At 60.2% G+C, this 86,783-nt stretch carries 79 protein-coding genes, 2 tRNA genes, 1 pseudogene and 1 riboswitch (1 of these 83 cut by a window edge); of the genes and pseudogenes, 44 read left to right on the forward strand and 38 right to left on the reverse strand.

Annotated features, from left to right (window positions below):
- A protein-coding gene (locus tag M0H32_RS05030) for a LysR family transcriptional regulator (RefSeq protein ID WP_248151521.1) crosses the window boundary here: on the forward strand, positions 1–215 show its final stretch. It extends 703 nt beyond the left edge of the window; the window shows 215 of its 918 coding nt (coding positions 704–918); its start codon lies beyond the left edge, outside the window; its stop codon occupies positions 213–215.
- A gap of 52 nt (positions 216–267) precedes the next feature.
- On the opposite strand, the gene M0H32_RS29605 is transcribed toward M0H32_RS05030, so the two are convergent.
- The 3 genes from M0H32_RS29605 to M0H32_RS05045 all read right to left on the reverse strand — a co-directional run bounded on the left by M0H32_RS29605 (position 268) and on the right by M0H32_RS05045 (position 5,931).
- Entirely contained in the window at positions 268–2,637 is a 2,370-nt protein-coding gene (locus M0H32_RS29605) for an SPOR domain-containing protein (RefSeq protein WP_248151523.1), read from the reverse strand.
- Between the two features lie 209 nt (positions 2,638–2,846).
- Entirely contained in the window at positions 2,847–4,616 is a 1,770-nt protein-coding gene (argS, locus tag M0H32_RS05040) for an arginine--tRNA ligase (RefSeq protein WP_248151525.1), read from the reverse strand.
- A 97-nt stretch (positions 4,617–4,713) separates the two neighbouring features.
- The gene (locus M0H32_RS05045; protein ID WP_248151529.1) at positions 4,714–5,931 is read right to left on the reverse strand and encodes a deoxyguanosinetriphosphate triphosphohydrolase; all 1,218 of its coding nucleotides are present in this window, start codon (positions 5,929–5,931) and stop codon (positions 4,714–4,716) included.
- 150 nt (positions 5,932–6,081) lie between these two features.
- Between M0H32_RS05045 and erpA the strand changes: the two genes are divergently transcribed.
- The 3 genes from erpA to M0H32_RS05060 all read left to right on the forward strand — a co-directional run bounded on the left by erpA (position 6,082) and on the right by M0H32_RS05060 (position 7,757).
- Positions 6,082–6,423, forward strand: coding sequence for an iron-sulfur cluster insertion protein ErpA (erpA, locus tag M0H32_RS05050; protein WP_248151533.1), 342 nt, complete (start codon positions 6,082–6,084; stop codon positions 6,421–6,423).
- Positions 6,424–6,484: 61 nt separating this feature from the next.
- The gene (gene xth, locus M0H32_RS05055; RefSeq protein WP_248151537.1) at positions 6,485–7,267 is read left to right on the forward strand and encodes an exodeoxyribonuclease III; all 783 of its coding nucleotides are present in this window, start codon (positions 6,485–6,487) and stop codon (positions 7,265–7,267) included.
- Between the two features lie 226 nt (positions 7,268–7,493).
- The gene (locus M0H32_RS05060) at positions 7,494–7,757 is read left to right on the forward strand and encodes a hypothetical protein (RefSeq protein WP_248151540.1); all 264 of its coding nucleotides are present in this window, start codon (positions 7,494–7,496) and stop codon (positions 7,755–7,757) included.
- Between the two features lie 31 nt (positions 7,758–7,788).
- Here M0H32_RS05060 and M0H32_RS05065 read toward each other — a convergent pair whose 3' ends face one another.
- Complete coding sequence (locus M0H32_RS05065; protein ID WP_248151543.1) at positions 7,789–8,628, reverse strand: tetratricopeptide repeat protein; 840 nt, start codon at positions 8,626–8,628, stop codon at positions 7,789–7,791.
- A gap of 600 nt (positions 8,629–9,228) precedes the next feature.
- Between M0H32_RS05065 and parE the strand changes: the two genes are divergently transcribed.
- The 4 genes from parE to M0H32_RS05085 all read left to right on the forward strand — a co-directional run bounded on the left by parE (position 9,229) and on the right by M0H32_RS05085 (position 15,022).
- A complete protein-coding gene (gene parE, locus M0H32_RS05070; RefSeq protein WP_248151546.1) occupies positions 9,229–11,274 on the forward strand; it encodes a DNA topoisomerase IV subunit B in 2,046 nt (681 codons plus the stop codon).
- A gap of 88 nt (positions 11,275–11,362) precedes the next feature.
- Positions 11,363–12,094 (forward strand): sulfotransferase family 2 domain-containing protein, encoded by a 732-nt coding sequence (locus M0H32_RS05075; protein WP_282449177.1) that lies wholly within the window; start codon positions 11,363–11,365, stop codon positions 12,092–12,094.
- Between the two features lie 303 nt (positions 12,095–12,397).
- On the forward strand, positions 12,398–13,837 hold the full coding sequence (locus M0H32_RS05080; RefSeq protein WP_248151552.1) for a DEAD/DEAH box helicase: 1,440 nt from the start codon (positions 12,398–12,400) through the stop codon (positions 13,835–13,837).
- A 123-nt stretch (positions 13,838–13,960) separates the two neighbouring features.
- Positions 13,961–15,022, forward strand: a complete 1,062-nt coding sequence (locus tag M0H32_RS05085; protein WP_248151556.1) for a GGDEF domain-containing protein — start codon at positions 13,961–13,963, stop codon at positions 15,020–15,022.
- Positions 15,023–15,084: 62 nt separating this feature from the next.
- Here the strand turns inward: M0H32_RS05085 and tenA are convergent, their stop codons facing one another.
- From tenA to M0H32_RS05125, 8 genes are all read right to left on the reverse strand, one after another.
- The gene (gene tenA, locus M0H32_RS05090) at positions 15,085–15,747 is read right to left on the reverse strand and encodes a thiaminase II (protein ID WP_248151558.1); all 663 of its coding nucleotides are present in this window, start codon (positions 15,745–15,747) and stop codon (positions 15,085–15,087) included.
- Positions 15,748–15,787: 40 nt separating this feature from the next.
- Entirely contained in the window at positions 15,788–16,165 is a 378-nt protein-coding gene (gene sufA / locus M0H32_RS05095; protein ID WP_248151562.1) for a Fe-S cluster assembly scaffold SufA, read from the reverse strand.
- Between the two features lie 71 nt (positions 16,166–16,236).
- Positions 16,237–16,632 carry an SUF system Fe-S cluster assembly protein gene (locus tag M0H32_RS05100; RefSeq protein WP_248151567.1) on the reverse strand — a complete coding sequence of 132 codons (396 nt, stop codon included), beginning with the start codon at positions 16,630–16,632 and terminating at the stop codon, positions 16,237–16,239.
- An 11-nt stretch (positions 16,633–16,643) separates the two neighbouring features.
- Positions 16,644–17,900 (reverse strand): cysteine desulfurase, encoded by a 1,257-nt coding sequence (locus tag M0H32_RS05105; protein WP_248151569.1) that lies wholly within the window; start codon positions 17,898–17,900, stop codon positions 16,644–16,646.
- Between the two features lie 37 nt (positions 17,901–17,937).
- A complete protein-coding gene (sufD, locus tag M0H32_RS05110; protein ID WP_248151571.1) occupies positions 17,938–19,257 on the reverse strand; it encodes a Fe-S cluster assembly protein SufD in 1,320 nt (439 codons plus the stop codon).
- 14 nt (positions 19,258–19,271) lie between these two features.
- Positions 19,272–20,027, reverse strand: a complete 756-nt coding sequence (sufC, locus tag M0H32_RS05115; RefSeq protein ID WP_248151572.1) for a Fe-S cluster assembly ATPase SufC — start codon at positions 20,025–20,027, stop codon at positions 19,272–19,274.
- A gap of 66 nt (positions 20,028–20,093) precedes the next feature.
- Positions 20,094–21,566 (reverse strand): Fe-S cluster assembly protein SufB, encoded by a 1,473-nt coding sequence (sufB, locus tag M0H32_RS05120; protein ID WP_248151574.1) that lies wholly within the window; start codon positions 21,564–21,566, stop codon positions 20,094–20,096.
- A 105-nt stretch (positions 21,567–21,671) separates the two neighbouring features.
- Positions 21,672–22,841 (reverse strand): cysteine desulfurase family protein, encoded by a 1,170-nt coding sequence (locus M0H32_RS05125; RefSeq protein ID WP_248151576.1) that lies wholly within the window; start codon positions 22,839–22,841, stop codon positions 21,672–21,674.
- Between the two features lie 296 nt (positions 22,842–23,137).
- Between M0H32_RS05125 and M0H32_RS05130 the strand changes: the two genes are divergently transcribed.
- Both M0H32_RS05130 and M0H32_RS05135 read left to right on the forward strand, forming a co-directional pair.
- Positions 23,138–23,806 (forward strand): alpha/beta hydrolase, encoded by a 669-nt coding sequence (locus M0H32_RS05130; RefSeq protein WP_248151579.1) that lies wholly within the window; start codon positions 23,138–23,140, stop codon positions 23,804–23,806.
- Between the two features lie 58 nt (positions 23,807–23,864).
- Positions 23,865–24,347, forward strand: a complete 483-nt coding sequence (locus M0H32_RS05135; protein ID WP_248151581.1) for a GNAT family N-acetyltransferase — start codon at positions 23,865–23,867, stop codon at positions 24,345–24,347.
- A 15-nt stretch (positions 24,348–24,362) separates the two neighbouring features.
- Here M0H32_RS05135 and M0H32_RS05140 read toward each other — a convergent pair whose 3' ends face one another.
- Entirely contained in the window at positions 24,363–24,887 is a 525-nt protein-coding gene (locus tag M0H32_RS05140; protein ID WP_345779317.1) for a DUF2155 domain-containing protein, read from the reverse strand.
- 135 nt (positions 24,888–25,022) lie between these two features.
- Complete coding sequence (locus M0H32_RS05145; protein WP_248151594.1) at positions 25,023–27,953, reverse strand: valine--tRNA ligase; 2,931 nt, start codon at positions 27,951–27,953, stop codon at positions 25,023–25,025.
- A 169-nt stretch (positions 27,954–28,122) separates the two neighbouring features.
- On the opposite strand from M0H32_RS05145, the gene M0H32_RS05150 reads away from it, so the two are divergent.
- Positions 28,123–28,551, forward strand: a complete 429-nt coding sequence (locus M0H32_RS05150) for a DUF1284 domain-containing protein (RefSeq protein ID WP_248151598.1) — start codon at positions 28,123–28,125, stop codon at positions 28,549–28,551.
- Between the two features lie 21 nt (positions 28,552–28,572).
- On the opposite strand, the gene M0H32_RS05155 is transcribed toward M0H32_RS05150, so the two are convergent.
- The 3 genes from M0H32_RS05155 to M0H32_RS05165 all read right to left on the reverse strand — a co-directional run bounded on the left by M0H32_RS05155 (position 28,573) and on the right by M0H32_RS05165 (position 31,854).
- Positions 28,573–29,313: a PopZ family protein gene (locus M0H32_RS05155; RefSeq protein ID WP_248151600.1), complete on the reverse strand. Its 741-nt coding sequence runs from the start codon at positions 29,311–29,313 to the stop codon at positions 28,573–28,575.
- A gap of 285 nt (positions 29,314–29,598) precedes the next feature.
- Entirely contained in the window at positions 29,599–30,990 is a 1,392-nt protein-coding gene (locus tag M0H32_RS05160; RefSeq protein ID WP_345779316.1) for a TolC family outer membrane protein, read from the reverse strand.
- A 201-nt stretch (positions 30,991–31,191) separates the two neighbouring features.
- Positions 31,192–31,854: a protein-L-isoaspartate O-methyltransferase family protein gene (locus tag M0H32_RS05165; RefSeq protein WP_248151601.1), complete on the reverse strand. Its 663-nt coding sequence runs from the start codon at positions 31,852–31,854 to the stop codon at positions 31,192–31,194.
- 248 nt (positions 31,855–32,102) lie between these two features.
- Here M0H32_RS05165 and M0H32_RS05170 point away from each other — a divergent pair.
- The 3 genes from M0H32_RS05170 to M0H32_RS05180 all read left to right on the forward strand — a co-directional run bounded on the left by M0H32_RS05170 (position 32,103) and on the right by M0H32_RS05180 (position 33,915).
- A tRNA-Cys gene (locus M0H32_RS05170) sits at positions 32,103–32,176 on the forward strand.
- A gap of 116 nt (positions 32,177–32,292) precedes the next feature.
- Positions 32,293–32,715, forward strand: coding sequence for a hypothetical protein (locus M0H32_RS05175; protein ID WP_248151604.1), 423 nt, complete (start codon positions 32,293–32,295; stop codon positions 32,713–32,715).
- Positions 32,716–32,784: 69 nt separating this feature from the next.
- Positions 32,785–33,915: a carboxylate-amine ligase gene (locus M0H32_RS05180; RefSeq protein WP_248151606.1), complete on the forward strand. Its 1,131-nt coding sequence runs from the start codon at positions 32,785–32,787 to the stop codon at positions 33,913–33,915.
- 17 nt (positions 33,916–33,932) lie between these two features.
- On the opposite strand, the gene M0H32_RS05185 is transcribed toward M0H32_RS05180, so the two are convergent.
- A complete protein-coding gene (locus tag M0H32_RS05185) occupies positions 33,933–34,184 on the reverse strand; it encodes a hypothetical protein (protein ID WP_248151608.1) in 252 nt (83 codons plus the stop codon).
- Between the two features lie 207 nt (positions 34,185–34,391).
- On the opposite strand from M0H32_RS05185, the gene M0H32_RS05190 reads away from it, so the two are divergent.
- From M0H32_RS05190 to cbiB, 3 genes are all read left to right on the forward strand, one after another.
- Positions 34,392–35,246, forward strand: coding sequence for a hypothetical protein (locus tag M0H32_RS05190; RefSeq protein WP_248151610.1), 855 nt, complete (start codon positions 34,392–34,394; stop codon positions 35,244–35,246).
- Positions 35,247–35,397: 151 nt separating this feature from the next.
- Positions 35,398–36,432: a threonine-phosphate decarboxylase CobD gene (gene cobD, locus M0H32_RS05195; RefSeq protein ID WP_248151612.1), complete on the forward strand. Its 1,035-nt coding sequence runs from the start codon at positions 35,398–35,400 to the stop codon at positions 36,430–36,432.
- A 275-nt stretch (positions 36,433–36,707) separates the two neighbouring features.
- On the forward strand, positions 36,708–37,685 hold the full coding sequence (cbiB, locus tag M0H32_RS05200; RefSeq protein WP_248151614.1) for an adenosylcobinamide-phosphate synthase CbiB: 978 nt from the start codon (positions 36,708–36,710) through the stop codon (positions 37,683–37,685).
- 31 nt (positions 37,686–37,716) lie between these two features.
- Here cbiB and M0H32_RS05205 read toward each other — a convergent pair whose 3' ends face one another.
- The 6 genes from M0H32_RS05205 to cobU form a co-directional block, all read right to left on the reverse strand.
- Complete coding sequence (locus M0H32_RS05205) at positions 37,717–38,199, reverse strand: hypothetical protein (protein ID WP_248151617.1); 483 nt, start codon at positions 38,197–38,199, stop codon at positions 37,717–37,719.
- Between the two features lie 78 nt (positions 38,200–38,277).
- Positions 38,278–39,717: a cobyric acid synthase gene (locus M0H32_RS05210; RefSeq protein ID WP_248151796.1), complete on the reverse strand. Its 1,440-nt coding sequence runs from the start codon at positions 39,715–39,717 to the stop codon at positions 38,278–38,280.
- 38 nt (positions 39,718–39,755) lie between these two features.
- The gene (gene cobO / locus M0H32_RS05215; protein WP_248151619.1) at positions 39,756–40,394 is read right to left on the reverse strand and encodes a cob(I)yrinic acid a,c-diamide adenosyltransferase; all 639 of its coding nucleotides are present in this window, start codon (positions 40,392–40,394) and stop codon (positions 39,756–39,758) included.
- Positions 40,391–44,149 carry a cobaltochelatase subunit CobN gene (cobN, locus tag M0H32_RS05220; protein WP_248151620.1) on the reverse strand — a complete coding sequence of 1,253 codons (3,759 nt, stop codon included), beginning with the start codon at positions 44,147–44,149 and terminating at the stop codon, positions 40,391–40,393. Before cobN ends, cobO begins: the two co-directional genes overlap by 4 nt.
- Positions 44,150–44,192: 43 nt before the next feature.
- Complete coding sequence (gene cobW, locus M0H32_RS05225; protein WP_248151622.1) at positions 44,193–45,323, reverse strand: cobalamin biosynthesis protein CobW; 1,131 nt, start codon at positions 45,321–45,323, stop codon at positions 44,193–44,195.
- Positions 45,320–45,871 (reverse strand): bifunctional adenosylcobinamide kinase/adenosylcobinamide-phosphate guanylyltransferase, encoded by a 552-nt coding sequence (gene cobU / locus M0H32_RS05230; RefSeq protein WP_248151623.1) that lies wholly within the window; start codon positions 45,869–45,871, stop codon positions 45,320–45,322. The genes cobW and cobU overlap by 4 nt, the downstream gene beginning before the upstream one ends.
- A gap of 34 nt (positions 45,872–45,905) precedes the next feature.
- Positions 45,906–46,124: riboswitch (cobalamin riboswitch) on the reverse strand.
- Between the two features lie 323 nt (positions 46,125–46,447).
- Here cobU and M0H32_RS05235 point away from each other — a divergent pair.
- Positions 46,448–46,523: transfer RNA gene (locus M0H32_RS05235), tRNA-Asn, on the forward strand.
- Positions 46,524–46,625: 102 nt separating this feature from the next.
- On the opposite strand, the gene M0H32_RS05240 is transcribed toward M0H32_RS05235, so the two are convergent.
- From M0H32_RS05240 to M0H32_RS05255, 4 genes are all read right to left on the reverse strand, one after another.
- Positions 46,626–47,792 carry an AlbA family DNA-binding domain-containing protein gene (locus M0H32_RS05240; protein ID WP_248151624.1) on the reverse strand — a complete coding sequence of 389 codons (1,167 nt, stop codon included), beginning with the start codon at positions 47,790–47,792 and terminating at the stop codon, positions 46,626–46,628.
- Positions 47,793–48,120: 328 nt separating this feature from the next.
- On the reverse strand, positions 48,121–49,272 hold the full coding sequence (gene nagA / locus M0H32_RS05245) for an N-acetylglucosamine-6-phosphate deacetylase (RefSeq protein ID WP_248151625.1): 1,152 nt from the start codon (positions 49,270–49,272) through the stop codon (positions 48,121–48,123).
- On the reverse strand, positions 49,269–50,309 hold the full coding sequence (locus tag M0H32_RS05250; protein WP_248151626.1) for an SIS domain-containing protein: 1,041 nt from the start codon (positions 50,307–50,309) through the stop codon (positions 49,269–49,271). Before M0H32_RS05250 ends, nagA begins: the two co-directional genes overlap by 4 nt.
- Positions 50,310–50,314: 5 nt before the next feature.
- Positions 50,315–51,076: a GntR family transcriptional regulator gene (locus tag M0H32_RS05255; protein ID WP_248151628.1), complete on the reverse strand. Its 762-nt coding sequence runs from the start codon at positions 51,074–51,076 to the stop codon at positions 50,315–50,317.
- A gap of 199 nt (positions 51,077–51,275) precedes the next feature.
- Here M0H32_RS05255 and M0H32_RS05260 point away from each other — a divergent pair, with 199 nt between their 5' ends.
- The 8 genes from M0H32_RS05260 (at position 51,276) to M0H32_RS05295 (ending at position 59,416) form a co-directional block, all read left to right on the forward strand.
- On the forward strand, positions 51,276–52,157 hold the full coding sequence (locus M0H32_RS05260) for an N-acetylmuramic acid 6-phosphate etherase (protein ID WP_248151633.1): 882 nt from the start codon (positions 51,276–51,278) through the stop codon (positions 52,155–52,157).
- Positions 52,158–52,409: 252 nt separating this feature from the next.
- Positions 52,410–53,321, forward strand: a complete 912-nt coding sequence (locus M0H32_RS05265) for an ROK family protein (RefSeq protein ID WP_248151636.1) — start codon at positions 52,410–52,412, stop codon at positions 53,319–53,321.
- Positions 53,318–54,067, forward strand: a complete 750-nt coding sequence (locus M0H32_RS05270; RefSeq protein ID WP_248151638.1) for a copper homeostasis protein CutC — start codon at positions 53,318–53,320, stop codon at positions 54,065–54,067. Before M0H32_RS05265 ends, M0H32_RS05270 begins: the two co-directional genes overlap by 4 nt.
- Positions 54,064–55,233 (forward strand): Gfo/Idh/MocA family protein, encoded by a 1,170-nt coding sequence (locus M0H32_RS05275; RefSeq protein WP_248151648.1) that lies wholly within the window; start codon positions 54,064–54,066, stop codon positions 55,231–55,233. Before M0H32_RS05270 ends, M0H32_RS05275 begins: the two co-directional genes overlap by 4 nt.
- An 8-nt stretch (positions 55,234–55,241) precedes the next feature.
- The gene (locus tag M0H32_RS05280; RefSeq protein WP_248151650.1) at positions 55,242–56,138 is read left to right on the forward strand and encodes a carbohydrate ABC transporter permease; all 897 of its coding nucleotides are present in this window, start codon (positions 55,242–55,244) and stop codon (positions 56,136–56,138) included.
- Positions 56,128–56,970 carry a carbohydrate ABC transporter permease gene (locus M0H32_RS05285; protein ID WP_248151653.1) on the forward strand — a complete coding sequence of 281 codons (843 nt, stop codon included), beginning with the start codon at positions 56,128–56,130 and terminating at the stop codon, positions 56,968–56,970. The genes M0H32_RS05280 and M0H32_RS05285 overlap by 11 nt, the downstream gene beginning before the upstream one ends.
- Positions 56,971–57,003: 33 nt before the next feature.
- Positions 57,004–58,215, forward strand: a complete 1,212-nt coding sequence (locus M0H32_RS05290; protein ID WP_248151655.1) for an ABC transporter substrate-binding protein — start codon at positions 57,004–57,006, stop codon at positions 58,213–58,215.
- A gap of 73 nt (positions 58,216–58,288) precedes the next feature.
- Entirely contained in the window at positions 58,289–59,416 is a 1,128-nt protein-coding gene (locus M0H32_RS05295) for an ABC transporter ATP-binding protein (protein ID WP_248151673.1), read from the forward strand.
- Positions 59,417–59,761: 345 nt separating this feature from the next.
- Here M0H32_RS05295 and M0H32_RS05300 read toward each other — a convergent pair whose 3' ends face one another.
- From M0H32_RS05300 to M0H32_RS05310, 3 genes are read right to left on the reverse strand one after another with little or no spacing between them, the layout of a single operon-like run.
- Entirely contained in the window at positions 59,762–60,829 is a 1,068-nt protein-coding gene (locus tag M0H32_RS05300; protein WP_248151676.1) for a D-TA family PLP-dependent enzyme, read from the reverse strand.
- A 3-nt stretch (positions 60,830–60,832) separates the two neighbouring features.
- A complete protein-coding gene (locus M0H32_RS05305; RefSeq protein ID WP_248151682.1) occupies positions 60,833–62,341 on the reverse strand; it encodes a M81 family metallopeptidase in 1,509 nt (502 codons plus the stop codon).
- A 2-nt stretch (positions 62,342–62,343) separates the two neighbouring features.
- Entirely contained in the window at positions 62,344–62,865 is a 522-nt protein-coding gene (locus M0H32_RS05310; protein ID WP_248151685.1) for a hypothetical protein, read from the reverse strand.
- An 87-nt stretch (positions 62,866–62,952) separates the two neighbouring features.
- Here M0H32_RS05310 and M0H32_RS05315 point away from each other — a divergent pair, with 87 nt between their 5' ends.
- The 9 genes from M0H32_RS05315 (at position 62,953) to M0H32_RS05355 (ending at position 73,574) form a co-directional block, all read left to right on the forward strand.
- A complete protein-coding gene (locus tag M0H32_RS05315; protein WP_248151687.1) occupies positions 62,953–63,339 on the forward strand; it encodes a RidA family protein in 387 nt (128 codons plus the stop codon).
- Positions 63,340–63,343: 4 nt separating this feature from the next.
- Complete coding sequence (locus tag M0H32_RS05320; protein ID WP_248151688.1) at positions 63,344–64,210, forward strand: MurR/RpiR family transcriptional regulator; 867 nt, start codon at positions 63,344–63,346, stop codon at positions 64,208–64,210.
- Positions 64,203–65,000 carry an SDR family oxidoreductase gene (locus M0H32_RS05325; protein ID WP_425607294.1) on the forward strand — a complete coding sequence of 266 codons (798 nt, stop codon included), beginning with the start codon at positions 64,203–64,205 and terminating at the stop codon, positions 64,998–65,000. Before M0H32_RS05320 ends, M0H32_RS05325 begins: the two co-directional genes overlap by 8 nt.
- 4 nt (positions 65,001–65,004) lie before the next feature.
- Positions 65,005–66,915: a beta-N-acetylhexosaminidase gene (locus tag M0H32_RS05330; protein WP_248151690.1), complete on the forward strand. Its 1,911-nt coding sequence runs from the start codon at positions 65,005–65,007 to the stop codon at positions 66,913–66,915.
- Between the two features lie 19 nt (positions 66,916–66,934).
- The gene (locus tag M0H32_RS05335) at positions 66,935–68,374 is read left to right on the forward strand and encodes a M81 family metallopeptidase (RefSeq protein ID WP_248151691.1); all 1,440 of its coding nucleotides are present in this window, start codon (positions 66,935–66,937) and stop codon (positions 68,372–68,374) included.
- Positions 68,375–69,312: 938 nt separating this feature from the next.
- Positions 69,313–69,912: a hypothetical protein gene (locus tag M0H32_RS05340; protein WP_248151693.1), complete on the forward strand. Its 600-nt coding sequence runs from the start codon at positions 69,313–69,315 to the stop codon at positions 69,910–69,912.
- Between the two features lie 266 nt (positions 69,913–70,178).
- Entirely contained in the window at positions 70,179–71,477 is a 1,299-nt protein-coding gene (locus M0H32_RS05345) for an NAD(P)/FAD-dependent oxidoreductase (RefSeq protein WP_248151696.1), read from the forward strand.
- Entirely contained in the window at positions 71,474–72,325 is an 852-nt protein-coding gene (locus M0H32_RS05350) for a DUF1365 domain-containing protein (RefSeq protein ID WP_248151699.1), read from the forward strand. Before M0H32_RS05345 ends, M0H32_RS05350 begins: the two co-directional genes overlap by 4 nt.
- Positions 72,326–72,344: 19 nt before the next feature.
- Positions 72,345–73,574 carry an SAM-dependent methyltransferase gene (locus tag M0H32_RS05355; RefSeq protein ID WP_248151700.1) on the forward strand — a complete coding sequence of 410 codons (1,230 nt, stop codon included), beginning with the start codon at positions 72,345–72,347 and terminating at the stop codon, positions 73,572–73,574.
- A 19-nt stretch (positions 73,575–73,593) separates the two neighbouring features.
- On the opposite strand, the gene M0H32_RS05360 is transcribed toward M0H32_RS05355, so the two are convergent.
- Positions 73,594–74,400: an SDR family NAD(P)-dependent oxidoreductase gene (locus M0H32_RS05360; RefSeq protein ID WP_248151701.1), complete on the reverse strand. Its 807-nt coding sequence runs from the start codon at positions 74,398–74,400 to the stop codon at positions 73,594–73,596.
- Between the two features lie 57 nt (positions 74,401–74,457).
- Positions 74,458–75,114: a ChrR family anti-sigma-E factor gene (locus tag M0H32_RS05365; RefSeq protein WP_248151702.1), complete on the reverse strand. Its 657-nt coding sequence runs from the start codon at positions 75,112–75,114 to the stop codon at positions 74,458–74,460.
- A 315-nt stretch (positions 75,115–75,429) separates the two neighbouring features.
- Between M0H32_RS05365 and M0H32_RS05370 the strand changes: the two genes are divergently transcribed.
- The 4 genes from M0H32_RS05370 (at position 75,430) to M0H32_RS05385 (ending at position 79,367) form a co-directional block, all read left to right on the forward strand.
- Positions 75,430–76,464: a cysteine synthase A gene (locus M0H32_RS05370; protein ID WP_248151711.1), complete on the forward strand. Its 1,035-nt coding sequence runs from the start codon at positions 75,430–75,432 to the stop codon at positions 76,462–76,464.
- 27 nt (positions 76,465–76,491) lie between these two features.
- Positions 76,492–78,006 carry a cardiolipin synthase gene (cls, locus tag M0H32_RS05375; RefSeq protein ID WP_248151714.1) on the forward strand — a complete coding sequence of 505 codons (1,515 nt, stop codon included), beginning with the start codon at positions 76,492–76,494 and terminating at the stop codon, positions 78,004–78,006.
- A 120-nt stretch (positions 78,007–78,126) separates the two neighbouring features.
- Complete coding sequence (locus M0H32_RS05380; protein WP_248151715.1) at positions 78,127–78,639, forward strand: hypothetical protein; 513 nt, start codon at positions 78,127–78,129, stop codon at positions 78,637–78,639.
- Positions 78,640–78,722: 83 nt separating this feature from the next.
- Entirely contained in the window at positions 78,723–79,367 is a 645-nt protein-coding gene (locus M0H32_RS05385; protein ID WP_248151719.1) for a LysE family translocator, read from the forward strand.
- A 52-nt stretch (positions 79,368–79,419) separates the two neighbouring features.
- Here M0H32_RS05385 and M0H32_RS29610 read toward each other — a convergent pair whose 3' ends face one another.
- Complete coding sequence (locus M0H32_RS29610) at positions 79,420–80,325, reverse strand: helix-turn-helix domain-containing protein (protein ID WP_248151724.1); 906 nt, start codon at positions 80,323–80,325, stop codon at positions 79,420–79,422.
- Positions 80,326–80,574: 249 nt separating this feature from the next.
- Between M0H32_RS29610 and M0H32_RS05395 the strand changes: the two genes are divergently transcribed.
- The 4 genes from M0H32_RS05395 (at position 80,575) to sseA (ending at position 83,244) form a co-directional block, all read left to right on the forward strand.
- Complete coding sequence (locus M0H32_RS05395) at positions 80,575–81,009, forward strand: hypothetical protein (RefSeq protein WP_248151726.1); 435 nt, start codon at positions 80,575–80,577, stop codon at positions 81,007–81,009.
- Positions 81,010–81,162: 153 nt separating this feature from the next.
- Complete coding sequence (locus M0H32_RS05400) at positions 81,163–81,879, forward strand: alanyl-tRNA editing protein (RefSeq protein WP_248151728.1); 717 nt, start codon at positions 81,163–81,165, stop codon at positions 81,877–81,879.
- Between the two features lie 36 nt (positions 81,880–81,915).
- Positions 81,916–82,389 carry a GFA family protein gene (locus tag M0H32_RS05405; RefSeq protein ID WP_248151730.1) on the forward strand — a complete coding sequence of 158 codons (474 nt, stop codon included), beginning with the start codon at positions 81,916–81,918 and terminating at the stop codon, positions 82,387–82,389.
- 9 nt (positions 82,390–82,398) lie between these two features.
- Positions 82,399–83,244 (forward strand): 3-mercaptopyruvate sulfurtransferase, encoded by an 846-nt coding sequence (gene sseA, locus M0H32_RS05410; protein WP_248151732.1) that lies wholly within the window; start codon positions 82,399–82,401, stop codon positions 83,242–83,244.
- A gap of 12 nt (positions 83,245–83,256) precedes the next feature.
- Here sseA and M0H32_RS05415 read toward each other — a convergent pair whose 3' ends face one another.
- From M0H32_RS05415 to M0H32_RS05425, 3 genes are all read right to left on the reverse strand, one after another.
- A complete protein-coding gene (locus tag M0H32_RS05415) occupies positions 83,257–84,384 on the reverse strand; it encodes a globin-coupled sensor protein (RefSeq protein WP_248151734.1) in 1,128 nt (375 codons plus the stop codon).
- The gene (locus tag M0H32_RS05420) at positions 84,296–84,622 is read right to left on the reverse strand and encodes a protoglobin domain-containing protein (protein ID WP_248151736.1); all 327 of its coding nucleotides are present in this window, start codon (positions 84,620–84,622) and stop codon (positions 84,296–84,298) included. Before M0H32_RS05420 ends, M0H32_RS05415 begins: the two co-directional genes overlap by 89 nt.
- Before the next feature lie 308 nt (positions 84,623–84,930).
- Positions 84,931–85,746: an HD domain-containing protein gene (locus M0H32_RS05425; RefSeq protein ID WP_248151738.1), complete on the reverse strand. Its 816-nt coding sequence runs from the start codon at positions 85,744–85,746 to the stop codon at positions 84,931–84,933.
- Between the two features lie 73 nt (positions 85,747–85,819).
- On the opposite strand from M0H32_RS05425, the gene M0H32_RS05430 reads away from it, so the two are divergent.
- Entirely contained in the window at positions 85,820–86,437 is a 618-nt protein-coding gene (locus M0H32_RS05430; protein WP_248151741.1) for a TetR/AcrR family transcriptional regulator, read from the forward strand.
- Here M0H32_RS05430 and M0H32_RS05435 read toward each other — a convergent pair.
- Positions 86,432–86,683, reverse strand: a pseudogene (locus tag M0H32_RS05435) (DUF2459 domain-containing protein); the annotation flags it as partial. The gene M0H32_RS05430 and the pseudogene M0H32_RS05435 overlap by 6 nt on opposite strands.
- Positions 86,684–86,783: the final 100 nt, after the last annotated feature.

An 86,783-nucleotide genomic window follows, 5' to 3' on the forward strand; every position in this document is an offset into this window, starting at 1 on the left:
TGCCGGTCTTCATGGGGGCCCAGAACCCGGATCTTGTGCAGCTGACCCCGCCTCTGGCGGAGCTGACCAATGCCGAGCACATCATTGTGCACCGGGACTTGCGCCGAGAGCCGGCGGTCCGCCAGGCCATGGACGCAATCGCTCAGGTCTATCGGAATATGGCCCCGCTTTTGACGGGTGCCCCTGCCCTCAAGCCAATCGAAGCCGCCGAATAATAGGGCCGCCGTTCGGAGCGAACGGCGGCCCTTTGTTCAAAGACAGGCTTTCTCAGGGTTGCCGACGCACGAAGCAGTCGCCGCCTGCCGCCTGCAGGCTCTCACACAGCGAAATGGCTTCGTCGCGTGAACCGGTCGGGATGCGGGCCCGGTAGAACACGCCCCGATCCTCGACAGTGGCTGCGACGATGACCGCGTTGCGGTTGCCGAGGACGGACGGATACCGGCGCTGCAGGCCAGAATAGGCATCCGATGCCGCCGCGGCCGAGCGTTGCGAGGTCACCTGCACGATGTAGGTTCCCGGCGCGATCGTCCCCGTCGAGCCGGAAACCGCCGGTGTTGCCGGTGCGGCGGGAGCCGCGGGCGCGCTCGCCTGAGGCGTCAGGTTCAAGGGGCCGTCATTGCGGGCCGCCGGTGCGGTTGCGGCCGGCGCCGTCGTTGCCGGCGGAGCGCTGGTCACCTGGACCGGCGCGGCCGGCTTTTTGCGTGGCAGAACGCTCGGTACGGGCGCAGCCGGTTCGTTCACGGCCGGTACGGCGTCCGGCTGATCGGTTCCGGAGACAATTGCCGGCGCATCCGATATTGCCGGAGCGTCGGTCGCCGACACTGGCGTGTCGGTTGTTTGCGGTGCGATCGGTGTCGCCGCAACGACCCTGGAAGCATCCGTATCCGCCGCAGGCGCGGCATCGTTGGTTGCCGGCGTTGCGGGCGCAGGTACGGCTGCGGCCGGTGCCGCCTGATCATCGTCCGAAACGAACGTCCCGTCAGGCCGGACAATTACGGTACGAACCCGCTTGGGAGCGCCCGGGACCAGTTCCGCACCGCTATTCGTACCCGCTGGTGCCGGAGGCAGCTCCGCGGGTTGCGGCGATTCCGGCAGAACCAGCCGGTCTGGGCCACCTACACCGTTGCCTCCGACCCGATCGTAAATCAGTTTCGCCTGGTCATCGGCCGGCGCCTGTGCCTGATCGGGATAGATCTTCAGCGGCTCTTGCAGACCGCTGATAATTGGCGGCGGACCGCTCGGCACCACCACGGAATCGGCATCGAACAGGAAGAAGCCCGCGCCGCCCAGAACGGCAACACCGATCACGCCTGCTGCAACGATCATGCCCCGGCGCGATTTCTCGCGGGCCCGCGGCACGGCTTCGCGCTCAGCCGAAGAATGCGGCGGCAGCACCCCTGCCCCGGTCAGGCTCGGATCGCTTTCCTGCATCGCCCGTGCAACGGCGTCCAGATCATAGCCTTCCGGCGGTGGCGGCGTTTCGTCGTCCTCGGACTGCGGCACGGCGGCAGCTGCTGCTGGCCAGGTCATGTCATCGATTTCAGAGGCGCCTGACGTGTCTTCGCTGTGCAGATCCTGCCAGTCATGCTTGTCCTGTGCCGGTGCGGGCTCAATCGGGGACGCTGTCTTTCTTTCACCGGGCGGCGGAAAATCGAGGTCGGCGAACAAGGCGTCAATACCGGCCGGTTCGCCTGCGGGGCCGGTATCCGGATAGTGTTGCGTCGAAGGTGCTGCGGGCTGTACCGGGTTCAACGCGGCGAATAGATCGTCTTCGTCGATGCGCGGCCTTTGAACAGGCGCGGGCTCCGGCGGCGTGACCGGCTCATCCAGTCGCGGCCCATCGCGGAACACCGGTACAACCGGAGAAACAGGTTCATGGCTGGTCGCCGCTTCAGCGCCTGTTTCAAACCGGCCAAAGGGCACGTGCGTTTGGTCCGCCGCTGACGCCGGTTGCACAGCCTCGTCTGGACGGTTTCCGGTTTCGACCCGGTAGCTTTCCAGAGGCGGTTGTGTCGAGCCGGCACCGGCCGGGACGGTTTTGTGCTGCTCCGCTCCGAATGGATCGATAGGCGGCTCGGCCTTTGGTTTTTCGACGACTTGCGTCTCATCGACCGATTGCCGCAGCGCTCCGAGCAACTCGTCCTCGAGTTCTGCCGTGAGGTTTTGCTCAAGATTTCCCAACAAGGCCGGGTTCAGGCTTGTCGGATCATTGGCCGCGACAGGTTCGAAAGCGGGATAGCTTTCGCGCCGCGGCACAGTCGGCGTGACTGGCGCCGGCTGAGTGCTTTCGAAGGGAACAGCGGACTCGGCCGGTTGATCAAAAGAGGTCGTTTCCGGCTCGCGAGAGGGCATGTCGGGCCAAAGCGCGGATACATGCGAAGACCTTTCAGCTGAAGCCGGCGCTGACGCTTCAAAGGCCTGTTTGAGCTCATCGAGAGACGAAACACTGGCCGGAGCGGCCGCTTCCGTCACAAGCGGTTCGGCCTGATTGTTCTCCAGGCTGGTGAAGGGCGTCGCCGGTGTTGGAGCGAAGGTTGGCTCGCGGCGCACCGGCGGAGCGTCCGCGACCGGTGGATCGCCCGCCACATCATCAAGTCCTGCAAAATAGTCCGTGCTGCCTACGCGGCCACTGCTCACATCCGCCCCCGATTGCTTGTTCTTGTGGACAATCCGCGCGAGCTCAACCAGCGGATCCTCCGCAGCCGACGTCCCACCACCCGGTTCATTCCGGGAGGCGCGCAAATCAGGTCGCTTTGTTTCGTAGTCTTGTGACATAAGCTATACGCAAACCGGTCCACTTCGGCCATTGCGAAACAAATTCAATGTCTCGGGCGGCCGTGAATAATCTAGCGCATTTCTTCAGGAGCATTCACGCCGAGAATCGTTAATCCTGAAGCGAGCACCAAAGATACTGCACGAACCAAAGCAAGACGCGCTAGGGTTAATTTCAAGTTACCGGCCTGAATAAAGCGTAAATGCGGCAAATCGTTGCCCTTGTTCCATTGGCTGTGCAAAGAACTCGCCAATTCATACAGATAAAAAGCGATTCTGTGCGGTTCGTGTGTATCCGAAGCGACATTCACCAGTTTGGGCCACTCAGCCATCTTTGCCAGCAACTCCAGCTCTCCGACGTCGTCAAGAAGAGCAAAGTCGGCGCCAGCCAGATCACCGTCGTCAAATCCGCAGGACGTGAACTCGTCCTTGGCGTTGCGGAAGGCCGACCGGCAACGCGCATGGCCGTATTGAACGTAGAAGACCGGGTTTTCCTTTGCCTGCTCGGTGACCTTCTTGAAGTCGAAATCGAGCGGCGCATCGTTCTTGCGAAACAGCATCATGAACCGGACCGGATCCGAACCAACCTCGTCAACAACCTCACGCAAGGTGATGAAGTCACCTGAACGCTTTGACATTTTCACCGGTTCGCCGTCCCGCATCAGCTTGACCAGCTGGCAAAACCGCACGATGACATCGGTCTTGCCGTCAGAGACGGCCTTGCCGACCGCCTGGAGGCGTTTGGCGTAGCCGCCATGGTCGGCGCCGAGCACATAGATGGTTTCGTCGAAGCCGCGCTCGAACTTGTCCTGAAAATAGGCAACGTCGGCGGCAAAATAGGTATAGGACCCGTCGGACTTCTTCAGAGCCCGGTCGGTGTCGTCGCCAAAATCGCTGGCCTTGAACAGGGTCTGCTCCCGGTCTTCCCAGTCTTCCGGTACTTGACCCTTGGGCGGCGGCAAAGTGCCCTGGTAAACGAGGCCTTTTTCCCAGAGCGTGTCCAGCATGTGGTCGATCTTGGAGCCGTTGCTCCCATCACGCTCATGCAGGGTCCGTTCCGAATAGAACACTTCATGGGTCACACCGAGCGTGGCCAGGTCTTCGCGGATCAGATCGAGCATCGCGGCAATGGCCCGTTCCTTGACGAGCGGCAGCCACTCCGCCTCATCCTTGTCCTTCAGGCTGTCGCCGAATTCATCCTTCAGAAGCGTTCCGACCGGCTTCAGATAGTCGCCTGGATAAAGACCGGCCGGGATCTCGCCAATGTCTTCGCCAAGCGCCTCGCGGTAGCGAAGAAAGGCACTGCGCGCCAGTGTGTCGATCTGCGAGCCGGCATCGTTGATGTAATATTCCTTGACCACCTCATTGCCGGCGAACTCCAGCAGGTTGGCCAGGACATCTCCGACCACCGCCCCGCGAATGTGACCGACATGCATCGGCCCCGTCGGGTTGGCCGAAACATATTCCACGTTGACCTTGCGCGGCGCGTCTTTCGCCTGCGCCCCGAACCGGGTGCCTGTTTCCAGCACGCTCGCAAGCACCCGATGCCAGACAGCTGGCGCCACACGCATGTTGATGAAGCCCGGCCCGGCAACCGTCGTTTCGGTGATTTCCGGATCTTCGTTCAGTTTCGAAACCAGCTGTTCGGCCAGATCCCGGGGTTTCATGCCAAGCGGCTTGGCCAGCACCATGGCCGCGTTTGTCGCCAGGTCGCCGTGCGCCGGATCGCGCGGCGCTTCGACAACGACGCGATCCAGGTCTGGTGACGCGCCATCAGCGTCTTTCAAATCAAGATCTTGAAGAATGTTTTTGACGCGTTGCGTGAAGTCCGCAAAGATATTCATGAAGCACCGATCTGCTTTGGCTATTCAAACACAAAGTCCCCGTGCGCTGCGAGGGTATTTCCCCCGGCGCCACAGGGCTCTAAAGTCGCCAATGCGCCTACCCCAAATCGGGAGTGTCGTCAAACAATCTGCGGTGTTCCTCGATCGCATAGCGATCCGTCATGCCGGCGATATAGTCGCAAACACGGCGCGCAATTTCCTGTTCGCTCAATGCCTCCAGACCGACATTCCAGGGTTTGGGCATCAGCTCCGGTTCCGCCAGGAACCTGTCGAAAAGGTCCCTGACCACCTTGGCGACCAGCCTGCGCACCGACAAGACATCCTCGTGCCGGTAGACCCTGGCAAACAGAAACCGCTTCACTTCCTTTTCCGCCAAGATCATTTCGGGCGAGAAGCCCACAAGACAACGTCCCGCCATGCGAATTTCCTGGGCGGAAGTTGGTGCGGCCGCCTCGATATTGGCCATTGCGTGACGGATGACATCCTCCACCATCCTCGTGATGGACCGGCGAACGATTTCGTGGATCCGGCGGCTTTCCTCAAGCCCAGGGTACTTGGCGTCGACTTCCGCGAGGATGTCCGCCAGGAACGGCACCTCCCGCATGTCTTCAATCGCAAACAATCCGGCCCGCAGACCGTCATCGAGATCGTGGGCATCATAGGCAATGTCGTCGGCAATGGCCGCGGCCTGAGCCTCACCGCTCGGCCAGGTGTGAAGAAGCAGATCCTGCTTCGCGGCATAGTCACGGATAGCGAAAGGCAACTCGCTGTCCTGGAACTTGCCGAGGGGGTTGCCATTTGGGTCGACAAGCGGGCCATTGTGCTTGACCAGTCCCTCGAGCGTTTCCCAGGCAAGGTTCAGCCCGTCAAACTCGGCGTAGCGCTGTTCGAGATGGGTGACCACGCGCAAGGACTGGGCGTTGTGATCGAAGCCGCCGAACGGCGCCATGCAGACATGCATGACGTCCTCGCCTTCATGACCGAAAGGCGTATGACCGAGATCGTGTGACAAGGCGAGGCACTCGGCCAGATCCTCGTCCAGGCGCAAGGCCCGGGCGAGCGAGCGCGCAATCTGCGACACTTCGATCGTATGGGTTAGCCGGGTGCGGAAATGGTCGCCTTCGTGATAGACGAACACCTGGGTCTTGTGTTTCAGGCGGCGAAAGGCCGAAGAATGAATGATCCGGTCGCGATCCCGTTGAAACGGGGTCCGCGTCGGGCTCTCAGGCTCGGGGAACAGGCGCCCCCGGCTCTCGAACGGGTCTTGCGCGTAAGCCGCCCGGGCCTGCGCCCCGAATCCAATATCCGCTTTCATGTCAGCCAGCCATTCATCTCGGCGTTTCCAGTGCCTTACGTCTCTGCAGCCCGAAGCCTGCATTGACGCGGGCGGTTCCAAAACATACTTATCTGAACAAATCAGGTTTAATGCTCCCAACGATGCGGGAGACCAGCGAGTCAGCGGAACATGACCGAAACACTTGAAAATCGAGTAACAGTCAGCGACCGCGCTGCCAAGCGCATCGCGGCCATTTTGTCAAAAGAACCGTCCGGCAGCATGCTGCGTGTCAGCGTCGAGGGCGGCGGCTGCTCCGGATTGCAGTACAAATATGACGTGGTTGACAGCCGTGAGGACGACGACCTGGTGATCGAAAAGCCGGGTGCCACCGTCCTGGTAGACGCCGTTTCGCTGCAATATATGGGCGGCTCGGAGATCGATTTCGTCGATGACCTGATCGGTCAGTCCTTCCAGATCAACAATCCCAACGCGGTCGCCGGCTGCGGTTGCGGCACCAGCTTCACGATCTGACGCGCGTTTCCTGATCCCTCTGCCGGTTGCCCCGGCTCTCTCTTGCAAAAGGCAACCTGCCATGAAGATCGCAACCTGGAACATCAACGGCGTCAAGGCCCGCATCGACGTGGTGCAGGACTGGCTCAAGGAAGCCGAACCGGACATCGCCTGCCTGCAGGAAATCAAGTCGGTCGACGAAAACTTCCCGAGAACCGTCTTCGAAGACCTTGGCTACAACGTCGAAACCCACGGCCAAAAGGGTTTCAACGGCGTGGCCCTGCTGTCGAAACACCCGCTGGAAGACGTTCAGCGCGGCCTGCCCGGCAACGACGCGGACGAACAGGCACGTTATATCGAGGCCACGGTGTCGACCGGAACCGGCGCGATCCGTGTCGGCTGCCTGTATCTGCCGAACGGCAATCCGCTCGGGACCGAAAAATTCCCCTACAAGCTGGACTGGATGGACCGGCTGATTGCCCATGTGGAACGGCGCCTCGCAGAGGAAACGCCATTCTTTTTGCTGGGCGACTACAACGTCATTCCCGATCCGATCGATGCCAAAAACCCCGAAAACTGGCGGGATGACGCACTTTTCCAGCCCGAAAGCCGTCAGCGGTTTCGGGCTCTGACCCATCTAGGTCTGACCGAGGCCGTGCGGGCAACTACGGAAGCGGAAGAAACCTACACCTTCTGGGACTACCAGGCCGGCGCCTGGCAGAAGAACAACGGCATCCGGATCGACCATATCCTGCTGTCACCGCAGGCCACCGACATCATGGCCGGCTGCGGCATCGACAAGCATGTGCGCGGCTGGGAAAAACCGTCTGACCATGTGCCCGTCTGGGTGACGCTGGCCGCCTGAGGGGCACAGCCCTCCGACATGCAGCTTAGGGTCCCGCTTGCGGATGGCTGCCGTCATGGTAAGCTTGAAGCATCATGGGATAACGCAAAGGCGCCTGACGTCCGCGCGCGCGACATGCGGACACGATCCGGCGGCACATTCTGTATGTGCCGCGTCGCTGGCCCTTAGCGTTTTTCGTCCCATTTTTCAGATATTTGCAATCGTCAGCCTGCTGCTGGCAAGTTCAGTGGCACAGGCTCAGAATGTCTCCTGCACCTGCCGTTACAAGGGACAGGATTACGGATTAGGCGAATCCATCTGCCTGAAAGGCTCAGACGGCATGCGCATGGCGACCTGCGCCATGGTGCTCAACAACACGTCATGGGAATTCAGCAACGCGCCCTGCCCCCTGTCACAATGGCAAGGCATCTCGAGCCCATTTGACCGCGGTCATCTGGCACCCGAAAGCAGGCAGCCGCGCTCGAGTGCGCCTGTCCCGCGCCCGTCCTAGGCCGCGTCCCTTTTCAGCCAAGAAATAGGAATTACTGCGAGGGCACTTGCGCCGTCAGCACATCCGGGCGGTTCTGTTGCAGCCAGCCATCGGCCAGGGAACGGGCCATTTGGCGCACCGGCTCCGGCGACACGGCAAAATACTGCTCATGCATGGCGTTGATCCAGGAGGCTTCCGGGCCCCGCGCCTGCTGACGCGCGACCGTCATCCACATCAGGCCCCTGGCCTTTTTCTTGTCGGATGTTCCGAGCCCGTAAAGGGTTTCGCCCAGCCGGGCCTGCGCACCGACATGGCCCTTGAGAGCGGCAAGATTGTACCAGCGAACCGCCATGCGGTTGTTGCTGTCCTGATACATCCGGCCCAGTTCATACTGGGCCTCCGCATCACCGAAATAGGACGCAGCATGGGTGAAGATCTGGCGTGCGCGGGCCTCGTTCTTCGGCACCGCGCCATCAATACCGTTGAGATAATAGCTTCCGAGCGCGACGAAGGCGCTGGACACGAACGGGGCATCGGGAGCATCGGGACGATCATCACCATGCTCGCGCACGATCTGGCTGTAATATTCATATGCCTTGAGGTCGTCTTCCGGGACGCCGTCGCCCTTGGCATACATTTCGCCAAGCTTCCAGGCGGCCATGGGCTGACCGTTCTCAGCCGCATATTGCAGCGAGCTCAAGGCAGCGGCCTTGTCGCCGGAATAATACTGACGCGCACCCGCGCGCAGTGCTTCCGTCGGCGACAGGTCCTGAGGACCGATCGACCTGTTTGGAGCGGTCGGCTGGCCATCAAAGGCCATCACGGGCCCAGTCAGTCCGACCACGATCAACGCGCCGAGCACAGTTCCGGCCTTTTTCATGCGTTGAAACATTGTGCTGTTCTTTTGCATCCCAGTCACACAATTAGCCGTCGGCAACATTCATTTCTCCCGACGGACACTCTTGTTTTTGTCCACGCCAAGCGCATTTTCAACTTCTGCTTCCCGAAGGGTCATGCCCCTGAGAGGCGCTCTTTACGCTAAGGCACAAAATGACCGATCAATTCGTCCTAAGTTGGGCCACATTGCGCTCAATTGAGACCAATTCCGATTGTCATTTTGCGTACCGCCATCTCACGTGCCCTCGCGGGCCGTTTCATGACATTAGCTTACGGGTGACGTTGAAACATGGCCGAACATGGGCAGCGGTTCCCATTCGGCCATGCAGCAGATGACTCTGTTGCCGAGTGTTGCTCAATTGGCACATTTTCGCTGCTGCTCCGATCCCCTGGTTCCGGATCATCTCAGCACAGACGGGTTGATGAGACGTTTCCAAATGCAGCCTTTTGAAGGGCCGGGCTGTTGAAAACGGGGGCTTTTGGCCAAAAGCCTTTGCCGTTCTATCTTTGTCCTTCAAACTGAACCGTGATTCGGTGTAGATACCGGCGCTGAACCTTCAAACTCTGTCACCACACACCCTTCAGGCGATACGGAATGAGTGCAAAAGACGATTTATTTGCTGGCAATGCGGCGGTTTCGGCGCCCCTCTCTGACGACGCCCCCGCCCCGATGCCGCAAAAAGCACGTCCGGTCGCACCGGTGGCTGTTACAGAGGACTATTCCGCGGCCGACATCGAGGTTCTGGAAGGACTGGAGCCGGTTCGCCGGCGTCCGGGCATGTATATCGGCGGCACTGACGAAAAGGCATTGCATCACCTTTTCGCCGAAGTCATCGACAACTCCATGGACGAGGCTGTCGCGGGTCACGCAACCTGGATCGATGTCAGCCTGACGGCGGACGGCTACCTCACAATCACGGACAATGGCCGCGGCATCCCGGTCGATCCGCACCCGAAGTTCAAGGACAAATCCGCGCTTGAGGTCATCATGACCACATTGCACGCGGGCGGCAAATTCGACAGCAAGGTCTATGAAACCTCCGGCGGCCTGCACGGTGTCGGCATTTCTGTGGTGAATGCGCTGTCGGAAGAACTCGTTGTCGAGGTGGCGCGCAGCCGCAAGCTTTATCGCCAGGTTTTCAGACGCGGTCACCCGGTCGCGCCGCTCGAATTTGTCGGCGACACCCAGAACCGCCGCGGAACGCAGGTCCGGTTTAAGCCGGACGAACAGATTTTCGGCAAGGGCGCGCATTTCAAGCCGGCACGCCTTTTGAAGATGGCCCGCTCCAAGGCCTATCTGTTCGGCGGTGTCGAAATCCGCTGGCATTGCGCGCCCGACCTCATCGGTGAAAAGGACGAGACACCGGCGGAAGCCGTGTTCCATTTCCCCGGAGGTCTCCGGGACTTTCTGGGCGAGCGGCTGAAGAGCGAGCGCCGGGTGGTCGACGAGGTTTTCGCGGGCCGCACGGACAATGCCGGCAAGCATGGGTCTGTGGAATGGGCGGTCAGCTGGTTTGCCGGCGACGGCTTCGTCAATTCCTACTGTAATACTGTGCCGACGCCCGAGGGCGGTACGCACGAAGCCGGCTTCCGCTATGCGCTGTTGCGTGGTCTGAAAGCCTATGGCGAGCTGACCAACAACAAGAAGGCTGCGATCATCACCGGTGACGACGTCATGACGTCGGCCGGCGGCATGCTGTCCGTGTTCATCCGCGAACCTGAATTTGTCGGGCAGACCAAGGACAAGCTTGCGACCAACGAGGCAACCCGGATTACCGAGGCGGCCGTTCGCGACGCCTTTGACCACTGGCTGACAGCATCTCCCAACCAGGCCAACAAGCTTCTGGAATGGGTCATCGACCGCGCGGATGAGCGTTTGCGCCGCCGTCAGGAAAAGGACGTTGCGCGCAAGACGGCTGTTCGCAAACTGCGCCTGCCCGGCAAGCTGGCGGATTGCTCCGCCAATCAGGCAGATGGCACCGAACTCTTCATTGTCGAGGGCGACTCGGCCGGCGGCTCCGCCAAACAGGCCCGCAACCGATCCAACCAGGCCGTGTTGCCTCTGCGCGGCAAGATCCTCAATGTCGCCAATGCCGGCCGTGACAAGCTGGTGGCCAACCAGCAGCTGGCCGACCTGATCCAGGCCCTTGGCTGCGGCACACGTTCCCAGTACCAGGACAGCGATCTTCGCTATGAAAAGATCGTCATCATGACGGATGCGGATGTCGACGGCGCGCATATCGCATCCCTGCTGATCACCTTCTTCTACCGGGAAATGCCGGAGCTGATCCGCTCCGGTCACCTTTATCTCGCCGTACCGCCGCTCTACCGGATCAGCCAGGGTGGCAAAACGCTTTACGCACGCGACGACGCCCATAAGGACGAGCTTCTGGAAACCGTCTTCAAGGGCAGGTCCAAGGTCGAAATCGGCCGGTTCAAGGGTCTCGGCGAGATGCTGCCCGCGCAGCTGAAGGAAACCACGATGGATCCGTCAAAGCGGGCGATGCTCAAGGTCCAGGTCGAAGAAGAGGCGATCGCCGAAACCAACGACACGGTCGAACGCCTCATGGGCAACAAACCGGAAGCCCGCTTCCGCTTTATCCAGGAAAATGCGGAATTCGCGGAAGATCTTGATATCTGATCCAGAAAACGGCTAGTTTAGGAGCCGTTCGGATCTCACAGCGTGCGCCGCAACATATTTTCTCAAACCCGCCGGTCGGAAAAGTACAATGTTAAACCGGGTGTATTCCATTTTTGATAAGCGGATCCGTCCGCTTCGAAACCATGTTTACTTAGCGTTTCCAAAGCACAACATCGCATATGCCCGGATTGCCGAACCCGCATTTCAGATGCTGAGGCCGGTTTTGCATCGATTGGCGGGCACAGAGGCTCTTCTGCCTAAGCGCAACACCGCCTCAGACCAAATGGCTGGAACGGAACGTCTGCTGTTCCATGGCGACGTTGAACTGCTGACGGCCCGGGAACTCAAGAAACGCCACCCTGACATGAAGGTTGTCGCCTGGGTGCAGGATCCCCTGCACAGGCTCGCCTATTGTTATGACAAGATCATCGTAAAATCGGAGGAGCTGCCGGCCTATTACGATGAGCGCCACTTTTCCAAGGCCATGTCACCGCGTGAATTCGTCGGCCTGGTGGCCGCGATTTCCGACCTGGAAGCAGACAATCTGTTTCGAAGCCAGTCCGCCTCTCTGACCTACAAGGGCATGCTGACGGCGAACCTGGTGCTGCAGCTGGAAGACTTTGAACGGTCCCTGTCGAAATTCCTGACGGAAGCCGGAATAAGCATCCGCCCCCTGCCCGCGTCGACCTATCGACTGACCAGCTTCGTGACACACTCCACCTTGCGTGCCTTCAACGATACTGTTCTGGTGCAGACGCTGAGACAGCGGTACCGCGCCGATTACGAAATGTTTTATTCCCAGGAAGCGCTGCCCGCCTGACGGAACTGGCGGGGACTGCTTCGGTTTTTCGCCAAAGCGGCCCCTTCGGGAAACGGTTTCTTCTGTTACAATGCGTGAGTTGCACTTCACACGAGAGAAAATTCATTCCGACATCATAGCGCTCGGCTGTTGCATTATTAACTGAGATGGCAAATCAAAGCCGGAAATACTCGAATTTCTTGGCATTTTACCACATCAGCGCATTGACACCTGAGCGCATGAATGTAGGGTGTGCGCACGTTGGCACCGGCGGTTCCCAAGGTGCCGCCTATGAACAATCACAACATCTGGGCAAAGCGCTCCATGGCATTTGATACTCTCGGTCTTAGCGAGAAGGTCCTCGCTGCAGTCGAAGCAGCAGGTTATAAAGAACCCACCGCGATCCAGTCGGGGGCAATTCCGCAGGTTCTGGAACGCCGGGATATTCTGGGCATCGCCCAGACCGGCACCGGCAAGACCGCCAGCTTCACTCTGCCTATGCTGACACTGCTCGAAAAAGGCCGCGCCCGGGCTCGGATGCCGCGCACCCTTATTCTCGAACCGACCCGCGAACTGGCGGCTCAGGTCGAAGAGAATTTCGAGAGATACGGCACCAATCACAAGCTCAATGTTGCGCTGCTGATCGGCGGCGTCTCCTTCTCCGAACAGGACAAGAAGCTTGATCGTGGAACGGATGTTCTGATCGCGACGCCGGGCCGTCTGCTCGACCATTTCGAGCGTGGCAAGCTGTTGCTCCAGGGTGTCGAGATCCTCGTCATCGACGAAGCTGACCGCATGCTGGACATGGGTTTCATTCCCGATATCGAGCGGATCTGCAAACTGATCCCGTTCACGCGCCAGACCCTGTTCTTCTCGGCAACGATGCCGCCCGAGATCCAGCGTCTGACGGAAGCCTTCCTTCAAAATCCGGCCCGGATCGAAGTTGCGCCGACCTCGTCGACGGCCGACAATGTTGCGCAATTCCTGAAGGCCAGCCCGTCCCAGGACTATGAAAAGCGCGCCACGCTGCGCGAACTCCTGGAAGGAGCGGAGGACCTGCAGAACGCGATCGTCTTCTGCAATCGCAAGCGTGACGTCACGACGCTGTTCCGCTCGCTTGAGCGCCATGAATACAATGTTGGCGCGCTGCACGGCGACATGGACCAGCGCACACGTATGATGATGCTGGACAATTTCCGCAAGGGGAACATCAAGCTTCTGGTTGCAAGCGACGTCGCCGCGCGCGGCCTGGACATTCCGGAAGTCAGTCACGTGTTCAATTTCGATGTTCCGATCAATGCCGAGGACTATGTCCACCGCATTGGCCGAACCGGCCGCGCGGGCCGCTCCGGAACGGCTTTCACGCTGGTAACCGGCGAGGATCAGAAATATCTGGACGCCATCGAGACCCTGATCAAGAAGTCCATCGACTGGCTCGGTGACCCGATCGATTTCGAGGCAGCCGCCCAGGAGCGCAAGGCACGCCGCAGAGGCGCCAAGTCCGCCAAGTCGAGCAACGACAATGACGCGGATATGGCCAAGACCAAAGGCCGCCGACGGTCTCAGACCAAACCACGCGAGACCAGCAAAGACGTCATCGAGGAGCAAGCCGACGCCGTGACCATGCCGAGCCCAGTTTCAAGTCTTCAGCAAAGATCAGCCGCGAAAAAGTCCCGAAGCGACAAAATGGAGCCTGCCTTTGGCGCCGGCGTCCACATCCCAGCCTTTTTGCTGCGCGAACCTCGGCCGAAAAAGGCTTCATAAGTTCGAATTCCCTCAAGGATTCGCCGCAGGCTTAACGGCTCCTTAAGCCTTCCATCAGAGTTTTAATACCAGATCTTGCGCCCGTGTGGGGCGGTGATGCAAGACAGGTACGAGAGAACCCTGATGGCGGATGAAGACGACCATAAGCGGACGATCCAGTATGGAGAATCCGCGATCAGCTACATCAAGAAGAACATTCTTCCGGCCTACCCGCGTTCCTATGAACTCTGGTACACCTACGCGGCCGGCTATAATCAGGGCCTCAACCGGGCCGTCAACGAATCCATCAAAACCAATGGCCGCATCAGCACAGACGAAATGCTGACGCTTTACGGCCGGTTTCTGTCGCCAACCCGCCTTGGCGACAGGCTTGATGAAGTCGGATCCAAAGTCTCCCGGGAAGTTGAAGAACTGGTCGATACGCTGAAACTCAGCGCCGACGCGACCTCGGATTACGGTACGGCGCTGGAACAGGCTGGCGAAAAGATCAAATCGGTAGCCGATCCTGAAAAGCTGCAGATGTATGTGACTCATCTGGTCAAATCGACTCAGAATGCCGTCGCGTCCAACCGCAAGCTTGAAAGCCAGCTTCTGGAATCCAAGAAGCATATCGAGAACCTGCAGTCGTCGCTCGAAGCGATTCGCTACGAAAGCCTGACAGACGAGCTGACTACGCTCAACAATCGCAAGCATTTCGAAAACTCGATCGAACGGGTAATCGATCACTCAATCGAAAGCGGCCGCGGCTTTTCGCTGCTGATGACCGACATCGATCATTTCAAGAAATTCAATGACACCTTTGGCCACCAGACTGGTGATCAGGTGCTGCGACTGGTGGCGCTCGCGGTCAAGCAGAACATCAAGGCCCAGGACATCGCCTGCCGGTATGGTGGCGAGGAATTCGCGATCATCCTTCCCCATATCGGGCTGGAGGAAGCTGCCACCATCGGCGAGCACATCCGCACGGCCGTAATGTCCAAGGAACTCGTCAAACGCTCGACCGGTGAAAACCTGGGCCGTGTCACCATCTCGGTGGGCGTTGCCACCTTCGAAAAGATGGACACCGCACACACCATCGTGTCGCGTGCGGACGAGGCGCTGTACCTTGCCAAGAATGCCGGCAGGAACCTGGTCAAGACGGAATTGGACCTGGCCGACAATCAGGACCAGGAAGACGTCGCCTGACCTTATCAAGCCACGTCATTGTGAACTAAGGGATCTTCGGATGGGCTGAGCGGGAAACCGGCTCAGTCTTTTACGTTTAGACCCATTTGCCAGAAATCGCTTTCCAGACGGCAGGCTTTCTCAAACAGGGACAACACACGCGGGTAGCGCTGCTCCGTCATGACCTGTTCCGCCGTGCCGTTCAGCCATTCCGTGAAGCTACCTGCGAGATCCTGATAGGTTTCGCCGGCATATTCCCGGATCCATCTCTGATAGGGATTGGCGTCGTCATCGCAGTCCTCGGCGGCAAGGCGCGCTCCGATTTCAGCGTAGCCAATCACACAAGGCGCGAGGGCCGCTTGCAGGTCCAGGAGATCGCCAGCCATGCCCGCATCCAGGACGAAGCGCGTATAGGCCATGGTCGGCGTGTCCTCCGGCGCGTTTTCAATGGCCGTCCGGTCCATGCCCCAGCTGCCGCACAGCTCAAGATGCAGATCCAGCTCAACATCGAGAATCGCCTTCACGCCTTCCAGCGACTGGCGCATGTCTGCGACACTGTGGCTCTTGTAGACACCGAGCGCATAGGCCCGGGCGAACTGGATCAGGAACAGGTAGTCCTGGACCAGGTAATGCTTGAAACAGGCCAGCGGCAGCGTACCCGCCCCGAGCTGTTCGACAAAGCTGTGACGAGTGTAGTCGGCCCATTGCGGGGCCGCGTCGGCCTTCAGCCGGTCGAACAAGGTCATGAAACGCTCTTTTTAGAAAGAAGGCTGGAAGCGGCGCCTGTCAGCGCGCGAGGGAATTCAGATCAGCGGCCTGAAGCGAAACGGATTCACCACAGCCACAGGCAGACACTTCGTTAGGATTCTTGAACACGAAACCGGAGCGGAACTTGGTGACTTCGAAATCCATTTCCGTGCCGAGTAGAAAAAGCACCGCCGACGGATCGACAAAGAGCTTGGCGCCCTTGTCCTCGATCACGTCGTCGCCTGACTTGGCTTCCTCGACGAGGTCCATGGTGTATTCCATGCCCGCGCAGCCGCCCTTCTTGATGCCCACGCGCAGCCCGACAGCGTTCTTGTCGGAGTTCTCGACAAGTTCCTTCACGCGGTCTGCGGCGGCATCGGTCAGGGTCATGACCTGAAATTTTGCGGCGGAAGCCATGCTGTCCTCAATCAGTTCCGGGTATAAAAGCTGATATGGGGTCTCAGCTTATCGGAAAAAAGCCCCTGGCTTCAATACCAGTTGAGCGCGACCTTGGCTTCATCGGACATCCGGTCCGGCGTCCAGGGCGGATCGAAGACCATGTCGACATTGACAGGGCCGACACCGGCCACGGAGGCAACCGCGTTTTCCACCCAGCCCGGCATTTCACCGGCCACAGGGCAGCCGGGCGCGGTCAGGGTCATGTCGATATTGATCGACCGGTCATCCTCGATGTCGACCTTGTAGATCAGGCCGAGCTCATAGATATCGCAGGGGATTTCCGGGTCGTAGACCGTCTTCAGCGCCCCGACAATGTCGGTGGTCAGCCGGTCCAGTTCATCCGCCGGAATGGCGCTCTTGGCGGAGACTTCCGCCTGAAGCTCCTCGCCGCCGGCGCCGGTGTCAATCGTGGTAGCGTTTTCCATAGGGTCCGTCCTTACCCGAAAAAGCTCTGTGCTTTCAACAGGGCTTCATAAAGAGCGTCCACCTCCGAACGCGTGTTGTAAAGCCCGAAACTTGCCCGACATGTAGAGGTCACGCCGTATCTTGCCAAGAGCGGCTGGGCACAATGCGTGCCTGCTCTGACCGCAACCCCCGCCCGGTCGATGATCGTCGCAACGTCATGGGCGTGCGCGCCTTCCAGTTCGAAGGAAACGATCGCCCCCTTGCCCGGCGCGTCGCCGAAGATGCGCAGCGAATTGATTTCGCGCAGCTTCTGATGGGCATAGTCCTTCAGCTCCGCCTCGTGGCGGGCAATGTTGTCCCTGCCGAGAGCATCCATGTAGTCAAGCGCCGCGCCAAGCCCGATAGCCTGCACGATCGGCGGTGTGCCCGCCTCGAAGCGATGCGGCGGATCATTGTAAGTGACGATATCCTCGGTGACATCGAGGATCATCTCGCCGCCGCCGTTGAACGGACGCAGCGCCTTCAGCCGCTCAGGCTTGCCCCAGAGCACGCCGATGCCCGACGGGCCATAGACCTTGTGGCCGGTGAAAACGTAATAGTCGCAATCGAGATCCTGGACATCCACCGGCAAATGGACTGCCGCCTGGCTGCCGTCGACCAACACCGGAATGCCGCGTTCATGGGCAATCCGGCAGACCTCCTTGATCGGCACGACCGTGCCGAGAACGTTGGACATATGTGTGATCGCGACCAGTCTGGTCTTGTCGGACAGCGCGTCGGCGAAGGCATCAAGATCGAAAGACCCGTCCTCGCGCACATAGACCCATTTCAGCGCGGCGCCGTGGCGCTCGCGGTGAAAGTGCCAGGGCACAATGTTGGAATGGTGCTCCATGATGGACAGAACGATCTCGCCGCCATCGGCGAAATAGTCGGGACCCAGGCCATAGGAGACCAGGTTGATCGCTTCCGTCGTCGATTTCGTGAAGACCACGTCATCGACCGACTTTGCGTTCAAGAAACGGCGCACCTTTTCGCGCGCGGCTTCATAATTGTCCGTCGCCGTGTTGGAGAGGAAATGCAGACCGCGATGCACGTTGGCATATTCTTCCGAATAGGCCTTGGTCACCGCGTCGATCACCGCCTGCGGTTTTTGCGCGGAGGCGCCATTGTCCAGATAGACCAGAGGCTTGCCGTAGACTTCCCGCGCCAGGATCGGAAAATCCTTGCGCACGGCCTCAACATCGTAACCGGCTGTGCCGGTGGACTGTTCAGCGGTGGCGACCGTCATGCGGCGCACTCCTCGTTTTAACGTCGTTCCGGGTGACTTAATGGCCGGCAAGCCAGTCGCGCACACGCGCTTCCAGGCCTTCGGTCACGTCATCCTCGCCATATTCCTCGATCGCTTCGGACAGGAAGGCCAGAACCAGCAGGGTCTTGGCTTCGTCTTCCGGAATGCCGCGGGCGCGCAGATAGAACAAGAGGTCCTCGTCGATCTGACCGCTGGTGGCACCATGGGCACACAGAACGTCGTCGGCGAAGATTTCCAGTTCCGGCTTGTTCGCCATCTCCGCGTCTTCGGACAGAAGCAGCGCCTGGGTCATCATCTCGCCGTCGGTCTTCTGGGCATGCGGCGCGACATTGATGCGGCCCTGATAGACCCCACGGGCACGGCCGTCGAGCACGGTCTTGAAGAATTCCCGGCTGTTGCAATGGGGCACGGCGTGATCGACGATCAACGTCTGGTCGGCCAGAGCCTCGCCGCCCGCCATGGTCACGCCATAGATCTTGGCTTCGGAATTTTCACCGGTGAAGTTGACGAATTGCTGGTTACGGGTGAACCGCGGACCGGCAATGAAGCCAAGCGACTTGAATTCGGTCTCGGCGCCAAGCGTGGCAATGGTGGTGAACAGACGCGGCGCGTCAGCAGCGCCGATCACCAACCGGGTCGTGGCCAGCGCGGCCTTGTCGCCCAGTTCACAGTCGAGAACCGTGTTGAGTTCGCCCTCGCCGGTGTCGCCGGCAAAAGTTTCCAGCAGACGCAGCTTCGCGCCTTCGCCGAGCGTGATCTTGTTCCTGGTCACCTGAGCGCCGGTCGAGGTTGCTACCTGGACAAGCTCGACAGGCTTGGACACTTCAGCGCCTGCCTTGACCGTGATCACAACACCGCCCTGGACGAATGCCGTGTTCAGAGCGACCACGCCGTCACTCAGGCCGGTCTTCGGCGATGCCAGCAGCTGGGCGCCACCCTCGCCTGCCAACGCATCGTTCAACGCCGTCAGCGTGACACCTTCAGAGGCGAGCGCATCCGTGTTGGAGAGGTCTGCCAGGAACGTTCCGTTGGCGACGACGATCCGGAACCGGTCGAGGTCGCCATAGCTGTCCTGGCCTTCCAGAAGCGCTTTCGCCGTGGCAGCGTCAGCCGCGGCCGCCAGCGGTGCGGCGGATTTCAGGAAGGCGCGCAGGTCGGAATATTTGTATTCCTCAACGCGCCGGTGCGGCAGGCCGCGGTCGCGGATCTGACCGAGCGCGGCTTCACGCAGGGCGGCGACCGCGACGGAGCCGGCCAGAGCGCCCTTGGCGCTGTCGAACCGGTCCAGCAGGTCGCTTTCCGCCTGGGTATGTTTGATGGGTACGCTTGCGTTCATGTCGCGGTGCTCCCTCAAGCGGCCGTGTCGATGTAGTCGGCGTAGCCGTTCTTTTCCAGCTCCAGCGCCAGGTCCTTGTCGCCGGTCTTGACGATGCGGCCCTTGGAGAGAACATGGACGACATCCGGCACGATGTGGTCGAGCAGGCGCTGGTAGTGGGTGATCACCACCATGGCCCGGTCCGGACCGCGCAGCTTGTTGACGCCTTCGGAGACGATGCGCAGCGCATCGATGTCGAGGCCGGAATCGGTCTCGTCGAGCACGCAGAGCTTCGGCTCGAGCAGCGACATCTGCAGGATTTCCGCGCGTTTCTTCTCGCCGCCGGAGAAACCGACATTGAGCGGACGCTTGAGCATGTCCATGGAAACGTTCAGGTGGCTGGCGGCTTCCTTGACGCGCTTCATGAAGTCCGGAATGGACAGCGTGTCCTCGCCGCGCGCCTTGCGCTGCGCGTTCATCGCCGTCTTCAGGAATTCCATGGTGGCGACACCCGGGATCTCGATCGGGTACTGGAAGGCCAGGAACATGCCGGCGGCGGCACGCTCGTCCGGTTCCATCTCCAGCATGTTCTCGCCGTTGAAGAGCACCTCGCCCTCGGTGACTTCATAGTCGTCCTTGCCCGCCAGAATGTAGGACAGGGTCGACTTTCCGGAGCCGTTCGGTCCCATGATCGCGTGCACTTCGCCGGCATTGACGGTCAGGTTGACGCCGCGCAGGATCTCGGTTTCGTCTTCCGCGATGCGGGCATGCAGGTTCTTGATCTCAAGCATTGAGACATTTCCTCGTAATTCGGCGGGCTTCGCAGCCCAAATCAAATTCAAACTGTTGGCGGGCCGTCAGCCCACGGATCCTTCCAGGCTGATCGAGATCAGCTTCTGGGCCTCGACGGCGAATTCCATCGGCAGCTGCTGGATGACGTCCTTGACAAAGCCGTTGACGATCAGCGCCACGGCTTCCTCCTCAGACAGGCCGCGCTGCAGGCAGTAGAACATCTGGTCGTCCGAGATCTTCGAGGTGGTTGCCTCGTGTTCGAACTGGGCCGAGGCGTTCTTGCTCTCGATATAGGGCACCGTATGCGCGCCGCACTCCTGGCCGATCAGCAGCGAGTCGCACTGGGTGAAGTTGCGCGCATTCGACGCCTTGCGGTGGGCGGAGATCAGGCCACGATAAGTGTTTTCCGACTTGCCTGCCGAAATGCCCTTGGAGATCACCCGGCTGGACGTGTTCTTGCCCAGATGGATCATCTTGGTACCGCTGTCGATCTGCTGGTGGCCGTTGGAAACGGCGATCGAATAGAACTCACCGCGGGAATTGTCGCCACGCAGGATGCAGGACGGGTATTTCCAGGTGATCGCGGAACCGGTCTCGACCTGGGTCCAGGAAATCTTGGAATTCTTGCCGCGGCAGTCGCCCCGCTTGGTGACGAAGTTGTAGATGCCGCCCTTGCCGTCCTTGTCGCCCGGGAACCAGTTCTGGACGGTGGAATACTTGATCTCGGCATCGTCCAGCGCGATCAGCTCGACCACAGCCGCATGGAGCTGGTTCTCGTCGCGCTGCGGCGCCGTGCAGCCTTCCAGATAGGAAACGTAGGAGCCCTTGTCAGCGATGATCAGCGTGCGTTCGAACTGGCCGGTGTTCTGCTCGTTGATGCGGAAATAGGTCGACAGTTCCATCGGGCAACGCACGCCTTCCGGAATGTAGACGAAGGACCCGTCGGAGAAGACTGCCGAATTGAGCGTGGCATAGTAATTGTCGGTTACCGGAACGACCGTGCCGAGAAATTTCTTCACCAGGTCCGGATATTCGCGCAGCGCCTCGGAAATGGAGCAGAAGATGACACCGGCCTTTTTCAGCTCTTCCTTGAAAGTGGTGACCACGGAAACGGAATCGAAGACGGCATCGACAGCAACCCGGTTCTTTGGTTCGACACCGGCCAGGATCTCCTGCTCAGCCAGCGGAATGCCGAGTTTCGCATAGGTTGCCAGCAGCTCCGGATCGACCTCATCGAGGCTCTTCGGGCCTTCGACGGATTTCGGCGAAGCCCAGTAATAGAGGTCGTCAAAATCGATCTTCGGGTAGGAGACACGCGCCCAGCTCGGCTCTTCCATCTGCTGGAAGCGACGCAGGGCGTCGAGGCGCCACTCGGTCATCCATTCCGGCTCGTTCTTCTTGGCCGACAGAAACCGCACCGTCTCCTCGGAAAGGCCCTTGGCACCTTTCTCGGATTCGATGTCCGTCACAAAGCCGTATTTATACTGGTCGACATCGATGGCTTTCACCGTATCGATGGTTTCCTGTACAGCTGGCATACCTTGCCTCCATTCAGCGGACCCTGTGCCCGCACTTCCTGTTCTTCTGCAGGGAGGATCCCCTCCTGCGTGTTTCTGGCGGACGCGCCGCCGAATTCCAAAAGGTCAAGCGGCCCGGTGGCGCGCTTCCGGATTGAGCCGGTCGACGATTTTTGGCCAAAGTTCCAAGAACCGCTCGATATCCTCTTTAGCCGTGTTCCAGCCCATGCTCACGCGCAGCGCGCACCGGGCGAGCGCTTCATCAACGCCCATGGCAGTCAGGACATGCGAGACGGACACCTTGCCGGACGAACAGGCCGATCCCGATGACACAGATACGCGTTCCAGGTCAAAAGCGATCAGCGCGGTTTCCGCGGGGATGCCGGGAACGGCAAAGCAGCTGGTATTGGCCAGACGGTCGGCGCCTTCGCCGTATATGACGGTCGCTGGGCAGAGGGCACGCAATCCGGCCTCAAGCCTGGCTTTCATCTCCGTGAGATGGCGCGTATCGCCGGCCTCTTCAAGTGCTTCCTCGGCCGCAACGCCGAAGCCGGCAATCGCCGCCACGTTTTCCGTTCCGCCCCGGCGCCAGTTTTCCTGGCCTCCGCCAATCATCAGCGGCGACGGAACCCGGGCCGTGGAGCGGACGACAACGGCGCCGATGCCTTGCGGACCGCCGAACTTATGCGCCGACAGGGTCAGCACGTCCGCCTGCCAGGTAACCGGGTCGATCGGCATCCGTCCGGCCGCCTGAACGGCATCGACATGAAAGAAATGGCCGTTTCTGGCGGCAATCTCGCCAATCTCCGCCAGGGGCTGGATCACACCGGTTTCATTGTTGGCAGCCATGACCGAAATCAGGCTCGGCTCCGCATCCTTGACTGTTTCTTCGAGGGTGCTGAGATCAACTCTTCCATTGTCATCGACCGGGATCACCACCTGATCGGCAACAGCGAAACGCCCGCCGATCATAACACTGGGATGTTCCACAGCGCTGCGGAACAATTTGTCGAGATAAACCGGCGCACCCTGGTCCTGCCAGGCTGGCGACAAGGCGGTCATGTTGGCTTCCGTACCGCCGGAGACAAAGGTCACTGCTCGCGTTCTGGCCTGGCAGAGCCGGGCGACCTGCTCACGCGCTGCCTCGATCCGCCCGCGGGCCTTGCGGCCGTGACCATGCACGGAAGAGGCATTGCCTGCATCGCCCAGGACCTCGATCATCATCTCGCGCACCGCCGGGCGCAGGGGCGCACCGGCGTTGTGATCGAGATAAATCGGGTCGGACTGTCGCGGCATGACACCTCGAGTGCGTGATTCAATTTTACCTTGAGCCGAAATTCCGCTTTTTTGTCAAACACATGTGCGAAAATCCTTGAATTTTTCCGCTGTGATGACGATAACACCCCCCAACCGGTCGAACCGAGCATCGCCAATTTTGGAAGGTGGTGCGAACTTTCGAATAATTCTAAACAGGGTTCTAGAAACTTGGAGCTTGAGAGTCAAGTTTAGACTTACGGGAAACCACGTAGCCAGTCCCCTATTCTCACGTGCCAGGTTCCCTGCGCGACAAAATGACAAGGACTTAGTTCTTCATGCCTGAGGTGATCTTCAACGGTCCCGCCGGCCGGCTCGAGGGCCGGTTCCATCCCGCAAGAAAACGGAATGCGCCCATCGCCCTGGTTTTGCATCTGCATCCGCAATTCGGCGGCACGATGAACAACCAGATCGTCTACCAGATGTACTACATGTTCGCCCGGCGCGGATTTGCGGTGCTCCGGTTCAATTTCCGCGGTGTCGGCCGTTCCCAGGGCACTTTCGACCATGGCCAGGGCGAACTTTCCGACGCGGCTGCGGCGCTCGACTGGGTGCAGACCGTGCACACCGACGCGCGCGCCTGCTGGATCGCCGGCTTCTCCTTCGGCGCCTGGATCGGCATGCAGCTTCTGATGCGCCGTCCGGAAGTGGAAGGGTTCATCTCGGTGGCTCCGCCCGCGAACCTGCACGACTTCTCGTTCCTGGCGCCCTGCCCGTCTTCCGGCCTGATCGTCCACGGCGACAACGACAAGGTCGTACCGCAGAAGGACGTGCAGACCCTGGTCGACAAACTCAAGACCCAGAAGGGCATCGTGATCGATCACGAAACCATCCCGGGCGCCAACCACTTCTTTGAAAACGATATGGACGACCTGATCGACCGCTGCGGCACCTATGTCGATGGCCGGCTCGGACTGACACCCGCCGATTACGTCGATATCGACTGACCGAAGCCTTTGGAGGAGCCCGCCGCACGGCGGGCTTTTCGTTTGTGGCCTACCTCACATGACCCAGCCAACAGACGACCTGATCATACGTGTCGCCGATGACGGCGATTTCGATGCTGTGCGGGCTCTATACAGGGACCTGGTGCCCAGCGACCTTCCCGCTCCCGAGGCTCTTCAGCGGCAAACATACAAGACCATGCTTGAACATCCGGGCCTCACCATCCTGCTCGCGGTCATAGACCGGCAGGCGGTGGCGTCCTGCACGCTTGTGGTCACTCCAAACCTCACAAGAGGGTGCGCGTCTTATGCCCTGATCGAGAACGTCGTCACCCAATCGAACTGGCGCGGCCGGGGTATCGGCCACCAGCTGATGCAGGCGGCGATCGACAGAGCCTTCGGTGACGGCTGTTTCAAGGTCATGCTGCTGTCCGGCTCGGGCAATGCCAGGGCGCACCGGTTTTACAAAACTCTCGGCTTTTCGACGACAAAAACAGGCTTTGAATTACGCGCTCCTGGCTACGCGCCAAGGCGCTTGATCTAGGCCGGCCGGCTGAAATCAGCCTTCGAACGGCTTAGGACGCGGCACGCCGGGACCGGAATCGACCCCGTCATCGGGACCTGCCAACGGGTCTTCGCCTTCCGCGACCACGCCCTTGATCGGCGGGCCGTCATAATCTTCCGGCGGCGGCACTTTCGAGGCGAGCTTGCAGTCGGTCAGCCAGATGTCATAGACGGGATGCTCGACCGCGTGCAGACCTGGACTGGCGGCATACATCCAGCCGGAAAAGATCCGGCGGACTTCGTTGTTCAGCGTGATCTCGTCGACCTGGACAAAGCCCGTCGTCAGAGGCGATTCTGTCTGCGGGCGGGTATGGCAGACACGCGGCGTCACCTGAAGCGCGCCGAACTGCACGGTTTCACCGATATAGACATCGAACGAAATGATCCGTCCGGTGATCTTGTCGAGACCGGAGAAGACCGCCACAGGGTTTTCGATTTTTTCCGCAGAGGCCAGCGACGGAACGGCCGCTGTCGCGGCAGCAAGACCGATTACCCGAAAGGCGCGTTTCGCCGCTTTCATCGTGTCAAACAAGTGAGCCATCAGCTTTGAATTGATTCCCTGGTGCCTAGCATACGTGCGTTCTTTTATGCGGCGCTAGCACCGAATTGCGGCCCGGAAAAGACAAAACCGCTTTCCCGGGCAGCGTTCACAAGTTTAGCCGATTTCGGCCAGACGCTTCTGCGCAATCTGGACCTTTTCCAGCTTTGCCTTGGCTTCGGCCACCTTTTCCCGCTCGCCATCGACGATCTCGTCCGGCGCCTTGTCCAGGAATTTCGGGTTGGACAGCTTTTTCTCGATCTTCGAGATTTCGCCGTCCAGTTTCCCGGCTTCCTTGGCAAGACGCTCGGTTTCGGCACTGAGATCGATGATGCCTGCGAGCGGCAGGCAAACCGTGGCTTCGCCGACAATGATCTGCGCCGAACCGGACGGCGCGGCCTCTGCGAGCTCAACCGTTTCCGCGCGGGCCAGCCGCAGGATGGCCGATTCATGGGTTTTCAGGCGGGCCTTGGTTTCGTCATTCGCACCGACAATGACAATGGCGACCTTGGTGCCGGCCGGAACGTTCATTTCGGCGCGGACAGAGCGGATTTCGGAAATCAGCGACACCAGCCAGTTGATCTCCGCCGCAGCAGCTTCATCCGAAACCTTCGCTTCCGGCCAACTGGCCAGCATCAGGAGACCGCCCGCCTTCGCGCCTTCGTCGCCGAGACGCTCCCAGAGCTCCTCGGTCAGGAACGGCATGATCGGATGCAGGACCTTCAGGATTTCGTCGACCGCCCAGGCTGCCGTCGCGCGGGTTTCTGTCTTTGCAGCCTCGTCATCGCCGTTGAAGATCGGCTTGGCGAGTTCCAGGTACCAGTCGCAGAACGTGTTCCAGGTAAAGCGGTAGGCCGCACCGGCCGCATCGTTGAAGCGGAATTCCTCGAGCGCCGTCGTCACATCCACGATGCAGCGGCCCATTTCCGTCGCGATCCATCGGTTCAATGTGTGCTGCGCGCTTGCCGGATCGAAACCGTCAATGCGGGCGCAGCCGTTCATTTCGATGAACTTGGCCGCGTTCCAGAGCTTGGTCGCAAAGCGCTGACCGCCCTCGGCCGCCTGGTCGGACATGCGCAGGGTTCTGCGGGACTGGACTTCCTGGCTGGCAAGCGCAAACCGGGTCGCGTCGGCGCCATAGCTATCGATCAGCTCCAGCGGGTCGAGAACGTTGCCGAGCGACTTCGACATCTTCTTCCCGTTTTTGTCGACCACGATCGAGTTGATATAGACCGTGTGGAACGGCACTTCCTTCATGAAGTGGATGCCCTGCATCATCATCCGGGCGACCCAGAAGAAGATGATGTCGAAGCCGGTGATCAGGACGTCTGTCTTGTAGTAGCGCTCCAGCTCCGGCGTCTGGTGCGGCCAGCCGAGGGTCGAGAACGGCCACAGGGCGGAAGAGAACCAGGTGTCGAGGACGTCGGGATCGCGCTCCAGCGCCTTGCCGCCGGCCTTCGCGACCGCTTCTTCCTCGGTCTGTGCGCAATATTCGTTGCCGTCCTCGTCATACCAGACCGGGATCTGGTGTCCCCACCAGAGCTGGCGCGAGATACACCAGGGCTGGATGTCGTTCAGCCAGTTGTAATAGGTCTTGTCCCAGTTTTCCGGAACGAACTTGGTATCACCGTCCTGGACGGCCTTCAGGGCCGGGCCCGCCAGCGTCTTGGCGTCGACGAACCACTGGTCCGTCATCATCGGTTCGATGACGACCTTGGAGCGGTCGCCAAAGGGCTGCATGATCTTCTTGGATTCGACCAGCGGCAACTCGGACGGCGCCTCGGTGCCCTCTTCGAGCGGACGGACGATCGCCTTGCCAAGCGGGTTCCATTCCGGCGCTTGCCCTTTCATCCAGGCGACGTCCGGATGGTCGGCGGCAACAGTGACCGCCAGGCCCTCGGCGGTGATCTGGTCGATGACGCGCTTGCGCGCCTCGAACCGGTCCAGACCGCGCAGGTCGTCCGGAACGATGTTGATCCGGTCGATCTCATTGACCGTCATCTCAGCGCCGTCGATGATCGCCTGCGCCTTGGCCGCTTCCACCGCATAGGCCTCTCCATCGGCGCGCATGGCGCCCCTGGTGTCCATCAGCCTGTACATCGGGATCTTATTGCGCTGCGCGACGCCGTAGTCGTTGAAGTCATGCGCGCCGGTGATCTTGACCGCGCCGGAACCGAAATCCGGATCCGGATACTCGTCCGTGATGATCGGGATCAGGCGGCGCTGGTCCTTCGGACCGACCGGGATCTCGCAGAGTTTGCCGACAATCGGCTTGTAGCGCTCGTCATCCGGGTGAACGGCAACGGCGCCGTCGCCCAGCATGGTTTCCGGACGCGTCGTGGCGATCGAGATATAGTCGCGGATCTCGCGCAGCGTGACGTTGCCGTCCTCGTCCTTCTCGACATATTCGTAGGTCGCGCCACCGGCCAGCGGGTATTTGAAGTGCCACATGTGGCCGTCGGATTCGATGTTCTCGACTTCGAGATCCGAAATGGCGGTTTCGAATTTCGGGTCCCAATTGACGAGCCGCTTGGACTTGTAGATCAGGCCTTCGTTGTAAAGGTCGACAAAGACCTTCAGCACCGCGTCCGACAGGTTCGGCGACATGGTGAATTCGGTCCGGCTCCAGTCGCAGGAGGCGCCCAGGCGCTTAAGCTGTCCGAGGATCGTGCCTTCCGACTTGCGCTTCTGTTCCCAGACCCGCTCGACAAAGGCCTCGCGGCCCATCTCGCGGCGGCCGGGCTGCTGGCTTTCCATCAGCTCGCGCTCGACGACCATCTGGGTCGCAATACCCGCGTGGTCGGTGCCCGGCTGCCAGAGAACGTCAAAGCCCTGCATGCGCTTCCAGCGGACCAGAATGTCCTGAAGCGTGTTGTTCAGCGCGTGGCCCATATGCAGCGAGCCCGTTACGTTCGGCGGCGGAATTACGATGGAATAGGCATCGGCACCCTCTTTGGCACCGGCTCCGGCCTTGAAGGCCTCCGCCTTTTCCCAGGTTTCGTAAATCCGCGGCTCAACGCTGGCCGCATCGTAGGTCTTTTCCAGCATCAGGGTCACTCAATGGGAGGAAGTTCAGTTAGCGTGAAGCACCGTGTAAATCGGAAGCGCTTGCGCAAGTCAACCGGCAAGAACGGCGAAATCGTGCCCTTTGCCGCGGCTGGTGCCGGGAAAACACAGCTCAATTGCGTCCCAGCCCGGATCTTGCCATAAGCGATCCATGACCGTTTCCATCCGAGCGCATCACCTGCTGTGCATTCTGACCTATCTCGGCAAGGGATATACACCAAGCTTTGTGGCCAATTACGACCGGATCATCAAACGGCTGAACGCCGGCGAAGACCTGTGGCTGATCGACGGACCGGACGAAATCTGCCAGCCGATGCTGAGCGAAGCCGGCTGCCATTGTCACAATGACAGTGTGCGCCAGCGTGATGCACAGGCCGCGGAGGCGATCGGAGCAGCCCTTGGAAAACTTCTTGCCTCCGGCGGCGCGTTGAGGCTGGACAGGGACAGCGTCATGCGGCTCAGGCAGGCCTTTACCAGCGGCGAAATCCAGACCGCCTGTGCCGGCTGCGAATGGCAGGACATGTGTTCCCGCATCGCCAAAAACAAGTTCAGGGGATGCCATCTGGCCCCCCCTGCTTAAAATCCATGACTTACATTTTGATTAGCGGCGGCGAATGACCCGCTGCACCTCGCGCTTGACCATTTCCTCCACCATCGGCGGCAGATTTTTGTCCAGCCACGCTTTCAGCATCGGCCGAAGCATGTCCTTCACCAGTTCTTCCACAGTTTGTGCCTGGGAACCGATGAACATGTCGGTGAAATTGTCGAGCGCCGCATGCACAGCCTGACCGGTTTCCGGCGACGTCAGCGGTGTTTCGGCGGTCATCTCGGGAAGATCGTCGGGAATCGGCATCGCCGCCACGACGGGCTCCGGTTCGAACACCGGCGCGGGATCGGGCTCCGGTGCAGGCGGCTCGGAGAAAGAAATGTCTCCGGCATCGCCTTCCAGATCGTCGGCCATGCCCTCGACCATATCCATGGCGTCTTCCGGAACAGCCAGTTCCTCGGTCAGCTCCAGAACATCATCGGCGTCATCGGTTTCATCCGCTTCGGCATCCGCCGCCATGGCTGCGGCCATATCATCGGCGCCGTCGTCTTCTTCCGCTGCTGTGTCCTCGTCGTCGCCGGCCATATCGAACAGCTTGTCGAGATCGTCCTGGGACATTTCGGAGGCATCGCCCATGTCGTCCGTGGCCTCTGCTTCTGCTGGTGTGTCTACTGTCTCGCCCGCGCTGGCGTCTCCCGCGTCGGCTCCCTGGGAGTCCTCATCGGATATGATTCGGCGGATCGATGCGAGGATTTCCTCCATCGACGGCTCATCAGCCTTTTTCGCCTGTGCCATGACTTCCCCCGTACTGATCGGCTACGCAAAGGAACACTCAGTTCGCCCTGAACGATTCGTTAACCGAAATTATGCGGGTCCGTAAGTTGCGCGCAAAGCAAGCGCGCTCTTTACCAACGTCTTTTCCCCTCTTAAGTCGGAAAATGACGCCCTGATGTGGAATTTGTCCGGCCATTTGCAGCCCAAACGGGCACTTATGCGTCGGTAACCGGGCTCAAAAAGCAAAAGCGGCCGAGCCGTTTATCTGCTCAGCCGCAATCGTGTCGACAAATAGTTACCGATTTCTTACCGACCGTCCGGCGTACGCAGACCGATCCATTTGTCGCGGACGGCCTTGTAATGCTGCTTCGGCTGGTAGCGGACCACGTTCAGACCGAGGGAGTCCGCATCAAGGCGGCCGACGGCTGCGACTAGCTGATAGCCGCCGACAATGCGATTGCGCTGCGCGGTCACGAGACTGGATTGCTGGCTGACCAGCTCCCGCTGCGCGTCAAGCACGTCCAGCGTGGTGCGCTGGCCGACGCGCTGTTCTTCGATCACGCCTTCCAGAGCCAGCTTCTGGGCCTCGACCGCAGCCTGCGCCGCGACGATGGACGCTTCCGCTGCCTGATAGTTGCCCCAGGCCGAGATCACATTGGCACGGATCTGGTCGCGTGTGACATCCAGCTGCAGACGCGTCTGGCCGAGTTCTTCCTTGGCCTGACGAACACGGGAGGACACACCGCCGCCCTGATAAAGCGGAATGCTGACATTGCCGAAGATCTGGGCATTATCGCTGTAATCCGTCAGCGCGGACGGATTCCAGGAGCGGGAAATGCTGCCATCGAGCGTTACCGTCGGCAGCAGCTCACCCTCGATCGCCTTGATGTTGAAAAGCGCCGCATCGACCAGATGCTGGGCCTGACGGATCAGCGGCTGATGGGACTCGCTCTGTTGCAGGGCCTCGTCGAGCGACTTCGGCACATAACGGCTGATGGTGGTGTCCGCGGACAGGCTGCGCGCCTCGATACCGATAATCTGACGATAGATGGCGCGGCTGGTGTTCAGGTTCGCCAGCGCCGTGTTCAGGCTGGCACGGGCTTCGGCGGCGCGCGCCTCTGCCTGGCTCACATCCGTGCGCGTACCCTCACCCACATCGAACCGGTCCCGTGCGGCGCGGACCTGCTCCTGAAGGAAGGCCAGATCGCTGCGCTGCAGCGACACAAGTGCCGTGTCCCGGATCACATCGACATAGGCCGTGGACGCATCGAGAAGTGTGTCCTGCTCGGTCGACATCAGGCTTTCGCGCTGCGCCCGGACGACGGCCTCGGCCTGACGGGTGGAATTGATGGTGCGGAAACCGCGGAACAGCGTCTGGCTGACGGTCAGCGAAATCGACGCGTTGTTGCGGTAGTCGATCACCGAATCCGATCCGGTCGCGAGGCGGCCGGCAGATGCCGAAGCAGACACGGTCGGGCGCCAGCCGGACAGTGCCTGCGGCACGTTCTCGTCAACCCCGCGCAGCTGGGCGCGCGCGGCATTCAAGGTCGGGTTGTTGGCATAGGCGAGCGCCAGAGATTCCCGGATGGTTTCGGCATGAGCGGATGAGACGAAGGTCCCGGTCAACGTACCGGCGGAGACGCTCCCCATAAGGACCACCGCAACGGCCACTGCTTTCAGCGTTGAACGACCAGACACTCCACACTCCTTCGGGCCAACCTACTCGACAATGTTGAGTAAACTGACCGGTTTTTTTGATCAACTGTTTGAAGTCAATAAAAGCTGAATTTCTGCGAGTGCGGCTAAATGGCAACAAGTTGTCCGTGCGGCACCCTCGCCTTATGCAAAAGGGCCCACCGTTGCCGGCGAGCCCTTGTCGAATTTCTTTGAAAGCGCCGCTTAGAAAACGAACGCTTCTTCCTTGGCAAAGCCAGGGAGCAGGGCCACCGAGGCGTTGAAACCAAAGCGGCCGCTGACGGCATCACCGGACTTCTGATAAAGCTTCGCAACGCCGGCACCGCCCTGGCCTTCTATGACGGCAAGCCTGCCATCCGGTTTCACCTGTTTGAGCAGCGCGTCCGGCAGGACTTCCACCGCGCCATCGACCAGAACGATGTCATAAGGGCCTTCCGAGGCATATCCCTCGGCCAGCGGGCCTTCAACAACAACCGCGTTTTCGATGCCGAGATCGACCAGCACGTCCGTCGCGGCTTTGGCCAGATCCGCGTTCTCTTCCAGCGCCACCACCGATGCCGCCAGTTTCGACACCACTGCGGCGCTGTATCCGGTGCCGGCACCGACGATGAGGACAATGTCCTCCTCCCGGATTTCCGCCAGCTGAACGAGCTTGCCGAAGATGTGCGGTTTCATCAGCATGCGGCCGGTTTCGGAGGAACCGACCGGCAGGTCTTCGTCGATATAGGCCACGGCCCGTTTCGAAGCCGGCACAAAGCGCTCCCGGGGGACCAGTTCCATGGCGTCCAGAATGCGGTGGTCTGTCACATCGTTGGTACGCAGCTGGTTGTCCACCATCTTGCGGCGGGACTGGTTAAAGTCCGTCATATCGGCCCTCACTTTGACTTGCCGGCTGACCGGCGCCTCTTGGCTCCGTTCATTAGCGACAGCGAGCCGCCGTGACAAGTATCGCATAAACGGATCTTTCGGCCACCACACGAAATCCGCGATTTTTTGCCTCGCCTTCCCTTGTAAAGCCAATTCGAAAGCGGAGACGGTGGAAAAATTCCGCAGGCCGCATTCAGGACTTGACCAAACCGCGCAAGTGATTGATAAGGCGCGGCACACCACCTTGGGGCCCTGTGGCGGAGTGGTGACGCAGCGGATTGCAAATCCGTGTACACCGGTTCGATTCCGGTCGGGGCCTCCAAAACACTTTTCCGGACAATCTGTTCTCTCTGCACCAGAGCGCATGCTGTGGCCGCTACCTCTTTCCGCTGCGGCATGCTAGCGTCTGCGGATTGCCGTCTGTTCCGGGGAAAGATCATGAAAGCACCTGGTGGAACCGCACCCGCTGTCAAAAAGCCCGTCACCACGTCGACCATGAAACGGGTCGGCCCGCCGCGTCCGCGCAAGGTACCGCAGCTGGTCGCGCCGAGCAGCAACACCGAGGCCCTGATCGAGACCCTGCGCGAACGGGTCAACGACCTGGAAGCCCGGATCGCGGATCTGGAAAGCGTGATTTCCCTGCAGAACCAGGATGTCATCATCAGCGCGCCCAAGAGTGTCCTGATCCAGGGCCAGGACACGGTCGAAGTCTCGGCGGGCAGCAAGGTGATCGTCTCGGCCTCACTCAGCGAGACCAACGCTGCGGTCGCCAGGTTCTCCGGCATCGTGGAATGCGATGTCCTGAAGGCCAACACCGTGATCTCTGCCTCCTACACGCCGGGCGCCGGCAATATCTGGTAGGCAGCAAACCGAAAGATCCGCATTTATCCTGCCTTGACGCCTCATGTCAGATTTTCGGATGCTGCGGGAATGAAAGAGCCCAGTTTCAGCATTGGCGTCGAGGAGGAATACCTGCTCGTCGACAAAACCAGCCGCATGCTGGCGAGTTCACCGCCGGCAGAGCTGTTCAAGGCCTGTGAAAGCGCCCTGGAGGGCCGGGTCAGCCCGGAGTTCCTGCGCTGCCAGATCGAGGTCGGCACACCAGTTTGCATGACGCTGGCAGAAGTCCGCGCCGAACTCGGATATTTTCGCAAGACCATTGCCCAGGAAGCCGCTGCCCATAATCTCGCGCCGCTGGCGGCCTCGACCCATCCCTTTGCCGAATGGACCGACCAGCCGCACACCGACAAGGAGCGCTACAACGAGATCGCCCGCTCGATGCAGGTGGTCGCCAAAAGGATGCTGATCTGCGGCATGCATGTCCATATCGGCATCGAGGACGAGGAGCTCAGAATCGAACTCTTCAACCAGCTGGCCTATTTCCTGCCGCATCTGCTGGCGCTCTCGACCTCGTCGCCGTTCTGGCGCGGCCGCAAATCCGGGCTGAAATCCTATCGGCTCGCCATTTTCAACGAATTGCCGCGCACGGGCCTGCCGCCCAGTTTCGACAGTTTTTACGAATACAGGCATACCGTCGACATCCTGGCCCATGCCGGCGTCATCGAGGATGCCACCAAGATCTGGTGGGACCTGCGCCCCTCGGACAGGTTTCCGACCCTGGAAATGCGGATCACCGATGTCTGCCCGCGCCTCGACGATGCGGTTGCGATCGCAGCCCTGTTCCGGTGTCTTTGCCGGATGCTTTACCGGCTGAGGTGCAAGAACCAGGGCTGGCGGCAATATTCACGGTTCCTGCTGGCCGAAAACCGTTGGCAGGCGCAGCGGCACGGCACATCAGCCCATCTCATCGACTTCGGCCGCAACGAGCCCGCGCCGTTCCAGGACCTGGTCGAGGAACTCATCGAACTGGTGGAACCGGATGCCCGGCATTTCGGCTGCGAGGACGACATCATCCACCTGCGCGAGATCGCCTCCCGCGGTACGTCGGCCGACAAACAACTGGCGCTGGCCGGCGACATTGCGGAAGACAGTCACTTGCCCGACGATACTCTCGCAGCGATTGTCGATCATCTGATCGAGGAAACCCTGGCGGATCTCTGAATTCAGGCACGTGCAACCTATTTCGAAGAACGGAGTTGCCTTGCCGGCGTTCCATGCGGCCGGGAATGGAAATAGTTTTCCGCGCCTGTCAGCACGAAGGCGAATTCGTCGATTTCCGCGATCACGGCCGTGGCTGACCGGGCCAGGCCCGATTTCGGCCGCAGGCCGCGCTGGGCATCGACCAGGGCGTGCCGCGCCAGCGACAACCGTTCCAGCAGTGTCTCGTGATCGAGATCAGGGCTCTGCGGTTTGCGTCTTCTGTCGGTCACGGGAGCACTCCAAAAACTGCATGTTCTTTATTTGTTCTTTTAATACTCCTTCCCGACCTGTCAATATCCGCCGGGTTGCCAATGTCAGAACAACCCGTGCCGGTTATCAAACCACCTATTGCGGCGAGTCTCTGCGATCAATATAACGTTGCGTAAACCTGCTTGCACCACCATGGCCCTTCTTCAGAACACTGGGAGGCAAATGCCATGCGCAAGATCTCAGCGGCCCTTTTCGCCGCCACCCTTTTTGTCACTCCGGCCCAGGCGGTCGAATTCCTTGTCGGCGTCGAACGAGGCGATACCGGTCAGAGCGACTACGAAGTCGGGCTCATCAAGCTGGCCCTGGAAAAGGCCGGGGGCGGCCACACGATGAAGATCGCCGACACTGGCGACACTAACCAGAGCCGTATGCTCGAAATGCTCTCCACAGGAGACGCGGATTTCCATGTCACATTCTCCGGCATCGACCAGGAGCGCTTCGACAAACTGGCCACCGTGCCGGTCCCGATGCAGCGCGGCCTGCTTGGTCACCGCATCCTGATCGTCAGTGAGGACAGCAAGGATGCGGTCGGGGCGGTCAAGACGATGGACGACCTGCAACAGATCTCCATCGGCTCAGGAACCGGCTGGCCGGACACGGAGATCCTCGAAAAGGCGGGTTTCAAGGTCGAGTCATCCAAATACGAGAACCTTTTCAAGATGGTCGATGGCGGCCGAATCCAGGGTTACGCGCGCGGCGTTGCAGAACCCTATTCGGAAGTCGAGGCGCGCCAGGGTGAGATGAAAAACCTCACCATCGATGAGCATGTCATGATCGTCTATCCGTTCGACATGTTCCTGTTTCTCAACAAGGGCGACACGGAACGCTATGACATATTGCTGACCGGACTGAAAAACGCTTACGAGGACGGCAGTTTCCTGGACTACTTCGAAAACCATCCACGCATCAAGAAGGTGTTCGAACAGGCAAAGATCGACGATCGGCTGCGTTTTGAAATCGACAATCCGCTGCTGCCTGGCGAAATTGCCGCAATCCCGGACCAGTATTGGCACGGCCGCTGATCCGGCAATTCCCAATCGACATTTAGCCCTGCACCACCAAGATGCAGGGCTTTTTCGTCCCTGGCCTTCAAAGCGGCGGACTTGCGGCAGGACATGTCGCGTTCCGTCTGTACTTGTCTGTTGTCCTGCGGCTACAAAGCCCTTGTGATTCATGCATGTAGCAAAGAAGGACGAGGCAGGCCCGATGGAACACGGTGGTGATCTGAGTGTTGCAGTCGAACGCTTTGGCGGTACGCCCGAAGATTGGCTCGACCTGTCGACCGGCATCAATCCCTATAGCTATCCCCTTCCCGCCGGCCTCACGGACGCCGCTTGGACCGCCCTGCCCGCCAAGGCCGCGCAGGAACGCCTGATCGCAGCCGCACGCCTGGCCTACAGGGTTCCGGATGCTCTCGGTCTGGTGGCCGCGCCGGGCACCCAGATCCTGCTCTCGCTGCTGCCGCATCTGCTTCCTGACGGCCCCGTTGCCATCGCCTCACCGACCTATTCGAGCCACAGAAAGGTCTGGGCCCGGGAGGGCCGCGACCCCGTCGAGCTCTCCAGCATCTACGCCTTGCCAGCCGACGCCCGTATCGTGATCCTGGTCAATCCGAACAATCCGGACGGTCAGCTGGTCGACGTCAAGAGCCTTTTGGAAATTGCCCGCACCCTGACGGAACGCGGCGGCTATCTGGTCCTGGACGAAGCCTTTGCCGATGTCATACCCGGCGCCAGCATTCTGCCGCATCTGGCCGATGAGAATGTTCTTGTGCTGCGCTCTTTCGGCAAGTTCTTCGGACTGGCGGGCCTGCGGCTCGGTTTTCTGGCCGGACCAAAAGCCATGACGGCTCGCCTCTCCGCCGTTCTGGAAAGCTGGTGTCTCAGCGGACCGGCGCTGGAGATCGGCACGGCGGCGCTGCGCGACGAAGCCTGGCAGTCGGCCATGAACCGTCAGCTTGTCGATGAGATGGCGGATCTGACCCTGGCGCTCTCCCAGCATGGCCTCGGCGTTTTCGGCGGCACGCCGCTTTTTGCGCTGGCCGGTCTCAGGAATGCCAAGGGCCTGCACGAGGCGCTTGCCCGCCGACGGATCTGGACCCGTGTCTTCGACTATGCCCCGACCTGGATGCGCCTTGGCCTTCCCGGTGGCGCCGACAAGCTGGAACGCCTGTCCGAAGCCCTTGCGGAAGCGCAAAAGGAGCTCTAACCAGCTTAGGGTCAGGACCCATTCATTTGAGTGAAATGGTAGGGATGAATTTGTTCGGATACGAGGCGCAAAGCTGCAGGAAACCGTCCGGTTTCCAAAGATTTGCAACGACGTTGCCGGGCAAATTCACCCTATCCCGGAGGGACGCAAAAACGGCTTTGATTTGCTGCGTCAAACCGCTCAACCGGGCAGGAAGCCCGCTTTTCGCGCTTTTCCTTGCAACTCGTTGCCGTTTGTTGCGCCAATTCGATCAAATTAATGAGCCCTGACCCTAGATGATCCTCTACGACCATGCGCTCTGGCTGCTGCTCGCGGCCCTCATTGTCGACGCCCTGATCGGCGACCCTGACTGGCTGTGGCACCGCCTGCCGCATCCTGTTGTGTGGATCGGCAAGCTGATTGCACTGTTCGACCGGCTCTTCAACAAGACCGACTATGCCCCGGGCACACGCAAACTCGGCGGGGTTCTGACGCTGCTCGCCCTCGTTCTCGGCGCTGCCGGCATCGGCGCGGGGATAGAAGCGCTGGCCGACAAGCTTCCGTATGGCAAAATCCTCATCGTTTTGATCGCCGCCGTTTTCCTGGCCCAGAACAGCCTATACCGGCATGTGGCCGCCGTTCGCGACGGCTTGCTGAAGGATGGACTGGAGGGCGGCCGCAAGGCGGTCTCGATGATTGTCGGACGGGACCCGAAACAGCTCGACGAAGCGGGTGTCTCCCGGGCCGCGATTGAATCCTGCGCCGAAAACTATTCCGACGGCATCGTCGCGCCGCTGGTCTGGTTCGCGCTCCTCGGCCTGCCAGGCCTGATCGCCTACAAGGCAGTCAACACGGCCGACAGCATGATCGGCCACAAGAACGAGGTCTATGCCGATTTCGGCTGGGCCTCGGCCCGGTTTGACGACCTCATCAACCTGCCCGCCTCGCGCCTGGCAGGCCTCCTGATCGCTCTCAGTGCACCACTGGCGGGCGGCTCTCCCCGCAAGAGCATCGCTTGCGTTTTGGACGATGCCCGCAAGCACCGCTCGCCCAATGCCGGCTGGCCGGAAGCCGCCATGGCCGGTGCGCTCGGCCTCGCCCTCGCCGGCCCGCGCATTTATCCGGGCTACACGGTCAACGACCGGTACCTGAATGCGAAGGGGCGGAAAGATGCAAAGGCGGAAGACATCGCCAGGGCGCTCAGGGTGTTGATAGGGTGCTACGCGTTGCAGGTCGTCGTCGTGACGGCGCTGGCGGCATTTGGCACGGCCTGAATCAGACACATCAACTAGAACCGGCGAAGTGCTACGACTCCTCTATGCGAGGTCCGAGTTGCCGCAACCAGGTGATCAGATTGGAAATGCCGCCCGAGGCGACGATGAGCAGAAAACCGCCGGCAACCGACACGACCGAGCTCCAAAAATCCGCGTTATTGAACACGTTCGACTGGAACCTCGCATCCGACCAGAGAAAATAGAAATTAAGAGCACTCCTAAGGCCTGACAGCAGAAAATAAAGGCCGAGGATCGCTACGCCTGCGGATTGCAACATATTCGCGGTTCCTGTTTCAGACGTGTCTGGCGCCGTTGAATTCGAGAAATCCATACCGAACAGGATGACGCGGGGCTTGAAAAACAGAATGATACAGATGGTCAGATTCATCGCCGTGGTCAGGAAGCCGAGCAGATTGGCAACATTGAAGAGAACCAAAGGCAGAAAATAGACGTTCTGCATAAAAACATAAAGCGCGAACAGGCGAACCAGGACGCAGGAAATGGCTGTAATCAAGAGAATAACTCCTTAAGAGAACCGGACTGCGCCGGACGCAAATCATTCAACGGAACCGGGTTTGATCCGCATGTGTGATCATGATCTTCTCGCAAAGTGCAGCACGGCCTCGACATCCAGCACCTGCTCAAGATGCGCCGCCAGATCGTCCAGGATCCGGTCGATGTCCCGGTCATAGGCAAGTTCAGATCCGGCTCCGAACCCGGCAAGAAACGCTTGCCGGAACGCATCGCCGGTGAAGAGGCCATGGACATAGGTGCCCGACACACGGCCATCGACAGAGACCGCCCCGTCCGGCTCACCGTTCGCCAGCCGCATCATCGGCCGGGCACAGTCAGGCCCGTCGGTGCGGCCGACATGGATTTCATATCCCGCCACCGGCGCGCCGCTGGCGACATGGGTTCCGCTCGCTGCCACGGTCGATTTTTCAGCCGTCAGCACCGTTTCCACATCGAGGTAACCGAGGCCGTCGACCGTTCCGGGCGTTCCTTCAATCCCGTCCGGGTCAGAAATAGACCGGCCGAGCATCTGGTAGCCGCCGCAGACACCCAGAATATGCCCGCCCCGGCGGTGATGCGCCTTCAGGTCGATGTCCCAGCCCTGAGCGCAGAAAAACGCGAGGTCGCCGACGGTCGACTTGGACCCCGGCAACAGCACCAGGTCGGCATCTCCCGGCAAGGGCGTGCCCGGCTGGACCAGTTCCAGCGTCACGCCCGGTTCCAGGCGAAGCGGGTCCAGATCATCGAAATTGGCAATCCTGGAAATCACCGGTACGACCACTTTCATGCCGCCGTCACCAAACCCGTCAGCCAGCCCGAGCGCGTCTTCGGCCGGCAGTTTCGCGGCATCGGCAAACCAGGGCACGACCCCAAGGCCACTCCAGCCAGTGCGCGTCTCTATTTCCCGCATGCCGTCATCGAAGAGGCCCGGGTCGCCGCGGAACCGGTTGATGAAAAAGCCCTTGATGCGGCTTTGCTCAGCCTCTTCCAGAACGGCATGGGTGCCGACGACGGAGGCGATCACCCCGCCCCGGTCGATATCGGCGCACAGGATCACCGGCAGGTCCGCCGCCTCGGCAAAGCCCATATTGGCAATGTCCCCGGCACGCAGGTTGATCTCCGCGGGGCTGCCTGCGCCTTCGACAATCACCAGATCCGCTTCTGATGAATTGATTGAAAAACTCTCCAGAACCTTCGGTAATAGTTCTGCTTTCTGCTTTCCGTATTCCCGCGCACGCATGGTGCCGAAACGTTTGCCCTGGACGATCACCTGAGCCCCGGTGTCCGTTTCCGGTTTCAAGAGCACCGGGTTCATGTGAACGCTCAAGGCAACCCGACAGCCCATCGCCTGCAGCGCCTGTGCGCGGCCGATTTCACCGCCATCGGCGGTGACGGCGGCGTTGTTTGACATGTTCTGCGGCTTGAACGGCCGCACCTTCATACCGCGATTGGCAAAAAGGCGGCAGAGGCCGGCCACGATCAGGCTCTTGCCGACATTGGAGCCGGTGCCCTGGATCATGACCGCCGGCGTGCGTTTCCCGGAAATGTCGGACAAGTCTAAAACTCGATGCCTTCCTGCGGCTTCACGCCGGACCGGAACGGGTGCTTGATCTGGGTCATGTCGGTGACGAGATCGGCAATGTCGATCAACTCGTCCTTGGCGTTGCGCCCGGTGATGACCACATGGACATCGTCCGGCTTGTCGTTCTTCAGGAAGTCGACCACCTCGTTAATGTCGAGATAATCGTAGCGCAGCACGATGTTGAGCTCATCGCACAGGATCAGGCGGTAGTCGCCGGAAGTGATCATCTCCTTGGCCGCGTTCCAGGCCTCCTGGGCGGCGTCGATGTCGCGCTGGCGGTCCTGGGTTTCCCAGGTGAAGCCCTCGCCCATGCGCTTGATGGTGACAAGATCGGAAAACCGTTCCAACGCCATGCGCTCGCCGGTTTCGATCCGGCCCTTGACGAATTGCACCACGCCGACCTTGTGGCCATGGCCGAGCGAGCGGAACACCATGCCGAAACCGGCCGTCGACTTGCCCTTGCCCTTGCCGGTATGGACGATCAGAAGACCTTTCTCGATGGTCTTGGTCGCCATGATCTTGTCGCGGGCGGCCTTTTTCTTGCGCATTTTCTCCGCGTGGCGGGCGTTGAGTTCCTCTTCGGAGAGTTCCGGCTTGGTCTTGTCGGCGGTCACGATGCGTCCGTCCCTTGTTGGTGTGTTCTTAAATCGCTGAGAGCAGCATGGGTCGAATTGCGCCGCGGCGTCCAGAGCCCGCGGTCGATTGCTTCCTGGAAACGGGCCAGCATTTCATTGAGGCCCGCCGGATTGGCGTCCTTCAGGAACTCCAGCACATCCGGACTGTCCAGATAAGCGTCAAAAAGCTGGTCGAAATGATGATCGCCGACCGCCCGTGTCGTGGCGGCAAAGGCAAACAGGTAGTCGAGCGTCGCGACCATCTCGAAGGCGCCCTTGTAGCCGTGGCGCATGACGCCCCGGATCCATTTCGGGTTGGCGGCACGGCCGCGCACCACCCGGCCGATTTCTTCAGAAAGGGTGCGCACCACCGGTCGTTCGGGCCGGGAATGGTCGTTGTGATAGACCTTCGGCGCGGCGCCCTTCAGGCTTTCGACCGTTGCCGCCAGACCGCCCTCGAACTGGTAATAGTCGTCGCTGTCGAGCAGGTCATGCTCGCGGTTGTCCTGATTGTGCAGCACCGCGTCGACCGAGCGCAGACGGGTCTCCAGGTCATCACGCGCCCCTGCCCCGGCCGCGCCGCCGCCATAGGCATAACCGCCCCAGGTCAGGAACGTGTCGGCAAAGTCGGCGCGTTCCTCCCAGATGCCTTCGTCGATCAGCGCCTGCAGGCCGGCGCCATAGGCTCCGGGTTTTGAGCCGAACACCCGGAACCCGGCCCGGCGCAAAGCTTCCCGAGGTTCGAGGCCGTCGGCCTGCAGATTCGCGGCTTCCGTGCGCATGCGCGCCGCCACTGGATTGGCTTCACCGGGCTCGTCCAGCGCGCCGACCGCGCGCACGGCGCTGTCGAACAGATCCATCTGATGCGGAAAGGCATCCCGGAAGAAGCCGGACACCCGCAAGGTGACATCGATGCGCGGCCGGCCGAGCTCGGAGAGTTTCAGGATTTCAAATCCGGTCACCCGGCCCGAGCCCTGCTCCCAGACCGGCTTTGCGCCGATCAGCGCCAGGGCCTGGGCAATGTCATCACCGCCGGTGCGCATGTTGGCCGTGCCCCAGCAGGTCAGTACCAGCGAGGTCGGCCATTCGCCCTCTTCCTGGAAATAGCGGTCCGCGACCAGGCTTGCGGACTGCCAGCCGAGACGCCAGGCGGTTTCGGTCGGCACGGCGCGCACATCGACGGAATAGAAGTTCTTTCCGGTCGGCAACACGTCCGGGCGGCCGCGCGACGGCGCGCCGGACGGTCCGGGCTCGACAAAACCACCCTTGAGCGCGGTCAGCACGGCGGCGGTTTCCGCCGGTCCCGACCCGGCCACCACCGGTGTCAGACTGTCCCGGATGGCGCCGAGCACGCTTGCCGTTGCCTGCCACGCCGCCGGCAAAGGCGTTGACCCGGCGATCAGATCGTGCGCCAGCAGTTCGATGCGTTCCACCGTGTCGCCCTGCGACCGCCAGGGCGCCTCGCTCACAGCCTGCAGGATCTTCGGTTGCTCACCGGTCCATGGACCCGAAAAGTCGCAGTCGAGCGGGTCAAAGCCCTCAAAACCGAGATCTGCGGCGATCGCCCGTTGCAGGCTCTGCTGTTCGGGCTCGCTGCCGCGCGGAACCCGCGCCAGTGCTGCCAGCAGATCGGTCAGAAGGTCGCCCTTAGGACTGTCGCCCAGAATGTGCAGACCGTCGCGGATCTGCAACTCTTTCAGGTCGCAGAGATGGGCGTCGAGTCGCGCCAGACGGGTCTCCTCGTCCATCTCGTCGGAAAGACCGATGTCCTTGTCGAGCCCGTTGCGGGCGGCAACATCGAGAATGTCCCGGGTCAGGGCCTTCAGCCGCCGCGGGTCGACACCGCTGGCGAGATAATATTCATCCAGCAGCGTCTCCAGCTCGCCGGCAACGCCGTGGCTTTCAGCGCGCGCGAGCGGCGGTGTCAGATGGTCGACAATGACGGCAGACGTCCGGCGCTTCGCCTGGGCGCCCTCACCCGGATCGTTGACGATGAAGGGATAGATATTCGGCACCGGCCCGAGCACGGCTTCCGGGAAACAGCTTTCAGACAGCGCCAGCGCCTTGCCGGGCAGCCATTCCAGATTGCCATGTTTGCCGAGATGGATGACGGCATCGACGCTGAATGCCTCGCGCAGCCAGGCATAAAACGCGAAATAGTGATGCGGCGGCACCAGCGCCGGGTCGTGGTAGGTGTCCTTCGGATCGATGTTGTAACCACGCGCCGGCTGGATGCCCACCACCTGGTTGCCGAACCGGTGCAGCGCCAGACGGAAGAAGCCGCCCACGACATGCGGATCGTCTTCCGCCTGCCCCCAGCGCTCGACAACGGCGTTCCGGACCGTTTCCGGCAACCTGGCAAAGGCGCGCTGGTAGTCGGTCAGCGACAGGGCTTGAAACCCTTCGCGAAGCTCCCGGCCCTCCTGTGCGTTGGTGACACCAGCGGTCAGGTGATCCATCAGGTCGGCGGACGTCTCGGGCGCGCCGCCAACGGCGTAACCGTCACCCGCCATCGCCATCAACACGTTGACGCAGGAAGCCGGTGTATCGAGACCGACGCCATTGGCGAGGCGTCCGTCCTTGTTAGGATAGTTGGCGAGGATCAGCGCGGTCTTCTTGTCCGCGGCCGGCGTTCTGCCAAGCCGGGCCCAGTTGGCGGCGAGATCCGCGACAAAGCGGATCCGGTCGGGCACCGGTGTGAAGGCGACCGGCGTCGACTGGGTCGCCTCGTCATAGACGCCTTCCTCCTTGAACGAGACCGCCCGGGTCAGCAAGCGGCCATCGATTTCCGGCAACACCACATGCATGGCAAGATCGCGGATCGACAGGCCCTGGTCACTCTCTTCCCAGCCTTCCTTCGACGACGAGGAAAACACCACCTGCAGCACCGGCTTGCCAGGCTTGTCGAGCGGTGTCTGCTGATGGGCGACGCCAGCCTTGGACACCGCAAAGGCGGTTCCGTTCAGGACAACATCCGGCTTGCCGTCCTGAAACAGGTTTTCGAGGACAGCGATGGATTCGGCTTCCTTCAGGCTGGAAACAAAGACCGGCAGTGCATTGATGCCCGCCTCGTCAAGCGCTTCGACCAGCGCATCGACCGGCGGCGTCTGCGCGCCCTGGACCAGCGCCCGGTAGAACGTGATGGCGGCGACGGGCCGTGCCGGATCGCGCCAGCTGGCCTTCAAGTCGGCAAAACCGGGCGCGGCGTGGCCCGGCAAATAGATCCCGGCGCGCGGCAGCGGCACCGGATGCGCCGGATCCTCGCTCTGGCCCAGAAGAAAAGCGGCATAACGCAGGGCGTTGGCGTAATTTTCCGCACCGCCTTCGACGCAATAGCGCCAGACCCGGTGGACTTCTTCCGGCGCCCTTGTCGAGCGCGAGGTCAGTTCCTCGTCCCACTTGTCGTCGCCAGGCAGGACGATGAGGTCGACGCCGCTCGCGCGTGCTTCTTCCTCGAACCGCTCCAGCCCGTAGCGCCAGTATTCGACACCGCCGAGAATGCGCAGGATCACCAGTTTCGAGCCGCGCATCGTCTGTTCGGCGTAAAGATCGACCGAATAGGGATGCGACAGCGCCATCAGATTGGCGAGCCGCAGGCTGGCCGCCTCGGCGCCTAAGCGCTGGCGGGCGGCCGCGAAGCTGCCCAATTCCGTATCGGCGGCCGACAGGAACAGGATGTCGGCGGGCGACTGGCCGAGATCGACCGCGTCTCCCCCGTCGTCGATCCGGCGCGTCTGGCTGGCGAGAATATGCATTTTTTCTTCTTAGTGTTCCGTCAGACCCAATTCGAAACCGCCCTCAGGCGGCTTCACTCACCTGCCCGAGCAACGCACGCGCGGCATCCAGGTCCAGGCCTTTCAGGCCGATCACCACGAGCTTGCCCACACTTTCCGCACCAGCCGCGAACCAGGTTTCGACACGCGGACCAACGGCCTGCACCATGGCCGGCGCCGCCTTGCCCTCAATGCGGACGGCACCCTTGATGCGCAGCACGTCTTTCAGCGCCATCGCCTCGAGCACCTTGGCTTCGGCCTCCTTCAGGCTGGCAAAGCCGCCGACTTCAAGCACATGGCTTTCAAAATCGTCGTGGTGATGGTGGTGATGGTGGTCATGATGGTGATGATCATGGTCGTCATCATGGTGATGATCGTCGTCATCATCGTGATCGTGATCGTCATGATGATGGTGATGGTGTTCGTGGCGGCCGTCCATGTCATCCTCGGCGGCGGAGCCGCGGCCGAGCAGCACTTCGATGGGCAGCGTGCCCTTTTCCGACGAGACAATGTGGACCGCAGGGCGAATGTCCACGGCGATCTTGGCATGTACGGCCTCAAGAGCCTCGGCGGACACCAGATCGGCCTTGTTGAGCACGACCAGATCGGCGCAGCGCAGCTGGTCCTGGAAGAGTTCCTCAACCGGGCTTTCATGATCGAGCGCCTCGTCGGCGGCGCGTTGCGCTTCCAGCGCGGCCTCGTTGAGCGCGATCCGGCCTTCGGCCAGCGCGGCGGCGTCCAGCACGGTAACGACGCCATCGACGGTTACCTTCGGCTTGACGCTCGGCCAGGAGAAGGCGCGCACCAGCGGCTGCGGCAGGGCCAGGCCGGAGGTTTCGATGACGATGTGTTCCGGCGGCGTCTCGCGGGAGAGCAGCATTTCCATGGTCGGCAGGAAATCGTCGGCGACCGTGCAGCAGATGCAGCCATTGGTCAGCTCGACCACTTCCTCGGCCGCGCAATCCGGATCGGCGCAGCCATTCACCAGCGAGCCGTCAAACCCCATGTCGCCGAACTCATTGACGATCAGCGCGATGCGCTTGCCGTTGGCATTGGTCAGGAGATTGCGGATCAGCGTGGTTTTGCCCGCGCCCAGAAACCCGGTGACGATCGTTGCCGGAATTTTCCGGCCCGGCTGCGAAGAAGAAATGCTCATAGACTGATTTCCGGTTGAGAAGAGGGTTTCAGGAGAAGCGGCAGGCCGGCGGCAACAAAGACCACCTTCTGGCAGACACCCGCCATAGACTGGTTGAGCCGACCCTGCGCATCGCGGAACGACCTCGACAGTCGGTTCTCCGGCACGATGCCCATGCCGACTTCATTGGAGACAAAGACACAGGGTCCGTCCAGACGGCGAACCGCCGCGCACAGGCGCTCCGTCTCCAGGGACAGATCCTTGTCAGCGAAGAGAATGTTGGAAAGCCACAGGGTCAGGCAATCGACCAGAACGACCCGGTCCGGCCGGCATTGTCTAGAAAGCACCCCGGCGAGATCGAGCTGTTCCTCGATGGTTTCCCAGGACGGTCCGCGCTGGTCACGATGCAACGCGATGCGCTCGGCCATTTCACCGTCATGGGCCGCGCCCGTGGCGACATATATCTTCTGGAGACCGCTGTTTTCGGCAAGGATTTCGGCGAACCGGCTTTTGCCGGAGCGGGCGCCGCCGACCACAAGAGCGGTGCGCGGAAGGGTCTGGTCCGTCATGTCCGTCTCCCGGCCGTCCACCCGACAGCGTTCGAGGTTAAAGGGTCTGACGGCCGGTCTCCTGGCTTGCGGTTCGCCGCGGTCTGCACCCCTTCCCGGCCCTTCATAAAAGACCAGTGGCTATCGTGCAGCCGCTCACCGCTCACAGTTGCGGGGGCAGCTCCGGATCAGGGCCAGTTTGGCCCGCCCCGGATTCCCGTTTCATCCGGATCAGCCAGAGGCATTATCCGGAACCGTCGCAGTCTTCCTAGCTGGATCTGAGGATCGGCACAAGCGGCACCTCAAAAATCGCCCGATGAGCCATTCAGCCGATGGCGATCACTGCTCTGGCCTCCCGGCAACCTGTTTTCTCCAGGCCCTCTTGGGGAAACGCGCTGGCGACCGCTGTGCGGTCTGGTTTTCCCAAGCCACGCTTAACGCATAGTCATCTGAAAAATATAGAGTTTTCCACACCCGCCACAAAAAAATGACGGCTTGATGAAAAAAACGACATGAGGGGCTTGGCAAACGGATCAAGCCTTTGATATACGCATCTCCATCGACGGGGCGGCGACGCGTTGACCCCGAGCGTGGTGATCCCCAGTAGCTCAGTTGGTAGAGCAAGCGACTGTTAATCGCTGGGTCGCTGGTTCGAGTCCGGCCTGGGGAGCCATACAAAACAAGGCCTTAGCGAGAAATCGCCGAGGCCTTTTTTGTTTGGTATGTACGCTATATGTACGACAACAGGTTGCCACGTACAAATGCAACGCCGACCTCATAATCCAATTTGTGAAATCGAAGGCGCACGCTCGTCAATCAATGCAGATGGCAATTTTTTGGTCTCGAATTCTATTGCGGAAAATCGGGTGGGTGTGCTGAACTCCCCCCCGAGAGAAGCGATACTTGCCAGCTTTATTAAATGCTGCCTTTCTAGTTCAAAGCACAGCTCTTTCGGAACAGCATTTTTTGCCGCACAAATTAGATTAATGTCGAGACCGTCATTCAAACTATTAAGTCTTATATTTGGCGCATACACTTCACCGCCGAATGTCCAATGGTGATCCTGTAGAAAATAGTCTGCGCCACCATGTTCGATAAATGATTCAAAAGCGGCTTTTAATACAGAGAAGCTAATAGTGAACACATTAAGCTTTCGAGTCGCCATCGGATGTAGCAGGACATCGTTACCGCCTGCCACCTCAACTGTTCCTAAATTTGTTTGAAACAATCTAAAACCATGTAGATCGCGCTCAAGTGCTTTCAAAGCTGGGTCTGTGCTGATCTGAAAAAACGGTGCTTGTGCTGTTACTGCGCTGCAATTACGGACAATTAAACTCAAGGAACCTCGGTAATTTTTTTTACCATTTCCGACGACACTAGAGGTATTTCCGATCTCCCAACCCACTTCGAAGTTTGCGGATCTTTGAGAGAGCATCATGTCACGGACCATCCTGTGGTCCATAAGGAGAGTTTGTTCACCGATCCTTCGATAATATCGATGCTCGCCTTTCGCCGTCGACATGTGCGGGCCGCTTTCAGACTGCGGAATGTAAATCAGGGCGTATCCCTTGCCTGGATCAACGTCAGATCGAACGATCAATATTTCCGCATCCGTCAGTGGTGGATTTACATTGGAAAACAATACGGATTTGATTGAAGCGCTCAGCTTTTCTATTTCGGCAATTGGTTGTAGTTCGCTCGCTACATCCTGCTGAGATGCTGGGTCCGTCTTTGTTTTCACACCAAAAATTAGGACACCACCCGAGGCGTTGGCAAAACCTGCAACTTCTTTCGCAATATTTTTCTTGTCATTGTTGGAAAGCGAAGTTGAAGACGGGTCGTCCTTCGCTTTGAATTCGACCTCAAAGGATTCAGCTTGACCGATGAGAGACCTAATCCCAGCCTCTCCGCGTGAATATAGTTCTTTCGTCCAGTCAATCATTTGAAACCTGCGTGTGAGAGTCGGGTTTCCAACTCTCACAATTTTCGATGTCCCAAAGCAAGCTTTTCAACCGGCTTTCGATGCTGCTCAATTCGAGGATCAAGCTGCAACAAGTTTCGCGAGGTCGTGCTCCCCTGATTGTCCTCGTTTGTAAGCTAGCTATGTTCACGGTGTGTTCTGCTTTCAACTAAGTTGCAAATTCTGACATGCCAACCGAACGCACCAGTTCAGCTGGCAAGAGCAGGATCAGAAGGCATGCGCAAGTCCCCGTCGCACAAGACGATCCTGCCAAACGCTAACACACCGGGGGGGCACGGCTTCGACCGCCCTAGCCGTCGAGGCGACGGCCGTTTACCCAGACGCCGGAGACGGCGAAGTCATCGGAAAAGAGAACGAGATCCGCCGCATGGCCCGCGGCCAGACGGCCCATGGGCCGGCCGAGCACATCCGCCGGATCGCTGGTTGCCATGGCCAGGGCGGTTTCAATCGGCATGTCCAACGTCCCGGTCAGGTATTTGAGAGACGCCGGCAGGTCGATGTCGGCGCCGGCGAGCGTGCCGTCGGCAAGCGTCAGCGTGCCGTCGCGGCGGAAGATCTCGCGCCCGCCAAGAGTGAAGGACGTGACGTCGGTGCCGGTCTGGGACATGGCGTCGGTCACCAGAAAGATCCTTCCCGGGCCGGTCTTGGCCTTCAGGGCAACCTTGATTGCCACTGGATCAACATGCACGCCATCGGCGATCAGGCCGACATTGAGACTGCCGAGATCCAGCGCGGCGCCGACAAGTCCCGGCTCGCGGTGCTGCAACGGGCTCATGGCGTTGAAGAGATGCGTCACCATGGAGGCCCCGGCCTCGGCAGCGGCCTTGCATTCGGCATAGGTGGCGCCACTGTGACCCAGACTGACATGGACGCCCGCCTCCGACAGGATGCGGATCTGTTCCGGCGTCACTGTTTCCGGTGCCACCGTCAGGATCAGACTGGGCAGCTGGCGGGCGGCGAACAGATAGAGTTCCAGATCGGCCTCATCCATGGGCCGGATCAGATCCGGATCATGCGCGCCCTTGCGTCCCTTAAAGAGATGCGGTCCTTCCAGATGCAGACCGTGAAAGCCGCGCACGCCCTTCGCCCAGGCCTCGACGCCGAGCTTGACGACCTTGCGGGTGGTCTCCGGCGTATCGGTGATCAGGGTCGGTGTCAGCGCGGTGGTGCCGAGGGTCAGATGGGCGTGACAGATCCGGGCAATGTCCTCAATACAGTCAGCGTCACCCAGCATCAGCCCGCCACCGCCATTGACCTGAAGATCGATCAGGCCGGGCGCCAGAATGCCGCCGCCAAGATCGACCTGGGCCGCGTCCGCAGGCACCGTATCGCCGGCGCACAAGCCGACGATCTTGCCGTGTTCCACCAGAAGCGCGGCATCCTGATGGATACTGTCACCGTCGAAGATCCGGCTGCACCGGTAGGCTGTCTGACCGGTCATACCGTCTGCGTGACCTTCTTCAGGTGTTTGGGAACATCCGGATTGAAACCGCGGCGGCGCGCGAACCATTCGATGAAAGCGTAGAAGGAGACGATCTGCACCAGGGCATCCGTCAGCGGATGGCGGGTCGAGACGAAGGGCAGTCGCTCGGCACGCTGAACCTTGTCCGTGGTGGCAAACACCCGGCCGCCCTGGTCCGCCATGCGGTCGGCTGCCTGGGCGAGCCCATCCTCGGCGGCGTCGCGCACACCGAGCGCCAGGATCGGATAGCCGTTTTCGACGATCGAGACCGGACCATGCATGACCTCGGCAGAGGAATAGGCCTCGGCGTGGATCTGGCATGTTTCCTTGAATTTCAGCGCCGCCTCGTTGGCGATCGCAAGGCCTGGGCCGCGTCCGATCACATAGAGCGAACCGCGCTGCTCGATCGGCTCAGCAAGCGCTTGCCAGTCCATGGCAATGGCTTGTTCGAACTGGTCGGGCAGATCGGCCAAGGCATCAAGCAGCGCCTTGTCGCCGCCGATTTCCCCCAAAAGAAGCAGGCCGGCCAGCACGGAATTGACGTAGGTCTTGGTCGCCGCAACGCTGCGCTCCGGCCCCGCGCAGATATCGACGGCCGCGGCCGACAGGCGCGCCAGCTCACTGCCGGTGGTGTTGGTCAGGCCGACGGTAAAGGCCCCCTGCCCGGCGGCGCTTTCCACGACCGACAGGATGTCGGGGCTGGCGCCGGACTGGGAAATAGCAATCACGAGAGCCTGGTTCAGCTTGACCCGGCCGTTATAGACCGAGGACACCGACGGGCCGAGAGAGGCCATTGCGAGACCCAGATAGATTTCGGCGGCGTATTTCAGGAATGTCGCGGCATGATCGGAGGAGCCACGCGCCACGCTTGCCAGAAAGACAGGAGCGCCGGCGCGCTGCGCGATCTCGCGGATCTGCGGAGCACCCTCTGCCAGCAGCCGCCTGGCCGCGTCCGGAATCTCTTCGATTTCCCGGCGCATATGCGTCGGAGTGGCAAGGTTCTGAGTGTCGGTCATAAGATCTAGTCTTCCGAAATTTGCAATTCGGCAATGAAGTCATAGGCATCGCCGCGGTAAACGGAACGGGTGAATTCAACGACATTGCCGGAGGCCAGATAAGACACGCGTTCTATCTTCAGTCCGGCGGAGCCGGCCGGCACTCCGAGAATGTCGGCGTCGATGGGTTCGAGATTGCGCGCGGAGATCCTCTGGATCGCGCGCACTGGCTGCAGGCCGGATGCCCGCAGCACTGCATAAAGCGATGTGGTGACCTTTTCGGGATTCGGTAGGATCGTTTCGGACAGCGACGCCCGCTCGATCGCCATGGCGGTGCCGTCGGCCTTGCGCAGACGGTCGACACGGGCGACCTGTTGGCCGGAGGTCAGGCCGAGCGTGAACATTTCTTCCGGAGACGCCGGAAACAGGCCGCGGCGCAGCCATTCGCTGCTGGCGGACAGCCCGCGCCTGGCCATGTCTTCGCTAAAAGAGGTCAGGCTGGACAGGCGCTGCTCGACCTTGTGCACCCTCGGCGCCACAAAAGAGCCGCTGCCCCGCTTCTGCACCACGATCTGATCCTCGACCAGACCGGCAACGGCTTTCCGGACCGTGACGCGCGACAGGTCGGTGAGCGAGGCGATCTCACGCTCGGACGGCAGCGGTTCGTTTTCTTTCAGGACACCGTCGTCGATTGCCTGCTGAATGCGCCGCCGCAGCTGCAAATACCGGGGGCCACTGGAATTTGCCAGCCAGTCGCCATTTTCCAGCATCGTGATAAAATCGGTCATGAAACAGGGCGCCTCAGGTGATGAGAGTAATACCTTTCAGATACCAATTTAAACTCTATCGAAACCGAAAATCAAGTGATAAAAGACCAGCACCCTCTCCAGCCAGCCTCCGACACGATCTGGATCCGGCGCGGGTTCCGCTTGCCTTTGGTGGTATATTTCGCGATATGAGACAGACCGCAGCCAAATTCCAGAACCCATGAAATTGCCGACGACCGAAGACCGGGACCCCCTTTCCATTGGCCTCAACAACAAGTCGGACAACGACGTCCTGACGCTGTTGCTGGACAGGCAGAGAGCGGCACTCGATGCCGTCGGGGACGCGATTGCGCAGATCTCCAAGGCCGCCAACGCACTGCAAAGGGCCTCGCAGGCCAATGGCATGATCGGCTATGCGGGCGCCGGCAGTGCAGGCCTGACAGCCCTGGCAGATTGCCTCGAACTGCCAGGAACATTCGGCTTTCCACCGGAACGCATGCGCATGCTTTATGCCGGCGGCGCGGAAAATCTGCTTCATCTTGCCGGCACTTTTGAAGACGATGAGGAAGTTGGGCGCACGGATTTTCAGACGTCCGGCCTTGGCGAGGGTGACATTCTGATCGCCGTTTCCGCCAGCGGCTCAACACCTTATACGCTCGGCACCTTTCGCGCGGCTCAGGCGGCAGGCACGGAGACGATTGCTCTTTGCAACAATCCGGACACGCCGCTTCTGGATCTGGCCGATCATCCGATCCTGCTGAAAACGCCGCCTGAAATCATTGCCGGCTCCACCCGGCTCGGGGCGGCCAGCGCCCAGAAAGCCGCACTCAACATGATCTCGACCCTGGTGGCACTACGGCTCGGCCACGCCGTGCGCGGGCATATGGTCAATCTGGTTGCCGACAACGAGAAGCTGCGCCTCAGGGCCCAACGGATCCTGCAGGATCTGACCGGCTGCACGGCGGAGATCGCGATGCATACGCTGCTCAAGGCCGACGGCCGCGTCAAGGTCGCAGCTCTCATGATTCTCAGAAGCCTCGACAAAGCCGCCGCAGAACGGGTCCTGGCAGAAAACAACGGCAACCTGCGCCCGTTTCTGTAACCCTCCATTTTCAAACGCAAATCCCGAGTCGCGTGACGTTTTCCCGGCACGCGTGCGTGCTGCCTGTCCGTAGCCCGGCCGCACCCTGGCCGCGTGACGACGGCATCGGTATTTTCCGCGCGGTTTCCGTGCCCAATTCATTAAAAAAGCCATGCCAATTATATTTTCGGGTTTACTAACAGCACAATTGGGCTCATATTGGTATTATAACTGGATGCAAACAAATATAACCCAGAGGCGTGTCCGCGGGCGATGATCACCTGTTTTGATATTGGCGGTTCCTTCATCCGCCACGGGCTCCTGAAAAAGGACGGTTCTGTCGCGGAAAGCGGCCGGGTCGCCACGCCCGGAAACGATTTCCAGGCTTTCGTCAGCGCAATCGAAACCTGCGCAAGCGCGGATCACGGCCCGATCTCCATTTCTCTTGCCGGTGCTTTCGACGAGCGCAGCGGGATTGCGGATGTGGCCAACATTCCCTGTCTTCACAAGCGCAACGTAAAAGCCGATCTGGAGGCCGCACTGAACCGGCCGGTCCTGATCACAAACGATGCCAACGCCTTTGCCCTTGCAGAGGCGGTTGACGGAACCGGAAAAGGCAAACAGGTGGTTTTTGGCATTATCCTTGGCACCGGCGTTGGCGGCGGCCTTGTGGTCAACGGCCAATTGGTGACCGGTTTCGGCGGCATTGCCGGCGAGTGGGGCCATGGCCCGATCGTCGACCCGACAGCCGGCGGCCAGCTTCAGGGTCTCACCCATTACCCTTGCGGCTGCGGCCAGACCGGGTGCATCGATGCGGTCTGTTCTGCCCGCGGTATGGAAAAGATCCACCAGACCCTGCACGGCGTTGCGCTGTCCAGCAAGAACATCACGGCTGCATGGCATGGCGGTGACGATCAGGCGACCCGCACGGTCGAAGCGTTCGCAACCTTGTTGTCCCGCGCCCTCTCCGTGCTTGTGAACACGCTCGGTCCGGACGTTATCCCCGCCAGCGGCGGTCTTTCCGGCGACGAGACGCTGCTGTCGCTGATCGACCGGAAAACCAGAGAACTGGTGCTGGCCGATTATACCGACCCGCTGATCATCAAGGGTCAGTTTGCCGAAAACGGCGGATTGCGCGGAGCCGGCATTGTCGCCCGCAAAACTTTCGGCGAGGTGGCGGCATGAGCCCTGTTGCTCTCGAAGTGTGTGTCGATACGCTTGAAGGCGCCTGGATCGCTGCTGAAAACGGCGCCGACCGGATCGAGCTTTGCGCGGCACTGTCGGAAGGCGGACTGACACCGTCCTTCGGTGCGATGACCGCCGCCGCCAAGCTGCCGGTGCCTGTCTACGCGATGATCCGGCCGCGCAGAGGCGACTTTCGTTATTCCGACATTGAAAAAACCGCGATGCTGCACGACATCGAGGCCTGCGGGAAAGCCGGCCTTGCAGGCATCGTTATAGGAGCGGTCGACGACCAACACGCTCTGGACCGGGAGTTCCTGGCAGCGGCGCTCGAAAGCACGTCACTGCCGGCCACGCTGCACCGAGCCATCGACACGGTTCGGGACTACGAAAAAGCTGTCGCGGACGCAATCAAGCTCGGCTTCGAACGCATCCTGTCGTCCGGACAGGCCGACAAGGCGGAACTTGGTATGGATCGGCTTGCGAGCGCAGTTCGGGTCGCGTCCGGGCGGATTTCGATCATGGCCGGTTCCGGCGTCAACGCGGCCAATGCCCCCCGCATCCTGAAACACACCGGAGCGCCGGAACTGCACGCGTCCTGTTCCAAGCCCAAGGGAGATGCCCCCGCGCCCGGCATTTCCGAGACCCGGCTTGGTTTTGTTGCCGCCACTGGCACCCGCGATACGGATGCCAGCCTCGTCCAGTCGCTGCGCCACGTCATGGATATTCACGCGGAGGATGCCGCATGAAGACCGGATATGTGGGCCTTGGCGCCCGGATCGCCCATGTTAGCAACTGCTTGCAAAACGTTGCAGGCGACATTGATCCGCGCGCCTATGTCGACCCGACCCCGGCGGGCCTGAAACAGGTCGAGGCCAGAAGCGGCTCCACGCTGGCCGCCTACGACGACCTGGCGTCGATGCTGCAGCGGGAGAAGCTCGATCTGTTGATGATCGGCTCCCCCAATTTCATGCATCTGGATCATCTGCGGACCGCGCTGGAATCGGATGTGAAATACATCTTCTGCGAAAAGCCTGTCGTCACCACGGAAGCCGAAACCTTCGAGCTCCTGTCCCTGATGAAGGCTCATGGCGGGGAAAAGCGGGTCATCGTCGGCCTGGTGCTGCGCTATTCGCCGCTCTACACCGAGCTGCAGAAAAGCCTGAAGGCCGGCCAGATCGGCAAGGTGGTTTCGATTGAGGCGGCGGAACACATCGGCCCCTATCACGGCTCGTTTTTCATGCGCGACTGGCGGCGCTACGAGAAGAATTCCGGCGGCTTCATGCTGGAAAAATGCTGCCACGACCTGGACCTCTATCAGGGCGTGACCGGCTGCCGGCCACGCTATGTCTCAAGTTTCGGTGGCCGCAAGAGCTTCGTGCCGGACAACCGGCCGGACCAGGATCACAGTTTCCCGACGCCCGTCTACAAGGACCGCGTCGATCCGTTCACCCCGCGCTGGGGCGGCGGCAATGCCGATTTCGATAGCGACGGCGACATTATCGATTACCAGACTGCGCTGATCGAATACGAAGACGGCGCCAATCTGTGCTTCCACACCAATCTCTATGTTCCCGATGAATTCCGCCGTTTCGCGGTGATGGGCACAAAGGGCATGGCGGAAGGCGACTTCATCCGAAACTACTTCCGGGTCCATGACGCTCTGACCTCGGCCTGCCTGATCGATCGGCCGAAACTGGTCGATGCCGGCCGGGACGGCCATTACGGCGCCGACGACGCCATGGCCCGCGATCTGACGCATTACTTCAGAAATGGCGGCGGCCTGCCGGTCGGGGTTCTGGATGCGCTCGAAGCCGGGCTCACCGCGATCAAGCTGGACGAAGCGCGCCGCGCGCGCGCCGTCCTCGACCTGAGCGACACCTGGCAGCAATTCGACAGTTACGGCCTGGCATAGGGGGATCCATGGCGCATACGGCAAAAAAACGAGACTATTTTCCGTACCTCCTGCTGGTGCCGGCCACCCTCGTCATGGTGGCGATTGTCGCCTATCCGCTTTACGAGACCTTCCGGCTATCCTTCACCAACACCAGCATGAGCCCGAATTTCGAATATGTCGGTCTCGACAATTACGAAAAGCTGATGTCCCGCCGCTTTCCGGAGGTGATTGCAAGGACCTTCTACTGGATGAGCCTGTCGGTCGCGCTGAAAATGCTGATCGGCACTCTTGGCGCGGTGCTGCTGAATGCCATGGTGCCCGGCCGGACCCTGTTCCGCATTCTGGTCATGCCGCCGTGGGTTATCCCGATTGCCATCGGCGTCTTCATCTGGGGCTGGATGTATAACGGCCAGTTCGGCATGATTTCCGGCCTCGCCCAGCGGGTCGGTATCCTGGACGCGCCGTTCGAGTTCCTCGCCTACAAGAATTCGGCCTTCATGGCGACCATCGTCACCGATGTCTGGATCGGCGTGCCGATGGTGACGCTCTACCTGCTGGCCTCGATGCAGTCGATCTCCAAGGATCTTTACGAAGCCGCCTGGGTGGATGGCGCGTCGCGTTTCTACCGGTTCCGCCGGATCACACTGCCGCTGATTATTCCCTCGATTGCCACCATGGCGCTGCTGTCGGCGATCGCGACATTCAATTCCTTCGACATCATCTGGATCCTGACGGAGGGCGGTCCGCGCGGCGCAACCACGACCATGATCATCGACACCTACAAGACCGCGATCAGCCGCTTCAAATACGGCGAAGGTGCGGCCCGGACGGTGATGATCGTCCTGTTCCTCGGCTCCTTCATGTTCGTCTATTTCCTGCTGCTGTCGCGCCTTGCCAAGAGGAGCCCGAACAATGCTGCATAAGTATCGCTGGTACGAATATGTGCTGATCTATGCCGGGCTGGCGGTGTTCCTCACCTTCGTGCTGGCACCGTTCGTGGAAGCCTTCGTGGTGTCGATGCGGCCGCTGACGAGCCTGTTCTCCATTCCCTATCGGTTCATCACCGACAAGATGAGCTTCGACGCCTATTTCACCATGTGGGAGAACGTGCCTCTCCTGTGGATGTACATGCTGAACTCGTTCTTCATCGCGACGGCGGTCACGGTCCTCGGCCTGATCTGCATCATTCCGGCCGCCTACGCCTTCGCCCGCTTCGAGTTTCCGGCACGCAACTCCCTGCTCGGCATCTTCATTGCCGTGAACATGTTCTCCGGCGCCGTGCTGATCATTCCGTTGTTCAAGCTGATGCAGCAATACGGCCTGTTGAACACCTATTTCGCAATGATCGCCCCGGGAACCGCCTTTGTGATCCCGACCGGCATCTGGCTGCTGCGCTCCTATCTGGTGCGCATCCCGAAGGAACTCGAGGAAGCCGCCTGGGTGGACGGCGCCGGCAAGATCTACACGCTCTGGCGCGTGATCATTCCGGTCGCCCTGCCCGGCATCGTGGTGGTCACGATCACCGCCTTCATCACCGCCTACGCGCAGCAGTTCATTTTCGCGCTGACCTTCAATTCCGTGAACGAGCTGAACCCGTTGCCGGTCGGCCTGTTCCAGTTCTTCGGACGGCAGAATGTCGTCTGGAACGAACTCATGGCCGCCAGCCTCGTCGGCATCCTGCCGGTGCTGTTCGTCTATGTGTTCCTGCAACGCTACATCGTCGCCGGCCTGACCGCCGGCGCGGTCAAGGAATAACAAAAACAATAATCCAACCAGAAAGGGAAACAGATGACTTTCAAATCCATGTTGCTGGGCGGTGCTTTTGCCCTCAGCGTCGTCGCCTCCGCGCAGGCGGACGACAAGAACATTCACATCATCGTTTGCGGCGACAACACCGGCGCCGGCATTCCGAAACAGGCTGCCCTGATCGAGGGCTGGGAAGCGAAGAACCCGGGCTTCAAGGTTGAGGTCGAGTTCGTTCCGTGGGGCCAGTGCCAGGAAAAGTCCACCACCCTCGCCTCCGCCGGCAACCCGCCCGCCATTGCCTATATGGGCTCGCGCACGCTGAAGCAGCTGGCCGCCAACGACCTGATCATCCCGGTCAACATGACCGAGGAAGAAAAGGCCACCTATGCCGCGCCGATCCTCGGCACGATCACCGCCAACGGCCAGCAGTGGGGTCTGCCGCGCGCCTTCTCCACCAAGGCGCTCTACTGGAACAAGGACCTCTTCAAGGAAGCCGGCCTCGATCCGGAAACACCGCCCAAGACCTGGGACGAGATGTATGAAGCGGCCAAGACCATCAAGGACAAGACCGACGCCGACGGCTTCGGCCTTGCGGCAGCCTCCTTCGACAACACCATGCACCAGTTCATGAACTACGTTTATACGAACGGTGGTGAGGTGATTAACGCGGACGGCGAGATCGTCTTCAACTCCCCGAACAACGTCGAAGCCCTGGCTTTCTACGGCAAGATGGCAACGGTCTCCCAGCCGGGCCCGGTCGCCTATGACCGTGCCAAGCTGCGTCCGCTGTTCTCCGAAGGCAAGATCGGCATGTTCATTTCCGGTCCGTGGGAGCGCACCCGCGTCACCGACGTGAACTGGGGTGTTGCGCCGATCCCGCACGGTCCGAGCGGCGGTCCGGGCACGCTCCTGATCACCGACTCCCTGGCCGTCTTCAAGGGCTCGGGCGTCGAGGAACAGGCGCTTGACCTCGCCAAGCTGCTGACCAACCCGCAGAACCAGATGGAGTTCGAACTGGCCGAAGGCTTCACGCCGCTGCGTGACCTGCCGGAAGTCAAGGCACTGGTCGAGAAGGATCCGACCTGGGCCGCGTTCCTCGATGCGATCCCGACCGGTGGTCCGGAGCCGTTCGTGACCGATTATGTCGGCCTGCAGGACGCCATCAACGAGGCCGTTCAGGGTGTTGTTCTGGGCGAAATCGATGCGGCTGAAGCCGTAGAGATCGCTGCCGAGCAGCTTGAAGACTACAAGTAACCCTGCGCGCTGACCGGGCCCCTGCCACTCCCACATCCGGGGGCCCGGGCACCAGTTCAAAGAAGGAATGACCATGGGCGAGTTGCAGCTGCGCGACGTACGCAAGAGCTATGGCCAAATGGAAGTCATCAAGGGCGTCAATCTTGATGTGGACCATGGCGAATTCATCGTGTTTGTCGGTCCGTCGGGATGCGGCAAGTCGACCCTGCTGCGCATGATTGCGGGGCTTGAGGAAATCACGGGCGGCGACATCACCATCGAGAAGAAGGTGGTCAACGACCTGCCCCCGGTCAAACGCGGCATTGCCATGGTGTTCCAGTCCTATGCGCTTTACCCGCATATGTCCGTTTACGAAAACATCGCCTTCCCCCTGCGCGTCGAGCGGCTGGCCAAGGACAAGGTCGAGGAGAAGGTTCAGGCCGCTGCCGAGATCCTGCAGCTGACCGAACGTCTCCAGCACAAGCCCGGCGAACTGTCCGGCGGCCAGCGCCAGCGTGTTGCCATCGGCCGCGCCATCGTGCGTGCACCGTCCGTCTTCCTGTTCGACGAGCCACTTTCCAACCTGGACGCGGCCCTGCGCGCTGAAATGCGAGTCGAACTGGCCAAACTGCATTCCGACCTCGACGCCACCATGATCTACGTTACCCATGACCAGGTAGAAGCCATGACCATGGCTGACCGTATCGTCGTGTTGGACCAGGGCGTCATTTCCCAGGTGGGCTCACCTCTGGAGCTCTACCACAAGCCGCGGAATGTGTTTGTCGCCGGTTTCATCGGCAATCCGAAAATGAATTTCATTGAGGTCACCGGCAAGACCGCCGATGCCAACGGCGTCACCGTGACGCTGCCGTCCGGCGCGGACATCACCGTTAAGGTCGCCACGAAAACCGATGTCGCCGGCAAGCCCCTGACCCTTGGCATCCGCCCGGAACATCTCACGCTCGGCACAGCCGAGGCGACCATCGAAGTCGTGCCGAATGTGGTCGAGCACCTTGGCATCCATACCGTCACCTACAGCACGGTGGACGGGGCCAAGGCAACATTCTGCAGCGTTCTGCCGGGCTCGGCTCCGGCGAAGGTCGGCAAGCCCGTGTCCATGGGCCTCAACGGTGCCGACTGCCACTTGTTCAATGAGACTGGACAAGCTTTCGAGCGCCAGCTGTCGCTGGAAGACCTCGACGCAGCGGACATGCATATTTAAGCGTATCTGTTTTTCGAAGCATTCCTAAAAACGGCCGCTGTTAGCGGCCGTTTCAGTTTATTGACAAGGCGCCCCCGTCATTCCGGACGGTTTGCAGCGCAGCTGCATGGCCAGATCCGGAACCCAGCGCGTACTTCGCGCCACAGGCGCGTCTTTATCAATATTTTCAGTCCTCTGATTGGATTTGTGCTCGCTTTCGCTCGCGCCTATGCGCTGGGTTCCGGCTCAGCGTGCAGCGCTGCTGCACTTGTCCGGAATGACGAGCCGAGGGTTTGCCAGCGGTACAAAACGGCCGCAAGTTGCGGTCGTTTGCTTCTGGAATTGGCGGGCAAGTCGTCTGGAGGACTAGACGACTTGCCCACGGGCGGCGACGGGCTCAATGCGCGTCACCACGCCGTCCCGGTGAAACACCAGGCGATCGAAAAGGTTGGACACCACGCAGGTGTGGTTCGGGATGATCCGGACCCGCTCGCCAATCTCCGGTTTTCTCGCCGACCGGCTGAGATCGACAACCGCGTGCTCCTCGCTGAGCGCCGCGATCGAGGCGTCCGGATAGTCGATCAGAAGACCATGATCGACAAAGCCGAGCAGGTCCGACGTCAGCGCCTTCGACCCGGCATCGAGAACTGCCCTTGTTTCCGTCGGCCGCGACACCACCGTTGCCAGCACATGCATGGCGCAATCGTCAAAGTCGCACATGCCCGCCCGCACCATGGACCGGTCGTTGAAGATATAGGTGCCTGCGCGGTGTTCCGTGGCGCTTGGAACCAGGTCGCTGTCGTAAAGACTGGGCGAGCCGCCATGAGAAACAACGGGACAGTCGATCCCTGCTTCGGCGAGAAGAGCAAGCGTCTCGGAGAAAAAGACCTCTACGGCCGCCTCGGACGACGGTTTGGGATAGGTCATCAGCCCCTGGAACCGAAGTCCGGGCGCATTGGCGATGCGGTTTGCAAGCTCAAAGGCTTCAGCCGGTGTCTGCACACCGTTACGGCCGGCGCCGGTGTCGCACTCCACAAGCACTTTCAGCATCTGAGTGTCCTGAAAGGCCTGGGACAAGCCGTCGACGACGACGCTGTTGTCGGCCACCACCTTCAGATCGGTTCTGGTATTGAGCAGTTTGAGCCGGTCGAGCCGCGCCCGCCCCAGCATGTTGAAGGTGATCAGGATGTCGGAGAACCCGGCGTCCGCGAAGACTTCCGCCTCACTGATTTTCTGGCAGTTGATGCCCTTGGCCCCTGCCGCAAGCTGCGCGGAGGCCAGGGCCGGAATTTTATGTGTCTTGATATGCGGCCGGAAATTCCGGCCAATCCGGTCGAAATACTCCTGCGCCACCTTGATGTTGGTGGCCATGACGTCTTCGTCGATCAGAGCGACCGGGGTCAGCAGCTCATGAATGGATTGTCCGACACACATTGCCTAGCCTCCCTGCCTGGCGGCCACGGGCCTAGCCTGATCTTCGCTGTCTCCCTCCGGAGAATGAATTGGCCAGATATCCCTTGGTGCTTTCCTGTATGGGGTCACGCGCGGGTCGTTCGGATAGGGCCGGCCTGCGGCGCAATAAAGGATCAGCGGACTGAGCCGCGCGAAGGATTCATGAAAGTGATTGGTCGATTTGACGACCAGGATCCTGCGCTCCGACGGATCGATGCCGAAATTCGAAAACAGGCTCGTGTCGAAACACTGCGCCCGCGTGGAATTCAAGATCACCTCTATGCCGCCGATCCGGATCAGACTTGCATCGCCAATGGGGACAAAGCTCTCGCCGAACCGCTGTTGCGCATTCTTGATGTTGCGCAGGATTTCGACCTCTGCATCGATCGGATCGCCTGTGTGCGGGGCCGATTTCGCGCCGAAACGCAGCATCATGCGCGCGCCTTCACCAGCCACGTGGCAGAGTTGTACCGCGACCGGGTCCCAGATCGTTCCAAAGGCAATGCTGTCCAGGTTCCTGGCGATGGCTTCCGCGAGCAAGATGGTCGCATCGCCCGCGGTGCCTCCGCCCGGATTGTCCCACATGTCGGCAATCGTGACAGGGCCGCCGTCCTGGGCAAGCGCGCGATCATAGGCTTCTGCAGGCGTCAACTCCGCGCTGCGCACCTTTCCGCGCAGCTGAAAAAGCGCTTCGCCCAATTCCCGAGCGACCCCTGCCCCCAGATCCGGCCGGTTGTCGGTCACTGCGAGCAGTTTGGTTCCCATTTCCGGGACATCGCCGGCCATGAACCCATGAATGACGGAGAGCGACAGGATGTCCGGAGTGTCCCGTTCGCGGCGGATCATGTCATCGACAAACCGGCGCATCGGCTCCGACGTCGTCGGAAAGACATCGATCATTTTCGGATCGAAAACGCTCATCACCGGGCGGATCTCGCCGGCAACGGTGCGCCGGGCGATTTCCCAGGCATCGACCGCCCGGTCGACAAAATCGATATGCGGGAATTCCTTGAACGCAATCAGGGCATCGGCAGCCGCCACCCGTTTGGCCGTCAAATGGCTGTGCGGATCGAAGGTGGCAATGATCGGTATGCCCGGTCCGACGAGCCCCCGGATGCGGCTGAGCAGATCCCCTTCCGGATCGTCATAACCTTCCGCCACCATGGCCCCGTGCAGACCGATCATCACCACGTCAAACGGCGCCTGCGCCTCGATCTGCCCGAGAATCTCGTCGCGCAGGTCCTCGAAGGTCTGCCGCGCGACCAGGCCGGCCGGATCGGCCCAGGCGGCGGTGCCCTCGATCAGGTCCCAGCCATGGGTCCTGGCAAAATCACGGCCCACCGTGACGACGGCGGAACACAGCGTCGGCGTTTCCGGATGCTCACCAGGCCGGGCCAGCAAAGAGGCCCTGAAGGCGTTGATGTCGATCCGGATCGGCGAGAAAGTGTTCGTTTCCGTCGCCAAAACGGCCGTGAATGCGCGGGGTTTGTTCATGGTCAGGCGGCCACCGTCAGGGGATTGGGCAAATACCCCGCGAAGCCGCATATTTTCCAGCGGCCGTCCTTGCGCACACAAAAGTAGAGCGTCTGCCAAAGCAGCCGGTCTTCGCTGCCATCGGCCTTTCTGATCGCACCGTCGAATTTTTTGTGGGCGATCGCCCGCCCGCCCTTGATGTCGATCTGGGTCAGGCGCGTCGCCTCGAAGATCGCCGCCCTTGCGTCCTCGGCGAAGTCGGTCTTCGCGAAATCCTGCGCCTGACGCAGCCATTCGTCCCGATAGGTTTCAAGGTCGGGGAAACCCAGTCTCCAATCATCCGGGTTGGCTGCCTTGCCCCCGTCAACGCCGAAAAAGGCAGCCTCGTCAAAGTCTTCGGCAACCTGCGACCAGTCGGCTGCAACAAAGGCCTCAATGTCGCGATGAACCAGCATGTCCCAGATTTCCGCGCGGTCGGCGTCCTGTCCGGAAAAAGGATTGCTCTGACTGTCTGAAATCGCCTGCATATCGGAAACCATTTTCATTTTGACGGTTGATTTTTGAAAAATATACGGATGAAATAGAACCAATGTCAAACCACTATGTAAATCATTTTCATTTCGGAGCCTAAAATGTCGATCAAACGCTATGGTGCTGAAAAATCAGGAGCCGGCGGCCAGAACCTCCCCTTTGCCCGTGCTGTAGAGGCCGATGGCTGGCTGTACGTCTCCGGCCAGGTGCCGATGAAAGACGGCGAAATTGTCGGCACCGGCATCGTCGAGCAGACCCATCTGACCATCAAGAATGTCATCGCCATTCTGGAAGAAGCCGGCTACGGCCTGGAGCATGTGGTCCGCGTCGGTGTCTGGCTTGACGACCCACGCGATTTCTGGTCGTTCAACGGCGTCTACAAAAGCTACTTCGGCGAGCACCCGCCGGCGCGCGCCTGCGTCCAGGCAACCATGATGGTCGACTGCAAGGTCGAGATCGACTGCGTCGCCTACAAGAAACCGGACTGACACGATGCGGGACATTCTGTCCGTCTTGCAGCAGATCGAGCCGGATCTTTCCAAGTCCGAGCGTATCCTTGCCGCGCTGTTGCGTGATGATGCCGAGTTCATCGTCAACGCCGGTATCACGGATGTCGCCGAACGGGCTGGTGTCTCGCCGCCAACGGTGACCCGGTTCTGCCGGCGCCTTGGCTGCGACAGCTACACCGCCTTCAAAGTCCAGGTGGCCCAGGTCACCTTTGCCGGCACGCGCTATTTGACCGCCAATGCGGCCTCGGCCGCGCCGCATGACGTTGCCGACAGTCTGCTGCACCAGATGCAGGAGGCTGCCGTCACGACACGCCAGGCCCTTGACATGCATGCCGTCGCCCAGGCGGCGGACGCCATTGCCACGGCCGGCATGCTCACGGCTTTCGGTGCCGGCGGCACTTCGTCGATGATATCGGACGAAATGCAGAACCGGTTCTTCCGCCTGGGCCTGCGCACGGTCAGTATCACGGACCATGCCATGCAGCTGATGCAGGCCGCCACGCTCAAGCCAGGCGACGTGGTGATCGCCCTGTCGGTGTCGGGCAGGAACCTTCAGATGGTGCGCGCGCTGGAAGCCGCCAGGACCTATGGCGCGACGGTGATCGCCTTGACGCGTCCGCACCGGCCAGTTGCCGATCTCGCCGACATCACCATCGGCATCGACCTGCCGGAGGGCGACAACATCCTGCGGCCCAGCTCAAGCCGCTTCGCGTTTCTCTATGTAACCGATCTGCTGGCGACCCTGGTGGCCATGAAGCGCGGCGACGAGGCCCGCGAGAGCTTGCGCCGGGTCAAATACCAGCTCAGCAATTCACGCGACCCTGATGACAAGGAAGCCCTCGGTGACTGACCAGAAGCCCAAATCCGTTGCGGTCGTCACGGGCGCCGCCGGTGACATCGGCATCGCGATTGCCCGACACCTTGCGCCCACGCATCATGTTGCAGCAGTGGACATTGACGCGGGCGCTCTAGAAGCTGTCGCCGCAGAATTGAAGGCGGATGGTTTCGAGGCCACTGCCCTCACCTGCGACCTGACGGCCCCGATTGAGATATCCAGAATGGCAACCGAGGCCAAAACGCTCGGCCCGGTAAAGCTCCTGGTAAACAACGCCGGCGCAGCGGCAACCCTTACCCTTCACGGGATGACGCCGGACAGCCTTGCAAAGGATCTGGCGCTCAATTTGGAAGCGGCGCTCAACACGTTCAAGGCGCTTGAAGCCCCGCTCACCGCAAGCGGCGACGGGTGCCTGATCAACATTGCGTCCGTCAACGGCCTCGAAACCTTTGGCCACCCGGCCTACAGCGCAGCCAAGGCCGGGCTTATCCATGCCACCCGCGCGATCGCGGTCGAATATGGCAAATATGGCCTGCGCGCCAACGCCGTTGCACCCGGAACCGTGAAAACCCGGGCCTGGAAAGACCGGGCTGCTGCCAATCCGGGTGTCTTTGACGAGGCGCTCGGCTGGTACCCCCTGAAACAGCTGCCGGAGCCGCACGACATCGCGGCAACCGTCGCCTTTCTAGCCGGCCCCGCCGCGCGCTGCATCACCGGCATTTGCCTGCCGGTCGACAGCGGTCTGACGGCCGGCTCCACCGCTTTGCCCCGTACCTTCACGCAATCTCCTGATTTTGATGGGTAACCTCATGAGCCAATTTATTCTCGACAGCTATTTTCACCCTTCCGACGATTTGAACACCGCACGTCTGGACCTGGTCCTGACCAATACCAGCTCCAAGGCGCTGGCCGCCTTCACGCTCGCCTACACGTCCGTCGTGCGTGCGCGCGCCGAGGCGCGGCTTCAGAATGCCGAAGCTTTCACCCGGATCGCCAATTTCCACGAAATCACACCTCCTGAGAACCTTGTCCTGCAACCCGGCGAAGCCTGGCGTTTTTCCGTCGAGGGCCTGACCAACCAAGCACGCCATCGCCTCGACGGCCCAAAATCCGCTTATCTGACCACTGCCGGACGCATCATTGATGTCCAGTGCACCGACCTTGCGGCACCGAAGGATCTGGACAGCGGAGAACGCAGAAGTGTTCCCGAAGGTGAAATTGGCGAACCGCTCTATATTGTGCCCTGGCCGCAGACGGTCTCCGCGAGCACATATGCGAAGGATGTTACCGCATTTCTGGTGTCGACGGGCGAGACGGAAGACAAGGCGGCAGCCGCCAAGATCAATGCCTTGTCCAAACGGCTGTTTTCAAATGCGCCCGCCCCGTTCCGGTTCACCGAAACCTCCGGCCTGATGGCCTTGTCGTTCCTGGCCGACAATGAACTGCCTGAAGTCGGTTACAGGCTGAGCTTCGCATCGGGTGCCGTCACACTGGCACATGGCGGTCGCACCGGACGCGATTACGGCCTCACTGTTCTGGCGCAGCTTGCCTATGGCACCTATCGCGCACCTGAGACCTATCGCATTCCGTCAGACGGCGTCATCGAGGACGCGCCGCGGTTTTCCTGGCGCGGCACACACCTGGATGTTTCCCGCCATTTCCGTGGACCGAAAGACATTCTTCGGTTGCTCGATATTCTTGCCTGGGCGCGTATGAACGTTTTCCAATGGCACCTGACCGATGACGAGGGCTGGCGCCTTGAGATCAAGGCCTATCCGGAATTGACCGTGAGCGGTGCAAAACGTGGGCCCGGCTGTCAGCAGGTGGCCCAGTTGGGCTATGCTTCCGAGGTCTACCAGGGCGCTTACTCCCAGGACGACGTACGCGAGGTCGTCGCCCACGCGACCAGTCTTAACATCGATGTCTTGCCGGAAATCGACGTTCCGGGCCATTCCTGGGCGGTCTTGAAAACCTATCCCTATTTGGCGGACCAGGCCGAAACGCCGGAAAGCTATCACTCGGTGCAAGGTTACCCCAACAATGCACTCAATCCGGCCATGGATGAGACCTACATCTTTCTTGAAAAGGTCTTTGCCGAAGTCGCAAGCCTGTTTCCCTTCAACTATGTCCATATCGGCGGAGACGAGGTCGACACGAAAGCCTGGCTGGCCTCGCCCAAAACCCAGCGGCTCATGGAAGAACTCGGGCTGAAGGACACGATGGAGGTGCAGGCCTATTTCATGGGTTGTGTCCGTGAGATCCTGAAAAAATTCGACAAGAATCTTGCCGGATGGGACGAGGTGTCCCATGGCGGCGGGATCGACCCGGACGGCGTGTTGCTCATGGCCTGGCAAAAACCGGAGGTGACACGGGACCTGATCCAGCAGGGCTACGACGTCATCTGTACACCGGGACAATATTACTATCTCGACATGGCCCAGGCCTCTGGCTGGCAGGAGCCTGGCGCCAGCTGGGCCGGCGTCTCCTCGCCCGAGGATGCTTATGGTTATGAAGCAACGGACGGTCTGAGTGACGAGAGTGAAGGCACGCTGAAGGGCGTACAGGCCTGCATCTGGTGTGAACACATGATCGACAACACCATCTTCAATCACATGGTGTTCCCACGGCTTTACGCCATTGCGGAAGCCGGCTGGACGGAACCGCAGAACAAAGACTGGCAGCGGTTTGCCGCCCGCAGCCGGCTGTTCCCAAGCCTTTAGAGAAAAGCAGGCGTCGCCCATGAAAATCGCCGTCGGCGGCATTCACACCGAATGCAGCACCTATTCGACGCTTTTCCAGACCGCAGACGACTTTACACTCGCCCGTGGTCCGGATCTGCTTGAACAATGTGGTCTCGCCGGCGACGGCTTTGCTGGTGTCTCTTTCTGCCCGCTGTTTCACGCCCGGGCCATTCCGGGCGGTCCGGTTGATCCGGACTGCTACGAAGGGTTCAAGACTGCCTTCCTGCAGGAGCTGCGCGCGGCGATGCCGGTCGATGGTGTGCTCCTGATCATGCATGGCGCCATGTATGTCCCGGATCTTGCCGATCCGGAGGGCGACTGGATCGCCGCGGTGCGTGAGGTTGTCGGAGCCGATGCGCCGATAGCCGTGAGCTATGACCTTCATGGCAACGTCACCCAGGACACCGTCGATCAGATCGATATCTTCTGTGCTTATCGCACCGCGCCACATATCGATGTTCGCGAGACCCATCTGCGCGCGGCCCGTCTCCTTGTCGATCAATTGCAGGGCGGCCCGCGCCGAATGGTAGCCTGGGCGCCTGTTCCAGTGCTGTTGCCCGGCGAAAAAACCAGTACCGAGGATGCCCCCGCCAAGGCGCTTTATGAAAGTCTTCCAGAGCTCGACCTGCGTGCCGGGATTTGCGACACCAACCTGATGGTCGGTTATGTCTGGGCGGACGTCGCCCGTGCAACGGCGGCAGCGGTCGTCACCGGCACGGATCCCGACGCGCTCCTCAAGGCCGCAGCAGATATTGCGACGTCCTATTGGAACGTGCGTGACCTGTTCGATTTTGGCGTTTCGACAAAATCACTGGCGCAATGCCTTGATGACGCAGCCGCGGCAACGTCGCACCCCTTGATTCTCGCGGACAGCGGCGACAATCCGACAGGCGGCGGTGTCGGAGATCGAAACGATGTTCTGAAGGCATGGCTGAAGCGCGGGCTCAGGGGCGCGGTCTTTGCCGGGATCGCGGATCCGCCAGCCCTTGCCGAAGCCTGGCGCTGCGCCGAAGGCAGTTCGCTGGATCTTACCATCGGCGGGGCGCTTGGCAGTCCATGCAGTCCGGTAACCGTGTCCGCCGTGGTGCAGGTTAAGATCGGCGAGACAACGAAGGCCAATCGAGAGGTTCTGGTGGAAATCGACGGAAACCAAGTCGTTTTGACCGAGCGTCGCCGACCGTTCCATACTCTGGCCGACTTTCGGAAATTCGGCGTCGAACCGGAACGGAGCCCCTTTCTGATCGTCAAATCGGGATATTTGTCGCCGGAACTTGCTCCTCTTGCCAATCCCGCCCTGATGGCCCTGACCGAGGGCGCCGTCAACCAGGATATTGCGAGCCTTGCCAACAGCCACCGGCGGCAACCGACCTATCCGTTCAAGGACGCCTTTGACTGGCAAGCGCGCCCCACCCTTTCCAGGCGCGCCAGGCAGAAGTGAAACCCGGCAAGGACAACAGGAAAATCACAGAGAATTTCTCGATAATTTGACCGTAATATTTCTACAAAACAAATTCTTCAGTCGACTCGACCGTCTCCCAGGCTCACACTGGAATTTTCAAGGCAGAGACACCAGTGATTTACCTAAAATGCATAAGATTTCGCCTGATTTAATTAGGCCTGCGAATTAAGGCAGCTCATCGCGGTCGCGTACGTATTAGTCATTACCTTCAATACTTTAGTATCATACGCCCGTACAAATACCGGCAGTGGAGTTGGCGCATTGTCATTTTTACTAAGGTTGAAAGTTACTTACCGCTCGGTATCAAATTTGTGAGTTGCTTGACTTGGTAAGAGGAAAAAACCCAACCGGTCTTTGAGGGCAGGCAAAGAAGGAAAACAACTGACAGCCACAATTGCCCCCAAATGTGTTGAGCAACGAACTGATCGGGATTTTTAGGCACGAGGCCCCATCGACAGTGCTGCCCAGACAACGCTCCCCGGGAGAACCGGTGGAGCGTTTTTCTTTTTCCAGCATTTCGGAAAAAACTACGGAACCATTTCACCGATCACGCATTCACTCAACGTAACTTCGCCCCAAACGGGCCGTTTTCGCCTCGAAAAGACTGACAAAAATGCAACAGTCAAGAAATGAACGCTACGGCATTGTCAGTTATTACAGGGGTGAGTCGATCACGGAACAGTGAAAGACCTTGAATGCAAGGTCACCGATCATAGGTATTACCGAAAAGTAAGCGATTTAGGGTGAATTTGTGATCTTTATTACACCCATTCAGCAGATTGTGGTGCGATAATGGCAAAATCGTGACCGCGCGATACAGGGGCGAGAGCCAGATAAGTCACTGATAAATGTCCAAAAGGACAGGCCAAGAGACCCCTGATGCGGTGAATGAAGTTGTATAGCCTTGGGAGGCGTACATGCAACGGAATAGCAAAGCAGGAATAATTGCGCTTGGCCTCATCCTCGCCCTGGCGGGAAGCGCTGCTGCGGCCCCATTGCCTCAGGAAACGATTACGTTGCCCGAGGATCGTCTTGCCGTAACAGTTGCCTCCGCGACCCAGGACCAGATGGATCCCCTGGAAAGCGAACTGACCATATGGGTAGGCGAGATTGAACTGGAAGGCCGCAAGGCCGTCTGGGTCGAACTGATCGATTCCTATGGCGAAGTGATTTACGATTCCGAAGTCAGCACCAATGAAACCCATCTGCTGCCGGACGGGCGTGCGGTCGTGGTCCGGGCAATGGACCAAGAAACCGTTGTCGCCGGCAAGGATGAATCCAGGCTGGTGACCGAAGGCACGCTCATGGTGACGCGCCGCGTCGTCAATGAAGGCGCCGATGCGACCACGGTCGAGCTGATCGAAACCGCGGACGAACCAGTTCAGAAGCGCGGCACGATGTTGCAGGTTGCCGATTTCGGGGACATGATTTGGCAGAAGATCGTCGCCTTCTTCGACGCTGCAGGTACCCGTGTCAAAGTTGCCTGGAACTGGCTGGTTGACAGCATTCAGGCCTGACGAGGGCTTTCAACTCCTCAGTCATTGCGTCCCCTGTTCGATGATTTCGGACAGGGGCGCTCCCCTTCATGCGCCAGCCCGAGCAGCCCTGGACTTGATGCCGAGACGGTGCAGGTTAAGACGGGACCTGAAAAAAATCATAAAATTCATTGACCTGCGTGATCCGGCCGTTTCCCCTTAGCGTAACCCGACAGAACCAACGTTTCAGTCCAACCCTACTGGCCTGCCGAATCTTGGGCTGGTCCTGACAGGCCGAAGGATACGCTATGCGGATTGCCGTCATCGGCTCCGGTATTTCCGGAAACAGTGCTGCCTGGGCACTCAGTGCTTTTCATGATGTTGTTCTGTACGAAAAACGTCATCGGCCCGGTGGCCACAGCGCCACTGCAGATATTGACTATGACGGCACGCCTATGTCCGTTGACACGGGCTTCATCGTCTATAACGAACTCAATTACCCGAACTTCACCGCTCTGCTCGACCATCTCGGCGTCGCCAGCGAAGTCAGCGACATGAGCTTCGCGCTGTCGGCGGATGAGGGCAAGCTGGAATGGTCCGGTGACGGCTTGAACGCAGTGTTCGCGCAGCGCAAGAACCTAGTGTCCCCACGGTTTCTGCGCATGCTCCGGGATATTTTCCGCTTCAACAAGAGAGCCGTCGAAGACCTGAAGGCCGGACGTCTCGCCGGCGTCACACTCGGTGACTATCTCGACCGCGAACGCTATTCGGCGGGTTTCGTCAATGACTACCTGCTGGCGATGGGCGCCGCAATCTGGTCGACACCGATCAACGAAATGCGGGCGTATCCCGCCGAGAGTTTCGTTGCCTTCTTTGACAATCACAGACTGCTGTCATTCGATCAACCGCTCTGGCGAACCGTATCCGGCGGAAGCCGGAACTATGTGACACGGCTGCTGGCGCCCTTGGCGGACAAGATCCGGCTCGGCGCTCCGGTCACTCGAATCCTCCGGGAAAACGGGCAAGTCTCGGTCACTGACAGCTCCGGCAATACGGACGTGTTCGACCAGGTCGTGCTCGCCAGCCACACCGACCAGAGCCTTGCCATGCTCGGCGACCCGAGCCCCAGGGAACGCGCCATTCTAAGCGCGATCCGCTACCGGCCGAACGAGGTCTATTTGCATCGCGATCCAAATCTGATGCCCAAAAACAAGCGGGTCTGGTCCTCCTGGAACTACATGTCCGACCGGGACGCCGGAGAGACCCGCGATGTCACAGTCAGCTACTGGATGAACCGTCTGCAGAACATCGATCGCTCCAAACCGGTCTTTGTCACCCTCAATCCCTTCAATGCCCCGCGCGAGGATCTCACCTTCGCTAAATACATATACGACCATCCGCAATTCGACGCCTCGGCTCTCGCCGCCAAGCGGCAGCTCTCGGACATCCAGGGTGTCAACAACACCTGGTTCTGCGGCGCTTGGCAGGGGCACGGCTTTCACGAAGACGGCCTCGCTTCCGGTCTCGCCGTTGCCCGCGCGCTTGGGGCCCGCTTGCCATGGGACACCCACGAACAGCAGCCACAATACCTGGACGCCGCCGAATGAGACCGCGTGCCAGCAACCGCGCCAGCGACAATGGCCCTCCTCCGGAAGCCGCCGCGGTGCTTTACAGCGGTTCGGTGATGCATCACCGAATGAAACCGCGGCAGCACCGGTTCTCCTATGAGGTCTTCTCCGTGCTGCTTGACCTTGACCGGCTGGACGAAGCCAATGGATTGAGCCGTCTGTTTTCCGTCAACCGTTTCAACCTGTTGTCCTTCCATGAGAAGGATCATGGCCAGCGCGACGGCGGCAATCTGCGGTGTCATGTCGAAAGACTGTTGGCGGGAGAAGGTGTTCAAAGACCGGCGCGGATCCTGCTGCTCGCCTATCCGCGCCTTCTCGGCTACGGATTCAATCCGCTCAGCGTCTATTACGCCTACGACAAGCAGGATCGCCTGCTGGCCCTGATCTACGAAGTCCGCAACACATTCGGCGGTCTTCACACCTATGTGGCCCCGGTCAAACCCGGTCAATGGAGCGACGCCGGTGTCCGCCAGGACCAGCGCAAGGAGTTCTACGTCTCGCCCTTCATCAGCATGGAACAACACTATCACTTCCGCATGCTGCCGCCGGGAGACACCGTGCGGGTGCGCATTCTGGAAAAAGACACTGCTGGTCCGCTGCTGGCCGCGAGTTTTTCCGGCACCTGTTCGCCCCTTTCCACACGATCCATCGCCAGGGCCTGCCTGCGTGTCCCCTTCCTGTCCCTCAAGGTTATGAGCGCCATTCACTGGGAAGCCTTTAAAATCTGGCGCAAGCGTGTACCATTTCATCGTCGGCCCGCGAATGACGCACCGGATGGGGGGCCGTCCCGGCGCCACCAGGAAACGGCGTTGGCTTCAAATGAGTGACATTTCAAGAGGTTCTGCCATGAGTGAGCCTATTGTTCTGACCCAAGACAATCTCCGCAGAGAATTGAAGGGCACCCCGCGCCTTGCGCGTATGGCTGCAAGTCTCGCAGTCAAAATCCGCTATGGATCGCTCGAAATCCAGTTCCCCGATGGACGCTGCTACCTGATCGAGGGGCGTGAGTCCGGTCCGCACGGTGTGCTGAAGATCCATAACTGGCGTTTCTTCCGTATGGTGGTTCAGGCGGGCGACGTGGGCGTCGGCGAAGCCTTCATGGCCGGTTATTGGTCGTCGCCGGACGTCACCACCTTTCTGGAAGTCTTCTGCATCAACCAGGAATCGACGCTGGAGGCTCTGCAGGGCCGTCCCTTCTCGCGCTTTCTGCTATCGATCCGCCATTGGCTCAACGCCAACACCAAGCGCGGTTCGAAGCGCAACATTTCCGCCCATTACGATCTCGGCAACGCCTTTTACAAGGAATGGCTCGATCCTTCGATGACCTATTCCTCGGCAATCTACAGCAACGAGACCAACAATCTGGAACAGGCGCAGGTGGAAAAATATGCCTCGCTGGTGCGCCAGACCGGGATCGAACCGGATCACACGGTTCTCGAAATCGGCTGCGGCTGGGGCGGGTTCGCGGAACATGTGGCCAAGACCGTTGGAGCCCAGGTGCGTGCCCTCACCATTTCGCGGGAACAGTTCGAGTATGCCCGCGAACGTATTTTCAAGGCCGGTCTGACCGAGAAGGTCGATGTGGTGTTCCAGGACTACCGCGACGAGCGCGGTGTCTACGACCGGATCGCCTCCATCGAGATGTTCGAAGCGGTCGGCGAAAAATACTGGCCGACCTATTTCCAGCAATTGTCCAGGTGCCTCAAGCCGGGCGGACGGGCCGGCCTGCAGATCATCACCATTCAGGACAAGATGTTCGAGGATTACCGGCGCGGCACCGATTTCATCCAGCGCTACATCTTCCCTGGCGGCATGCTGCCGCCACCGGAGCGCCTCAGGGAGATCGGCAAGTCCTTGGGTCTCGACCTCGAAGACCAGAAGATTTTTGGCCAGGACTATGCCCGCACCCTCGCCGAGTGGCGCCAGAGTTTCCGGCAGGCCTGGCCAAGGATCAGGCCGCTTGGATTTGACGAACGGTTCAAGCGTCTCTGGGAGTTCTACCTGCACTACTGCGAGGCAGGCTTCCGGTCCGGCAACATCGATGTGCGCCAGATGGTCTACGTGAAGTCAGGTTAAATTGAACAAACGGGCCGGATCATCCGGCCCGTTTTTTGTTCCAGCCGGTCGTCCGTTTCAGGAGTGCGAAATAGGCGCCGTAGGGCAGCAGTTGGAGCAGTTTCAAGCGGCGCACGAAACGCCTTGGAAAAGCGATTTCGAACCTGCTGCTGTCTTGCAAACCACGAAGGATTTCCGATGCGGCGTGTTCCACCGACATAAGATCGGGCATTGGAAACGGATTGGACCGCGTGGCCGGTGTGTCGACAAAGCCCGGATTGATCAGCTGAATGCGGATCCCAGCAAGGTCCAGGTCGAATTTCAGGGACTCAACAAGATTGATCAACCCGGCCTTGGTCGCACCATAGGCGGCCGACGTCGGCAACCCGCCATATCCTGCCACCGATGACACCACGCCTATCTGGCCCTTGCCCGCCTGCTTCATGCGGTCGATAACCGGGAGGAGCACATTGACCGTTCCCATCAGATTGACGTCGAAACTCTTCCGATAGGCCTCCACGTCGCCGTTGAGCCCGTCCTGCGGCAGATAAATGCCCGCATTGGCGACGAGCAGAGACAATCCGCCAAGCTCCTCCTCGATGCCCGCACAATGTTGTGCCATCAGCGCCGTGTCGCTGACGTCGCCAGGATAGGGGTGGATCGATCCGGTGAGTGCCTCGGATTGCCGGGCAAGATCTTGGAGTGCGGATTCGGACCTGGCCGTTGCGGCCACTGTCCAGCCGTCTTTGGCAAGGTCAAGAGCAAGCTGACGACCGATTCCGGAACTCGCACCGGTAATCCAGGCACACCCATCGGAGGGTGCCGCGACATAGTCCTGATGTGGCAAATCAAACTCCCAAGCGATCTGCCCTTACTACGCCGGGCACGCGGGAGTGGATCTAAATCAGCGCATGAAAGGGGCGAACCAGCGGCCGACCGGGCCTGTCAGTTGCAGGCGGCCGGCGGTGACCGCAAAACAGATGCAGTCCTCGCCCTCATCGGCGATCGGCTTGTGGTCCACATCGCCATCTGCAAAGGCTAGGTCGCCGGTTTCGTAATGTCCGTCCTGATCCTTGAACCCACCCTGGAGAACCAGGGTCAATTCAGTTCCATGGTGGGTGTGGGAAGGCATGGCGCGGCCGGCTCGAACCCACAGCAGGCTGGCATCGCAGCCGTCAATTTCACCGAACTTGCATTCCTTCACCCCCGGCAGAAGCGTCTTCCAGGGCAGCGATGTCATGGACTTGCCGATGATCGCCTGCAGGGAACTCGGAACGGGAGCGCCTTCCGACGCGAGCTCCAGGAAAAGGGGCTCGTTGTCGTTCAGATCGGCAGGGTCCGCGTTGAAAATACTGGACAAAGCACCGTCCCGGTCGGTGAGGCCCACGGGATCCATCGCCTCAAGCCCAACACCTGCCAGCGTTTCCAGAGAGGCCACATAGCCACGGTTCCGGTCGCTCAGCTCCAGATGAGCCGCGACCAGCGCCTGCGCCGGATAGGTCAGGGTCCCGGCCGCGTATCCGGCCAGCAACTCATCCATACCGGTCACGTTCTTTTCCATTGTGGCTCTCATAAGTCTCCAGCGCCTAAAGTTGCACTATTCGCGTTACGCGGTACAACAGGGCTCGGATCATCGTTTACACCATAAATATTTGAAATTGAATTTCAGAAAAGGTCCGGAGCAGAATAATTGACTGCTCACCTTTGACGGTCCAGGGAAAAGCCATTGCGAGTTCATGTGGAGCGCTGGCATTCCGGCCAGGGTGCCTTACATTGCAAACTTGATCAAGTTGCCGCCGACCTTTAGCGTCCGGGGCTCATCAGTTTCAACTGTCCGGGCCAGACAACCGGTTCAGTTCAGCCAGGATTTACGAGAATGACAGTGTCCGCTTCTGTTGTCGATGCGATCGGGAACACGCCCCTTATCCGCCTGAAGGCTTTGTCCGAGGAAACAGGCTGTGAAATCCTGGGCAAAGCGGAATTCATGAATCCCGGCCAGTCGGTCAAGGACCGCCCCGCCCGGCAAATGATTCTCGAGGCCGAAGCCCGCGGAGACCTGAAACCGGGCGGCGTTATCGTCGAAGGCACCGCCGGCAACACCGGCATTGGTTTGGCCCTGGTGGCAAGCGCACGCGGTTATCGCACCGTGATCGTCATTCCGGAAACGCAGAGCCAGGAGAAAAAGGACATGCTGCGCCTGTGCGGCGCCGAGCTGGTCGAAGTTCCGGCAAAACCCTTCAAGGACCCGAACAACTATCAGCATGTGGCCCGCCGGCTTGCCGAACAGATGTCTAAGACCGAGCCCAACGGAGTGCTCTTTGCCGATCAGTGGAACAATCTGGACAACCGCAAGGCCCATTTCACGACCACCGGCCCTGAGATCATGGCGCAGACCGGCGGACGCGTTGACGGTTTCATCTGCGCTGTCGGCTCGGGTGGCACCCTTGCGGGCGTCTCGACCTATCTGCAGGAGAACAAACCCGGCGTGGTGATCGGCTGCGCCGACCCGCGCGGCGCGGCCATGCAATCGCTGTTCACCACCGGTCAGGCAGTTGCTTCCGACGGCGGATCCGTCTCCGAAGGGATCGGCCTCGGCCGCAGCACCGTGATCGTGGAAGACCTGAAGATCGATCACGCCTATACCATTCCGGACGAGGAAGCCCTGCCATTGGTCTTCGATCTGGCGCAAAATGAAGGCCTACTTCTCGGCGGATCGACCGCAATCAACCTCGCCGGCGCCCGCCGTCTCGCTCGTGAGCTCGGCCCTGGCAAGACCATCGTGACGATCCTGTGCGACCACGGCACGCGCTCTCAGTCCAAGATTTACAATCCGGAATTCCTGCGCGCGAAGGACCTGCCGGTTCCCGCCTGGCTGGAACGCAAAGTCTCGATCTCGCCGCCCTTTGCCTGACGGCATCCGGCAGGAGCTCTTAAAGCCATGGATCCTGACACTCCGATACTCGCGCAGAACGGAGCCGCCGCCGAGGCGGTGATCCGCGACGCCGTCACGGATGCCGGGATCCTCGACGCAATGGCCAACAATCTCGGCCTCGTCGCGGCCTTTGTCGCAGTCATGTATCTCACCGCCGGCATTTGCGCCGTGCGCGAAGTGATGAATTCCAGGACCTCCCAGGGATCGGTTGCCTGGCTCCTGTCCCTGTTCTTCATGCCCTATGTGACCGTGCCGCTCTACTTCGTGTTCGGTTGGCGGTCCTTTACCGACTATGCCCGGATCCAGGCCACCCTTGGCCGGGCGGAACGGGCCCGGCGCGCCGACGAACTCGGGCTCACCGACCATGACGAAACCCGTGACTGGCCGGTCCTGTCCCGGGTCGCGGGGGTTCCCTTTCTGGCCGGCAACAAGGTGGAGCTGCTCATCGACGGCGACGCCACCTTCAGTGCCATCAAGCAGGCCATCGCCCGGGCGCAGCATGTCATTTTCTTTCAGTTCTTCGCCATCCATGACGACGCCCTTGGCAGAGAGATGGCCGACGCGCTGATCGTGCGGGCCAAGGAAGGCCTTGATGTCTATCTGCTTTATGACGATGTCGGCAGCCATTCCCTCTCCGGCGACTTCATCAGGCGTTTGAAAGATGCCGGCGTCCGGGTCTGCGGGTTCAACGAAAACCACAAGTTTTTGCGACTGCTCGGACCGATGCGGCTCAATTACCGCAACCACCGCAAGCTTGTTGTTGTCGATTTCGCGCAAGCCTTTGTCGGTGGCCACAATGTCGCCGACCAATATGTTGGCCGCGATGCCTGGTTCGGTCATTGGCGGGACACACACGTACGCGTCGACGGTCCCGCCGCCGTCGCCTGTTCCCTGTCCTTTGTCGAAGACTGGCTCTGGGCGAGCGGTGAACAGATCAACGTGCCGCAGGTGGGTGAGATCCCGATGCCGGGCGACGAGTCGGTGCTGGTGATGCCGACAGGTCCTGCCGACAAGCTCGAAGAGTGCGCCATCGCGTTTGTGGAAGCTGCGGCGCGCGCAAAGTCGCGTTTCTGGGTCACCACGCCCTATCTGGTGCCCTCGCTCGATGTACAGACGGCTCTTTGTGCGGCTGCCATGCGCGGGGTCGATGTAAGGGTTCTTCTGCCGGAGAAACGGGATCACTGGACCGTCTGGCTTGCCAGCCACGCCTATGAGGACACGCTGGTGCAGCGCGGAGTGAAGGTCTATCGCTACACGGATGGATTTCTGCACCAGAAAGTCACCCTGATGGACGACGACCTGGTCTCCATCGGCACGGTGAATTTCGACAACAGATCGTTCCAGATCAATTTCGAGCTGACGTTGTGGTTCACCCATGAACGCATGATCGCCAACGTGGCGGCGATGCTTGCCAATGACTTCCAGAACGCCAAACTGACCTGGCCGGACGCCTTCCAGTCGCGCAGCTATGTCTTCCGGGTGCTCGCCCAGGGTGCACGTCTGCTGTCACCGATCTTGTGATTATTTTGGTCGAAACGGCCAGAATTCCGCGCAGAACCAGCGCATTTGCATCGTCAACTTAATGCAATTTTAAGTCGAAATACACAGGTTCTCCGCAACTGTTTTTTACGGGGGCATTTAATGAAACTCAAATTGAAATTGATATTCAGCTTCCTCTTCCTGCTTGTAATCGGACCTGCGCTTTTCTTCCTGGACGGGGCCATCATCAAGGATCTGCGTCTCAAGTTCGACACGCTGGCCCCCGCCTATATTGCGACTACGGACCGGGAGTGCCGCTCGAAACTGTTTTTGTTTCATCACTGCAGTTATGACTATGTCTATGAAAACGAGGACTTGGACCAATCCTACTTCTTCGTTTCCTTTGGCGCTCCGAAGACGCTCACGCTGCTCAAAAGCAACGGCACTGGGGAACTGACCTCGGATGTGGGCCAGGACTACCTTTGGAACCGGATCCTGATGATCCTGTTCATGCCAGCCTTGCTGGTTTGGATTTTGGTCAAGTACATGAGCACCAGACGCGCACAGACCGTACCGGAACGGCCCGCGCCGCGACAACAACCGCAGACCCAGCCTCGGCAAAGTGCGCATGCTGGTCTCGGTCAGGGCCGCAAGGAATTCGGCAGACGCCGTTGAAATTTGCCCGCGCGCAAACTGGTTTTAGCCGGCCGAATGAACTAGGGTGAAGGCTCCGTCAACGCTCATGAATTGCAGGCATCATGTCCTTTCTTCCAGATAGCGCGACCCTTCTCGCCTTCACCGCGGCCGCCCTCGTCCTGACGATCACACCAGGCCCGGACATGACCCTGTTCATGAGCAAGACCCTGACACAGGGGCGTCTGGCAGGCCTTGCGGCGGTTCTGGGGGCAACCGCTGGGCTTGTCGTTCATACGGTCCTGGCGGCCGTCGGCGTCTCGGCGCTGCTGGCGGCTTCAGAACTTGCCTTTATTGTGCTGAAGTTTGTCGGCGCGGGTTATCTGATCTGGCTGGCCTATCAGGCAATCCGCAATGGCTCGAGTTTTTCACTTCAGGCGGTCAAGGCGCCCCGGCAGCCCTTCCATCGGGTCTGGCTGCAGGCGCTCGGCGTCAATATTCTCAATCCGAAGATTGTGCTCTTCTTCGTGACGTTCCTGCCGCAATTCGTCAGCGCAAGCGATCCGAACGCTGTCGGCAAGCTGATGTTCCTTGGCTTCTATTTCGTGGTTCTCGGCATGCCCATCTGCGCCCTGATGGTCCTTGGCGCCAGCGCCTTCGCCAGATTCCTTAAGTCCTCGCCCCGTTTCATGCGCGCGTTTGACTGGGCCTTTGCCGGCATCATGGGTACGTTTGCGCTGAAGCTTCTTGTTGCCAAGGCGAATAACTGATCAGCCTGGCACCGGAGACGCTCGCAGGGGCATTCGCGAAGATAAAAGGTCGTCAACCGGCCATGAGATCGCGCAGCCCTGACGGAGTGACCTGCGCCATCTTGCGAAATTCGCGCGACAGGTGGTGCCGGTCCGAGTAAGCCGCCAGATAGGCCACGTCGTCCAGTGACGTGGCGCCGCCCACCAGCAGCCGGGACGCCTTTCTGAGCCGCACATACCGGGCCAGCCGGCCATAACCTATCCCCGCCTCGGACAACCGCCGGGACAGGCTGCGCGACGACACGCCAAGACCAGCTGCGGTGACAGCCAATCCCATATGGTCGCCTTCCGCCCGTTCCAGGACATCGACCACCCGGGTGATCAGCCGGATGGAGGCACCTGTCGCATCAGGAGCCAGCAAATGGTTGAAGTCGCCGGAGAACTGCGGTCGAGACCGCTTGGCCTTGGTCTTGTCCGCGCCAGACAACCGGATAACGAGGTCGCTGTCGAAATCCAGGACGTCTTCCGGGCAGAAGCCGGACTGAAAAACAGGTCGCGCGGCGCGGCCGCGGGGAACGGACCAGATCCCCTCAATGACAAACCCGGCACTTTCGAGCGTTCCGGTGACAACGCCGGCCAGCATGGCCGGCCCAAAAGGCTTGCGGTTGGCCGGCCGCACCCTGTGAGGCGCGAGCAAAAGGGTTGCCGCACCTTCGTTCATGACAAAGGACGAGGTACCGGAACCGTCCACATAGCGCAGGCTGGCTTGTAAGGTCACAAGACCGTTCCAGCGCCGAACCAGCTCCGGCAGTGTTTCGGATCTCATCAGGACATGACTGATGACGTCGAACCCGGAAGGGCTTCCAAGTGCCCGGGCCAGAGCAAACACGGCATCGCAACCGCGCTTGTGGTAGAGCCGATCGACAATATCCATCGGATCGGGCCAGGTTTCCGCCGTCTCGGACTGTCTACCAAACACCCCTGGAAACCGGACCACGGCCTCGCGGGCATATCTTCGCAGCCACCAGTTCCAATACGCCGCATAGGCTTCACCGAGCGGCGCATTAACGGAATCAGGCCCTGACCCGCCGGTCTCCTGCCTTTTCCAACCTTCAGAAATTTTGGCGCGAATATTCACAGACTTCCCTGCCCTCTCAGGCACGATGCCACCACCCTGGAGCGAATCCAAGGGATTAAACCAAAAGCAAGCATCCAGAACGAGGGGAACATGCACAGAGCAAACTTTGGACGTCGGGTCCTCAAGACGGCGGTAGTGGCTGGCCTTGCCGGTCTCGCTGCCGCTGGCGCCGGACACGCCGACCCTACCCAGCTGAACGCGGCCGAAATCAAGGATATGATGTCCGGCAACTCCATATTCGGCTTCTTTCCCGATGGCGTGACGGAGTACCGGCAGAACAATCACAGCGACGGTGTCGCCGTCGTTGTGGTCAAAGGCGACAAGATCCGCAACATCCCCTGGGAAGCCGTCGAAGAAGATGGAACCGGCAAGTATTGCGAGGACTGGAGCGCCGATGGCTGGGGCAAACTCTGCTTTACCGTCACGCGTGAAGAAGCGACCCGGCCTGTTTTCACCAACGCCAAAGGCAAGGCGAATACCCAGAGCTGGGCCGAAGGCTTTGTCGACCTGAATTTCGCGGACTGACACGCAGCCACGTCAAGGATTCCCGAGCCCGCGGACCGGCCAGGCCCGCGGGCGTTTTCCTGTTTTTGCAAACGTGTCTTTTTGTGTCGCTTTTGTCCTTGCACGGGCCGCGGATCATTGCTCAAGTCTAACGGGAAAACCAGGGAGCCCCGGATGACAACGCCTTTGTTTCGCGATGATGCCTATCTTCAAACCTGCGAGGCCGAGGTTATTGGCGTGAATGAACGGGGCGGAATTGTCCTCGACCGGACGGTGTTCTACGCAACCAGCGGCGGCCAGCCGGGCGACAGCGGCGCACTGGAACTGGAAGATGGCAACCGCATCGAGATTGTCACAACTGTCTATGACGGCGACAAGACCACCATTGTCCATGTCCCGGCTGAAGGACAATCTCTTCCCGCCCCCGGCACCAGTCTGACCGCGCATGTCGACTGGGCCGGGCGCTACCGCTCGATGCGCATGCACACGGCGCTGCATCTTCTGTCGGTGGCCCTGCCCTATCCCGTTACCGGAGGACAGATCGGCGACGGCGACGGCCGGCTCGACTTCGACATGGGTGAGGAAACCATCGACAAGGACAGTCTTCTTGCGCAACTAAACGCGCTTGCTGCGGGCGATCACGAAGTGACGACCGAATGGATCACCGACGAGGAACTCGATGCCAATCCGGGTCTCGTCAAGACCATGTCGGTCAAGCCGCCGCGTGGCTCCGGACGGGTGCGGCTGGTGCGGATCGGTGGCGATGTCGACTTGCAGCCCTGCGGCGGCACCCATGTCACCAGGACGTCCGAAATCGGCACGCTTGCTCTTGGCAAGATCGAAAAGAAAGGCAAGCAGAACAGGCGTGTGCGAATTCGCCTGACAGATTAGGACGGCGCTGACAGAAGACTGACAAGGGAGGCTGAGATGAGACTATCGGGTGGCTGCCACTGCGGCGCGGTGGCTTTCGAAATGGAGAGCAAGGCACCCTATCCCTATATGCGTTGCTATTGCTCGATCTGCCGCAAGATCGGCGGCAGCGGCGGCTACGCCATCAACCTGATGGCCGATGCCGGCAGCCTGATGGTCCAGGGCGCTGAAGCCAAAGGTGTCTACAATGCCGTCATCGACGGCAAACCCAGTCCGGCAGAAAGGCATTTCTGCAAGACCTGCGGTGCGCATCTCTGGGTCTGGGACCCGCGCTGGCCGGAACTGATCCATCCCCATGCCGGGGCCGTCGACAGCCCCTTGCCAACACCGCCAGAGACCGTCCATATCATGCTGGCATTCAAGCCGGACTGGGTCGACGTGCCGGAGGGGCCGGGCCATATGCATTTTCAGAACTACCCGGACCAGTCCATTGAGGACTGGCACCGGTCCAAGGGACTATTGGAGGTTTAAGGAGACACCATGACCGATCACCCGCTTGTGTCCACCCAATGGCTGGCCGATCATCTGTCGTCTCCGGACATGGTTGTGGTCAACGCCTGGATGCCCCCTGTCACCCACCCGGACGCGCCGCCGGTCTATCCGAACGCGCATATTCCGGGCGCCGTCTTCTTCGACGTCAACGAGATCTGCGATAAATCCAGCGACCTGCCGCATATGCTGCCCGCGCCGCATGTGTTTTCCTCCGCCATGCGCAAACTCGGCATCGGCGACGGTCAGACCCTGGTGGTCTATGACGATTTCGGCTTCTATTCCGCCCCACGGGTGTGGTGGACGCTGAAGAGCATGGGCGCGGAACGGGTCTATGTTCTCGACGGCGGGTTTCCCAAATGGCGCGCCGAAGGCCGCCCCTTCGTCGATGACACGCAACGTCGGGTCCAAAGCCACTTTACCGCCCGCCTCAACAACGGTGCCGTCGCCGATCTGGCGCAGATGCGCGCCACCATCGACAGCAAGTCGCGCCAGATTGTCGATGCCCGGTCGGCGGACCGGTTTGCCGGAGAGGCCCCGGAACCACGGGCTGGCCTCAAGAAGGGCCATATGCCGACATCGCTCAACCTGCCCTTCACCGAGCTGATCCGCGAAGACGGCACGTTTCTGCCGAAGGATGAGCTTGGCGAAGCCTTCAGGCGCGCCGGTGTAGATCTTGACCGGCCGGTCACGACCACATGCGGCTCCGGCGTGACAGCGGCGATCCTGACCCTCGGCCTGACGATCCTGGGTGCACGCGACCTAGCGCTTTACGATGGGTCCTGGGCGGAATGGGGCGGCCGGGACGACACGGACATAGCCACCGGCAGTGCCTAGCGGTGCTTCCTGTCAGGTTCCCGTTTTCAGGGCCTGGAAGAAGTCCCGGATCTCATTCGAAATGGCGTTCGCGCTTTCGGTCATGCGATCGGCTGCGGAGAGAAAATTCTCCGCGGCCCGATCGGTCGATTGGATGGCCTCGCCGACCCCGGTGATGTTTTCGTCGAGCGTCTGCGCACCATTGGCGACAGTTTGAACGCTGTGAGAGATTTCCTGGGTCGCGGCGCCCTGCTCTTCCACTGCTGCGGCGATCGAAGACGTCATCTCGTCCAGTTCCTTGACAACATCGGCAATCGACTGGATAGAGGCGACCGCCATGTCGGTGGAGCTCTGGATCTCGCCGACCTGCTGACTGATTTCCTCGGTTGCCTTTGCGGTCTGTTCTGCCAGCGTCTTGACCTCACTCGCGACGACGGCAAAGCCCTTGCCGGCCTCACCGGCCCGAGCGGCTTCGATGGTTGCATTCAGCGCCAGCAGGTTGGTCTGTTCCGCGATGGCCTGGATCAGGCCGACCACGTCACCGATCTTCTGGGCCGCACCGGCCAGGCTGGCCACCTGCGTTCTGGATTTTTCCGTCCCGCCGGCAGCCTCGCTGGCAATTCGGGATGCGCCCGTGATCTGTTTGGAAATCTCCTGGATCGAGCTGGAGAGCTCTTCCGTAGCCGAGGCAACCGTCTGAACACTCATGTTGGAGTCCCGGGAAACTGTTTCGGCGGCTCCGACCTGAGACCGTGCCGCACCCGATACGCTGGTCAGTTGAGAGGCCTCCGAAGCCACGCCCCGTGCGCCTTCATCGACGGCCGCGAGCGGGTCATGCACATTCCTTTCGAATGTTTCAATCGCCCTGTTGAGCCGTGCGGTCTGCTCGGCACGTTCCTCAAGCAGCTTGTCTTCATAGGTCGAGATGGCCAGGTCCATGTCCAGCAGCACCGCGGATGTGACGTGGTCGAGCATCGTGCTCAGGTTCTTGGGAGAAAACCGGAATTTGCGAGTGAGATAGGTGTGCAACCTTGTCAGAACGAACCTGTATCCGGCTATGTACCATCTCGGTTCAAGACCGATCCGGCAATGGACGTGTCCGATCCTGTTGATAATGGACGTGTCCGATCCTGTTGATGCTGTCCCGATAGGACTGATCAAAGCCGCCCAGAAACAGCTTCTCCCAGTGTGACTTCTGGGCGGAAACCAGTCTGGCCTGCTGATCGCCGACCATGGCCGCCATTTTGGGCTGGGTTTTCAGATGTGCATAAAACCCGGCGAGGACATCATCCAGCGCGGGCTGTATGATCGGCCATAACGTCTTGAGCGATCTAACGGTGGTTTGGTCGATTTGGGCAAAATTCAATCTGGTCTGGAAATCGGTGTCCTGGTTATGCATGGCAACTCACCCTTGAAAACTGCCCCTAGGTCACCCTCCAAACATAAACAAACCATAAATTGCATATGCACTTTGTCTCTATTGACAATTACATTCGCCGAACCGAAACAGACAAGACTGAAACATTTGCCAATACAACTTAAAGAAGAGACCCGCTGGTGCAACCGGCTCGCATCCTGGAGAAGAATCACGGGCCGGTCGTGTCCGGAACCCACAGCCGGACCAGGCGCGGTGTGACACGTTGAGACGACGCCTCCGGAGACGCGATGCACACAACAGACTCGCCGCCGCCTGGAACAGGTTCCCCCTCAGATCTTGACGCGCTCCTGCCGTATAGAGCTGACTTTGTTCGGTTTTCTGGTTTTACCGCCAAACTTGATCAAAACATCCGCCCGGCTGCCCGAAAGATGATGACCCGGCCAGATTTCCAGCGCGTCGATCAAGTCCGTCTTAGGAAACTGCGCTGCGATTTCCTTGTACAACCCCGGTGCTATTCGCAGGCGCCCCATGCCAAAGACATCGCACATGGCGCCCCTGGACAACAGATGCGCCTCAGCTCCGTATAACCGATTTGAAACATAGCCGTTGAGATGAAGGCCAATGGCGTCGGCAACCTTATGTACCTTGGCCCGGTCATGGCCCTTGCCCACCAGGTGATGCCTGCAGCGCTCGGCGCCATGGACAACGAAGCAGCAGTCTCCAGGTTCCCGGGAGCGGCCGGCAGCCAAGCCCACATCATGCAATATGGCGGCCGAAAACAGCAGCTCCCGATCGAAGTCGAGCTTTCGATAACCACCGAGCAGAACACCGAAATAATAGGTCCGCCAACTGTGCCTCATCAATTCCGGGTTCTGTACGCCAACCGCAAATTCGAGCGCATCGCGCACGAGCGCGGTGTCGGGTGGCTGCATGCCCTCAAGATCGCCGCCGAAGGCATTCAGGAGCCCAAAGCGGCTGCGAAGCTTGTCCATCGTCTCAAGCGTCGCCATGCGGCCCATATTCAAGGCCAGTTTTGCCTTTTCTCCACGAGTGAGGCGGCCATCGCGATAGGTCCCCTGGCGCCTGCCCCATTCCACCGTTCCCATGTCTGCCTTGACGTCCGGCATGTCGAACAACCTTTCCATTGACGGCTCCTTATTTTTGTACCTTATCGCATATAAATAGACATGTCGATATTTTTGTGCGACTTGGTATAAAATGAGCAAGCAGACAAAACGTGGCCGTCCGAGGCAGTTCGACGAGGATCAAACCCTGGACCAGATCATGCAGGTTTTCTGGCGTCACGGCTTTGCCGCAACCAGCCTGGACCAGATCTCGGAGGCGACGGGTCTCAACCGGCCGAGCCTCTATGCCGCGTTTGGCAGCAAGAAGGACATGTATCTGAAGATCATTTCCCGGTTCGCGGACCAGATGCACACCTATCTGGCGGCGGCCGGTCGAACGCCATCCGGGGCGCACGCGCGGCTGAAGGCTGTTATGGCGGCAGCGATCGACCTTTACACCGGCCATTCGCCATTGAGCCACGCAGCCTATGGCTGTCTGGCTGTCTCCACACTGCCGTCCGAAACGGTCGATGACAGCGACTTTCAAATGGCGCTATCGGCCGTTTTGAGACGTATGGACGATGGCTTTGCCGAGCTGATCCGCCATGAAGCGTCCGGCAGGCTTGACGAAGACGAGATCGCAGTGGCGGCCCGGCACCTGTCGCTGTTGCTACACGGCCTGTCGATCCGCGCCCGCGCGGGAGAGCCGTCCGAATTGCTCAAAACCCTGGCAGCAAGCGCCGTTGACCGGCTGGTACCGCCGATTTCATAGACTGTTGTGTAACGCCAGCGACCAGGTCAACATTCTTGGCAAAGGCGTCCATATACCCGTCCTGTACCCCGTCGCGCGTAACCTTGCGGCCGTCCAGGTGTTGCATCCGACAAGAGCATTGAAACCGCCTTTGGCCGGGAAAAACATGTCGTGCGCGTCATAGACGGCGTCAGAAATCGGTTCCGGCTTCAGGCCCGGCATAGACTTGAAACTCGACCGGATGTTGTGAAACGGCCTGCAATATTGACCCTGTTTTAGGGGTTATCGGCGTCCAAAACTGACCCCTGCCAAATTTGTTTTTATGCGTCCCTGATTTTTCAGGGAGCATTTTAAGGATGTTGGTTGT

Origin of the sequence: Roseibium sediminicola, assembly GCF_023156505.1 — a bacterium.
GTDB lineage: Bacteria > Pseudomonadota > Alphaproteobacteria > Rhizobiales > Stappiaceae > Roseibium > Roseibium sediminicola.

Coding starts and splice junctions, on each gene's coding strand:
- argS (WP_248151525.1), bottom strand. CDS start 4,616: ATGAATATCTTTGCGGACTTCACGCAACGCGTCAAAAACATTCTTCAA.
- M0H32_RS05045 (WP_248151529.1), bottom strand. CDS start 5,931: ATGAAAGCGGATATTGGATTCGGGGCGCAGGCCCGGGCGGCTTACGCG.
- erpA (WP_248151533.1), top strand. CDS start 6,082: ATGACCGAAACACTTGAAAATCGAGTAACAGTCAGCGACCGCGCTGCC.
- xth (WP_248151537.1), top strand. CDS start 6,485: ATGAAGATCGCAACCTGGAACATCAACGGCGTCAAGGCCCGCATCGAC.
- M0H32_RS05065 (WP_248151543.1), bottom strand. CDS start 8,628: ATGTTTCAACGCATGAAAAAGGCCGGAACTGTGCTCGGCGCGTTGATC.
- parE (WP_248151546.1), top strand. CDS start 9,229: ATGAGTGCAAAAGACGATTTATTTGCTGGCAATGCGGCGGTTTCGGCG.
- M0H32_RS05075 (WP_282449177.1), top strand. CDS start 11,363: ATGTTAAACCGGGTGTATTCCATTTTTGATAAGCGGATCCGTCCGCTT.
- M0H32_RS05080 (WP_248151552.1), top strand. CDS start 12,398: ATGGCATTTGATACTCTCGGTCTTAGCGAGAAGGTCCTCGCTGCAGTC.
- M0H32_RS05085 (WP_248151556.1), top strand. CDS start 13,961: ATGGCGGATGAAGACGACCATAAGCGGACGATCCAGTATGGAGAATCC.
- tenA (WP_248151558.1), bottom strand. CDS start 15,747: ATGACCTTGTTCGACCGGCTGAAGGCCGACGCGGCCCCGCAATGGGCC.
- sufA (WP_248151562.1), bottom strand. CDS start 16,165: ATGGCTTCCGCCGCAAAATTTCAGGTCATGACCCTGACCGATGCCGCC.
- M0H32_RS05100 (WP_248151567.1), bottom strand. CDS start 16,632: ATGGAAAACGCTACCACGATTGACACCGGCGCCGGCGGCGAGGAGCTT.
- M0H32_RS05105 (WP_248151569.1), bottom strand. CDS start 17,900: ATGACGGTCGCCACCGCTGAACAGTCCACCGGCACAGCCGGTTACGAT.
- sufD (WP_248151571.1), bottom strand. CDS start 19,257: ATGAACGCAAGCGTACCCATCAAACATACCCAGGCGGAAAGCGACCTG.
- sufC (WP_248151572.1), bottom strand. CDS start 20,027: ATGCTTGAGATCAAGAACCTGCATGCCCGCATCGCGGAAGACGAAACC.
- sufB (WP_248151574.1), bottom strand. CDS start 21,566: ATGCCAGCTGTACAGGAAACCATCGATACGGTGAAAGCCATCGATGTC.
- M0H32_RS05125 (WP_248151576.1), bottom strand. CDS start 22,841: ATGCCGCGACAGTCCGACCCGATTTATCTCGATCACAACGCCGGTGCG.
- M0H32_RS05130 (WP_248151579.1), top strand. CDS start 23,138: ATGCCTGAGGTGATCTTCAACGGTCCCGCCGGCCGGCTCGAGGGCCGG.
- M0H32_RS05135 (WP_248151581.1), top strand. CDS start 23,865: ATGACCCAGCCAACAGACGACCTGATCATACGTGTCGCCGATGACGGC.
- M0H32_RS05140 (WP_345779317.1), bottom strand. CDS start 24,887: ATGAAAGCGGCGAAACGCGCCTTTCGGGTAATCGGTCTTGCTGCCGCG.
- M0H32_RS05145 (WP_248151594.1), bottom strand. CDS start 27,953: ATGCTGGAAAAGACCTACGATGCGGCCAGCGTTGAGCCGCGGATTTAC.
- M0H32_RS05150 (WP_248151598.1), top strand. CDS start 28,123: ATGACCGTTTCCATCCGAGCGCATCACCTGCTGTGCATTCTGACCTAT.
- M0H32_RS05155 (WP_248151600.1), bottom strand. CDS start 29,313: ATGGCACAGGCGAAAAAGGCTGATGAGCCGTCGATGGAGGAAATCCTC.
- M0H32_RS05165 (WP_248151601.1), bottom strand. CDS start 31,854: ATGACGGACTTTAACCAGTCCCGCCGCAAGATGGTGGACAACCAGCTG.
- M0H32_RS05175 (WP_248151604.1), top strand. CDS start 32,293: ATGAAAGCACCTGGTGGAACCGCACCCGCTGTCAAAAAGCCCGTCACC.
- M0H32_RS05180 (WP_248151606.1), top strand. CDS start 32,785: ATGAAAGAGCCCAGTTTCAGCATTGGCGTCGAGGAGGAATACCTGCTC.
- M0H32_RS05190 (WP_248151610.1), top strand. CDS start 34,392: ATGCGCAAGATCTCAGCGGCCCTTTTCGCCGCCACCCTTTTTGTCACT.
- cobD (WP_248151612.1), top strand. CDS start 35,398: ATGCATGTAGCAAAGAAGGACGAGGCAGGCCCGATGGAACACGGTGGT.
- cbiB (WP_248151614.1), top strand. CDS start 36,708: ATGATCCTCTACGACCATGCGCTCTGGCTGCTGCTCGCGGCCCTCATT.
- M0H32_RS05210 (WP_248151796.1), bottom strand. CDS start 39,717: ATGATCCAGGGCACCGGCTCCAATGTCGGCAAGAGCCTGATCGTGGCC.
- cobN (WP_248151620.1), bottom strand. CDS start 44,149: ATGCATATTCTCGCCAGCCAGACGCGCCGGATCGACGACGGGGGAGAC.
- cobW (WP_248151622.1), bottom strand. CDS start 45,323: ATGAGCATTTCTTCTTCGCAGCCGGGCCGGAAAATTCCGGCAACGATC.
- cobU (WP_248151623.1), bottom strand. CDS start 45,871: ATGACGGACCAGACCCTTCCGCGCACCGCTCTTGTGGTCGGCGGCGCC.
- M0H32_RS05240 (WP_248151624.1), bottom strand. CDS start 47,792: ATGATTGACTGGACGAAAGAACTATATTCACGCGGAGAGGCTGGGATT.
- nagA (WP_248151625.1), bottom strand. CDS start 49,272: ATGACCGGTCAGACAGCCTACCGGTGCAGCCGGATCTTCGACGGTGAC.
- M0H32_RS05250 (WP_248151626.1), bottom strand. CDS start 50,309: ATGACCGACACTCAGAACCTTGCCACTCCGACGCATATGCGCCGGGAA.
- M0H32_RS05255 (WP_248151628.1), bottom strand. CDS start 51,076: ATGACCGATTTTATCACGATGCTGGAAAATGGCGACTGGCTGGCAAAT.
- M0H32_RS05260 (WP_248151633.1), top strand. CDS start 51,276: ATGAAATTGCCGACGACCGAAGACCGGGACCCCCTTTCCATTGGCCTC.
- M0H32_RS05265 (WP_248151636.1), top strand. CDS start 52,410: ATGATCACCTGTTTTGATATTGGCGGTTCCTTCATCCGCCACGGGCTC.
- M0H32_RS05270 (WP_248151638.1), top strand. CDS start 53,318: ATGAGCCCTGTTGCTCTCGAAGTGTGTGTCGATACGCTTGAAGGCGCC.
- M0H32_RS05275 (WP_248151648.1), top strand. CDS start 54,064: ATGAAGACCGGATATGTGGGCCTTGGCGCCCGGATCGCCCATGTTAGC.
- M0H32_RS05280 (WP_248151650.1), top strand. CDS start 55,242: ATGGCGCATACGGCAAAAAAACGAGACTATTTTCCGTACCTCCTGCTG.
- M0H32_RS05285 (WP_248151653.1), top strand. CDS start 56,128: ATGCTGCATAAGTATCGCTGGTACGAATATGTGCTGATCTATGCCGGG.
- M0H32_RS05290 (WP_248151655.1), top strand. CDS start 57,004: ATGACTTTCAAATCCATGTTGCTGGGCGGTGCTTTTGCCCTCAGCGTC.
- M0H32_RS05295 (WP_248151673.1), top strand. CDS start 58,289: ATGGGCGAGTTGCAGCTGCGCGACGTACGCAAGAGCTATGGCCAAATG.
- M0H32_RS05300 (WP_248151676.1), bottom strand. CDS start 60,829: ATGTGTGTCGGACAATCCATTCATGAGCTGCTGACCCCGGTCGCTCTG.
- M0H32_RS05305 (WP_248151682.1), bottom strand. CDS start 62,341: ATGAACAAACCCCGCGCATTCACGGCCGTTTTGGCGACGGAAACGAAC.
- M0H32_RS05310 (WP_248151685.1), bottom strand. CDS start 62,865: ATGAAAATGGTTTCCGATATGCAGGCGATTTCAGACAGTCAGAGCAAT.
- M0H32_RS05315 (WP_248151687.1), top strand. CDS start 62,953: ATGTCGATCAAACGCTATGGTGCTGAAAAATCAGGAGCCGGCGGCCAG.
- M0H32_RS05320 (WP_248151688.1), top strand. CDS start 63,344: ATGCGGGACATTCTGTCCGTCTTGCAGCAGATCGAGCCGGATCTTTCC.
- M0H32_RS05330 (WP_248151690.1), top strand. CDS start 65,005: ATGAGCCAATTTATTCTCGACAGCTATTTTCACCCTTCCGACGATTTG.
- M0H32_RS05335 (WP_248151691.1), top strand. CDS start 66,935: ATGAAAATCGCCGTCGGCGGCATTCACACCGAATGCAGCACCTATTCG.
- M0H32_RS05340 (WP_248151693.1), top strand. CDS start 69,313: ATGCAACGGAATAGCAAAGCAGGAATAATTGCGCTTGGCCTCATCCTC.
- M0H32_RS05345 (WP_248151696.1), top strand. CDS start 70,179: ATGCGGATTGCCGTCATCGGCTCCGGTATTTCCGGAAACAGTGCTGCC.
- M0H32_RS05350 (WP_248151699.1), top strand. CDS start 71,474: ATGAGACCGCGTGCCAGCAACCGCGCCAGCGACAATGGCCCTCCTCCG.
- M0H32_RS05355 (WP_248151700.1), top strand. CDS start 72,345: ATGAGTGAGCCTATTGTTCTGACCCAAGACAATCTCCGCAGAGAATTG.
- M0H32_RS05365 (WP_248151702.1), bottom strand. CDS start 75,114: ATGGAAAAGAACGTGACCGGTATGGATGAGTTGCTGGCCGGATACGCG.
- M0H32_RS05370 (WP_248151711.1), top strand. CDS start 75,430: ATGACAGTGTCCGCTTCTGTTGTCGATGCGATCGGGAACACGCCCCTT.
- cls (WP_248151714.1), top strand. CDS start 76,492: ATGGATCCTGACACTCCGATACTCGCGCAGAACGGAGCCGCCGCCGAG.
- M0H32_RS05380 (WP_248151715.1), top strand. CDS start 78,127: ATGAAACTCAAATTGAAATTGATATTCAGCTTCCTCTTCCTGCTTGTA.
- M0H32_RS05385 (WP_248151719.1), top strand. CDS start 78,723: ATGTCCTTTCTTCCAGATAGCGCGACCCTTCTCGCCTTCACCGCGGCC.
- M0H32_RS05395 (WP_248151726.1), top strand. CDS start 80,575: ATGCACAGAGCAAACTTTGGACGTCGGGTCCTCAAGACGGCGGTAGTG.
- M0H32_RS05400 (WP_248151728.1), top strand. CDS start 81,163: ATGACAACGCCTTTGTTTCGCGATGATGCCTATCTTCAAACCTGCGAG.
- M0H32_RS05405 (WP_248151730.1), top strand. CDS start 81,916: ATGAGACTATCGGGTGGCTGCCACTGCGGCGCGGTGGCTTTCGAAATG.
- sseA (WP_248151732.1), top strand. CDS start 82,399: ATGACCGATCACCCGCTTGTGTCCACCCAATGGCTGGCCGATCATCTG.
- M0H32_RS05420 (WP_248151736.1), bottom strand. CDS start 84,622: ATGCATAACCAGGACACCGATTTCCAGACCAGATTGAATTTTGCCCAA.
- M0H32_RS05425 (WP_248151738.1), bottom strand. CDS start 85,746: ATGGAAAGGTTGTTCGACATGCCGGACGTCAAGGCAGACATGGGAACG.
- M0H32_RS05430 (WP_248151741.1), top strand. CDS start 85,820: ATGAGCAAGCAGACAAAACGTGGCCGTCCGAGGCAGTTCGACGAGGAT.